General features: G+C 70.9%; 109 protein-coding genes, 2 tRNA genes, 1 other RNA gene and 1 riboswitch (2 of these 113 running past the window's edge). Of the genes, 71 read left to right on the top strand and 41 right to left on the bottom strand.

All coding sequences use genetic code 11. The features are described from left to right. From OG488_RS14740 to ssrA, 3 genes are all read left to right on the top strand, one after another. Positions 1-1183, top strand: the 3' portion of a protein-coding gene (locus OG488_RS14740) for a S41 family peptidase (RefSeq protein ID WP_329229475.1). It extends 5 nt beyond the left edge of the window; the window shows 1183 of its 1188 coding nt (coding positions 6-1188); its start codon lies off the left edge, out of view; it ends in the stop codon at positions 1181-1183. A gap of 18 nt (positions 1184-1201) precedes the next feature. Beyond that, entirely contained in the window at positions 1202-1690 is a 489-nt protein-coding gene (gene smpB / locus OG488_RS14735) for an SsrA-binding protein SmpB (RefSeq protein ID WP_329229473.1), read from the top strand. Positions 1691-1811: 121 nt separating this feature from the next. Then, positions 1812-2198: a transfer-messenger RNA gene (ssrA, locus tag OG488_RS14730) on the top strand. Positions 2199-2293: 95 nt separating this feature from the next. Here the strand turns inward: ssrA and OG488_RS14725 are convergent. Further along, the gene (locus OG488_RS14725; protein WP_329229471.1) at positions 2294-3490 is read right to left on the bottom strand and encodes an MFS transporter; all 1197 of its coding nucleotides are present in this window, start codon (positions 3488-3490) and stop codon (positions 2294-2296) included. Between the two features lie 83 nt (positions 3491-3573). Between OG488_RS14725 and OG488_RS14720 the strand changes: the two genes are divergently transcribed. From OG488_RS14720 to OG488_RS14690, 7 genes are all read left to right on the top strand, one after another. Next, positions 3574-4545 (top strand): LysR family transcriptional regulator, encoded by a 972-nt coding sequence (locus tag OG488_RS14720; RefSeq protein WP_329229469.1) that lies wholly within the window; start codon positions 3574-3576, stop codon positions 4543-4545. A 306-nt stretch (positions 4546-4851) separates the two neighbouring features. Next, positions 4852-5367, top strand: coding sequence for a hypothetical protein (locus tag OG488_RS14715; protein ID WP_329229467.1), 516 nt, complete (start codon positions 4852-4854; stop codon positions 5365-5367). Between the two features lie 69 nt (positions 5368-5436). After that, positions 5437-7560: a glycosyltransferase gene (locus OG488_RS14710; RefSeq protein ID WP_406466288.1), complete on the top strand. Its 2124-nt coding sequence runs from the start codon at positions 5437-5439 to the stop codon at positions 7558-7560. Beyond that, entirely contained in the window at positions 7557-9005 is a 1449-nt protein-coding gene (locus tag OG488_RS14705; RefSeq protein ID WP_329229463.1) for an acyltransferase family protein, read from the top strand. Before OG488_RS14710 ends, OG488_RS14705 begins: the two co-directional genes overlap by 4 nt. Positions 9006-9164: 159 nt before the next feature. Beyond that, complete coding sequence (locus tag OG488_RS14700; RefSeq protein WP_329229462.1) at positions 9165-10496, top strand: nitrate/nitrite transporter; 1332 nt, start codon at positions 9165-9167, stop codon at positions 10494-10496. Between the two features lie 130 nt (positions 10497-10626). Continuing rightward, positions 10627-11772, top strand: coding sequence for a uroporphyrinogen-III synthase (locus tag OG488_RS14695; protein ID WP_329229460.1), 1146 nt, complete (start codon positions 10627-10629; stop codon positions 11770-11772). A gap of 21 nt (positions 11773-11793) precedes the next feature. Next, a complete protein-coding gene (locus OG488_RS14690) occupies positions 11794-12357 on the top strand; it encodes a GNAT family N-acetyltransferase (protein WP_329229459.1) in 564 nt (187 codons plus the stop codon). Here OG488_RS14690 and OG488_RS14685 read toward each other — a convergent pair. Beyond that, positions 12290-12895, bottom strand: coding sequence for a GNAT family N-acetyltransferase (locus tag OG488_RS14685; RefSeq protein WP_329229457.1), 606 nt, complete (start codon positions 12893-12895; stop codon positions 12290-12292). The two genes, OG488_RS14690 and OG488_RS14685, sit on opposite strands and share 68 nt — an antisense overlap. Positions 12896-13009: 114 nt before the next feature. Here OG488_RS14685 and OG488_RS14680 point away from each other — a divergent pair, with 114 nt between their 5' ends. The 6 genes from OG488_RS14680 to OG488_RS14655 all read left to right on the top strand — a co-directional run bounded on the left by OG488_RS14680 (position 13010) and on the right by OG488_RS14655 (position 20204). After that, on the top strand, positions 13010-13603 hold the full coding sequence (locus tag OG488_RS14680) for a CGNR zinc finger domain-containing protein (RefSeq protein WP_329229455.1): 594 nt from the start codon (positions 13010-13012) through the stop codon (positions 13601-13603). 122 nt (positions 13604-13725) lie between these two features. Beyond that, positions 13726-14313: a sigma-70 family RNA polymerase sigma factor gene (locus OG488_RS14675; protein WP_329229454.1), complete on the top strand. Its 588-nt coding sequence runs from the start codon at positions 13726-13728 to the stop codon at positions 14311-14313. After that, positions 14310-15182, top strand: a complete 873-nt coding sequence (locus OG488_RS14670; RefSeq protein WP_329229453.1) for an anti-sigma factor family protein — start codon at positions 14310-14312, stop codon at positions 15180-15182. Before OG488_RS14675 ends, OG488_RS14670 begins: the two co-directional genes overlap by 4 nt. A gap of 84 nt (positions 15183-15266) precedes the next feature. After that, the gene (locus OG488_RS14665) at positions 15267-17636 is read left to right on the top strand and encodes a HelD family protein (protein WP_329229451.1); all 2370 of its coding nucleotides are present in this window, start codon (positions 15267-15269) and stop codon (positions 17634-17636) included. 450 nt (positions 17637-18086) lie between these two features. After that, a complete protein-coding gene (locus OG488_RS14660) occupies positions 18087-19520 on the top strand; it encodes an NAD-dependent malic enzyme (RefSeq protein WP_329229449.1) in 1434 nt (477 codons plus the stop codon). Positions 19521-19922: 402 nt separating this feature from the next. After that, on the top strand, positions 19923-20204 hold the full coding sequence (locus OG488_RS14655; protein ID WP_003968811.1) for an HU family DNA-binding protein: 282 nt from the start codon (positions 19923-19925) through the stop codon (positions 20202-20204). 426 nt (positions 20205-20630) lie between these two features. On the opposite strand, the gene murA is transcribed toward OG488_RS14655, so the two are convergent. Further along, a complete protein-coding gene (gene murA, locus OG488_RS14650; RefSeq protein WP_014155976.1) occupies positions 20631-21971 on the bottom strand; it encodes a UDP-N-acetylglucosamine 1-carboxyvinyltransferase in 1341 nt (446 codons plus the stop codon). A gap of 297 nt (positions 21972-22268) precedes the next feature. On the opposite strand from murA, the gene OG488_RS14645 reads away from it, so the two are divergent. The 13 genes from OG488_RS14645 to OG488_RS14585 all read left to right on the top strand — a co-directional run bounded on the left by OG488_RS14645 (position 22269) and on the right by OG488_RS14585 (position 38417). After that, positions 22269-22829 carry a YqgE/AlgH family protein gene (locus OG488_RS14645; RefSeq protein WP_329229447.1) on the top strand — a complete coding sequence of 187 codons (561 nt, stop codon included), beginning with the start codon at positions 22269-22271 and terminating at the stop codon, positions 22827-22829. A gap of 30 nt (positions 22830-22859) precedes the next feature. Then, positions 22860-23159 carry a DUF3039 domain-containing protein gene (locus OG488_RS14640; protein ID WP_079099505.1) on the top strand — a complete coding sequence of 100 codons (300 nt, stop codon included), beginning with the start codon at positions 22860-22862 and terminating at the stop codon, positions 23157-23159. A gap of 329 nt (positions 23160-23488) precedes the next feature. Continuing rightward, positions 23489-24793 (top strand): extracellular solute-binding protein, encoded by a 1305-nt coding sequence (locus OG488_RS14635; protein WP_329229444.1) that lies wholly within the window; start codon positions 23489-23491, stop codon positions 24791-24793. Between the two features lie 2 nt (positions 24794-24795). Further along, a complete protein-coding gene (locus tag OG488_RS14630) occupies positions 24796-25767 on the top strand; it encodes a carbohydrate ABC transporter permease (RefSeq protein ID WP_329229442.1) in 972 nt (323 codons plus the stop codon). Beyond that, complete coding sequence (locus tag OG488_RS14625) at positions 25764-26612, top strand: carbohydrate ABC transporter permease (RefSeq protein ID WP_329229440.1); 849 nt, start codon at positions 25764-25766, stop codon at positions 26610-26612. Before OG488_RS14630 ends, OG488_RS14625 begins: the two co-directional genes overlap by 4 nt. A 1-nt stretch (position 26613) precedes the next feature. After that, positions 26614-28245 (top strand): beta-N-acetylhexosaminidase, encoded by a 1632-nt coding sequence (locus OG488_RS14620; RefSeq protein ID WP_329229439.1) that lies wholly within the window; start codon positions 26614-26616, stop codon positions 28243-28245. Between the two features lie 249 nt (positions 28246-28494). After that, a complete protein-coding gene (locus OG488_RS14615; protein WP_329229437.1) occupies positions 28495-29391 on the top strand; it encodes an FAD binding domain-containing protein in 897 nt (298 codons plus the stop codon). Continuing rightward, the gene (locus OG488_RS14610) at positions 29388-30974 is read left to right on the top strand and encodes a 2Fe-2S iron-sulfur cluster-binding protein (protein ID WP_329229435.1); all 1587 of its coding nucleotides are present in this window, start codon (positions 29388-29390) and stop codon (positions 30972-30974) included. The genes OG488_RS14615 and OG488_RS14610 overlap by 4 nt, the downstream gene beginning before the upstream one ends. A gap of 76 nt (positions 30975-31050) precedes the next feature. Further along, positions 31051-33384 (top strand): xanthine dehydrogenase family protein molybdopterin-binding subunit, encoded by a 2334-nt coding sequence (locus OG488_RS14605; protein ID WP_329229433.1) that lies wholly within the window; start codon positions 31051-31053, stop codon positions 33382-33384. Between the two features lie 143 nt (positions 33385-33527). Beyond that, positions 33528-33956, top strand: a complete 429-nt coding sequence (locus tag OG488_RS14600; protein WP_329229431.1) for a hypothetical protein — start codon at positions 33528-33530, stop codon at positions 33954-33956. A gap of 19 nt (positions 33957-33975) precedes the next feature. Further along, positions 33976-36324: a DUF6571 family protein gene (locus OG488_RS14595; RefSeq protein ID WP_329229429.1), complete on the top strand. Its 2349-nt coding sequence runs from the start codon at positions 33976-33978 to the stop codon at positions 36322-36324. Between the two features lie 35 nt (positions 36325-36359). Further along, the gene (locus tag OG488_RS14590) at positions 36360-37025 is read left to right on the top strand and encodes a hypothetical protein (protein ID WP_329229427.1); all 666 of its coding nucleotides are present in this window, start codon (positions 36360-36362) and stop codon (positions 37023-37025) included. A 378-nt stretch (positions 37026-37403) separates the two neighbouring features. Continuing rightward, positions 37404-38417 carry a MarR family transcriptional regulator gene (locus OG488_RS14585; protein ID WP_329229426.1) on the top strand — a complete coding sequence of 338 codons (1014 nt, stop codon included), beginning with the start codon at positions 37404-37406 and terminating at the stop codon, positions 38415-38417. Here the strand turns inward: OG488_RS14585 and OG488_RS14580 are convergent. After that, positions 38334-38825, bottom strand: coding sequence for a hypothetical protein (locus OG488_RS14580; RefSeq protein WP_329229424.1), 492 nt, complete (start codon positions 38823-38825; stop codon positions 38334-38336). The genes OG488_RS14585 and OG488_RS14580 overlap by 84 nt on opposite strands. Before the next feature lie 84 nt (positions 38826-38909). Between OG488_RS14580 and OG488_RS14575 the strand changes: the two genes are divergently transcribed. Together OG488_RS14575 and OG488_RS14570 are read left to right on the top strand one after the other, a co-directional pair. Continuing rightward, positions 38910-39725 (top strand): helix-turn-helix domain-containing protein, encoded by an 816-nt coding sequence (locus OG488_RS14575; RefSeq protein ID WP_329229422.1) that lies wholly within the window; start codon positions 38910-38912, stop codon positions 39723-39725. Next, positions 39722-39970, top strand: coding sequence for a DUF397 domain-containing protein (locus OG488_RS14570; protein ID WP_322984984.1), 249 nt, complete (start codon positions 39722-39724; stop codon positions 39968-39970). The genes OG488_RS14575 and OG488_RS14570 overlap by 4 nt, the downstream gene beginning before the upstream one ends. Positions 39971-40188: 218 nt before the next feature. On the opposite strand, the gene OG488_RS14565 is transcribed toward OG488_RS14570, so the two are convergent. Together OG488_RS14565 and OG488_RS14560 are read right to left on the bottom strand one after the other, a co-directional pair. Continuing rightward, a complete protein-coding gene (locus OG488_RS14565) occupies positions 40189-40752 on the bottom strand; it encodes a hypothetical protein (RefSeq protein WP_329229419.1) in 564 nt (187 codons plus the stop codon). A 202-nt stretch (positions 40753-40954) separates the two neighbouring features. Beyond that, positions 40955-41026: transfer RNA gene (locus OG488_RS14560), tRNA-Cys, on the bottom strand. Positions 41027-41224: 198 nt separating this feature from the next. Between OG488_RS14560 and OG488_RS14555 the strand changes: the two genes are divergently transcribed. From OG488_RS14555 to OG488_RS14530, 6 genes are all read left to right on the top strand, one after another. After that, a complete protein-coding gene (locus tag OG488_RS14555) occupies positions 41225-42691 on the top strand; it encodes an MFS transporter (RefSeq protein ID WP_329229417.1) in 1467 nt (488 codons plus the stop codon). Between the two features lie 34 nt (positions 42692-42725). Continuing rightward, entirely contained in the window at positions 42726-42923 is a 198-nt protein-coding gene (locus OG488_RS14550) for an Arc family DNA-binding protein (protein WP_114249050.1), read from the top strand. Next, positions 42923-43291: a type II toxin-antitoxin system death-on-curing family toxin gene (locus tag OG488_RS14545; protein ID WP_329229413.1), complete on the top strand. Its 369-nt coding sequence runs from the start codon at positions 42923-42925 to the stop codon at positions 43289-43291. The genes OG488_RS14550 and OG488_RS14545 overlap by 1 nt, the downstream gene beginning before the upstream one ends. A 162-nt stretch (positions 43292-43453) precedes the next feature. Continuing rightward, complete coding sequence (locus tag OG488_RS14540; protein ID WP_329238653.1) at positions 43454-45235, top strand: DEAD/DEAH box helicase; 1782 nt, start codon at positions 43454-43456, stop codon at positions 45233-45235. 481 nt (positions 45236-45716) lie between these two features. Continuing rightward, positions 45717-46358, top strand: a complete 642-nt coding sequence (locus OG488_RS14535; protein ID WP_109881333.1) for an IclR family transcriptional regulator — start codon at positions 45717-45719, stop codon at positions 46356-46358. A 121-nt stretch (positions 46359-46479) separates the two neighbouring features. Further along, complete coding sequence (locus OG488_RS14530) at positions 46480-47268, top strand: S16 family serine protease (RefSeq protein ID WP_329229410.1); 789 nt, start codon at positions 46480-46482, stop codon at positions 47266-47268. On the opposite strand, the gene OG488_RS14525 is transcribed toward OG488_RS14530, so the two are convergent. From OG488_RS14525 to OG488_RS14490, 8 genes are all read right to left on the bottom strand, one after another. Beyond that, positions 47198-48529 (bottom strand): MFS transporter, encoded by a 1332-nt coding sequence (locus OG488_RS14525; protein WP_329229408.1) that lies wholly within the window; start codon positions 48527-48529, stop codon positions 47198-47200. The two genes, OG488_RS14530 and OG488_RS14525, sit on opposite strands and share 71 nt — an antisense overlap. Before the next feature lie 2 nt (positions 48530-48531). Beyond that, complete coding sequence (locus OG488_RS14520; protein WP_329229406.1) at positions 48532-48714, bottom strand: hypothetical protein; 183 nt, start codon at positions 48712-48714, stop codon at positions 48532-48534. Positions 48715-48727: 13 nt separating this feature from the next. Next, the gene (locus tag OG488_RS14515) at positions 48728-49339 is read right to left on the bottom strand and encodes an ArsR/SmtB family transcription factor (RefSeq protein ID WP_329229404.1); all 612 of its coding nucleotides are present in this window, start codon (positions 49337-49339) and stop codon (positions 48728-48730) included. 150 nt (positions 49340-49489) lie between these two features. Beyond that, the gene (locus OG488_RS14510) at positions 49490-50458 is read right to left on the bottom strand and encodes a glycine betaine ABC transporter substrate-binding protein (protein WP_329229402.1); all 969 of its coding nucleotides are present in this window, start codon (positions 50456-50458) and stop codon (positions 49490-49492) included. Further along, on the bottom strand, positions 50455-51309 hold the full coding sequence (locus OG488_RS14505; protein ID WP_329229401.1) for an ABC transporter permease: 855 nt from the start codon (positions 51307-51309) through the stop codon (positions 50455-50457). Before OG488_RS14505 ends, OG488_RS14510 begins: the two co-directional genes overlap by 4 nt. Further along, a complete protein-coding gene (locus OG488_RS14500; RefSeq protein WP_329229398.1) occupies positions 51306-52577 on the bottom strand; it encodes an ABC transporter ATP-binding protein in 1272 nt (423 codons plus the stop codon). The genes OG488_RS14505 and OG488_RS14500 overlap by 4 nt, the downstream gene beginning before the upstream one ends. Then, positions 52570-53217 (bottom strand): ABC transporter permease, encoded by a 648-nt coding sequence (locus OG488_RS14495; RefSeq protein ID WP_329229396.1) that lies wholly within the window; start codon positions 53215-53217, stop codon positions 52570-52572. Before OG488_RS14495 ends, OG488_RS14500 begins: the two co-directional genes overlap by 8 nt. Positions 53218-53233: 16 nt before the next feature. Further along, the gene (locus OG488_RS14490) at positions 53234-53707 is read right to left on the bottom strand and encodes an Lrp/AsnC family transcriptional regulator (protein ID WP_329229394.1); all 474 of its coding nucleotides are present in this window, start codon (positions 53705-53707) and stop codon (positions 53234-53236) included. Positions 53708-53829: 122 nt separating this feature from the next. On the opposite strand from OG488_RS14490, the gene hppD reads away from it, so the two are divergent. Continuing rightward, positions 53830-54975, top strand: coding sequence for a 4-hydroxyphenylpyruvate dioxygenase (hppD, locus tag OG488_RS14485; protein ID WP_329229392.1), 1146 nt, complete (start codon positions 53830-53832; stop codon positions 54973-54975). A 60-nt stretch (positions 54976-55035) separates the two neighbouring features. On the opposite strand, the gene OG488_RS14480 is transcribed toward hppD, so the two are convergent. Beyond that, entirely contained in the window at positions 55036-56703 is a 1668-nt protein-coding gene (locus OG488_RS14480; protein ID WP_329229390.1) for a tetratricopeptide repeat protein, read from the bottom strand. Positions 56704-56800: 97 nt separating this feature from the next. Here OG488_RS14480 and OG488_RS14475 point away from each other — a divergent pair, with 97 nt between their 5' ends. Then, entirely contained in the window at positions 56801-58168 is a 1368-nt protein-coding gene (locus OG488_RS14475; protein WP_329229388.1) for an FAD-binding oxidoreductase, read from the top strand. A 25-nt stretch (positions 58169-58193) separates the two neighbouring features. On the opposite strand, the gene OG488_RS14470 is transcribed toward OG488_RS14475, so the two are convergent. Next, positions 58194-58670, bottom strand: a complete 477-nt coding sequence (locus OG488_RS14470; RefSeq protein WP_329229386.1) for an SsgA family sporulation/cell division regulator — start codon at positions 58668-58670, stop codon at positions 58194-58196. Positions 58671-58887: 217 nt separating this feature from the next. Here OG488_RS14470 and OG488_RS14465 point away from each other — a divergent pair, with 217 nt between their 5' ends. Together OG488_RS14465 and OG488_RS14460 are read left to right on the top strand one after the other, a co-directional pair. Then, a complete protein-coding gene (locus tag OG488_RS14465; RefSeq protein WP_329229384.1) occupies positions 58888-60402 on the top strand; it encodes an RDD family protein in 1515 nt (504 codons plus the stop codon). Between the two features lie 159 nt (positions 60403-60561). Next, complete coding sequence (locus tag OG488_RS14460; RefSeq protein WP_329229382.1) at positions 60562-61218, top strand: RDD family protein; 657 nt, start codon at positions 60562-60564, stop codon at positions 61216-61218. 9 nt (positions 61219-61227) lie between these two features. Here OG488_RS14460 and OG488_RS14455 read toward each other — a convergent pair whose 3' ends face one another. Then, a complete protein-coding gene (locus OG488_RS14455) occupies positions 61228-61515 on the bottom strand; it encodes a hypothetical protein (protein ID WP_329229379.1) in 288 nt (95 codons plus the stop codon). Positions 61516-61896: 381 nt separating this feature from the next. Here OG488_RS14455 and OG488_RS14450 point away from each other — a divergent pair, with 381 nt between their 5' ends. Together OG488_RS14450 and OG488_RS14445 are read left to right on the top strand one after the other, a co-directional pair. Beyond that, positions 61897-64296 carry an immune inhibitor A domain-containing protein gene (locus OG488_RS14450; RefSeq protein WP_329229377.1) on the top strand — a complete coding sequence of 800 codons (2400 nt, stop codon included), beginning with the start codon at positions 61897-61899 and terminating at the stop codon, positions 64294-64296. A gap of 121 nt (positions 64297-64417) precedes the next feature. Further along, entirely contained in the window at positions 64418-64762 is a 345-nt protein-coding gene (locus OG488_RS14445) for a hypothetical protein (protein WP_329229375.1), read from the top strand. A 51-nt stretch (positions 64763-64813) separates the two neighbouring features. Here the strand turns inward: OG488_RS14445 and OG488_RS14440 are convergent, their stop codons facing one another. Together OG488_RS14440 and OG488_RS14435 are read right to left on the bottom strand one after the other, a co-directional pair. Further along, complete coding sequence (locus OG488_RS14440) at positions 64814-65398, bottom strand: isochorismatase family protein (RefSeq protein ID WP_329229373.1); 585 nt, start codon at positions 65396-65398, stop codon at positions 64814-64816. 173 nt (positions 65399-65571) lie between these two features. Further along, the gene (locus tag OG488_RS14435; protein WP_329229371.1) at positions 65572-66900 is read right to left on the bottom strand and encodes a nicotinate phosphoribosyltransferase; all 1329 of its coding nucleotides are present in this window, start codon (positions 66898-66900) and stop codon (positions 65572-65574) included. 88 nt (positions 66901-66988) lie between these two features. On the opposite strand from OG488_RS14435, the gene clpS reads away from it, so the two are divergent. From clpS to OG488_RS14400, 7 genes are all read left to right on the top strand, one after another. Next, complete coding sequence (gene clpS, locus OG488_RS14430; RefSeq protein WP_031100168.1) at positions 66989-67297, top strand: ATP-dependent Clp protease adapter ClpS; 309 nt, start codon at positions 66989-66991, stop codon at positions 67295-67297. A gap of 40 nt (positions 67298-67337) precedes the next feature. Continuing rightward, the gene (locus OG488_RS14425; protein WP_329229369.1) at positions 67338-67925 is read left to right on the top strand and encodes a DUF2017 domain-containing protein; all 588 of its coding nucleotides are present in this window, start codon (positions 67338-67340) and stop codon (positions 67923-67925) included. A 314-nt stretch (positions 67926-68239) separates the two neighbouring features. Further along, a complete protein-coding gene (locus OG488_RS14420) occupies positions 68240-69670 on the top strand; it encodes an amino acid permease (RefSeq protein WP_329229367.1) in 1431 nt (476 codons plus the stop codon). A gap of 113 nt (positions 69671-69783) precedes the next feature. Beyond that, complete coding sequence (locus tag OG488_RS14415) at positions 69784-70218, top strand: M67 family metallopeptidase (protein ID WP_329229365.1); 435 nt, start codon at positions 69784-69786, stop codon at positions 70216-70218. A 119-nt stretch (positions 70219-70337) separates the two neighbouring features. Then, a complete protein-coding gene (locus tag OG488_RS14410; protein WP_015577357.1) occupies positions 70338-70451 on the top strand; it encodes a putative leader peptide in 114 nt (37 codons plus the stop codon). A gap of 112 nt (positions 70452-70563) precedes the next feature. Then, the gene (locus OG488_RS14405; protein WP_329229364.1) at positions 70564-70842 is read left to right on the top strand and encodes a MoaD/ThiS family protein; all 279 of its coding nucleotides are present in this window, start codon (positions 70564-70566) and stop codon (positions 70840-70842) included. After that, the gene (locus OG488_RS14400; protein WP_329229361.1) at positions 70842-71792 is read left to right on the top strand and encodes a PLP-dependent cysteine synthase family protein; all 951 of its coding nucleotides are present in this window, start codon (positions 70842-70844) and stop codon (positions 71790-71792) included. Before OG488_RS14405 ends, OG488_RS14400 begins: the two co-directional genes overlap by 1 nt. Before the next feature lie 76 nt (positions 71793-71868). Here the strand turns inward: OG488_RS14400 and OG488_RS14395 are convergent, their stop codons facing one another. After that, positions 71869-72339, bottom strand: coding sequence for a type II toxin-antitoxin system PemK/MazF family toxin (locus OG488_RS14395; protein WP_329229359.1), 471 nt, complete (start codon positions 72337-72339; stop codon positions 71869-71871). 174 nt (positions 72340-72513) lie between these two features. Between OG488_RS14395 and OG488_RS14390 the strand changes: the two genes are divergently transcribed. After that, positions 72514-73266, top strand: coding sequence for an MBL fold metallo-hydrolase (locus OG488_RS14390; RefSeq protein WP_329229357.1), 753 nt, complete (start codon positions 72514-72516; stop codon positions 73264-73266). Between the two features lie 79 nt (positions 73267-73345). Here the strand turns inward: OG488_RS14390 and OG488_RS14385 are convergent, their stop codons facing one another. Together OG488_RS14385 and OG488_RS14380 are read right to left on the bottom strand one after the other, a co-directional pair. Further along, positions 73346-74611, bottom strand: coding sequence for a PTS transporter subunit EIIC (locus OG488_RS14385; RefSeq protein WP_329229355.1), 1266 nt, complete (start codon positions 74609-74611; stop codon positions 73346-73348). A 251-nt stretch (positions 74612-74862) separates the two neighbouring features. Continuing rightward, the gene (locus OG488_RS14380; protein ID WP_329229353.1) at positions 74863-76119 is read right to left on the bottom strand and encodes a PTS transporter subunit EIIC; all 1257 of its coding nucleotides are present in this window, start codon (positions 76117-76119) and stop codon (positions 74863-74865) included. Between the two features lie 221 nt (positions 76120-76340). Here OG488_RS14380 and OG488_RS14375 point away from each other — a divergent pair, with 221 nt between their 5' ends. The 4 genes from OG488_RS14375 (at position 76341) to rdgB (ending at position 78682) form a co-directional block, all read left to right on the top strand. Further along, the gene (locus OG488_RS14375; RefSeq protein ID WP_014156020.1) at positions 76341-76574 is read left to right on the top strand and encodes a glucose PTS transporter subunit EIIB; all 234 of its coding nucleotides are present in this window, start codon (positions 76341-76343) and stop codon (positions 76572-76574) included. 254 nt (positions 76575-76828) lie between these two features. Next, positions 76829-77566, top strand: a complete 738-nt coding sequence (gene rph, locus OG488_RS14370) for a ribonuclease PH (RefSeq protein WP_329229352.1) — start codon at positions 76829-76831, stop codon at positions 77564-77566. Between the two features lie 102 nt (positions 77567-77668). Continuing rightward, positions 77669-78058 carry a hypothetical protein gene (locus tag OG488_RS14365; protein WP_329229350.1) on the top strand — a complete coding sequence of 130 codons (390 nt, stop codon included), beginning with the start codon at positions 77669-77671 and terminating at the stop codon, positions 78056-78058. Positions 78059-78079: 21 nt separating this feature from the next. Further along, on the top strand, positions 78080-78682 hold the full coding sequence (gene rdgB / locus OG488_RS14360) for an RdgB/HAM1 family non-canonical purine NTP pyrophosphatase (RefSeq protein WP_329229348.1): 603 nt from the start codon (positions 78080-78082) through the stop codon (positions 78680-78682). A gap of 60 nt (positions 78683-78742) precedes the next feature. On the opposite strand, the gene OG488_RS14355 is transcribed toward rdgB, so the two are convergent. The 4 genes from OG488_RS14355 to bcp form a co-directional block, all read right to left on the bottom strand. Beyond that, positions 78743-78826: transfer RNA gene (locus tag OG488_RS14355), tRNA-Leu, on the bottom strand. 45 nt (positions 78827-78871) lie between these two features. Then, entirely contained in the window at positions 78872-79873 is a 1002-nt protein-coding gene (locus OG488_RS14350) for an HNH endonuclease signature motif containing protein (protein ID WP_329229346.1), read from the bottom strand. Between the two features lie 145 nt (positions 79874-80018). Beyond that, the gene (gene proP / locus OG488_RS14345) at positions 80019-81515 is read right to left on the bottom strand and encodes a glycine betaine/L-proline transporter ProP (protein WP_329229344.1); all 1497 of its coding nucleotides are present in this window, start codon (positions 81513-81515) and stop codon (positions 80019-80021) included. A 127-nt stretch (positions 81516-81642) separates the two neighbouring features. After that, positions 81643-82110: a thioredoxin-dependent thiol peroxidase gene (gene bcp / locus OG488_RS14340; protein ID WP_329229343.1), complete on the bottom strand. Its 468-nt coding sequence runs from the start codon at positions 82108-82110 to the stop codon at positions 81643-81645. A gap of 129 nt (positions 82111-82239) precedes the next feature. On the opposite strand from bcp, the gene OG488_RS14335 reads away from it, so the two are divergent. The 3 genes from OG488_RS14335 to OG488_RS14325 all read left to right on the top strand — a co-directional run bounded on the left by OG488_RS14335 (position 82240) and on the right by OG488_RS14325 (position 83510). Beyond that, a complete protein-coding gene (locus tag OG488_RS14335) occupies positions 82240-82617 on the top strand; it encodes a DUF3618 domain-containing protein (RefSeq protein WP_329229341.1) in 378 nt (125 codons plus the stop codon). 75 nt (positions 82618-82692) lie between these two features. Beyond that, positions 82693-83028, top strand: a complete 336-nt coding sequence (locus OG488_RS14330) for a GroES family chaperonin (protein ID WP_099173024.1) — start codon at positions 82693-82695, stop codon at positions 83026-83028. A gap of 62 nt (positions 83029-83090) precedes the next feature. After that, a riboswitch (guanidine-III (ykkC-III) riboswitch) is annotated at positions 83091-83155 on the top strand. 34 nt (positions 83156-83189) lie between these two features. Next, on the top strand, positions 83190-83510 hold the full coding sequence (locus tag OG488_RS14325; protein WP_329229339.1) for a DMT family transporter: 321 nt from the start codon (positions 83190-83192) through the stop codon (positions 83508-83510). A 10-nt stretch (positions 83511-83520) separates the two neighbouring features. On the opposite strand, the gene OG488_RS14320 is transcribed toward OG488_RS14325, so the two are convergent. Continuing rightward, positions 83521-85989, bottom strand: a complete 2469-nt coding sequence (locus tag OG488_RS14320; protein ID WP_329229337.1) for a transglycosylase domain-containing protein — start codon at positions 85987-85989, stop codon at positions 83521-83523. A gap of 147 nt (positions 85990-86136) precedes the next feature. On the opposite strand from OG488_RS14320, the gene OG488_RS14315 reads away from it, so the two are divergent. From OG488_RS14315 to OG488_RS14300, 4 genes are read left to right on the top strand one after another with little or no spacing between them, the layout of a single operon-like run. After that, positions 86137-86937, top strand: coding sequence for an ABC transporter permease (locus OG488_RS14315; RefSeq protein ID WP_329229335.1), 801 nt, complete (start codon positions 86137-86139; stop codon positions 86935-86937). Further along, positions 86930-87799, top strand: coding sequence for an ABC transporter permease (locus tag OG488_RS14310; RefSeq protein WP_329229333.1), 870 nt, complete (start codon positions 86930-86932; stop codon positions 87797-87799). The genes OG488_RS14315 and OG488_RS14310 overlap by 8 nt, the downstream gene beginning before the upstream one ends. Before the next feature lie 18 nt (positions 87800-87817). After that, positions 87818-88786, top strand: a complete 969-nt coding sequence (locus OG488_RS14305) for an ABC transporter ATP-binding protein (RefSeq protein ID WP_329238651.1) — start codon at positions 87818-87820, stop codon at positions 88784-88786. A gap of 55 nt (positions 88787-88841) precedes the next feature. Then, the gene (locus OG488_RS14300; RefSeq protein ID WP_443074279.1) at positions 88842-89528 is read left to right on the top strand and encodes a DUF1707 SHOCT-like domain-containing protein; all 687 of its coding nucleotides are present in this window, start codon (positions 88842-88844) and stop codon (positions 89526-89528) included. 155 nt (positions 89529-89683) lie between these two features. Here the strand turns inward: OG488_RS14300 and OG488_RS14295 are convergent, their stop codons facing one another. After that, entirely contained in the window at positions 89684-90946 is a 1263-nt protein-coding gene (locus OG488_RS14295) for an SGNH/GDSL hydrolase family protein (RefSeq protein ID WP_329229329.1), read from the bottom strand. A 153-nt stretch (positions 90947-91099) separates the two neighbouring features. Here OG488_RS14295 and OG488_RS14290 point away from each other — a divergent pair, with 153 nt between their 5' ends. After that, on the top strand, positions 91100-92551 hold the full coding sequence (locus OG488_RS14290; protein ID WP_329229327.1) for a DUF445 domain-containing protein: 1452 nt from the start codon (positions 91100-91102) through the stop codon (positions 92549-92551). A gap of 184 nt (positions 92552-92735) precedes the next feature. On the opposite strand, the gene OG488_RS14285 is transcribed toward OG488_RS14290, so the two are convergent. Beyond that, the gene (locus OG488_RS14285) at positions 92736-93038 is read right to left on the bottom strand and encodes a hypothetical protein (protein WP_329229325.1); all 303 of its coding nucleotides are present in this window, start codon (positions 93036-93038) and stop codon (positions 92736-92738) included. An 86-nt stretch (positions 93039-93124) separates the two neighbouring features. Beyond that, positions 93125-94573 carry an argininosuccinate synthase gene (gene argG / locus OG488_RS14280; RefSeq protein WP_329229323.1) on the bottom strand — a complete coding sequence of 483 codons (1449 nt, stop codon included), beginning with the start codon at positions 94571-94573 and terminating at the stop codon, positions 93125-93127. A gap of 155 nt (positions 94574-94728) precedes the next feature. On the opposite strand from argG, the gene OG488_RS14275 reads away from it, so the two are divergent. The 3 genes from OG488_RS14275 to OG488_RS14265 are packed head-to-tail and all read left to right on the top strand — an operon-like array spanning position 94729 to position 97365. Then, a complete protein-coding gene (locus OG488_RS14275) occupies positions 94729-96201 on the top strand; it encodes an MFS transporter (protein ID WP_329229321.1) in 1473 nt (490 codons plus the stop codon). Further along, entirely contained in the window at positions 96198-96788 is a 591-nt protein-coding gene (locus OG488_RS14270) for a TetR/AcrR family transcriptional regulator (protein ID WP_329229319.1), read from the top strand. Before OG488_RS14275 ends, OG488_RS14270 begins: the two co-directional genes overlap by 4 nt. A gap of 46 nt (positions 96789-96834) precedes the next feature. Then, the gene (locus OG488_RS14265) at positions 96835-97365 is read left to right on the top strand and encodes a hypothetical protein (protein ID WP_329229318.1); all 531 of its coding nucleotides are present in this window, start codon (positions 96835-96837) and stop codon (positions 97363-97365) included. 31 nt (positions 97366-97396) lie between these two features. Here OG488_RS14265 and OG488_RS14260 read toward each other — a convergent pair whose 3' ends face one another. Both OG488_RS14260 and OG488_RS14255 read right to left on the bottom strand, forming a co-directional pair. After that, entirely contained in the window at positions 97397-98176 is a 780-nt protein-coding gene (locus OG488_RS14260; protein ID WP_329229316.1) for a DeoR/GlpR family DNA-binding transcription regulator, read from the bottom strand. A gap of 26 nt (positions 98177-98202) precedes the next feature. Further along, positions 98203-99045: a class II fructose-bisphosphate aldolase gene (locus tag OG488_RS14255; RefSeq protein ID WP_329229315.1), complete on the bottom strand. Its 843-nt coding sequence runs from the start codon at positions 99043-99045 to the stop codon at positions 98203-98205. A gap of 306 nt (positions 99046-99351) precedes the next feature. Between OG488_RS14255 and OG488_RS14250 the strand changes: the two genes are divergently transcribed. Continuing rightward, positions 99352-100248 carry an RCC1 domain-containing protein gene (locus tag OG488_RS14250; RefSeq protein WP_329229313.1) on the top strand — a complete coding sequence of 299 codons (897 nt, stop codon included), beginning with the start codon at positions 99352-99354 and terminating at the stop codon, positions 100246-100248. Positions 100249-100267: 19 nt separating this feature from the next. Here OG488_RS14250 and OG488_RS14245 read toward each other — a convergent pair whose 3' ends face one another. Then, a complete protein-coding gene (locus OG488_RS14245; RefSeq protein ID WP_329229311.1) occupies positions 100268-101158 on the bottom strand; it encodes a helix-turn-helix transcriptional regulator in 891 nt (296 codons plus the stop codon). Between the two features lie 138 nt (positions 101159-101296). Here OG488_RS14245 and OG488_RS14240 point away from each other — a divergent pair, with 138 nt between their 5' ends. The 3 genes from OG488_RS14240 to ku all read left to right on the top strand — a co-directional run bounded on the left by OG488_RS14240 (position 101297) and on the right by ku (position 104543). Next, the gene (locus tag OG488_RS14240) at positions 101297-101992 is read left to right on the top strand and encodes an SDR family NAD(P)-dependent oxidoreductase (protein ID WP_329229310.1); all 696 of its coding nucleotides are present in this window, start codon (positions 101297-101299) and stop codon (positions 101990-101992) included. A 138-nt stretch (positions 101993-102130) separates the two neighbouring features. Beyond that, a complete protein-coding gene (locus OG488_RS14235; protein ID WP_329229308.1) occupies positions 102131-103237 on the top strand; it encodes a hypothetical protein in 1107 nt (368 codons plus the stop codon). Between the two features lie 373 nt (positions 103238-103610). After that, positions 103611-104543, top strand: a complete 933-nt coding sequence (ku, locus tag OG488_RS14230; protein WP_329229307.1) for a non-homologous end joining protein Ku — start codon at positions 103611-103613, stop codon at positions 104541-104543. A 42-nt stretch (positions 104544-104585) separates the two neighbouring features. Here ku and ligD read toward each other — a convergent pair whose 3' ends face one another. The 7 genes from ligD to OG488_RS14195 form a co-directional block, all read right to left on the bottom strand. Continuing rightward, entirely contained in the window at positions 104586-105545 is a 960-nt protein-coding gene (gene ligD, locus OG488_RS14225; RefSeq protein WP_329229305.1) for a non-homologous end-joining DNA ligase, read from the bottom strand. Positions 105546-105660: 115 nt separating this feature from the next. Then, positions 105661-107001 carry an SGNH/GDSL hydrolase family protein gene (locus tag OG488_RS14220; protein ID WP_329229303.1) on the bottom strand — a complete coding sequence of 447 codons (1341 nt, stop codon included), beginning with the start codon at positions 106999-107001 and terminating at the stop codon, positions 105661-105663. Between the two features lie 170 nt (positions 107002-107171). Then, positions 107172-107756, bottom strand: a complete 585-nt coding sequence (locus tag OG488_RS14215; protein ID WP_329229302.1) for a cysteine hydrolase family protein — start codon at positions 107754-107756, stop codon at positions 107172-107174. A gap of 22 nt (positions 107757-107778) precedes the next feature. Next, the gene (locus OG488_RS14210) at positions 107779-108066 is read right to left on the bottom strand and encodes a hypothetical protein (protein WP_329229300.1); all 288 of its coding nucleotides are present in this window, start codon (positions 108064-108066) and stop codon (positions 107779-107781) included. After that, complete coding sequence (locus tag OG488_RS14205) at positions 108063-108689, bottom strand: ankyrin repeat domain-containing protein (RefSeq protein ID WP_329229298.1); 627 nt, start codon at positions 108687-108689, stop codon at positions 108063-108065. Before OG488_RS14205 ends, OG488_RS14210 begins: the two co-directional genes overlap by 4 nt. A gap of 98 nt (positions 108690-108787) precedes the next feature. Next, positions 108788-110416, bottom strand: coding sequence for a cellulase family glycosylhydrolase (locus tag OG488_RS14200; RefSeq protein ID WP_443074217.1), 1629 nt, complete (start codon positions 110414-110416; stop codon positions 108788-108790). Between the two features lie 270 nt (positions 110417-110686). Beyond that, positions 110687-111373 (bottom strand): hypothetical protein, encoded by a 687-nt coding sequence (locus OG488_RS14195; RefSeq protein ID WP_329229295.1) that lies wholly within the window; start codon positions 111371-111373, stop codon positions 110687-110689. Between the two features lie 375 nt (positions 111374-111748). Here OG488_RS14195 and aac(3) point away from each other — a divergent pair, with 375 nt between their 5' ends. Beyond that, the gene (aac(3), locus tag OG488_RS14190) at positions 111749-112621 is read left to right on the top strand and encodes an aminoglycoside 3-N-acetyltransferase (RefSeq protein WP_329229293.1); all 873 of its coding nucleotides are present in this window, start codon (positions 111749-111751) and stop codon (positions 112619-112621) included. A 30-nt stretch (positions 112622-112651) separates the two neighbouring features. On the opposite strand, the gene OG488_RS14185 is transcribed toward aac(3), so the two are convergent. Continuing rightward, positions 112652-113402: the 3' portion of an AraC family transcriptional regulator gene (locus tag OG488_RS14185; protein WP_329229291.1), read on the bottom strand. The gene runs 116 nt beyond the window's last position; only the last 751 of its 867 coding nucleotides appear in the window; the start codon falls outside the window, past its right edge; its stop codon occupies positions 112652-112654.

Genomic DNA, 113402 nt, shown 5'->3' with positions numbered 1-113402 from the left:
GGGCCATACGTACCACCTGAAACCCCGCGGTATCCACCGCGGGGCGGCCCTGACGCTGGTGTTCGCGAGCGTGCTGGCGACCGCCGCGGCCACCGGGTCCCTGCCCCGCGAGGGAGGCACGGGCACCGAGATAAAGACCCGTGCCGTGTCCTCCACCATCGGTTCGGTGGACCGCGAGGAGATCGCGGACGCGGTCGCCGACGCCGAGGCCGACGGGAAGTCGGGCACGGACGCCGCCGAGGAGGTCGTCAGCCGCAGCGGGGACCGCTGGGGCGCGGTCTACGACGAGCGGGAGTACGAGGAGCTCGAGCAGGCCCTCGACGGCTCGTACACCGGCGTGGGGATCTCCGCCCGCCGCTCGGCCCGTGGCGAGGTCACGGTGACGGCGGTCCAGCCCGGCGGGCCCGCGGACCGGGCGGGCGTGCGCGGGGGCGACCTGCTGCGCACCCTCGACGGCCGGCCCGTCGAGAAGCGCCCCGTCGCCGAGGTCGTCGCGCTGCTGCGCGGGGACCGCACGAAGGCGGCCGAGGGCTCCTCCGTCGTCCTCGGACTGAGCCGCGGCGGGCACTCCTGGACCACGACCCTGCGCAGGGCGCGGCTCAGCACGGACCCGGTGAGCGTCCGGCGCCTCGGACGGGCTCCCTCCTCCGCCGTGCTGATCAAGGTCTCCGCGTTCACCAAGGGCACGGGCACCGCGGTCCGCGACGCCGTGGACGAGGCACCCGGGGAAGCCGGGATCCTCCTGGACCTCCGGGCCAACGCGGGCGGCCTCGTCACCGAGGCCGTCACCGCCTCCTCGGCCTTCCTCGACGGCGGCCTCGTCGCCACCTACGACGTGCACGGTGAGCAGCGTGCCCTGTACGCCGACGCCGGCGGCGACACCGAGCGCCCCGTGGTGGTCCTGGTCGACGGCGGCACCATGAGCGCCGCCGAACTGCTGACCGGTGCGCTGCAGGACCGGGGCAGGGCCGTGACCGTCGGTTCCCGCACCTTCGGCAAGGGCGCCGTGCAGATGCCCAGCAAGCTCCCGGGCGGTTCGGTGGCCGAGCTGACCGTCGGGCACTACCGCACTCCGGCCGGCCGCAGCGTCGAGGGGAGCGGCATCACGCCGGACGTCGGAGCGGGTCCGGAGGCCCAGCAGCGGGGCGAGACGGTATTGAGTGGCCTCGGGGGTGGGTCGTAGTGCGAAAATGACCGCACTATGGCCAAGGAAAAAGACACCGGGCGCAAGATGATCGCGCAGAACAAGAAGGCGCGGCACGACTACCACGTCCTCGACACCTACGAGTGCGGTCTCGTGCTCATGGGCACGGAGGTCAAGTCGCTGCGGATGGGCAGGGCGTCGCTGGTCGACGGCTTCGTCCAGATCGACGACGGCGAGGCGTGGCTGCACAACATCCACGTCCCGGAGTACGTGCAGGGCACGTGGACCAACCACTCGGCCAAGCGGAAGCGCAAGCTGCTGCTGCACCGGGCCGAGATCGACAAGCTGGAGTCCAAGTCGCAGGAGACGGGTCACACCATCGTGCCCCTCGCCCTGTACTTCAAGGACGGCCGGGTCAAGGTCGAGATCGCGCTCGCCAAGGGCAAGAAGGAGTTCGACAAGCGGCAGACGCTGCGCGAGAAGCAGGACACGCGGGAGACGAACCGCGCGATCTCGGCGGCCCGCCGGCGCCAGCGCAGCGCGTAGGCACCACCCGGTCCGGGGCCCGTGCCCCGGAGCCGCCGGAATACGGTGGCATCCGTGCGCGTTGGTCACGTACGATGGGCCGTGCACCTCAGCGAAGGTGCGCGATTTGAAAAATCAACATGGGGATGATCGGTTTCGACAGCGGATGTCGAGGCAGGGGAAGCGAGTCGAGGAAGCGACAATGATCTCGTAAACCATATGTCGCAAACAATAATCGCCACTTCTAAGCGCGATTCCTCCGCCTTCGCCCTCGCTGCCTAATCAGCAGCTAGCGAAGACTCTGCGGAGTGTCAGCCCGGGGTTGGTCCCGACCCGGATCCTGGCATCAACTAGGGATCTAAACTTCTAAGCCCGGTCACGGGGCCTAGAAGGAAATCAAACAGTGACTGGGCCTGTCGGAGGCTTGTTCGCGTGACCTCCGGGGCCGAGAAAAGCGCAGCGAACTGCACTCGGAGAAGCCCTGGTTCCGCACCGTTGGACGCGGGTTCGATTCCCGCCATCTCCACAATTCCCATGTGAACGAGGACCCCGCTGCCCCTGGCAGCGGGGTCCTCGTTTTTTTGTCCCGTTCCACCGGGGCCTCGTCCGTGTGCCCCACCGGGCTCAGGCTCTGCGCGTCCCGACCGCCGCCACGGCCAGGGCGAGGGCCGCCGCGCACATCGGTACGGCGTAACCGGTCACCGTCCCGGAGCGCTCCACCGTCCAGCCGCCCACCGCCGACCCCGCCGCTATGCCGCCCAGCAGCGCGGTGACGGCGAGCGTCATGCCCTCGTTGAGCTGGGCCCGCGGGGTCAGCCGCTGGATCAGGGTCATGCCCGTGACCATGGTGGGCGCGGTGGCCGCCCCCGCCAGCAGCAGGCAGCCCGCGAGGACGGGCAGGGAGCCCGTCGTGGCCGCGGCGGTCAGGGGGAGCGACATCAGCGCGGTCATCCCCGCCAGGCAGAGCATCAGCCTGCGTCCGACGCGCGCGGCCGGGCGCAGGGAGCCGTACAGCAGCCCGGCCACGCAGGAGCCGCCGGCCTGGAGTGCGAGGATCGCGCCTCCGGCATGGGCGATCGAGACGACCTCCATGGCGCCGAAGACCGCGCCCGTAGCGAGGAAGACGGCGAGCAGGGCGGGGACGCCGGGGGTGCGCAGCGGTGAGGCGGCCCGGGTGCGGGGTGCCACCGGGGGCTCCGTCGCGCGCTGCGCGGCGAAGACCAGGACGCCGGTCATCAGCAGGATGGCGCCGGTGAGAGTGCCCGCCTCGGGGAAGAGCGCTTCGCAGAGGGAGGCGGCGAGCACCGGTCCGAGCATGAAGCAGAGCTCGTCGGCGGCCTGTTCGAAGGAGTTCGCGGTGTGCAGGGCCGCCGGGTCGCCCTGGTGCAGATGGGCCCAGCGGGCCCGCGACATGCCGCCGGTGTTGGGTGTGGTGGCCGTCGCGGCGTAGGCGGCGAAGAGCGTCCAGACCGGTGCGTCGTGGTGCACGCAGAGCACCAGGGCCAGCGAGCCGGTCACCGCGACGGCGGTGGCGGGGACCGCGATCCTGGCCTGGCCGTACCGGTCGACGAGGCGTGCCGTCCAGGGAGCGACCACGGCGGTCGCGGCCAGTCCGGTGGCGGTGACGGCACCGGCAAGGGCGTACGAGCCGTGCGCCCCGGCGATCATGATGACGGCGCTGACGCTGAACATTCCCATGGGCAGCCTGGCGAGCAGGTTCCCCGCGGTGAAGGCGCGTGCGCCGGGGGTGGCCAGCAGCCGGAGGTACGGATGGGGCGGGGAGGCCGGAGGGCCGGCCGTCGCGGCGGTTTCGTGGGACACGCGTTCACCTTCGGGCCGGGGCCTCCACGGCGTCCAACACCTGATCGGAGCGCATTCACGCACCTGCGTTGTAAGTTGGGCGCGTGGCCGTCCCCGACATCGATCCCCGGCTCCTCCGCGCGTTCCTCGCCGTGGCCGAGGAACTGCACTTCACCCGCGCCGCCGCCCGGCTCTACGTCGCCCAGCAGGCCCTGAGCCGGGACATCCGCCGGCTGGAGCGCGAGCTGGGGAGCGGTCTCTTCGTCCGCACCACGCGGCAGGTGTCGCTCACCGCGGACGGGGAACGTCTGCTGCCCCACGCCCGCCGGGTGCTCGACGCGCACGCCGCGCTGTCCGCCGCCTTCACGGACCCGGCGGACCGCCCCCTGCTCGTCGATCTCAACACCGACGGGATGACGGCGGCCCGGGTGCTCGCCCGCGCGCGGGAGCTCGCGCCGGAGTGCGAGCTGATGGCGCGCTTCGAGAGCGGACTGACCTGGGCGGCGGGCGAAGTGCTCGCGGGGCGGCTCGACGTATCCTTCGGGAGGGCGGCCGGTCTCGATCCTGCGGTGCTCGCCCGTCTCTCCGTGCAGCCGGTGCGGTACGAGCCGATGGCCGTCCTCCTGCCGGACGATCATCCTCTGGCAGGGCGTGAGACGGTCGCCATGAGCGAGCTCACCGGTGAGACCGTCTACGCCGGTGCCGGTAATGCGCGCACGGCCGAGTGGACGGATCTTGCGACCGTACTTTTCGCCGAATGGGACATCGTCCTGGCGCCACCTGCGCCGCTCGCTGTCGGAGTGGCCGAATTTCAACGGGTCATGGCGAAAACAGGGAACCCCGTACTGGCCGTCGCCGGTTTCCCGCCGCTGCCGGGAACGGTGCTGCGCCCGCTCGTGCGCCCGGTGCCGCTCTCCCCGCTGCTGATGGTGTGGCGGAAGGGATCGGGGCACCCCGGACTGGCCGCGCTGCGGGCCGCGATCAGGCAACTTGCCGTGGCGGAAGGGTGGATGGTGCGATCACCCGCCTCGTGGTTGCCTGAGATCGATGCATCACTCATGCGTGACCATTCATGAACAACAAGTGATATCCGCCCCTGGCCGTCGCCGCTGTGCGCTACATTCGGTGTCTCGGGTGCACGGTGGCAGGTGACGCGTGGACGGGGTGGGGGCTCCGGTTCGATGGCAAGATTCCAGCCATTTCTCGCGCACCTGTTCCATTCAGTGGGGGAAGTGCGAACACCTGTGGAAAATTGGCGCGAAGGTACCCGAACCGGGCACACTCATGAGCCGAACGACGTGACCGTCCAACTCGACGGGCTGGGCCGTCAACTCTCCGAATTACCTGCGGAACCCAGCTCTCCGGACCCGTCCGACGGGCCCGTGTTCGTCGACGAGAGCGGCCGCCGCAGCAAGACGTACCGGCGTGTGGGCTGGGTGCTCGCCACGATCTGCGCCGTGTACGCGGTGACGCTCGTGGTCGCGGTGCTCGGCGGGAACTCCGCCGCCCCCTGGCTGCCCCTCTCCGGACAGGACGAGAAGCACGCGGAAGAGGTCGAGGTGCGGCCCGCCCCGAGCGACGACGTCGTGTCCCGGAGCCCCGGGGCCACGCCCGGTGCCTCCGCCTCGGACTCCGGATCCGCCTCGGCGACGCCGTCGGACGGCGCGTCCGCGTCGGCTCCGGCCGCGCCCGGACCGAGCGCCTCGGCCTCCGCGTCCGTCAGGCCTCCCCGGGAGGACACCTCTTCAGCGCCCGTCGTCCCGGGCCATTCGGCCTCCACGGCGCCGACCGGTGAGCCGACGGTGTCCACCAGCCCGGAGCCGCCCGTCGAGGAGAGCCCGCCGACGTCTCCGGACCCCTCGGAGTCTCCGGCGCAACCACAAGAAGGCACTCAGTAGATGACAACCCCCGTTTCGAGGGGCAGGCACAACCGGAAGAAGAAGCGGACCCTCCGGCGCAGGCTTCCCATGCGCTATCTGCTCCCGTCGCTCCTTCTCGTGGCCCTGCTCGCCATGCTCATGCTGCGCGGATACGTGCACAGCGAGATCCTCGCCGACCACCGGATCCAGGCACCGGCCGCCACCACCCAGGTGCCGGAGGACGTCCTCGACGGAGGTCCGGTCATCGACGCCCGTACGGCGGGGGAGGACGCCGAGGCGCTCCGGATACCCGACCGCAAGATCGTCCTGACCTTCGACGACGGCCCCGACCCGGTCTGGACCCCGCGCGTCCTGGACGAGCTCGCGAAGTACCACGCGCACGGCGTCTTCTTCGTCACCGGCACCATGGCCTCGCGCTACCCGGACCTGGTGCAGCGGATGGTGGACGAGGGACACGAGGTCGGACTGCACACCTTCAACCACCCCGACCTCTCGTTCCAGTCCACCGACCGCATCGACTGGGAGCTCTCCCAGAACCAGCTGGTGCTGGCGGGCGCGGCCGGCATCCGTACGTCCCTGTTCCGCCCCCCTTACTCCTCGTTCTCCGACGCGATGGACAACAAGTCCTGGCCGGTCACGCAGTACATCGGCAGCCGCGGCTACCTCACCGTCGTGAACAACACCGACAGTGAGGACTGGAAGCGCCCCGGCGTGCCCGCGATCATCGAGCGCGCCACGCCGAAGCAGGGCAAGGGCGCCGTCATCCTGATGCACGACTCCGGTGGTGACCGGTCCCAGACCGTGTCCGCGCTGGGGGAGTTCCTCCCGCAGATGCAGGAGCGGGGTTACGAGTTCACCAACCTGACCTCGGCGCTCGGCGCCCCCAGCGCGCACACCCCGGTCACCGGGTTCGCGCTCTGGAAGGGCAAGGCGTTCATAGGGGCGGTGAAGATCTCCGAGAACGTCACCGGTGTCCTGGTGGTCGGGCTCGCGGTCATCGGTGTCCTGGTGATGGTGCGCTTCGGACTGATGCTGCTGCTCTCCTTCCTGCACGCCAGGAAGGTGCGCCGGAGGAACTTCAGCTGGGGTGAGCCCTTCACCCGCCCGGTGTCGGTCCTGGTGCCCGCCTACAACGAGCGCGAGTGCATCGAGGCCACCGTGCGCTCGCTCGTGGCCAGCGACTACCCGATCGAGGTCATCGTCATCGACGACGGCTCGACGGACGGCACGGCCGACCTCGTCGAGGCGATGAGGATCCCGAACGTCCGGGTCGTTCGCCAACGCAACGCGGGCAAGCCCGCCGCGCTCAACAACGGCATCGCGCACGCCCGTCACGACATCGTCGTGATGATGGACGGCGACACGGTCTTCGAACCCTCCACCGTGCGCGAGCTCGTCCAGCCGTTCGCCGACCCCCGGGTCGGAGCGGTCGCGGGCAACGCCAAGGTCGGCAACCGTGACTCGCTGATCGGCGCCTGGCAGCACATCGAGTACGTGATGGGCTTCAACCTCGACCGCAGGATGTACGACCTCCTGGGCTGCATGCCCACCATCCCCGGTGCGGTCGGCGCCTTCCGGCGGGACGGGCTGGACCGGATCGGCGGCATGAGCGAGGACACCCTCGCCGAGGACACCGACGTCACCATGGCGCTGCACCGCGACGGCTGGCGCGTCGTCTACGCGGAGAACGCCAGGGCCTGGACCGAGGCACCCGAGTCCGTGCAGCAGCTGTGGTCGCAGCGCTACCGCTGGTCGTACGGCACGATGCAGGCCGTCTGGAAGCACCGCCGCGCGGTCGTCGAGCGGGGGCCCTCGGGCCGCTTCGGACGGGTGGGCCTGCCGTTCGTCTCCCTGTTCATGGTCGTCGCCCCGCTGCTGGCGCCCCTCATCGACGTCTTCCTCCTGTACGGACTGGTCTTCGGCCCGACGGGGAAGACGGTCGCGGCCTGGTTCGGCGTCCTCCTGGTGCAGGCCGTCTGCGCCGCGTACGCCTTCCGGCTCGACCGGGAGCGCATGACCCACCTGATCTCCCTGCCGCTCCAGCAGGTCCTCTACCGGCAGCTGATGTACGTCGTGCTGCTCCAGTCCTGGATCACCGCTCTCACCGGCGGCCGACTGCGCTGGCAGAAGCTGCGGCGCACCGGCGTGGTGGAGGCGCCGGGCGGCACACAGAACCGCCGCAAGGAAACGGACCGGAGGCCGGTGGCATGACCTATCCCGACCGGCCGAGCCAGAACGGCGCCGGACGCGACCACGGCGCCGGACACGACAACGGCTCCGGATCCGACCACGGCGCCTGGCCGTCCGCCGACGCCGCATGGACGCCGTCGCCCCCGCAGGGCGGTGGCCCCCGCCCGGCGCACGCCGGCGCCACGTACACCGCTCCGCACGCGCCCGCCTCCGGCTACCCCGCCCCGTCGGGACGCCCGGAGCAGGCCCCCGTCGTCACCGCCACCGTCCCCGCTCCGGCGGCGCACCCGGAGCGGCGGGGCACCGGTCCGGACACGTCCGCCGACGTCCCCGCGCCCCCGGCGAGGCCGGGCCGGGACCGCTACCTCGACCTGCTCAGGGCCGTCGCCCTCGTCCGCGTCGTCGCCTTCCACCTCTTCGGCTGGGCCTGGCTGACCATCCTGTTCCCGTCCATGGGCGTGATGTTCGCCCTGGCCGGATCGCTGATGGCCCGCTCGCTGTCCCGGCCGGCCCTGAGCGTCATCCGCGGCCGCCTGCGGAGGCTGCTCCCGCCGATGTGGGCGTTCTCCCTCGTCGTCGTGCCGGTGATGCTCGCGCTGAGCTGGAAGCCCGTCCGGGAGGAGGGGCTGTGGTGGTTCATCAAGCTCGGCAGCTACGTCCTCCCGCTCGGCTCCCCTCCGTACCCCGAGGAGAGCGGCTCCACCGGAGGCTGGCTGGAGCTGAGCTGGGCGGACCAGGCGGCGGGACCGCTCTGGTACATCCGGGCCTACCTCTGGTTCGTGCTCGCCTCGCCCCTGCTGCTCAAGGCGTTCCGCAAGCTGCCCTGGGTCACGCTGCTCGCCCCGCTCGCCCTCACCGCCGTGATCGGGACCGGGCTCGTGACCGTCCCCGGCACCCTCGGTGAAGGGCTGGTCGACTTCGCGGTGTTCGGCTCCTGCTGGATCCTGGGCTTCGCGCACCACGACGGACTGCTGAAGCGGATACCGCGCTACCTGGCGGTGTCGTCGGCCGCGATCGTCATGGGCTTCGGCCTGTGGTGGGCGTCCGGCCACCTCACCGAGGAGGGCTGGAACCTCGACGAGATCCCGCTCGCCCAGGCCACCTGGTCCCTCGGCTTCTGCGCGATCCTGCTCGTCTACGCACCGTCCTGGCAGAAGCTCCCCGGCAGGCTCGCAGGCTGGGACGGCCTGGTCACGCTGGCCAACAACAGGGCCGTGACGATCTACCTGTGGCACAACCTGCTGCTCATGGCCGCCGCGCACCTCGTGGACGAGCTCTGGTCCATCCCCTGGTTCGGCGACGCGTTCGGCACGTACATGGAGAAGTCGTACGAGGTGCTGGTCTTCCTCGCGATCTGGCCGCTGACAGGGCTCGCGATTCTGGCGTTCGGCTGGGTCGAGGACGTCGCCGCCAAGCGCCGGCCGCGCCTCTGGCCCAACGGGGCGGGCCGGAAGCGCCGGGCCTGAGACCGGCCGACGCGACGGGGGTGCGGCGGGCCCGGCTCACCGCACCCCCTTCGGCCGAGTGAGAGCAAGGTTGCGCACCGGTCACCTCACGGCACCGCACCGAAACGCGGACTCCCTAGCGTCGGCAGGACAACACCCCGACCCCTGTGGAGGCGCGTGATGGCCGGTCGTTGGATCGAGCAGTGGGACCCGGAGGACGAGGCCTTCTGGCGGGAGAAGGGCGAGAAGGTCGCCCGGCGGAACCTGTGGTTCTCCGTGCTCTCCGAGCACATCGGCTTCTCGATCTGGTCCCTGTGGTCCGTCATGGTGCTGTTCATGGGGCCCGAGTACGGCGTCGACCCGGCCGGGAAGTTCTTCCTCATCTCCACGGCCACCCTGGTCGGCGCCCTCGTCCGGGTGCCGTACACCTTCGCGGTCGCCCTGTTCGGCGGGCGCAACTGGACGATCTTCAGCGCCCTGTCGCTCCTGGTGCCGACCGGCGCCGCCTTCTGGGTGATGGAGCCCGGCACCTCGTACACGACGTTCATCGTCGTCGCCGCGCTCACCGGCATCGGAGGCGGCAACTTCGCCTCGTCGATGACGAACATCAACGCCTTCTTCCCGCTGCGCAAGAAGGGCTGGGCGCTCGGGCTCAACGCCGGCGGCGGGAACATCGGCGTCCCCGTCGTCCAGCTCATCGGCCTCCTGGTGATCGGCACGGCCGGCGCGGCGAACCCGCGGATCGTGCTCGGGGTGTACATCCCGCTGATCGTCGTGGCCGCGCTCGGCGCCGCGCTCCGCATGGACAACCTCAGGCCCGTCCAGAACGACACCGGGGCGGCGCTCCAGGCGGTGCGGGAGCCGCACACCTGGATCATGGCGGTGCTCTACATCGGCACCTTCGGCTCCTTCATCGGCTACAGCTTCGCCTTCGGACTCGTCCTGCAGACGCAGTTCGGGCGTACCCCGCTGCAGGCGGCCTCGCTCACCTTCATCGGCCCGCTGCTCGGCTCCCTGATCCGGCCCGTCGGCGGCCTGCTGGCCGACCGCTTCGGCGGCGCGCGGATCACCCTGTGGAACTTCGCGGGCATGGCCGCCGCGACCGGGGTCGTCGTCTACGCCTCCGGCATCGAGTCGCTCACGGTGTTCCTGCTCGGCTTCATCGCCCTGTTCGTGCTGTCGGGACTGGGCAACGGGTCCACCTTCAAGATGATCCCGGGCATCTTCCACGCCCAGGGGATCGCCAAGGGCCTGAGCGCCGAGGGGGCCGCGGCCCACGGGCGACGGCTCTCCGGTGCGGCCATGGGGCTCATCGGGGCGATCGGGGCGCTGGGCGGCCTCGCGATCAACCTGGCGTTCCGCCAGTCCTTCGCGACCTCGGGCGCCGGGACGGCCGCCTTCTGGTGCTTCCTCGGCTTCTACGCGGTCTGCTTCACCCTCACGTGGGCGGTATACCTTCGCCGTACCGAGGCGGTGGCCGCGAAGCCCCAGCTCAGCTACGCCGAGGTGTGAGGATGACCACAGCGCGTCGCAGGACGTAACGGGCGGGAAATACAGGAGAACCGAGACTGTCACGCAGTGTTGACAGTCTCGGTCCTCCGCATCATCGAGCAACAGCGGGACGAGAGCCGGGTATCACGCCATGCACGACGACGACGCACAGCACGGGCCCCTGGCGGGCTTCACGGTCGGGGTGACCGCAGCCCGTCGCGCGGAGGAGCTGGGGACGCTCCTCACGCGCAGGGGCGCCTCGGTCATGCACGCGCCCGCCCTGCGGATCGTGCCGCTCGCGGACGACAGCGAACTCCTGGCCGCGACCAAGGAACTGATCGACACGCCTCCCGACGTCGTGATCGCCACGACCGCCATCGGTTTCAGGGGCTGGGTGGAGGCCACCGACGGCTGGGGCATCGGCGACGAGCTCCTCGATCTGCTCCGCGGCACGGAACTGCTCGCCCGTGGACCCAAGGTCAAGGGCGCCATCCGCGCGGCCGGGCTCACCGAGGAGTGGTCGCCGCAGTCCGAGTCGATGGCCGAGGTCCTGGACCGGCTGCTGGACGAGGGCGTGTCGGGCCGCCGCGTCGCCCTCCAGCTGCACGGCGAACCGCTGCCCGGTTTCGTCGAGTCGCTCCGGGCGGCGGGTGCCGAGGTCGTCGGCGTGCCCGTGTACCGGTGGATGCCCCCGGAGGACATCGCCCCGCTCGACCGCATGCTCGACGTCACGGTCGCCCGCGGTCTGGACGCCCTCACCTTCACCAGTGCTCCCGCCGCGGCCTCCTACCTGAACCGCGCGGAGGCCCGCGGCATCCTCCCGGAGGTCCTGTCGGCCCTGAGCCACGACGTCGTCACCGCCTGCGTGGGACCGGTCACCGCCCTGCCCCTGCAGGCCAAGGGCATCGACACCGTCCAGCCGGAGCGCTTCCGGCTGGGCCCGCTCGTCCAGGTGCTCTGCGCCCAACTGCCCGCGCGCGCCCGCACGCTGCCCGTCGCCGGTCACACCGTCGAGATCCGCGGGCACGCCGTGCTGGTCGACGGCGCCCTGCGCTCCGTGCCGCCGGCCGGCATGGCCCTGCTGCACACGCTGGCCCGGAAGCCGGGCTGGGTGGTCGCCCGCGCGGACCTGCTGCGGGCGCTGCCCGGCAGCGGCACCGACGAGCACGCCGTGGAGACGGCGATGGCCCGGCTGCGCACGGCGCTCGGGGCACCCCGGCTGATCCAGACGGTCGTCAAGCGCGGCTACCGGCTGGCGCTGGACCCCGCCGCGGACACCAAGTACGACGACGCCTGACGCGGGGGCTAGCGTGCGGGGATGATCAACGACTTCCATCCCCTGACCGACGGGGTCGGGCTCAGGCCGGTGACCCTCGACGACGCGGAGTCCTTCGCCGTCACGATGACCCGCAGCCGTGCGTACACGCGGCGGTGGGAGCCCGTGCGCCCCGAGGCCTTCTACACGCCCGAGGGGCAGGCCCAGCGGCTCACCGGGCTGCTGGCCGACCGGGACGCGGGCCGTGCGATGCCGTGGGCGCTGGTCGACGACGAGGACCGGGTCGTGGGGGCCATGACGCTGGCCTCCATCGAACGCGGGGCCTTCCGCAACGCCCGGCTCGGCTACTGGATCGACGTCGACCGGGCGGGTCGCGGCCTGGCCACGGCCGCCCTCACCCGGGTCTGCGCAGTGGCACGGGACGGCCTCGGACTGCACCGGATCGCCGCCGGCACGGTCCTGGACAACATCGCCTCGCAGCGCGTCCTGACCAAGTGCGGCTTCGAGCGGTACGGCACGGCGCCGCGCTACCTCCACATCAACGGCGCGTGGCAGGACCACCACATGTTCCAGCGGATCCTGCACGACGGCCCTCCACAGGGCTGAACGGCGCCTGCCGGGAGTGCCGGTGGCCGGCCGACGGACGGCGCGGGGGCCGGGCGGGGACGACCTCGGTCAGTGCGAAGCCGGACTTCTCGGCGACCCGGCAGGACGCCTCGTTGCCCAGCGTGTGGAACAGGTCAAGCCTCCGGAGGCCGTCCTCGGCGAACGTGGCGAACGCCCAGTCGGTGAGCGCGCCGAGAGCCCGCGGCGCCACACCACGGCCGCGCGCCGACACCGCCGTCCAGTAGCCGGCCTCGGCGCTCCCGGCGCCCGGAACGCGGTTCAGCGCGAGATTGCCGACGAGCTCCCCCTCCCGGTCCGTGTCGGTCACGGCGAAGCTGAGCCGGCGGCCGGACACCCACCCCTCGTCCTGGACCGTCATCCAGCGTTCCGCCGCTCCGGCGTCGGGGACCTGCGTCCGCAGCCACCGACGCATGGCCGGGTCGTCGTAGGCCGCGAGCAGCGCCGGTATGTCGTCCCGCCGCCAAGGGCGCAGGAGCAGTGGTCCGGCTGTCAGCGTCACCGTCTCGTCGTCGATCATGCGGACACGGTACGGCGGTGTCCCGGGCCGGCCGGAGGGGTACCGGGCCGGGACGGATGGGGGCACTCTGGGGGTGGCTTCCCCCTGGGCGACCCCTGAGGCGGTGACGGGCTCATGACGGCGGGCACCGGTGCGTACGTCCGGCGGTTCGACTCCGGTCGCCTCTGCCTGGACCTGGTGGCGACAGGGGCGGAGGCCTCCGGCGCGTGCGAGCGGCTCGGCACCCCCGCGCTTCTCGCCGCGTGGCTGGTGGCCTCGCGCCTGGTGCCGTGCGGGACGCCGCTGACGGCCGTCGACGACTCCTGGGTGGCCCGCTTCCGGCAGTTGCGTACATGCGTCGACGGGCTGATGACGGCGCAGCTGGCCGGCGGCAGGGCCGACGACGCCCTGGACCGGGTCAACGCGCTCGCGGCGGGAGCCCCGCCGGGCCTGCGGGCCGTGCGGGCCGAAGGCGGGGTGCTCGTACGGACGCTGAGTGCCGATCCGGAGTGCGGGGCCCTGCTCGCCGCGGTGGCCCGGGACGCCGTGGACCTGCTGACGGACCCGGTGGCGCGGGCCGGGCTGCGCCGGTGCGAGGGGGACGCCTGCCGGCGGCTCTACCTGGACACCTCGCGGGGGCGGCGCCGCCGCTGGTGCTCCAGCGAGGTCTGCGGCAACCGCGAACGGGTGGCACGCCACCGGCGCCGCGTCAGGGCCGTGCGGTCGTGACCGTCACGAACGGTCCCAAATCCTCACCCGTGAAAGAAAGTTGCGCGCTCGTTGAATGAACCGGCGTCCACCTCCGTACCGATGGCCACAGAGCTCGACAGGGTCTCGACCGGGAGGTTCGGGTGCGCAAGGATGCGGCCGTGGCCGATGACCGTCCGCACAGGGCTCGACATCGCGGTGGACCGCCCCGCTCTCCCTCGGACGTTCCCGACGAGGAGCTGATGCGGGCGCTCTACCGTGAACACGCGGGCCCGCTGCTGGCCTACGTCCTGCGTCTCGTCGCGGGCGACCGCCAGCGGGCCGAGGACGTGGTGCAGGAGACGCTCATCCGTGCCTGGAAGAACGCCGGTTCGCTCAACCGGGCCACCGGCTCCGTCCGACCCTGGCTGGTGACGGTCGCCCGGCGCATCGTCATCGACGGCCACCGCAGCCGGCAGGCCCGGCCGCGCGAAGTCGATCCGTCGCCGCTGGAGGTCATCCCCGCGGAGGACGAGATAGACAAGGCGCTGTGGCTGATGACCCTCTCGGACGCCCTCGACGATTTGACCCCCGCCCACCGGGAAGCATTGGTCGAGACCTACTTCAGGGGACGTACGGTCAACGAGGCCGCCGAGGTGCTCGGCATACCCAGCGGGACCGTGCGGTCCCGGGTGTTCTACGCACTCCGGTCCATGAAGCTCGCACTCGAGGAGAGGGGGATCACGGCATGAGCAACGGCGATTGGCAGCCCTTCGGCCCCCGGCCGGCCGGTCCCCGCGGACCGTCGGGCCCGTCGGGACCCACCGGGCCGGACGGTCTCTTCGGCTTCCCCGCGGAGGGCTCCGGACACGACGCCGCCGGCGCCTACGTCCTGGGCATCCTCGACGACGCCGAGGCGAGCGCCTTCGAGGCCCATCTGGCCGGGTGCCCCCTCTGCGCCGCCCATCTCGACGAATTCGCCGGTATGGAGCCCATGCTGGCCATGCTCGCGGAGTCCCCGGCGGCCGTCCCCGGAGCGCGCCCCGTCCCGCACGTGCCGGAGCGCCCCGCGCCGCGGCTGCTGGACGGTCTCGTCGACGAGGTCGCCCGGAAGCGTTCGCAGCGTCGCAGGCGCGCCCGCTTCCTGATCGCCGCGGCGGCGGTCCTCGTGATCGGCGGCCCGGTGGTCGCGGTCACCGCCACGGCCGGCGACGACCCGGGCCGGCAGGTCGAGGCGGCCGACCCCCATCCCACGAGCCCCGCCGAGGACGCCTTCTTCCACCACATGCCGGAGAAGGTGCGGGCGACCGACCCCGTCACCCGGGTCGACGCCACGGTCGGCATGGAACCCAAGGCCTGGGGCACGCACACGGTCCTGGAGCTGAAGAACGTCAAGGGGCCGCAGAAGTGCAGCCTCGTCGCCGTGTCCAGGAGCGGCGAGGAGGAGGTCGTCACCTCCTGGTCCGTGCCGAAATGGGGATACGGGATCGAGGGTTCCACCCACGCGGGTGCGGCACGCCCGCTCTACGTGCACGGCGGGGCGGCGATGGCGCGCGGGGACATCGACCACTTCGAGGTCCGCACCTTCGACGGCGAGCGGCTCGTGGAGATCGACGCGTAAACGCGACCCGGGCGGCAGGTGCGCTCGGGGCCCCCTTTCGCGTACGGTTGACGGCTGCTTGATGCACGTCAGAAGGGGGCCTCGGTGGCCGCGCATGATGCCGCTGTCGATTCGTTGCGGGACCGGGAGATCGGTGTCGAACAAACACATCTGGACCGGGTCTACCACCGTCTCGAAGAGAAGATCGACGAGGCGGAATTTCTCATGCAGGACGCCAGTAAACGGGGCCAGGTAGGCACCCCCGGGGCGCTCGCCGAACGGGACGCCCAGGTCTTCCGGGCCGGGGTCCACCTCAATCGGCTGAACAACGAGTTCGAGGACTTTCTCTTCGGGCGGATCGACCTGCTGCGGGGCAAGGACGGCGAACGCGGCCCGGACGGCGCCTTCACCTCCGTGGAGGCGGCCGACGACGCCGTGGGGGAGGACAGCACCGCCGAGATCGCGGAGACACTCCACATCGGCCGCATAGGAGTACTCGACTCCGACTACGCGCCGCTGGTGATCGACTGGCGTGCTCCGGCCGCCGCGCCGTTCTACCGCTCGACGCCGAAGGAGCCCGGCAGGGTCGTACGCCGCAGGGTCATCCGCTCCAAGGGCCGCAAGGTCCTCGGCGTCGAGGACGACCTCATGCGTCCGGAGCTGACCGCCTCCCTGGGCGGCGAGAAGCTGCCCGTCATCGGCGACGGCGCCCTGATGGCCGCACTGGGCCAGGCCCGCAGCCACACCATGCGGGACATCGTCTCGTCGATCCAGGCGGAGCAGGACCTGGTGATCCGTGCCCCCGCCGCCTCGGTCACCGAGGTCTCCGGCGGTCCCGGCACGGGGAAGACGGCGGTGGCCCTGCACCGGGCCGCGTACCTGCTCTACCAGGACCGGCGGCGGTACTCGGGCGGCATCCTCGTCGTCTCGCCGACGCCGCTCCTCGTCGCGTACACCGAAGGGGTGCTGCCCTCGCTCGGCGAGGAGGGCCAGGTCGCGATCCGCGCCGTCGGCTCGCTCTCCGACGAGGCCTCGGGGGTGGAGGGGGCGACCACGTACGACGAGCCCGCCGTCGCCCGGATCAAGGGCTCGTCCCGGATGCTCCACGTGCTGCGCAAGGCCGCCCGCGGGGCGCTGGAGCAGCCCGCGGCCAGGCCCGCCCCGCAGGAGGGGCAGCTGGAGTTCGGCGAGGCCCCGGCGGAGACGGGCACCCCCACCCGGCTGAGGGTGGTGGCCTTCGGCGCCCGTGTCGAACTCGAGGCGGACGAGCTCCGGCGGATCCGGCACAACGTCCTCGGCGGCACGGCACCCGTCAACATGCTGCGTCCGCGCGCCCGCAAACTGCTCCTGGACGCCCTGTGGAACAAGTCCTCGGGCAGAGGCCGCTACACCGACCCCGAGCTGGTCGCGGAGCTGCGCTCCTCGTTCGACGAGGACGTGTCCACCGAGACCCCGTTCCTCACCTTCCTGAACGCCTGGTGGCCGGAACTCACCCCTCGCCAGGTGCTGGCCGCGCTCTCCGACGAGCGGCGGCTGAACCGGTGGGCGCGCCGGATCCTCAACCAGGGCGAGGTGCGCCGCCTCGCCCGTTCGCTGAGACGGCTGGACGGGGACGGCAAGGGACCGCTCTCCGTCCACGACGTGGCCCTCCTGGACGAGCTGCAGACGCTCCTGGGCACTCCCGCCCGTCCCAAGCGGAGGCGGGAGGCGGACCCGCTGGACCAGCTCACGGGGCTGGAGGAGCTGATGCCGCAGCGCGAGGAGACACAGCGCGAACGGGCCGAGCGGCTGGCGGCGGAGCGCACCGAGTACGCCCACGTCATCGTCGACGAGGCGCAGGACCTGACGCCGATGCAGTGGCGGATGGTCGGCCGCCGGGGCCGGCACGCCACCTGGACGATCGTCGGCGACGCCGCGCAGTCCTCGTGGTCCGACCCGGACGAGGCGGCTGCCGCCCGCGACGAGGCGCTCGGCAACCGGCCGCGGCGCCGGTTCACCCTCACCGTGAACTATCGCAACCCGGCGGAGATCGCCGCGCTTGCGGCGAAGGTGCTGGCGCTGGCCATGCCGGGGATGGAGTCCCCGTCCGCTGTCCGCTCGACGGGCGTCGAGCCGCGCTTCGAGACCGTGCGGGACGGGGATCTCGCCTCGACGGTCCGCGAGGAGGCCCGCAGGCTGCTCGCACAGGTGGACGGCACCGTCGGTGTGGTCGTCGCGATGAACCGGCGCACGGAGGCCCGCGCCTGGCTGGAGGAGCTCGGCGAGCGGGTCGTGGCCCTGGGCAGTCTGGAGGCGAAGGGCCTGGAGTACGACGCCACGGTGGTCGTCTCTCCCGCGGAGATCGCCGACGAGTCCCCGGCGGGACTGCGGGTGCTGTACGTGGCACTCACCCGAGCGACGCAGCAGCTCACCGTCGTCTCCGGGGAGCGTGACATGCCGGACGAGGACGGTGTGCCGGACCTGCTGAGGGACTGAGAGTGGGCGGGCCGGTGCCCTCGTGCGGCGTACTTCTGCGAGTCAACACGTCGCACGGGAATCACTTTTCCGGGGTCTTTGTTAGCCTGGTGTCGGCACCGGTTCGATCCAAGCCCCCGGGCCCAACCTTCGTCGCTACGAGCGACCACTTGCCGCGAGGCGAGCATGGCGGGCCGGTGCCACCTAAGTGAAGAAGACAGACCCGCGTCACCTGCTGGTGACGCGGGTCTGTTTCTGTTCACGGGCCTGCCCGCCCGGCCCGCCTCCCCGGTTTCACAGCCGGTCCGGGGTTACGTGGAACGACTACTTCTCGTATGGTGGAAAAAAGTTTCCGAAAGGTGGCAGTCATTACCTGCTACCGGTCGGTAGGTGCGACGATCGGAACGCACGTGCGGGGTTCTGTCCCGGCCACGTGCGGCAACGAAGCTCAGGAAAGCGAAGGACTCGGCCATGGCAACGGCGCCCAGCGTCTCGTACTCGATGACGGTCAGGCTGGAGGTGCCCGCGAGCGGCACAGCGGTCTCCCAGCTCACCACGGCCGTGGAGTCCTCCGGAGGCTCGGTCACCGGCCTCGACGTGACCGCTTCCGGCCACGAGAAGCTGCGGATCGACGTCACGATCGCGGCTTCCTCCACCTCGCACGCGGACGAGATCGTCGAAGGACTGCGCGACATCGAGGGCGTCGTCCTCGGCAAGGTCTCCGACCGTACGTTCCTGATGCACCTCGGCGGCAAGATCGAGATGGCGTCCAAGCACCCCATCCGCAACCGTGACGACCTCTCGATGATCTACACCCCCGGTGTGGCGCGGGTCTGCATGGCGATCGCCGAGAACCCCGAGGACGCCCGCCGTCTGACCATCAAGCGGAACTCCGTCGCGGTGGTCACGGACGGCTCGGCCGTGCTCGGCCTCGGCAACATCGGCCCGATGGCCTCGCTCCCCGTGATGGAGGGCAAGGCGGCCCTCTTCAAGCGCTTCGCCGGCATCGACGCCTGGCCGATCTGCCTGGACACCCAGGACACCGACGCCATCGTCGAGATCGTCAAGGCGATCGCCCCGGGCTTCGCGGGCATCAACCTGGAGGACATCTCCGCCCCCCGCTGCTTCGAGATCGAGGCACGGCTGCGCGAGGCCCTGGACATCCCCGTCTTCCACGACGACCAGCACGGCACCGCGATCGTCGTCCTGGCCGCGCTGACCAACGCGCTGCGCGTGGTGGGCAAGGGGATCGGTGACGTACGGGTCGTCATGTCCGGTGCCGGGGCCGCCGGTACGGCCATCCTGAAGCTGCTCATCGCCGCGGGCGTCAAGCACGCGGTCGTCGCCGACATCCACGGTGTGGTGCACGCCGGCCGCGAGGACCTGGTGGACGCCACCCCGGACTCCCCGCTGCGCTGGATCGCCGACAACACCAACCCCGAGGGCTACACCGGCACCCTCAAGGAGGCCGTCGTCGGCTCCGACGTCTTCATCGGTGTCTCCGCCCCCAACGTCCTGGACGGCGCCGACGTGGCGGCCATGGCGGAGGGCGCCATCGTGTTCGCTCTCGCGAACCCGGACCCCGAGGTCGACCCGGCGATCGCCCGCGAGACGGCGGCCGTCGTCGCCACCGGGCGCTCCGACTTCCCGAACCAGATCAACAACGTCCTGGTCTTCCCGGGCGTCTTCCGCGGCCTGCTCGACGCCCAGTCGCGCACCGTCAACACGGAGATGATGCTCGCCGCCGCGCGCGCCCTCGCCGACGTCGTCGCGGAGGACGAGGTGAACGCGAACTACATCATCCCGTCGGTCTTCAACGACAAGGTCGCGGGTGCCGTCGCGGGCGCCGTCCGGGAGGCCGCGAAGGCGGCCGGGGTGGCCGAGGCCGCGGGCGACCCGGCGTAGGACCGTCCCTCCGGACGGCCCCACCACACGCCGTCCGCGGGGGTCGGCCACGGCTCCTGCGGACGGTGCCGCAGCTCACGTCCGGGCCGTCCGTACGGCGCGTCGTGGGTCGCGGCGTCCCAAACGCCCCTTTAGGGTGGGCGGGCAGCGAGCCCCACAGGCCCGGCATCCGCTGCGGACCGCTCCAACAAGTCGACGGAACGTCATCACGGCCATGCGGTGGTGCTTTTCGTGTGACGCCGAGGGGTTCCGGATTGGCGTTAGCGCCGCAGGTGGGGGCAGGATGCGTATTCGGGCGCGAGGGTCTGACAGCAGACCCGGGTCCGGGGACTGTCAGAGGGCCCTGGCAGCATCGGCTTCGATCTCACGCCTCACAGGCAAGAAGAACACGGGAGTACAAACATGAACCGCAGTGAGCTGGTGGCCGCCCTGGCCGACCGTGCCGAGGTGACCCGCAAGGACGCCGACGCCGTTCTGGCCGCCCTCGCCGAGACCGTCGGCGAGATCGTCGCCAAGGGCGACGAGAAGGTCACCATCCCCGGCTTCCTGACCTTCGAGCGCACCCACCGTGCCGCTCGCACCGCTCGTAACCCGCAGACCGGCGACCCGATCAACATCCCGGCCGGCTACAGCGTGAAGGTCTCCGCGGGCTCGAAGCTCAAGGAAGCCGCCAAGGGCAAGTAAAGCCTCCAAGGCGTCAAGAAGGGCGGCCGTCCTGACCGGGGCGGCCGCCCTTCGGCGTACCCGGAACCCCGTCCCGGACCCTTCGCTCCCGCGCACACCGCCCGTGCGGGCGCTGTGAGGCGGGCTGCGGGCCCCGGGCCCGCGCGTGGGGCCCGGGGGGAGCCGGGCGTCGCGTTCGGCCCTGTACGGGCGTTCTGCGGCGCCCGCGTGGACGAGGGACGGGCGCCCGGCACCGAGATCGTGGCCGGGGCGCTGAGGGCGAGGCGTTCATGGCCGGGCGCTCACGGCGAGGCGTTCCGTGGCCGGGCGTCCGGTCGCACGGGAAAGCCCGCCGCCCCGGTCCCTCGTGAGGGGCCGGGGCGGCGGGCTGTGGTGCGTGGGTGCGCAATGCTGTGTGCGGCAGCACTGTGCGCGCCGGGAGGTCCCTCAGACGAGTGAGCCGCCCGGCAGCTCGACCTTGGCGCCGAGCTTCTCCAGCTTGTCCATGAAGTTCTCGTAGCCACGGTTGATCAGGTCGATGCCGTGCACCCGGGACGTGCCCTGGGCCGCCAGCGCGGCGATCAGGTACGAGAACCCGCCGCGCAGGTCGGGGATGACCAGATCCGCGCCCTGGAGCTTCGTCGGCCCGGACACGACCGCCGAGTGCAGGAAGTTCCGCTGCCCGAAGCGGCAGTCGGAGCCGCCGAGGCACTCGCGGTAGAGCTGGATGTGCGCACCCATCTGGTTCAGCGCCGAGGTGAAGCCGAGCCGGGACTCGTAGACCGTCTCGTGGACGATCGAGAGGCCGGCGGCCTGGGTCAGGGCCACCACGAGCGGCTGCTGCCAGTCGGTCTGGAAACCGGGGTGCACGTCCGTCTCCAGGGCGATGGCGTTCAGCGCGCCGCCCGGGTGCCAGAAGCGGATGCCCTCGTCGTCGATCTCGAAGGCGCCTCCGACACGGCGGAAGGTGTTGAGGAACGTCATCATCGAGCGCTGCTGGGCGCCGCGCACGTAGATGTTGCCCTCGGTCGCCAGCGCGGCGGACGCCCAGGAGGCGGCCTCCAGGCGGTCCGGGATCGCCCGGTGGGTGTAACCGTCGAGCCTGTCGACACCCGTGATCCGGATGGTCCGGTCGGTGTCCATGGAGATGATCGCGCCCATCTTCTGCAGTACGCAGATGAGGTCCTCGATCTCCGGCTCGACGGCCGCGTTGGACAGCTCGGTGACGCCCTCGGCGAGGACGGCGGTCAGCAGCACCTGCTCGGTGGAGCCCACCGACGGGTACGGCAGCCGGATCTTCGTGCCCCGCAGCCGCTGCGGGGCCTCCAGGTACTGGCCGTCCGCCCGCTTCTCGATGGTCGCGCCGAACTGGCGGAGCACCTCGAAGTGGAAGTCGATCGGCCGGCCGCCGATGTCGCAGCCGCCGAGACCCGGGATGAAGGCGTGGCCCAGCCGGTGCAGCAGCGGGCCGCAGAAGAGGATCGGGATGCGCGACGAGCCCGCGTGGGCGTCGATGTCGGCGACGTTCGCGCTCTCGACGTGCGACGGGTCGAGGATGAGTTCGCCCGGCTCGTCACCGGGGCGTACGGTCACGCCGTGCAGCTGCAGCAGCCCCCGGACCACCCGCACATCGCGGATGTCGGGCACGTTGCGGAGCCGACTGGGCCCGCTGCCGAGCAGCGCGGCGACCATTGCCTTCGGCACCAGGTTCTTGGCGCCTCGGACGCGGATCTCGCCCTCCAGCGGGGTGCCGCCGTGGACAAGCAGGACATCGTCTGTGCCGGTCATGTATCTCGCGTTCCGGAGTGGTCGGGCAGGGGGCCATCAAAAGGGTAATGGGCTTCCGGCCCCCTTCCGTAAGGCGCCGGGGGCTGTACGAACGTCATGAATACGCCACAACACGCTCTGCTGCCCGAGTCTTGCGGAGGGTCACCGCCGACGAGGGCCCTCCGGAGGCCCCGCGCGTGTGCGCTCCCCGTGCGCCCGTGCGGCGTCCGTGCGCCCTGAGCTGCGGACGGGCGCCGTCCGGGAACGGGCGGGCCACTTGGTCCCCGCCGGGGGCGAAGATGCGGGATCATCTGTGCCATGACGGAGGTGTCCTCGCTCACAGGACGGCTGCTCGTGGCCGCGCCCACCCTTGCGGACCCGAATTTCGACCGTGCGGTGGTGCTGCTCCTCGACCATGACGAGGAGGGCTCGCTCGGCGTGGTCCTGAACCGCCCGACCCCGGTCGGCGTCGGGGACATCCTGGCGTCCTGGGCCGGTCTGACCGGTGAGCCGGACGTGGTCTTCCGGGGCGGTCCGGTTTCTCTGGACTCGGCGCTGGGTGTGGCCGTGATCCCCGGGGACGAGGGGCCCCTGGGCTGGCGCCGGGTGCACGGCGCGATCGGCCTGGTCGACCTGGAGACCCCGCCGGAACTGCTCGCCGCGGCGCTCGGTTCGCTGCGGATCTTCGCCGGATACGCGGGCTGGGGGCCCGGCCAACTGGAGACGGAGCTGACCGACGGCGCGTGGTACGTGGTCGAGTCGGAGCCCGGCGACGTCTCGTCGCCCCGCCCGGAGAACCTCTGGCGTGCGGTTCTGCGGCGGCAGCGCAGTGAGCTGGCGATGATCGCGACGTATCCGGACGACCCTTCGCTGAACTGATGCACGGGGCTTTCAGTACGCTTGGCAGTTATGAGCACTCTTGAGCCCGAGCGCGGGGCAGGTACGGGGACCCTCGTGGAGCCGGCGCCGCAGGTGTCGAACGGCGACGGCGACCACGAGCGCTACGCCCATTACGTCCAGAAGGACAAGATCATGGCGAGCGCCCTGGAGGGCACTCCCGTGGTGGCGCTGTGCGGCAAGGTCTGGGTCCCGGGGCGCGACCCCAAGAAGTATCCGGTCTGCCCCATGTGCAAGGAGATCTACGAGTCCATGGGCGCCGGCGGCGACAAGGACAAGGGCAAGGGCGGCAAGGACGGCGGCAAGAAGTAGCCCACCCCGGCCTCTTATCCCTTCATCTCTTTTTCGGACCTGACCCCGGCCCCCGGGGCGCGCGGCGACGCGCGCCCCGGGGGCCGTTCGCATGCCGCTCCCTGCGCGTCCCGTGCCCTCCGCGTGCCGTTCGCACATCAGGAGGCCCGTCCGCCCGCCCCACGCACGACGGGGGCGGGCGAGGTGTGCGTTGCACGGGCTGCACCACGTGGTCACAGAGTGGTAGAGACCACTTGTCGGCGCGCGGAGGCACCCCTAGTCTCCTGCCAGTTGTGCAGAACGAAACGCACGTTGCATGGAATGCAACGATTGACCGGTAGGGGTCCCGGATGAAGCTTTCTGCCCGAATTGCCGCTCCGGCTGCGGCCCTTGTGCTGGCCGGCCTCACCGCCACCGCCTGCGCGCCGCAGACCTCCGACACCAGCGCCGAGGGCGACAAGAAGAGCGGCACGCTCCGCGTCTGGCTCTTCCAGGAGGTCGGCAACAAGCCCAAGGAGAAGGTCGTCGACGCCGCCGTCGTCGACTTCGAGAAGGCCCACGAAGGGGCCGAGGTCGAGGTCGAGTACATACCCGTCGACACCCGGGCCCAGCGCATCAAGGCCGCCTTCAACGACCCGAAGAGCGCCCCCGACCTCATCGAGTACGGCAACACCGACACCGCCGGATACGTGAAGGACGGCGGGCTGGCCGACATCAGCAAGGAGTTCGCGGCCTGGGACGAGGCCAAGGACACCGACCCGACCGCCAAGCAGTCCGTGACGGTGGACGGCCAGGTCTACGGGGCACCGCTCTTCGTCGGCGTACGGGCGCTGTACTACCGGACCGACGTCTTCGAGGACCTCGGCATCGAGCCCCCGAAGAGCCAGGACGAGCTGATCTCCACCGCGAAGAAGATCCACCGGGAGAAGCCGGACCTCTACGGCCTCGCGGTCGGCGGCGCGTACACCTACGGCGCGATGCCCTTCATCTGGGCGCACGGCGGTGAACTGGCCGACGAGACCGGGGTGACCTACGCGTCGGCCGTCAACAGCGAGAAGGCGCGCAAGGGCATCGAGGCCTACACCTCGCTCTTCGGCGACGACAACTGCCCCGCCGCCAAGTGCGCGGCCATGGGCGGCAACGCGACCGTCACCGCCTTCGCGTCCGGCAAGGCGGCCATGGCGATCGGCGGCGACTTCAGCCACGCCGCCGTCGAAGCGGGCAAGGTGAAGGGCAAGTACGCCGTCGTGCCGCTGCCCGGGGTGGAGAAGGACTCGATCGCCCCGGCCTTCGCCGGCGGCAACAACATCGGCGTCCTCAAGAGCAGTGCGCACCGCACCCTCGCCGTCGACCTGATGAAGTCGCTGACCGGCAAGAAGACCCAGGCGAAGATGTTCGACGCGATGGGCTGGCTGCCGACGTACACGGACGTGCTGGACGGCGCCGCGGAGAAGGAGCCCTTCATCGGCCCCTTCGTCGACACGCTCGGCGCGGGCGCCAAGTTCGTCCCGGCCTCCCCGGCCTGGGGTCAGATCGACGCCTCGCTGGTCCTGCCGACCATGTTCCAGGAGATCGTCAGCGGCCGTAAGGACGTGGCCGCCGCCTCGGACGACGCGGCGAAGAAGATGGACGCGGCGTTCGCCGAAGCGGGCTGACGATGACGGCGGACACGACCCTCCACAAGGCCCCCGGAAGAGCCGGGGCGAGCGGGGCACCGGCCCGCGCGCCCCGGCGCCGCCCCGCGTCACCCGCGCGGCGCTCCGGCTGGACGCCCTGGCTCTACCTGTTGCCCGCGCTCGTCCTGCTCGGCGGGCTCCTCGTCTACCCGATCTACCAACTGGGCCTGATCTCCTTCCTGGAGTACACCCAGGCCCAGGTCAGCGGCGGCGAACCGACCACCTTCCAGGGCTTCGGCAACTACGCCACGCTCTTCGGCGACAGCCAGTTCTGGCAGGTGCTCCTCGCGACCGTGCTCTTCGCTACGGCCTGCGTGGTCACCACCCTGTTCGTCGGCTGCGCCCTGGCGGTCCTGCTGACCCGGATCCGCGCCGTGCCCCGGCTCGCGCTGATGATGGCCGCGCTCGGAGCCTGGGCGACACCGGCGATCACCGGCTCGACCGTCTGGGTGTTCCTCTTCGACCCGGACTTCGGCCCGGTCAACAGGGTGCTGGGGCTCGGCGACTTCTCCTGGACGTACGGCCGCTACAGCGCCTTCGCCCTGGTGCTCCTCGAAGTGCTCTGGTGCTCGTTCCCGTTCGTGATGGTGACCGTGTACGCGGGCATCCGCGCGATCCCCGCCGAGGTGCTGGAAGCGGCCTCGCTGGACGGCGCCTCGCAGTGGCGGATCTGGCGGTCGGTCATGGCACCGATGCTGCGGCCGATCCTGATCGTCGTCACCATCCAGTCGGTCATCTGGGACTTCAAGGTCTTCACGCAGATCTACGTCATGACCAACGGGGGCGGCATCGCCGGCCAGAACCTGGTGCTCAACGTGTACGCGTACCAGAAGGCGTTCGCCTCCTCGCAGTACAGCCTCGGATCGGCGATCGGCGTCGTGATGCTCGTGATCCTGCTGGCCGTCACGCTCGTCTATCTGCGCCTGGTGCGGCGCCAGGGGGAGGAACTGTGAGCACACGCACGCTCCTGCGCGTCCGCCGGCCCGGGAGGCTGGCGGCGGAGGCCGCGGCCCTGCTGATCGCCGTCGTCGTGGCCTTCCCGCTGTACTGGATGGTGCTCTCCGCCTTCAAGCCCGCGGGGGAGATCCAGTCCACCGAGGCGCGCCCCTGGACCCTGGCGCCGTCCCTCGACTCGTTCCGGCGCGTCTTCGAACAGCAGGAATTCGGCCGTTACTTCCTGAACAGCCTGATCGTCGCCGGCACCGTCGTCATCGCCTCCGCGCTGATCGCCTTCCTCGCCGCGACGGCCGTGACCCGGTTCCGCTTCCGGTTCCGCACGACGCTCCTGATCATGTTCCTCGTGGCGCAGATGGTGCCGGTCGAGGCGCTGACCATTCCGCTGTTCTTCCTGATGCGGGACTTCGGTCAGCTGAACACCCTCGGATCGCTGATCCTGCCGCACCTCGCCTTCTCGCTGCCGTTCGCGATCTGGATGCTGCGCGGTTTCGTCAAGGCCGTCCCGGAGGCGCTGGAGGAGGCCGCCTACATCGACGGTGCGAGCCGTGCGCGTTTCCTGTGGCAGATCCTTTTCCCGCTCGTCCTCCCCGGCCTCGTGGCGACCAGCGTCTTCTCCTTCATATCGACCTGGAACGACTTCCTCTTCGCGAAATCGTTCCTCATCAGCGACACCTCCCAGTCGACGCTCCCCATGGCGCTGCTGGTCTTCTTCAAACCCGACGAGAACGACTGGGGAGGGATCATGGCGGCCTCGACGGTGATGACCGTCCCCGTCCTGGTCTTCTTCGTCCTCGTACAGCGACGCCTGGTCTCCGGACTCGGCGGAGCGGTTAAGGACTGACGTGCACGACCTGATTCCGGCGCCCGTACACCCCGGCGACCCAGGCAGGTGCGGATTCTTCCTGGACGCGGCCACCACCATCACCGCACAGCCCGGTACCGGTACCGCCGAACGCTGGCTCCGGGCCACCCTCGGTGCCGCGTTCGCCCTGCCGCTCGCCCCCGGCGCGGGCGACGGCGGGAACACCGTCGAACTGCGCATCGACGCCTCCCTGGAGCCCGAGGGCTACCGGCTGGACGTGACGCCCACCCGGGGTGTCCGGATCACCGGAGGGAGCGCGGCCGGGGTGTTCTGGGGTGCGCAGACCCTGCGTCAGCTCCTCGGCCCCGAGGCCTTCCGCCGCGCGCCCGTCGGCACCGGCGCTCAGCCGGGCATCCCGTTCACGGAGATCGAGGACGGCCCCCGCTTCGCCTGGCGCGGTCTGATGCTCGACGTGGCACGGCACTTCACGCCGAAGGACGGCGTGCTGCGCATGCTCGACCTGCTGGCCGCACACAAGCTGAACGTCTTCCACTTCCACCTCACCGACGACCAGGGCTGGCGCGTCGAGATCAAACGCCACCCCCGGCTCACGGAGGTCGGCGCGTGGCGCGCACGCACCAAATACGGCCACCGTGCCTCCGAACTCTGGGACGAGACACCGCACGGGGGCTTCTACACGCAGGACGACATCCGCGAAATCGTCGCGTACGCGGCCGAGCGGCATATCCGGGTGGTCCCCGAGATCGACATCCCGGGCCACTCGCAGGCGGCCATCAGCGCGTATCCGGAACTGGGCAACACCGACGTCGTCGACACCTCCGCGCTTTCCGTGTGGGACACCTGGGGCGTCAATCCGAACGTACTCGCCCCCACCGACACCACCCTGCGTTTCTTCGAGGGGGTCTTCGAGGAACTCCTCGACCTGTTCCCCGCCGAGACCTCGCCCTTCATCCACGTCGGGGGCGACGAGTGTCCCAAGGACCAGTGGAGGCAGTCGCCCGCCGCGCAGGCCCGGATCGCCGCTCTCGGCCTGAAGGACGAGGACGAGCTCCAGTCCTGGTTCATCCGGCACTTCGACCGGTGGCTCGCCGACCGCGGCCGCCGCCTCATCGGCTGGGACGAGATCCTGGAGGGCGGCCTCGCCGAGGGCGCGGCCGTGACGTCGTGGCAGGGGTACGCCGGCGGGATCGCCGCGGCCGAGGCCGGGCACGACGTCGTGATGTGCCCCCTGCAACAGGTGTACCTGGACTACCGCCAGGACGGCGGCCCCGACGAGCCGATGCCCATCGGCTACGTCCGCACCCTGGAGGATGTCTACCGCTTCGAGCCCCTGCCCCCGAGCCTCTCCGAGGAGGCCGCCGGACACGTGCTGGGCACCCAGGCCAACGTCTGGACCGAGGTCATGCAGAACCAGGACCGCGTCGACTACCAGGTGTTCCCCAGGCTCGCCGCCTTCGCCGAGGTCGCCTGGTCACGGCTCCCGGCCTCCGGGGAGCGGGACTTCGCCGATTTCGAGCGGAGGATGCACACCCACTACGCCCGGCTCGACGCCCTGGGCGTCGCCTACCGGCCGCCCACGGGCCCGCACCCGTGGCAACGCCGGCCCGGCGTCCTGGGTCGCCCGATCGAGGGACCTCCCCCGACCGTGTGACCCCCGCCGCACGCGACGGCCAGGGGAACCGAACAAGCCGTACGAACGCGCTGAAGAGTGGCAATTCGTGCGACGGGCAGAAGGTCTGCCAAAGGCGACTTTTCCCCTGGTCGTGGACGGAAACACCCTTCGCGGACCCTCGCGTCGGACAGCCCGGAAGATGTGCCAGAGTTGCCACGTCCCGGCCGTGAGCACGTACCGTACGGCGGACAGGCGGGACTGCCGGGACACCGGGAAGGGGCAGCTGGGTTGACCACGCACGCACCGCAGGCGATGCAGTCGGTGACGCTGCCGGCCTCGCTCGACGAGGCCGTGGCGGCTCTCGGCGCCATGCCCGCAGCCGTTCCTGTGGCCGGCGGCACCGACCTCATGGCGGCCGTCAACAAGGGCCTGCTACGGCCCGCGGGGCTGGTCGGCCTCGGCCGGATCAGCGAGCTGCGCGGCTGGCACTACCAGGACGGCCACGCCCTGCTCGGCGCCGGTCTCACCCACGCGCGCATGGGCCGGCCCGACTTCGCCGCGCTCATCCCGGCGCTCGCCGCCTCCGCGCGCGCCGCGGGCCCGCCCCAGATCCGTAACGCCGGGACGCTCGGCGGCAACATCGCCACCGCCGCTCCGACCGGCGACGCCCTGCCGGTCCTGGCCGCGCTGGAGGCCGAGCTGGTCATCGCCGGCAGTGGGGGCTCCCGCCGTGAGATCCCGGTGTCGCACCTGCTGGCGGGCCGCGAGATGCTCGAGCCCGCCGAGCTGATCGGCTTCGTCCGCGTACCGCTGCTGCACGCCCCCCAGGTCTTCCTCAAGGCGACCGGGCGCACCGGCCCCGGCCGCGCCACCGCCTCCGTCGCGATCGTCCTGGACCCGGCCCGGCGCGGCGTGCGCTGCGCGGTCGGCGCGATCGCCCCGATGCCGCTGCGGCCCCTGGAGGCCGAACGCTGGATCGCCTCCCTGATCGACTGGGACGGCGAACGGGGCCTGGCCCCCGACGCGCTGGCCGCCTTCGGCGAGTACGTCGCGGCCGCCTGCATCCCGGACCAGGCGCCACCGGACGACGGGGGAGAGGCACCTCCGCTGTCGCCCGCGGTCCTGCACCTGCGGCGTACGGTCGCCGCGCTCGCCCGACGCGCGCTGGGGAGGGCACTGTCGTGAGCAATGAAGAGAACCCCGAGCAGCGGCACGGGCAGCCCGACCCGTACGCCGGCTGGCAGCCGACCCCGCAGGGCGGTGAGTACGACGCCGAGGCGACCGCCTTCGTCCACCTGTCGCCGGAGGACCTGGCCGCCCTGGAGAACGACCCGCTGGCCGCTCCCGGCCACAGCTACGTGCCGCCGATGATCCTTCCGCTGACCCCGGCCGCGGGGCTCGACCCCGCGGCGACGGGCAGCTGGGTCGTGCGGACGCCGGGGCAGCAGGAGCCGGCGGCCGACCCCGCGAGCGGGGAGGCCGCACCGGAGGCGGTGCACTGGCCCGACCCGAACCAGCAGCAGGATCCGTACCAGCAGCCGTACCCGGACTCGTCGCAGTACGCGCAGACGTCGTCCACGACGGCCCAGTGGAACTTCACCCCCGCCGAGCCCGAGCCCGAGCCGGTCCCCGAGCCCGCCGGACACACCGGCCAGTGGACGATCCCGGTGGCGGACGGCGACCTCCCGGACGAGTCCGGCGAGTTCGCGGCCTCGGCGATGGCCTCCCAGTGGTACCCGGACACGCGCCCGGCCACGCTGCCGGGCGGAGCGCCCGCTCCCTGGGCCACGCAGGAACCCCAGCACCACGAGCACGCGCCCGCGACCGCCCCGGAGGCCCCGGAGGAAGCTCCCGAGGAAGCCCCGGAAGCGGCCTCCGCAGGGCCCTCGGAGCCCGATGAGGCCTCGGAGACACCCGAGGCCGCCCCGGAGGCCGCCGACGCGCCCCACGGGGCTGTGGACGCTCCGGAGGTCCCGGGCGAAGGCCCCGCACCCGAGGCTTTCGCACCGGAGGCGCTCGCACCCGAGGCACCCGCACCGGAGGCATCCGCACCCGAGGCCCTCGCACCCGAGGCACCCGCACCCGAGGCCGAGCTTCCCGGAGCCGACGAGGGCGCGCCCGCGGCCGACGCCGGGCACGCCCCCGCCCTCCCGGAGGAGCCGGCCGCCCCGGTCGGTCCCAGCGAACACCCCTCCGCGTCCTACCTCCTCCATGTGAACGGCGTGGACCGCCCGGTGAGCGACGCGTGGATCGGCGAGTCACTCCTGTACGTGCTCCGGGAGCGCCTCGGCCTCGCCGGCGCCAAGGACGGCTGCTCCCAGGGCGAGTGCGGTGCCTGCAACGTCCAGGTCGACGGACGCCTCGTGGCCTCCTGCCTGGTCCCCGCGGCCACGACGGCGGGCAGCGAGGTCCGCACCGTCGAGGGTCTCGCGGTCGACGGCGAACCCTCCGACGTGCAGCGGGCCCTGGCCGAGTGCGGGGCCGTCCAGTGCGGTTTCTGCATCCCCGGGATGGCCATGACCGTGCACGACCTCCTGGAGGGCAACCACGCCCCCAGCGAGCTGGAGACCCGGCAGGCCCTGTGCGGCAACCTCTGCCGGTGCTCCGGCTACCGGGGTGTGCTCGACGCCGTACGCGACGTCGTCGCCGGCCGGGAGGCCACCGCCGAGGCCGCGGCCGCCGCCCCGGACGACACCGAACCGCGCATCCCGCACCAGGCCGCCCCCGGCGCGGGCGGCGTCCAGGCACACGAGGGAGACGTCCGGTGAACACCGCGCCGTCCCCCGCACCACCGGTCACCCCCACCACCAGCCGCCGCGGCGGAGCGAACGACAAGGAGGCGGCGTGACCAGCGACGCAGCCACCGCGACCAGCACCACGCACACGGCCCCGCCACCCGAGGGCCCCGCCCCGGACCAGGAGCCGCCCGCGCTCGGACTCGGCACCTCGCTGCCGCCCGCCGACGCCCGCGCCAAGACCGAGGGCACCTTCCCGTACGCGGCCGACCTCTGGGCCGAGGGGCTGCTGTGGGCCGCGTTGCTGCGCTCGCCGCACCCGCACGCGCGCATCCTGTCGATCGACACGACGGCCGCCGCCGCCATGCCCGGTGTGCGCGCGGTCGTCACGCACGAGGACATCCCGGGGGACGGGTCGTACGGCCGCCGGATCGTCGACCGTCCCGTGTTCGCCTCCGACCTCGTGCGCCACCACGGCGAGGCCATCGCCGCCGTCGCCGCCGACCACCCCGACACCGCCCGGCTGGCCGCCGCGGCGATCGCCGTCGAGTACGAGGTCCTCGAACCGGTCACCGACCCCGAGAAGGCCTTCGCCGCCGAGCCCCTCCACCCCGACGGCAACCTCATCCGCCACATCCCGCTGCGCTACGGCGACCCGGACACCGTGGGCGAGGTCATCGTCGAGGGCCTCTACCGCATCGGCCGTCAGGACCCCGCCCCGATCGGCGCGGAGGCAGGCCTCGCCGTGCCCCGTCCCGACGGGGGCGTCGAGCTCTACACGGCGTCCACCGACCCGCACACCGACCGCGATCTGGCCGCCGCCTGCTTCGGCCTGGACCCCGAGCACGTCAAGGTCGTCGTGACCGGTGTCCCCGGAGCGACCGGCGACCGCGAGGACCCCGGCTTCCAGATCCCGCTCGGCCTGCTCGCCCTGCGCACCGGCTGCCCGGTCAAGCTGGCCGCCACCCGCGAGGAGTCGTTCCTCGGGCACGCCCACCGCCACCCCACCCTGCTGCGCTACCGCCACCACGCGGACGCCGAGGGCAGGCTGGTCAAGGTCGAGGCCCAGATCCTGCTCGACGCGGGCGCGTACGCCGACTCCTCGTCCGAGTCCCTGGCCGCCGCCGTGGCCTTCGCCTGTGGCCCGTACGTCGTCCCGCACGCCTTCATCGAGGGCTGGGCGGTCCGTACGAACAACCCGCCCTCCGGCCATGTGCGCGGTGAGGGCGCGATGCAGGTGTGCGCCGCGTACGAGGGCCAGATGGACAAGCTGGCGGCGAAGCTGGGCGTCGACCCGGTCGAACTCCGGCTGCGCAACGCCCTGTCCACGGGTGACATCCTGCCCACCAGCCAGACCGTGACCTGCCCCGCACCCGTCGCCGAACTCCTCGGCGAGCTGCGGGACTTCCCGCTGCCCGCGCTCCCCAAGGACGCGCCCGAGGACGACTGGCTGCTCCCCGGCGGCCCGGAGGGGGCCGGCGAGCCCGGCGCCGTGCGCAGGGGCGTCGGCTACGCCCTCGGCATGGTCCACATGCTCGGCGCCGAGGGCGCCGACGAGGTCTCCACGGCCACGGTCCGGGTCCACGACGGCGTGGCCACCGTCATCTGCGCGGCCGTCGAGACCGGACAGGGCTTCACCACGCTCGCCCGCCAGATCGTCCAGGAGACCCTGGGCGTCGAAGAGGTCCACGTGGCGGCGGTGGACACCGACCAGCCCCCCGCGGGCCCGGCGACGCACGGCCGGCACACCTGGGTCTCGGGCGGTGCGATCGAACGCGCCGCCAAGATGGTCCGCACCCAGCTCCTCCAGCCGCTGGCCCACAAGTTCGGCATGTCCACGGAGCTCCTCCAGATCGCCGACGGCAAGATCACCTCGTACGACGGTGTGTTGTCCACGACGGTCATGGAGGCGATGGACGGCAAGGAGCTCTGGGCCACCGCCCAGTGCCGCCCGCACCCCACGGAACCCCTGGACGACTCCGGGCAGGGCGACGCGTTCGTGGGCCTGGCCTTCTGCGCCGTCCGCGCCGTGGTCGACGTCGACATCGAGCTCGGCTCGATCCGGGTGGTCGAGATGGCCGTCGCCCAGGACGTCGGCCGGATCCTCAACCCGTCCCAGCTGGCGACCCGTATCGAGGCGGGCGTCACCCAGGGCATCGGCGCGGCCCTCACGGAGAACCTGCGCACCGCCCGGGGTCTGATCCGCCACCCGGACCTCACCGGGTACGCGCTGCCGACGTCGCTGGACGCGCCGGACATCCGCATCGTGAAGCTGATCGAGGAACGCGACGTGGTCGCCCCCTTCGGCGCCAAGCCCGCCTCGGCGGTGCCGGTGGTCACATCCCCCGCCGCGGTGGCCTCGGCCGTCCGCGCCGCGACGGGCCGCCCGGTCAACCGCCTCCCGATCCGCCCGCAGGCGGCGGTGGCGACGCCCAAGTCCTGACCCGACGCCTGTCGTTCTCCACCCGCGATCGAACGGCTGTCGGTCGAAAGGCTGTCGTGCGGCGGGAACCGATACGGTGATGAGGTCGGTGGCCGCATGTCTCGGACAAAGCGGTCTGCAATACGTGGGACGAGGGGAAATTCGTGTCGTTCGAGGAAGAATGGGCGGAACTGCGTGCGTCGGCGGCCCAGCGGACCGCCATGCAGATCAACCACGTTCCGGCCGAGGGCGGTAATGGCGGCGGTAGCGGCGATCTGGTGGTCAATCGGGACGACCTCGGCGCTATCGGAAATGACGCCTATGACCTGCGGGTGAAGGTGTCGCGGGAGGGCGATCACGCCCGGCCTGCCACCTTCGACGCGGCGATCGCGCTCACCAACGGCAATTTCGCGAGTGGTTCGGCAGTGCTCAAGGTGCATGACCGCTGGAACACGCACCTGAAGACCCTGCTGGATTCCCTTGCACACATATCGAATCACCTCGACTACACCAAGGCCCAGCACGCGAAGGACGATGTGAAGGTTGTGGGAGATCTGGCGCCGATCTCCAAGCTCACGGAATACATGAACTAGCGGTCGGGGGACTACGCGCATGCTGAAGTACGAGGACATAGTCGACGCCCCCGTGGGCAAGCTGAAAGCCGCGGCCGACGACTGGTCGAAGATGGCGAGCGACCTGCAGAAGCTCGCCACCGAGGCCACCGACGGGATGAAGGGCAAGGCGGACAAGGCGGAGTGGGAGGGCCTCAACGCCGGGGTCACCAAGGCATTCGTCAGCAAGACGGCCAAGGAGGTCTCGGATGCCGCAGCCGAGGCCAAGGGCGTGCAGCAGATCCTCGAAGAGGGTCACACCGCCATCAAGAAGGCCAAGGACGACCTGGTCGACATCCGGGACCACGAAGGTCCGGCGGCCGGGATCAAGGTGGACGGCAACGGCAAGGTCACCGCGCGCCACCCGGTCGAGGACATGCCTCCCCAGCAGAAGGCGCACGACCCCGACTATCCCGAGCTCGTGCGCCAGCAGAAGGCGAACATCGCCTCCTGGCAGAAGAAGATCGACCTGATCGTCGACAACTGCAACGACACCGACGTGTCCTTCAAGAACTCCCTCGAAGCCAACGTCACCGACCGCAAGGACTTCAGCGCCCCGAAGTACACGAAGATGGACCAGGAGGAGGCCGCCCGGGCCGCAGCGCTGGCTTCCAAGGGCCGCGACATCACCCACACCGAACTCCAGCAGCTCAACGAACTGCTCGCGGACAACAGCAAGTCGGTGGAGTTCTCGAAGAACTTCTACGAGAAGCTCGGCCCGGAGAAGTCCCTGGCATTCTTCGGTCAGCTCTCCACGGACACGTACGAGTACGGGAAGCTCGACAAGGAGCGGCTCAAGGACGTCCAGGAACTGCAGAAGAACCTGGGCCTCAATCTGGCCACAGCCTCCCACGACAAGGCGTTCTCCGACGAGTGGGGCCCCGAGCTCCGCAAGATGGGCACGGAGCGCGTCCCGCTGGCCAAGTACGACTCCAACGGGCCGTACGGGTACCAGCTGCTCGGCGGCATCATGCGGTACGGGAACTACGACAAGGCGTTCCTCAACCCGATCGCCGAGCATGTGGCGCAGCTGCACCAGAAGGACCCGTACATGTTCGCCGACAACAAGGTGGTGAACAGTCCGTTCAAGAACCCGTTCAACCCGTCCGGCGTCAACGGCGCGGGTTACGACCCGGCGACCGCCATGCTGGAGGCGCTCGGCAACAGCCCGGACGCGGCCAAGCACTTCTTCAATGACCCGCCGACCGCGTACAACGAGGACGGCACGGTCAACCGGGGCGCAACGGCCGATCTCGGCAAGAACGGCGACGAGCCGATCAAGAACTACCTCGACTTCTTCGGCAACGAGAAGTGGGAGTCCTTCCCGGACGTCAACTCGCTCGACGAGGAAGAGCTCAAGAACTCCCTCAACCAGATGCCCGACGCGCTGGGGCACGCGCTGGAGTCGGCCACCCTCGGCTACCCGGCCGGGCACCCGGACGCCAGTGTGGTGCGGGACGCCGACAACGCGGCGGTCATGCAGCAGGTCATGGAGAAGTACGGGGCGGACGCCGGCTTGCTCAAGGAGCACGAGGCAATGGCGGACAGCGTCGGGACCATGGGCGCCGGCTACATCGATGACATCAACTGGGCGCTGGACAGGAACGATCCGAACAGCCCGTTCGCGCCGGGCAAGAATGCAGAAGGGCACCTCGACTTCTCGGACACCGATGACCGCAACGGCCGCGGCGTCGTCCGAGGCTTCCTCAGCACACTTGGCCAGCACCCGGACGCCTACGCGACGGTCTCGGCCGCAGAGCAGGTGTACACCCGCAGCGTGCTGGAAGGGCAGGTGGGCGCGGACGGAAAGATCGACCAGGGCGCCGCCCGGGCGGCCGTACACACGGGTTCCGAGGTGCAGGGCATGCTCGACCAGTCCCGGGCGGACCAGGTGGCGGCGACGAACCTCAAGACCCACGAGGACTACGAGAAGGCTGTCGAGAAGCGCTCGGGTTGGATCGAGTTCGGGGCCGCAGCGGGCGTGGCGGCGGGTGTGGCCTTCCTACCCGCGACCGCGGCCGTGGGTACGGCGGCGATCCTCATTCCGCTGGCGACCGACACTGCCAGTGGTGCTCTGGAGCAGGGCATCGGTCAGATGGTCGGCGACATCTCCGACAACTCGGTGGACGAGCACAAGGAGAAGGTGGACGAGCTCACCCGGGACGAGAGGACCAAGGTCTATTCCTCCGGCGAGAGCCTGGCCGAGTCGCCGATGGATGAGTTCATGCGGCAGAACGGCGTGACCTCCGACAGCGCCTTCGGGCAGGACCTGAAGGAATCCATGAGGATCGGATACGCAACCGGTAATGACCGCGAGGACCAGCAGGGCAACGACCCGGAGACCGGCTGAGGCCGGTGGTCGGCCGAGGACACAGAAGGATGAAGATGGCGATCAGTCATAGGGCCGTGCGCGGGGCATTCCTCGGCGCGGCCATGGTGAGCCTCCTGGTTCTCGGAACCACCGGCTGCGGGGGAGCGGACGACGAAGCCGCGAAGGGGCCCGATGTGGCCGTCGCAGGGACAGAGCTCTGCGGCGGCGATGCGGTCTCCGCCGACGCGGCGAAGTCGCTGAAGGTGATCACGGGGGTGTCGCGGTTCGAGGGGTCGGGGATGGAAGGCACCGTCGCGAATGCCGCAAGGAAACTCGGTGAGGCGTCCGTCTCTTCCTCTACCGGCGATGGGGACGTCTGCCGTGTCTACGCGCCGGACGACGAGCTCCGGATCACCTGGCAGCTGTCCGGCAGCGCCCCGGCGGACGACCCCGCCTCGAAGTTCACCGTGCTGAAAATGGGTGAGCGGGCCCTGACCGCGACGGACGGCGCGTACCTCCGGTTCGCCTGCCGGAGCGGGAAACTGCCGGGTTCGGAACCGGCCCACATCGACATCGGCGTCGAGCGCGGAGGCATGCCCACGGATCCCGAGGGCGCCCCCGATGCACTGAAGGACGCCTACGCGACCGTGGCCCACTCCTTCTCCCTCGCCATGGCGAAGGAACTGGGCTGCGAGGACAACGCGGGGCTGCCCGAGACTCCCGATCTCACGCCGAAGTAGATGTCCAGCGGGGTCGGATGGTGACCTCGGCGCTCGGGGCCCGAGTCTCGGGGCCCGAGCGCCGGGTGTGGCGCTGTCACTCGTTCGGGGAGTCGAGGGATGCCTGCGGGCCGACGCTTGAGCTTCGGGATTCGAGGGCTGAGACGCGAGGGCCGAGGTTCGAGCGGTGTTGTCCATCCGGGGGGTAGGTAAGGGCTTTTGGGGAAACCTTCCCTCCCTCCCCACCCCGTCACGGCCAGCATGTATGACTAATTGTGATCAAGTTGCAGCGGAGAGTTGCTGTTGCTTACGGTGCCCACGACGAGACGACCCCGACACGGTGTTTGGCGCACCGGCCGGGGTCTGACCCAAGATCGCGCACCCAAGAAGGACGATCTCGTGGCTATCCAGCACCCTAGCTCCGCCCCGCCCGCTCCCGCAGCCTCGCGCCCGTACCGCAAGGCGCACACCGGCTACGGCAAGCAGACCGTCCCGGCCCAAGGCCCCTCCGGTGCGGGAGCTTTCGCCTTCCTGCCCGAGCGGGAGCGCTATGTCGCCGGGTATGTCGACCAGCTGCCCGACGGTGCCGCCATGGACATCAAGTCGCTGGCCAAGGACCTGCCCTTGTACGGCCAGATGGCCATCGGCACCGCGCTGCGCGCCCTCGCCGTGGCCGGACACCTGCGTCGCGTGCGCTGCCGGGTGGAAGGGGCAGGGCAGTGCCGGTGGGTGACGCTCACCTACTGGTCCCGGACCGCCCACGACAACGAGTGGTGGATCGCCAGGCTCGCAGGTGAGGCTGCCCCATCCCCGGAACAGGCGCCCGCACCCTCCGCCGAACCGGCGGTCGTACCCCGACAGCGCACTGCGGAGCGACCCGGCCCCAACCCGCCCCCGGCGCCGCAGGAGGAGCCGGGCGCGGGCACCCCCTCGGCTGTCGCGGACCCTTCCCCCGCCTACCTCACCCTCGCCGAACTCGGCCGCAGCGAGCCCCGCCTGGCGCTCTCCGCCGCCGACTGCGCCGCGCTGGAACCGCTCGCCGCCGCATGGTTCGCGCGAGGTGTGAGCGCCGACTACCTGACCTCTGCGCTCACCGCCGGACTGCCCGAGCGCATCGGATCGCCCATCGGCCTGGTGCGCCGCCGCCTCACCGACAAGATGCCGCCCCACCTGCCCACGGCACCCGCACCGGCCCAGGGCGGTCTCCCCGGCACCCCCGCCCGCAGCGTCCTGGTCGAGTGCACCGACTGTGGCCGCCCCGGCCCTGCGGAAGCACTCCCGGACGGCCTCTGCCGCCCCTGCGGGACCACGCACCAGCCGGCGGAATCGTCAGGGGCCGCAGCCCCGGCCGAGGTCGAACGCGACGTCCCTGCCCTCGTCGCGAGCCTCCGCAACCTGATGCGCACCCCCTGAGTAGTCATATGTCGGGCCGAGTTGGGCCATCACCAGCCCGTACAGCAGCTCCGCGTCCACGAAGTCCCCGTCCTGCGGCGGCCCGCACCGCCAGCTCAGCGGGTACGTGTTGCCGTGGGCGGCCGGAATCCCCACGTACTGGTCGCGGGCCGCCGGGCCGAAGCACTTCGCGCCGGGCGGCCAGTCGAAGTCCTGGCTCGCGCCGGGTTCCAGCAGGAAGTACGTCCACCGCGCCCCTGCGATCTCCCGCACGACGGGCCCCGGATCGCCGTCCGTGAGGGTGGCGAGGTGGTGCAGCACCGCCTCCCCCCGGACGCCGCGCAGTCGGATGGCGTCGAAGTGAATTCCGATGAGGCGGAGTTGGAGCCCCGATGCCGGTACCCATTCGGGGACCTTCTTGCTCGTCATGGCTATGAGCATCGCGGTGACTGCGTAGCGTGACCAGCAGGACGCGATCCACATCCATGCGATGTGGGGAGGGTGGTGACGGCTGTGGGGACGAGTGGCGAGACGACGCGTGGGCGTCGGCTGGTGGGGGAGCTGATCCGCATCCACCGGGTGCGGGCGGGGCTCACACAGAAGGAGGCGGCGGAGCAGCTGCTGATCTCGGAGTCGCTGATGGGCGCGGTGGAGCGGGCGGAGCGTATCCCTTCGCGCGACCTGCTGATCGACGCGGACCGGGTGTTCGGTGCGGGCGGGGCGCTGAAGGCGTGCTGCGAGCTGGTGGACGAGGAGAAGTACCCGCCGAAGTTTCTGGACTGGGCGAAGCTGGAGCGGAACGCGCGGGTGATCAGCGCGTACGAGACGATGCTGATCCCGGGCCTGCTCCAGACGGAGGCGTACGTGCACGCGCTGTACCGGTCGCGCGTACCGGCGTACACGGAGGACGAGATCGCCCGGCACGTCGGAGCGAGGCTGGAGCGGCAGACGGTGCTGTCGCGCACGCCGCCGCCGCGCATCGGGTACGTCATCGAGGAGTCGGTCCTGGACCGGACGCTCGGCGGGCCCGAGGTGCTGAAGGAGCAACTGCGGCACGTGCTCGACTGCGTGGAGCGGCTCAACCACCTGACGGTGCAGGTGATGCCGTCGGCTCAGCACACGCATGCGGGGTTGAACGGGCCGATGCAGCTGATGTCCACGGTGGAGGGCCGCACTTTGCTGTTCGCGGAGGGGCAGGGCGGAGGTAGGTTGCTTTCGAAGCCGGAGCAGGTGGGCGACATGTTCGACCTCTTCGGCATCCTGCGGGCCCAGGCGCTCAATCCCTGGAAGTCCGTGGAGGTCATCGAGACGAAGGTGAGGCAACTGTGAGCGACGGGCCCGGACTGTCCTGGTTCAAGTCCAGCTACAGCAACAACGAGGGCGAGGCATGCCTCGAAGTCGCCTACGACTGGCACAAGTCCAGCTACAGCAACAACGAGGGTGGAGCCTGCGTAGAGGTGGCCACCTGTCCCCACACCGTCCACGTCCGCGACTCCAAGGTCACCGACGGCCCCACCTTCACCGTCACCCCCGCCGCCTGGACCGCATTCGTGGCGGGTGCGGCCAGGGGCTGACCGCAGCCCGTGGTCCGGGTAGCACCGGCCCGCCTGGATGATCAGTCGTGCCCCTCGTCGGCTCGTTCTACGGAGACCTTGTACGAGGGCCCCTTGCCCACACCGGCCTTCCCGACGGCCGCCTCGATCAGTGAGGTGCGGCCGTCTGTCGCACATCAGGCCGACGGTCCCGGACGCCCGGACGGCGCGGCTCGCCTGGCTCCCACCGCGCGGTGAGGTCACTGACAGGCCGCGGACTGCTCGACCGCCTTGGTGTGGTCGGTGATCAGACTCTTCATGGCGGCTTGGTCGTCGATACCGGAGTCGAGGACCTGGATGATCGTGAAGAGACTCATCTCCGGGTGGTCCGACGACGTGCACGAAGCAACCTTGCCCACACCGGCCTTCCCGGCGTAGACGAACCGGTAGTCGTCGGACGCCGCCCCGCCGTCCGTGCCGTCGTAGGCCTCCGCGACTGTCGTCGCCGTCTCTCCCCTCCCCCACCATGTCTGGGCTAGGCGCAGGGCCGTCCTACCGTCCACGGACACGTCGCAGCGAGTCGTCCCGCCGTTCGGCTTCGAGGGTGTCGCCGAGACGGAATCCCCACCTGGCAGCAAAGCCTTGACCTGTGCGGGGTCCACGTCGACCCCGCACAGCGACGTGGGCACGGTGTACTTCTTCTCTGCCTTGTCGTCGCCGTCGCCGGAGCACGCCGACAGGCTGGAGGCGAGGACGACGACGGCCGACAGGGAGACGGCCGTGTCGGTGAATCGGTGACGCCGGAGAGTTCCACGGACGGGCAAGGCAAGCAGCCTTTCGAGGTTCGGACGGGGATGATCAAACCTCTCAAGTATCAGGGTCGTTTGATTGCCGGCGACGGGCAGGAGGGGACCTGAAGGCGATCACTGGTTCCGCAATGGCGACGCCGCACCCACGGCTGGCGTACGCAGAAACGGCCGCCCCCATGACATGGGGGCGGCCGTTCCCTTTCGGGTCTTCCGCCGGAGGCCGTGACCGGATTCGAACCGATGTAACTCGAGTTGCAGTCGAGCCCCTGAACCACTCGGGCACACGGCCGTGCGTTTCTTGATCTGCTGTCGACCGTACGGGGCCGGTGGGGCGGGTCTCAAGGTCTGGGGCTGGGCCGCAACATGACTGCCATGCCGCGTTCACGATCGCGGTCCGGGCGAAGCTTCGGTCGTACGACGAAGGGACCAGTTCGATACCGCCCACCGACAGGGGTCACCCGGTGTTGCGGCCCTTACTCTGGGGCTCATGACTGCCCTGGAACCCCGTGACGCCGAGGTCACCGCCGCCCTCGTGGAGACCACCGTCGACGAACCGGCGGAAGGCGTACTCGGGCGGACCTACCGGGCGCTCAGCATCGGCATCGTCTCCGTCGTCCTGCTCATCGCCTTCGAGGCGACCGCCGTCGGTACGGCGATGCCCGTCGCGGCCAGGGAGCTGCACGGCATCCCGCTCTACGCGTTCGCCTTCTCCGCGTACTTCACCACCAGCCTCTTCGCCATGGTGCTCTCCGGGCAGTGGGCCGACCGGCGTGGGCCGCTCGCCCCGCTGGCCACGGGGATCGGCGCTTTCGGTGCCGGACTGCTGCTCTCCGGGACCGCGGGCGGCATGTGGACGTTCATCCTGGGCCGGGCCGTCCAGGGTGTCGGCGGCGGGCTCGTGATCGTCGCGCTGTACGTGGTCATCGGGCGGGCCTATCCGGAACGGATCCGGCCGAGCATCATGGCCGCGTTCTCGGCGGCGTGGATCGTCCCGTCCGTCGTGGGACCGCTCGCCTCCGGGACCGTGACGGAGCACCTCGGGTGGCGCTGGGTCTTCGTCGGGATCCCGGTCCTCATCCTTCTGCCGCTCGGACTCGCACTTCCCGCGATACGGCGGATGGCGGGCGGCCCCACGGACGCGGACGCGGCGGCGGAGCCGTTCGACGGGCGCCGCATCCGGCTCGCGCTCGGCATCTCGGCGGGCGCCGGGCTGCTCCAGTACGCGGGGCAGGATCTGCGGTGGCTCTCGCTGCTGCCGGCGCTGGCCGGTGCCGCGCTGCTCGTCCCCGCCGTACGCGGGCTGCTGCCCCGGGGGACCCTGCGGGCCGCGCCGGGTCTGCCCGCCGTGATCCTGCTGCGGGGCATGTCGTCCGGCTCCTTCATCGTCGCCGAGTCCTTCGTCCCGCTGATGCTCGTGACCCAGCGCGGTCTGTCCCCGACCCTGGCCGGCCTCTCCCTGGCCGCGGGCGGTCTGACCTGGGCACTCGGTTCGTACGTGCTGGCCCGGCCCAGGCTGGAGCCCCACCAGGGGGCACTCATGATGGCGGGCATGGTGCTCGTGACGCTGGCCGTCGTCGCCGCGCCGAGCGTGCTCATCGAGGCGGTACCGGTGTGGACCCTGGCCGTGGTCTGGGGCGTCGGGTGCTTCGGCATGGGCATGGTGATCGCGTCGACGAGCGTGCTGCTGCTGAAACTGTCGGCCCCGCGGGAGGCGGGTGCCAATTCGGCGGCCCTCCAGATCTCGGACGGCCTGTCCAACGCGCTGCTGCTCGCCGCGGGCGGTGCGGCGTTCGCCGCGCTCGGTGGCGGCGCGGTGGGCGCGGCTGCCCACGGGGCGGTAGGCAGCGAGGCCGCCGTCGCGCACCCCGGGGCGTTCGTGGTGGTGTTCATGCCGATGGCGGCGGTGGCGCTGGTGGGGGTGTGGGTGGCGAGCCGGGTGGGGGAGAAGCCTTAAGGTACCGTGTGGTACTACGCGGTACCATCTACTCATGGCTGGTCTGAATCTGCGGTTCACCGAGGAAGAGCTCGACGCCCTGCGTGCGCGCGCAGAGTCGGAGGGGCGGAGCATGCAGTCGTTCGCCCACGATGCGGTGATCACCGCCATAAACGAGCACTCGCGCCTCTTCAACGAGGCAGCGGACCACGTGCTGAAGGTGAGTGAGGAGCTCAACCGGAGGCTGGCCTGATGCAGTACCTGACACTCCCCGAGCTGCTGAACCTCACCGATCGGCTCGGGACGGCAGAGGTGCGCGACTACGGGTTGCTCGAATCAGCTCTGGCTCGTCCCCGAGCGAGCGTTTTCGGCCAGGACGCCTATCCGGACGTGTGGCAGAAGGCCGCAGCGCTGATGGAGTCTCTGGCCCGGAACCATGGCCTCGTGGACGGCAACAAGCGCATCGCCTGGTACGCGACCTGGGTTTTCCTGCATATGAACGGGCATCCACTCGACGCGGACTTCGATGTGGACGAGGCCGAGCGATTCGTCCTGGACACATGTCAGGGCGTGCTGGACATGCCGAAGATCGCCGAACAGCTCCCCAAGTTCGCCAAGTAGTCGCCGCCTGTGAGGCGGGTCTCAGCGGCACCCGGTGACGGCTGGTCCGTACGGGGTTCCGCCCCGCCCGCCGGTAGGGTGGCCCGGTTGTCGTATCGCGTGCGGGCCGGTTCCGGCCCGTACGGCCAGCGCCCCACGTACCCGAGTGCCGAACCGGAGACCGTGACTACTACCGCCTCCCACCACCTCTCACCCGCCTTTCCCGGCCGCGCCCCCTGGGGTACGGCCGGCAAGCTGCGAGCCTGGCAGCAGGGCGCGATGGACAGGTACATCCAGGACCAGCCGCGCGACTTCCTCGCCGTCGCGACCCCCGGCGCGGGGAAGACCACCTTCGCGCTGACCCTCGCCTCATGGCTGCTGCACCACCACGTGGTGCAGCAGATCACCGTCGTGGCGCCCACCGAGCACCTCAAGAAGCAGTGGGCGGAAGCCGCCGCCCGCATAGGCATCAAGCTCGACCCGGAGTACAGCGCCGGACCCGTGAGCAAGGAGTACCACGGGGTCGCGATCACGTACGCCGGTGTCGGCGTGCGCCCCATGCTGCACCGCAACCGGTGCGAGCAGCGCAAGACGCTGGTGATCCTCGACGAGATCCACCACGCGGGTGACTCGAAGTCGTGGGGCGAGGCGTGCCAGGAGGCGTTCGACCCGGCGACCAGGCGCCTCGCGCTCACCGGCACGCCCTTCCGGTCGGACACCAACCCGATCCCCTTCGTCGCGTACGAGGAGGGCAACGACGGCATCCGCCGCTCCTCCGCCGACTACACCTACGGCTACGGCAACGCCCTCGCGGACGGGGTCGTCCGCCCCGTGATCTTCCTCAGCTACAGCGGCAACATGCGCTGGCGCACCAAGGCCGGGGACGAGATCGCCGCGCGGCTCGGCGAGCCGATGACCAAGGACGCCATCGGGCAGGCCTGGCGCACCGCGCTCTCGCCCACCGGTGACTGGATCCCCAACGTGCTGGCCGCCGCCGACAAGAGGCTGACCGAGGTGCGCAAGGGCATCCCGGACGCCGGCGGGCTGGTCATCGCGACGGACCAGGAGTCGGCGCGCGCGTACGCCAAGATCCTCAAGTCGGTCACCGGCGAGAAGCCGACCGTGGTCCTCTCCGACGAGAAGGCCGCCTCCAAGAACATCGACAGGTTCAGCGAGGACGGATCGCGCTGGATGGTCGCGGTGCGCATGGTGTCGGAGGGCGTCGACGTCCCGCGTCTCGCGGTCGGCGTGTACGCGACGACGATCTCCACGCCCCTCTTCTTCGCCCAGGCGGTCGGCCGTTTCGTACGGTCCCGGAGGCGCGGCGAGACGGCCTCCGTCTTCGTGCCGACGATCCCGATGCTGCTCGACTTCGCGAACGAGATGGAGGTCGAGCGCGACCACGTCCTGGACAAGCCGAAGAAGGGCAGCGACGAGGAGAACCCGTTCGCCGAGGAGGACCAGCTCCTCGCGGACGCGGAGAAGCTCGAGGACGAGGAGACCGAGGAGCAGCTGCCCTTCGAGGCGCTGGAGTCCGACGCGGTCTTCGACCGGGTGCTCTACGACGGCGCCGAGTTCGGTATGCAGGCGCATCCCGGCAGCGAGGAGGAGCAGGACTACCTCGGTATCCCGGGGCTCCTCGAACCCGACCAGGTGCAGCTGCTGCTCCAGAAGCGGCAGACCCGGCAGATCGCGCACAGCCGCCAGAAGCCGGCCGCCGAGGCCGACCTCCTGGAGAAGGCGGCCGAGGACCGGCCCGTGGTCACGCACAAGAAGCTGCTGGAGCTCCGCAAGCAGCTCAACACCATGGTGTCGGCCTACACACACCAGAGCGGCAAGCCGCACGGAGTGATCCACACCGAGCTGCGGAAGGTGTGCGGCGGCCCGCCCAGCGCGGAGGCGACGGCCGGGCAGATCCAGGACCGGATCAAGAAGGTCCAGGAGTGGGCCACCCGGATGCGGTGAGCCCGCCCTGACGGCCCCGGTGCGGGGGCGGTGCGAACCGCGCGCACCGGGGCCCTGTCGTTGCACGGGGAGTGCCGGACGCGGGGGCGCGCCCCTGCACGGACAGGGCGTGCGGGGGGCGCGGGCGGAAGATTTTTGCAACAGTTCTTCACGAGGTGTTAACAACCGTTCACCGGTGGTGTACGGAGGGTCGCCGCGGTGTCACGCGACTTGAACGCGCGTAGATGTTCGGGTTCCGGACGGTCCGGCGCTGACCGGCGGTTATGTGGTGCTGTTCCGGAGGGAGACCGGATTCTGGACGAGGTCTTCCGCTGAGCGGACCCGCTCGCTAATGTCCCCGAAACATGAACGCCCCGTGGCAGTGTGGCCGCGGAGCGCAGCCGGTGCCATGACCAGTCGGCGGCCTCTCGGTGCGTCGCCGTGGGACCGGCGTCGGCACCCCGGAGACAACCGCCCCGCTCACCACGAGGGAGAGGGCGTCGTGACCGCGGAGACTTCTCAGACGCTCGACCGGGGACTGCGTGTCCTCAAACTGCTCGCCGATACCGATCACGGCCTGACCGTCACCGAGTTGTCGAACAAACTCGGCGTCAACCGCACCGTGGTCTACCGACTGCTCGCCACCCTGGAACAGCACGCGCTCGTCCGGCGTGACCTGGGCGGCCGGGCCCGAGTGGGGCTGGGCGTGCTGCGCCTCGGCCGTCAGGTGCACCCGCTCGTCAGGGAGGCCGCGCTGCCCGCGCTGCGTTCCCTGGCCGAGGACATAGGGGCCACCGCGCACCTCACGCTCGTCGACGGATCGGACGCGCTCGCGGTCGCCGTCGTCGAGCCGACGTGGACCGACTACCACGTGGCCTACCGGGCCGGCTTCCGTCACTCCCTGGACAGGGGCGCCGCGGGCCGGGCGATCCTCACGGCCCGGCAGAAGACGGTCGACCACCCCGGCTACACGCTCACCCAGGGTGAGCTCGAAGCCGGTGCCTGCGGGGCCGCGGCACCCCTGGTCGGGGTCTCCGGGGTGGAGGGCAGCGTGGGCGTGGTGATGCTCGCGGACGCCGTGCCGGAGCGGGTCGGGCCCCGGGTCCTGGACGCGGCCCGCGAGGTCGCCGACGCGCTGCGCTGACCGGACCGCCGCCGGACCGGCCCCGGAAACTCCCGGGCACGGACCGACCCCGGAACGCCGGACCGCCCCGGTGGCGCCGGGGCGGTCCGTGCCCGGGGGGTGTGGCGGATAGATTGGGCAGGTGGCCATTCGTCTCTCCCGCCCCCGCGCCCTCGCCCTCTGCGCCCTGCCCGTTCTCGCCCTGTTCGGCACGGCGGCCTTCGCGCCCCTGCCGTTCACCGTGGCTCAGCCGGGCAGTACCGCCGACGTCCTGGGGGAGGACAAGGGGACGCCGGTCATCACGATCAAGGGCGCGCCGACCCGCACCACCGACGGCGAGCTGCGGATGACGACGATCCTCGCGACCGCGCCGACGGCCGACGTCGGGATCGGGGACGTGGTGGACAGCTGGTTCAGGGCGGACCGTGCGGTCATGCCGCGCGACTCCGTCTATCCGACCGGTGACTCCGAGAAGGAGATCGAGCGGCACAACCTCCAGGACATGGAGGAGTCGCAGAACGTCGCCGTCGACGCCGCCCTGAACTACCTGGACAGGAAGCCCGGCTCGGTCGACATCACCCTGCACCTCGCCGACGTCGGCGGTCCCAGCGCGGGCCTGTTCTTCTCGCTGGGGATCATCGACAAGCTGGACGGCGACGGCTCCGGCGGCGACCTGACCGGTGGCCGCGACATCGCCGGCACGGGGACGATCGAAGCCGACGGCAAGGTCGGCGCGGTCGGCGGGGTCTCCCTCAAGACGCAGGCCGCCCGGCGCGACGGTGCCACCGTCTTCCTCGTGCCGAAGGCCGAGTGCAAGCAGGCGAAGGCGGAGAAGCCGGAAGGGCTGCGGCTGATCCCCGTCACGACACTGGAGAGCGCGGTGTCCTCGCTGCGGGCGCTGGACCAGGGCGGCACGGTTCCGAGCTGCTGACCGAGGGCTCCGGGCTGCCCATGCCGCGCCAGGCGGGGAAGACGAGCGGGCTCAGCGTCGCCAGGAAGTACACCCCGCCCATCGCCAGCAGCGCACCCGTCGCGCCCATGCCCTCGACCAGCAGGCCCGCCGCGAGGCCGCCGACCGGCATGGCGAGCTCGCAGCCGGCCGTGAGCGCGCCGGACACCCGGCTCCGCAGCTCCTCGGGGACACGCTCGTACGTCACCGTCGTCAGGATCGGGTTGAGCATGCCGCCGGCGACGCCTCCCAGCGCCATGGTGACCGCGAGGGGCAGTGTCGTCCCGGTGAGGGCCGCGACGGCGAACCGGGGGGCTCCGCACAGCACCACGCACACCGCGAACACGGTCCGCCGCGAGAAGCGGTGCCCGACCGCCCCGTACAGCAGGGCGCCCGTCAGTCCGCCCGCGCCGAACAGCGCGGTGAGCAGGCCGAGATCGGTGGCGCCGCCCAGCTCGCCCTCGGCGTGCACGGGCAGCAGCACGGCGTTCCAGCCCTGGTCCGTCCCGTTCATGAACATCACCATGACCACCACGGCGAGCAGCAGCCGGTTGCCCAGCAGGTAGGCGTAGCCCTCGCGCAGCTCGGCACGGTACGTGCGCAGGGAGACCGGGGCCGCGGCCTTGCGTGGCTCGGCCGCGCGGATCCCCCGTACGCCCCCCGCGACGAGCAGGGCGGACAGCGCGAAGGTGGCGGCGTCCAGCAGGAGCACGGTCTCGGCCCCGACGACGGCGATCAGTACGCCCGCCAGCGCGGCACCGACCATGCGGGCGCCCCGCGACACCGCATCGAAGAGGCTCGCGGCGCGGGCGAGCGTGGTGCCCGCGTGCTCGGCGAGGTCGGGCACCAGGACGTAGCGCGCGGTGTTGCCGGGCGTGTGGGCCAGCCCGTTCACGGCCATCAGCGCGCACAGCATCCAGAAGTGGAGCGCTCCCGCGTGGTGCAGCAGCGGGACGGCGGCGACGGCGGCCGCGCACACCGCGTCGGAGGCCACGGCGACCCGCCGCCGGCCCAGCCGGTCGATGACGGGCCCGCCCACCAGGGCCGCGACGACGATCGGCAGGGTCGCGCAGAAGGCGACGACCCCCGCCTTCCCGGCGCTCCCCGTGGTCTCCAGGACGAACCACGGTACGCCGATGAGGGTCAGCGAAGTCCCCGCCGTGGATATCGAGTTCGCCGCGAGGACGGCCACCAGCGGAGTGCGGTGCGGCGTGTGTTCCTCCCCGTGCCTCCCCCCGTCCACGGTCACACCGCCCGTGGGGCGTGGGCCCGTGCGGGGGGAGCCTGGGTCAGCTTGAGTCCGAGCTCGATCATCGTCCAGCCCATGCGGTGACGGATCCCGGGACGCGTCGGGCGCAACTCGGTTGCCTCGTCGTGGAGTTCGGCGGCGCGGTAGGTGTGCAGCAGGATGTGGATGTCGCTGTGCATGACGGTGATCCCCTCATTCGGTGGGGCGCGGGAACATGTGGAGGTGGGTGCGGACGACTGCCGATCCCTCGGTGCCCTCGGGGACGCGGCCCCGGTAGCTGTTCACCAGGTCCTGGATCTTCTGGGCGAGCTCCTGGGACAGCTCCGGGGTGAGCCGCACCTTGAAGTCGCTGAGGTCGAAGCTCTCGCGCCACTCCTCGGGCCACTCGTGCATCGTCCCCAGCCAGGTGTTCAGCTCCTGGGCGTGCGTGGACGCCGACTCGTGGAGCAGGACCCCGATGGCGCCGCGCACTTCGGCGTCCGGGTGGTCCAGGAAGCTGCTGCTGTCGAGGGTGGTGCCCATGTGGACGGCCTTCCACCACCGCTCGCGCCCCTTGCCGCGCTCCGGGGCGTCCTCGACGAAGCCGTACGTCGCGAGCTGCCGCAGGTGGTAGCTGGTGGCGCCGCTGGACTCACCGAGGCGCTCGGCGAGTCCGGACGCCGTGGCAGGGCCGAACTCCCGCAGGGCGTTGAGCAGGCGGATGCGCAGGGGGTGGGCGAGCCCGCGCAGTGTCCGGACGTCGATCTTGTGGATGTTCATTTCGTCCGCGCCGGGTGCGCGGCCCTCGGGCTCGTTCGATGGCATGGCACGACCATAAGGTTGCAAAGACTGCTTTGCAACCTGTTTTTTGCAACGACTTCTTTGTATGGGCGCCGAACGGTCGGACGCGACAACGCCGGGGCCCGTACCGCGCGTTGCGGTACGGGCCCCGGCGTGCGTACGGAGGCGGCTGCCTCAGCCCTCCTGGATGAATCCTTCCTGCACGAGCCAGTCCTTCGCGACCTCGTGCGGGTCCTCCCCGTCGACGTCCACCTTGGAGTTGAGCTCCTGTGCGAGCCGGGTCGTCAGCTTCTCGGTGACCGGAGCCAGAAGTTCGGCGATCTCCGGGTACTTGTCGAGGGTCGCCGTGTGGATGGCGGGCGCGGCGTTGTAGTTCGGGAAGAACTGCTGGTCGTCCTCGGTGACGTCGAGGTTCATCGCCTTGATCCGGCCGTCCGTGGTGTACACCTCGCCCAGCAGGCAGCCGCCGGTGTTCACCTGGGTGTAGATGATCCCCGCGTCCATCTTCTTGATGTTCGCGGCCGGCAGCTTCATCCCGTAGTGCTTCTGCATGCCCGGCAGTCCGTCGTCGCGCGAGGCGAACTCGTTCTCCACGCAGACGGTGACGGCCTTCGGGTCCTTCTTGGCGAGCGCGGCCACGTCCGACAGGGTCTTCAGGTGGTACTTGGCGTTGTTCTTCTTGCTGATGGCCAGGGCGTACGTGTTGTCGAGGGTGGCCGGCGGCAGCCAGGTCACCCCGTTGCCGATGTCCTCGTCGCGCACGGCCTTCCACTGCTTCTGCGGGTCGACGATGGGCTTGGCGTGGCCCAGGTAGGTGATCCACGCCGTGCCCGTGTAGTCGTAGAGCGCGTCGGCGTCGCCCTTGACGACCGCCTCACGCGCGCTGATCGACCCGGGCAGGTTCGTCCGGTCCAGGACCTCGGCACCCGCCGCCTTGAAGACCAGGCCCATGATCTGGCCGAGGATGATGTTCTCGCTGAAGTTCTTCGAGGTCACCGTCAGGGACGCGCCCTTGAGCGGCTGCCCCTTCCCGATCGACCCGGGTTCCACCTCGTCCACCAGCGGTGATCCGCTCTTCAGCCCGCATCCCGTGAGCAGGAGGGCGAGCGCGGCCGCCGATGCCAGGCCCGTACGTACCCTCACGCTTCCTCCAGTCCACGCGGCGTCAGCCACAGTTCGACCAGCGAGGCCAGCCAGTCCACCAGCAGTGCGAGCACCACCGTCAGTACGGAACCGAGCACCAGCACGGGCATGCGCTGCGTCTGGATGCCCGAGGTGATCAGGTCGCCGAGCCCGCCGCCGCCGCCGAAGGTGGCGAGGGTCGCGGTGCCGACGTTGAGCACCAGGGCGGTGCGTACGCCCGCCAGGATCAGCGGGACGGCGAGCGGTAGCTCGACCTTGGTGAGCGTCCCCGTCGCCGACATGCCGATGCCCTTGGAGGCCTCGACCAGCGTCGGCTCGATGGCGTTCAGCCCCGCCACCGTGTTGGAGAGCACCGGCAGGACCGCGTAGATCACCATGCCGATGATGGCCGTCGAGGGGCCGATGCCCAGCCAGATCACCAGCAGGGCCAGCAGCCCGATCGCAGGCGTCGCCTGGCCGATGTTGGCGAGGGCCGTGACGCCGGGGGCCGCCTTCTTGAGGCCCCGCCGGGTCAGCGCGATGCCGAGCGGGATCGCGATGATCAGCACCCAGAAGGTGGAGATCGCGGTCAGCCGGACGTGCTGCCACCAGCGCAGCTGCACGGTGTCACCGGCCAGCGAGTTCTGCGCGACCGAGTCGAGGTCGACGTTGGTGATCCACAGGTAGGTCACGACCAGGACGACCGCGCAGACGGCCGGCACCAGCACGAGCTTCTTCCAGGTGAGACGGCGCGCCGGACGGGACGGCGAGGGGGTGGGCTCCGCCTCCTCGTCGCGGAAGGGGTGGCCCTGCACGTCGTGCTCGCCGGGGGGCCGTTCCCCCTTGGGGGGTGCCTGATGACTGGGGGTCACAGCCCGCCGTCACCCCCCTCGAGCTCGTGCTCGGTCCGGTGGACGCGCAGCTCCTCCAGGTCGTGCTCGTGCTCCATCGCGGCGAGCCGGTCGGCCTCCAGGAGCTCCTGCACGGAGTTCATCAGGGTCTGCATGTCGACGACCCCGATGAACTCACCGCGTCGTCCCGTCACGGCGACCCGCCCGCCGCTGTCGGTCAGGACCGCCTCCAGCGCGTCGTGGAGGGTCGCGTCCCGGGTCACCGTGTCGTGCACCAGCTGCCCGGCGCGGGCCAGCGAACCCTTGGCCCGCATCAGGTCACCGCGCCGCAGCCACTTGTAGGGACGGTTGCGGCGGTCCAGCATCAGCAGCTCGCTGTGCCGGCCGTCCCGCAGCTTGTTGAAGATCGACTGGAGCGGGTCCTCGACGGTCACCGTCGGGAAGTCGGCGATGCCCACGTCCCGTACGCGGGTGAGGTTGAGCCGCTTCAGGGCCGCGCCCGCCCCCACGAACCCGGAGACGAAGTCGTCGGTCGGGTTGGTGAGGATCGCCTCGGGGGTGTCGAACTGCGCGATGTGCGACCGCTCCCGCAGGACGGCGATGCGGTCGCCGAGCTTGATCGCCTCGTCGAAGTCGTGGGTGACGAAGACGATCGTCTTGTGCAGTTCGTGCTGGAGCCGGATCAGCTCGTCCTGGAGGTGGTCGCGCGTGATCGGGTCGACGGCGCCGAACGGCTCGTCCATGAGCAGCACCGGGGGATCGGCGGCGAGGGCGCGCGCCACGCCCACACGCTGCTGCTGGCCGCCGGAGAGCTGGCGCGGGTAGCGCCCGTGGAACTCGCGGGGATCGAGCCCGACCAGGTCGAGCATCTCCTCGACGCGGTCCTTCACGCCGGACTTCGACCAGCCCGTCATCTTGGGCACGAGCGCGATGTTCTCGGCGACCGTCATGTGCGGGAAGAGGCCGGAGGACTGGATCGCGTAGCCGATCTTGCGGCGCAGCTTCACCGGGTCCATGTCGGTGACGTCCTCGTCGTTGATCTTGATCCGCCCGGAGGTCGGCTCGATCAGACGGTTGATCATCTTGAGCGTGGTGGACTTCCCGCAGCCGGAGGGGCCCACGAGGATCACGGTCTCGCCCGCCTTGATGTCCATGGACACGTCGTCCACGGCGGGGGCGGGGCTGCCCGGGTAGGACTTGCTGAGGTTCTCCAGCCGGATGGTGGCGCCCGAGGTGGTGGCCGGGCGCGGCCGGTCCTGCTCCGTCGACGCGGTGGTGGTCTCAGGCACGGATCCCCCTAGGGATGGTGAGCCGCCCGAGCAGGACGTACGCGGCGTCGAAGAGCAGGGCGAGGATGACGATGCCGACCGTGCCGGCGAGAACCTGGTTGATGGCGTTGGCGCTTCCGAGTGAGGCGAGGCCGCGGAAGATCTCGTTGCCGAGTCCGGGGCCCGAGGCGTAGGCGGCGATCGCGGCGATGCCCATCAGCATCTGGGTGGAGACCCGGATGCCGGTGAGGATCGGCGGCCACGCGAGGGGCAGTTCCACTTTGAGCAGTCGCCGGGTCCGCGACATGCCGATGCCCTTCGCCGCGTCGACGAGGGTCGGGTCGACCCCGCGCAGCCCGACGATGCAGTTGCGGACGATGGGCAGCAGCCCGTACAGCGTCAGGATGATCACGGTGGGCGGGACCCCGAGGCCGACCAGGGGGATCAGCAGACCGATCGCGGCGAGCGACGGAATGGTGAGGATCGCCGAGGTCGACGTGATCGCCAGGGAGCCGCCCCACCCGCTCCGGTAGCTGACGACACCGATCAGGACGCCGAGGAGGGTGGCGATGACCATGCACTGGAAGACGGCGCTGGCGTGCTGATACGTGTCAGTGAGCAGTTGCTGGTGGCGGGTGCCCACATACTCCCAGAAGTTCACATGTTGCTCCGTAGGCTCAGTCGGTGTCCCCTGCAGCCTGCTCAACCAGCGGGATAATACGCAGCGGCACCGGGTTTTCCATGACGATCGCCGTGGAAGCCCGGACAATGCCATCAAAACCGACCACGCGGTCGATCACCCGCTGGAGATCGGCGTTGGAGCGGGCGACCAGGCGGCAGAGCATGTCCCCGTGCCCGGTCGTGGTGTGCAGCTCCAGCACCTCCGGCACGCCGCGCAAATGGGCCCGGACGTCGGCGCCTTGGCCCTGCTTGATCTCCAGGGTGGCGAACGCGGTCACGGGGTAGCCGAGCGCCGCCGGGTCGACGTCCGGGCCGAAGCCCCGGATGACGCCATTCGATTGAAGCCGGTCCAGCCGGGCCTGCACCGTCCCGCGCGCCACCCCGAGACGCCGCGACGCCTCCAGTACACCGATACGGGGCTCACGGGCCAGCAGCACGATGAGCCGGCCGTCCAGATGATCGATCGCCATGATCCGCCTCCTGATGGTCAGCCTGTACGGATAGCCCGCCCATCCTGGCGTCCCGCTGCACAGATTGACCAGGGGATCGACGAACTGTTGCGCACCTTGCGAACCGGCGGGAACCTTCGGACATGACTGAGACTGTGCACACCACCCCCGACACCGCCCGGCAGGCCGATCCCTTCCCGGTCAAGGGAATGGACGCGGTGGTCTTCGCGGTGGGCAACGCCAAGCAGGCGGCGCACTACTACTCGACCGCCTTCGGCATGAAGCTCGTCGCCTACTCCGGCCCGGAGAACGGCAGCCGCGAGACGGCGAGCTACGTCCTGACCAACGGTTCGGCCCGCTTCGTCCTCACCTCCGTCATCAAGGCGTCCACCGAGTGGGGCACCTTCCTCGCCGACCACGTGCACGCCCACGGTGACGGCGTGGTCGACCTCGCCATCGAGGTCCCCGACGCCCGCGCGGCCTACGCCTACGCCGTCGAGCACGGTGCGCGGGGCATCACGGAGCCGTACGAGGTCAAGGACGAGCACGGCACGGTCGTCATGGCCGCCATCGCCACGTACGGCAAGACCCGCCACACGCTCGTCGAGCGCGGCGGCTACGACGGGCCCTACCTCCCCGGCTACGCCGCCGCCGACCCGATCGTCGAGCCGGCCACCAAGCGCACCTTCCAGGCCATCGACCACTGCGTCGGCAACGTCGAGCTCGGCCGGATGAACGAGTGGGTGACCTTCTACAACACGGTCATGGGCTTCACCAACATGAAGGAGTTCGTCGGCGACGACATCGCCACCGAGTACTCCGCCCTCATGTCGAAGGTCGTCGCCGACGGCACGCTGAAGGTCAAGTTCCCCATCAACGAGCCGGCGATCGCGAAGAAGAAGTCGCAGATCGACGAGTACCTGGAGTTCTACGGTGCCGCGGGCGTGCAGCACATCGCGCTCGCCACGAACGACATCGTCGCGTCCGTGAAGGCGATGCGGGCGGCCGGCGTGCAGTTCCTGGACACCCCGGACTCGTACTACGACACGCTGGGGGAGTGGGCGGGCGAGACCCGCGTCCCGGTGGAGACGCTGCGCGAGCAGAAGATCCTCGTCGACCGTGACGAGGACGGCTACCTGCTGCAGATCTTCACCAAGCCGGTCCAGGACCGGCCGACCGTCTTCTTCGAGATGATCGAGCGGCACGGTTCGATGGGCTTCGGCAAGGGCAACTTCAAGGCCCTGTTCGAGGCGATCGAGCGCGAGCAGGAGAAGCGCGGCAACCTCTAGGCATCCGGACGCACGGAAGGGGCCCACCCCCCCGGCGGGAGGTGGGCCCCTTCCGTGTCCCTACGGAGCCGCCGTGGCCCCGGACCTCGTGGCCCCCGGCGACGGGGCCGCCGACCGGGCGGGCCGTGCCGTCGGCTCCGGCTTCGGCTCGGACCCCGACTCCGCCTTCGGTTCCTGCTCCGGCTTCTGTTCGGGCTCGGGCGCGGACGAGGGCTCCGGGGCGGCGGAGGGCTCCGGTGCGGCCGAGGGTTCCGGGGCGGGCGGCCGCATGTCCGCCGGGCCGCCCTCCGCCGGCTCGCCCAGCGCCTCCAGGGCCTCCCGCGCCAGCGGGACGGCCAGCGGTGAGAAGCCCGGATCGGTACGCAGGGCCTCCTCCAGATGTCCCCGGGCCGGGCCGTCCTGGCCGAGGGCGCTCTCGATCATCCCCAGGTGGTAGGCGTACGAGGCGTTCCGCACGCCGCTCTCCACCGCCCGCTCGGCGTACTGCACGGCCTCCTCGCTCCGGCCCGCCCGGTGCAGAGACCAGGCCAGGGTGTCGGCCACCGCCGAGCTGCGGCGCTGCGCGTCCCACGCCGTGCGCATCAGCTCCACCGCCGCCTCCGGGTCGCCGTGGTCGGCCTCGAAGCGGGCCTCGGTCAGCGACTCGTCGACCCCGGCCGACCGCGCCCGCGTGAGCAGCTCGCGGAGCGCGGCGTACTGGGTGCGGGCGTCCCCGTCCAGGTCCAGCGACTCGTACAGCTCGCCCAGTTCGAGCACGTACGCGGGGCGGGGCAGCTTCGTCGTCACCGTCCGGTACTCCGCCAGCGCCTCGTCCGTGCGGTCCAGGGCGGCCAGGGCGCGGGCCCGGCCCGCGAGGGAGGGCAGGTGGCCGCGGTCGGTCCGCAGGGCCGCGTCGTACTGCGCGAGGGCCTCCGCCGGCTCCCCGCGCTCACCGGCGAGGTCACCGAGCCGGTGCAGGGCCACGGCCTTCCCGGCGGGCGTCGTGGCGTGGTCGGCAGCCTCCTGCGCCGTGGCGAGCGCGTCCTCGCGCCAGCCCTGGTTGCGGTACATCTCCGACGTCCTGGCGAGGGCGGGCGCGCCCTTGCGCAGCGCCGCGAACTTCTCCGTCGCCCTGGCCGCCGCCGCGTACTCGCCGAGGCCGTTGTAGGCGTCGATCAGCACCGGGTACACCGTCCAGTTCTTCGGCTCCCGGGTGCGGACCGTCTCGCCCCACCTCTTCGCGGCGACGAAGTCGTTGCGCGCGGCGGCGAGCGCCCCGAGGCCCACCCAGGCCTCCGCGTTGCCGCGTTCGCCCGGCTGCGCGGCCAGCGAGCGCTGGAGGGCCTGCTCGGCCCGGCCGTAGTACGCCACGTCCGCCGACCGCCGCCCCCATTCGACGTAGGCCGTGCCGAGCACCGCCCAGGACGGGGCGTCGGCCGGGTGCGTCTCCACCCACGTCTGCCGGTCGCCGATCAGCGCCGTCAGGTCGGACAGGGAGGCGGGGGAGCCCGCGGCGGCCGCGGCCTCGGCCCGCGCCACGGGCCCCGCCACGGGTGGTGCGGCCTCCTCGGCGTCGTCCGGTACGGCGATCACCGCGCCGGCCACCAGCACGGCGGCGGCCAACGCCCCGAACGCCGCCCTGCGCAGCGTGGTGCGCATCGGGGTGGGAGGCGGGGGGACGGCCGTCGCGCCCTGGGGCGGCAGGGGGGAGAGGGGCGGCTCCGGATTCTGCTGCGGCTTGGCATCCATGGCCATCACTCTGCGTCAGTACGAAGATCGCATCGCGCTCCGCGAAGGCTGACGCAGACGGGTTCACACCATTGGCCCCGGGTGTCAGGCTTGGATCATGGACGATCTTCTCGAACGACTGCGCGCGGGGCTCCCGGCCGAGGCACTGATCACGGACCCGGACATCACCGCCTCGTACGCCCACGACATGGCGAGCTTCTGCGACGCCGGCGCCCCCGCCGTCGTGGTGCTCCCCCGCACGGTCGAGGAGGTCCAGCACGTGATGCGGACCGCCACCGCCCTCCGGGTCCCCGTCGTGCCCCAGGGCGCGCGGACCGGCCTGTCGGGTGCGGCCAACGCCTCCGACGGCTGCATCGTGCTCTCCCTGGTGAAGATGGACCGGATCCTGGAGATCAGCCCCGTCGACCGGATCGCGGTCGTCGAGCCGGGCGTCGTCAACGCCACCCTGTCCCGCGCCGTCAACGAACACGGGCTGTACTACCCGCCGGACCCGTCGAGCTGGGAGATGTGCACGATCGGCGGCAACATCGGCACGGCGTCCGGCGGGCTGTGCTGCGTGAAGTACGGCGTCACCGCCGAGTACGTCCTGGGCCTGGAGGTCGTCCTGGCCGACGGGCGGCTCCTGAACACCGGGCGGCGCACCGCCAAGGGCGTCGCCGGATACGACCTCACCCGGCTCTTCGTCGGCTCCGAGGGCAGCCTCGGCATCGTTGTCAAAGCCGTCCTCGCGCTGCGCCCCCAGCCGCCGCAGCAGCTCGTGCTCGCCGCCGAGTTCCCCTCCGCGGCAGCGGCCTGCGACGCGGTGTGCCGGATCATGGAGCGGGGACACACCCCGTCACTCCTCGAACTGATGGACCGTACGACCGTGCGTGCCGTCAACGCGATGGCCTCCATGGGGCTCCCCGAGACCACCGAGGCGCTGCTGCTCTGCGCCTTCGACACGCCCGACCCGGCGGCCGACCTCGCCGCGGTCGGGGAGCTGTGCACCGCGGCGGGGGCCACCGAGGTCGTGCCCGCCGACGACGTCGCCGAGTCCGAACTCCTGCTGCAGGCCCGTCGGCTCTCCCTCCCCGCCCTGGAGACGGTCAAGTCGGCAACGATGATCGACGACGTGTGCGTGCCGCGCTCCCGGCTGGGCGCGATGATCGAGGGGACGGCCGCCATCGCCGAGAAGTTCGGGCTCACCATCGGGGTCTGCGCCCACGCGGGCGACGGCAACACCCACCCCGTCGTCTGCTTCGACCACACCGACGCCGACGAGTCCCGCAGGGCCCGCGAGTCCTTCGACGAGATCATGGCGCTCGGCCTCGAACTGGGCGGCACCATCACCGGCGAACACGGGGTCGGCGTGCTGAAGAAGGAGTGGCTCGCCCGCGAACTGGGCGAGGTGGGCGTCGAGGTGCAGCGCGGCATCAAGGCCGCCTTCGACCCCCTCGGACTGCTCAACCCCGGCAAGCTGTTCTGACGTCACCACCCCACCGCCCCGCCGCTCAGGCCTCGCCGTCCTGTGACTCCTCCTGCGACCAGGGGTCGCTCAGCCACAGGTCGTCGGCCGGCAGCGGGGTCAGCAGCTCGGCGAGGGCGCCGTCCAGGCCGAGCAGGGTGCTCTCGGTCCCCGGAGGCACCACCCGCAGGGTGCGCTCCACCCACGCGGCCAGGGCGACCGAGGGCACCTCCAGGAGGGCGTTGCCGTCGGGCGAGGTGAGCGCGACACAGATGAGGCCCCGGTCCTCGACCCTGGTCGGCCAGATCCGTACGTCCCCGTGCCCGCACGGCCGGAACACCCCTTCCACGAGCAGCTCCCGGGCGAACGTCCAGTGCACCGGCGACTCGGAGCCGATGTGGAAGATGATGTGCACGGCGTACGGGTCGTCGGTGAAGTAGGACAGCCGGGCCGGTACCGGGACGGACCGCTCGGGCGACAGGACCAGCTTCACTTCCAGCTCGCGTTCCACGGCGTTCAGCATGAGGGTGTACGACCTTCCGATGCTCGTAGGGGCCGGTCCCTCGACCGGTCCGCACAAGGAGAGAGCGCCCTCCCGGACGTCTATGACGCGACTTCCCAGAAAAACTTGCCCGGACCCTGAAAGTGGTCCAAACGGCAGGACCGGCCCGGGGGTGCTCGGAGGTCTGGTAAATGTGGACCCTTGTATTGAGGACTCGAAGAGATACGGGACCACGGTGATGAGCGCCCCAACCCCGGCACCCGGTGACGAAAGCCCCCGCGAGGGGTACTACCCCGACCCGTCCATCCCCGGATACGTCCGGTACTGGAACGGCGCCTCGTGGGTCCCCGGTACGAGCCGGCCCGCGCCCCCGCAGGGCGAGACGACACCGGCGACGCCGCCCGCCCCCGCGGCCGACGCCGCTCCCGGACGGCCCGCCCCGGTGGACGAGACCGGGCCGATGTACCTCGACGAGGTCGGCGCCCCGGACAGCGGCGGTGAGGCGGACGTGGCGCCCAGCCGTCCCAGGCCGGCGTCCGCCTGGCAGGCCGACACCTCCCGGCAGACCGGCTTCGGCGGTGAGCGCGACGACCGCGTCTCGTGGGGCGGCCAGGACCCGCGTACGCCCGAACCCGGGCCTTCCACGGCGCCCGCGGCCTCCGCCCCGGCGGACGGCCCGCGGGCCGACCCCCGGCGCCCCGCCGACCCGGACCCGACGCGCGGTGCCCTGCCCGGGATGCGGGACGGCAACGGCGGGGTGACCGACGGCACCGCCGTCCTCCGTCTCGACCGGCCCGGGGGCAGCGGTGGCGTCGACCGGCCCGGTGGCGACGCCGCCCGCCCCCCGGCCGACGGCACGGTCACGATCCGCGCGGTGGGCCCCGGTGGCGCCTCCCGCCCCCCGCACCCGCGCGCACAGGAGCCGGCGGCCCCCGCCGACGGCACCATGACGATCCGCGCGGTGCCGCCCGGCGGCGGCACCCCGCAGCCCTCCGCCCCCGTGCCGGCGCCCACCCCGCCGCAGGCCCAGGCACCGGCCCTGAACACACCCCTCACACCGGGCCCCGGCGGTGGGTCGGCCTCCTGGGCGCAGCAGGCGCACCAGTTCGCGCAGCCCGAGCGGACGGCCCGCCCGCAGCAGCCGGGACCCCGGCAGCAGAGCCCGATGCCGGGGCGGCAGCAGGGCGCCAGGGCGGAGCAGCAGCAGCCCGTCGTGCCCTGGAAGCCCCCGGTGGACGACCCGTTCCAGCAGCTCGCCCGGTCCCAGTCCGCCGCCAGGCCGGCGGGGCTCGGGAAGCGGCTGGCCGCCCGGATCGTCGACACGGTCGTCCTCGGCGCGCTCGTCGGAGCGGTCGGCTTCCCGTTGGTCACCCGGGCGACGGACCACATCGACCGGAAGATCGAAGCGGCGAAGATGTCCGGCGAGACCGTGACCGTCTGGCTCCTGGACGCCACCACGGCCGGCCTCCTCGGCGGTCTGCTCGCCGCCTTCCTGGTCCTCGGCTTCCTCCTGGAGGCCCTGCCCACGGCCAAGTGGGGCCGCACGCTCGGCAAGAAGCTGTGCGGCATCGAGGTGCGCGACATCGAGTCCCACGACGCGCCGACCCTGGGCGCCGCGCTGCGCCGCTGGCTGGTGTACGGGGTGCTGGGGCTGCTCGTCGTCGGCGTGCTCAACGTGCTGTGGTGCCTGATCGACCGGCCGTGGCGCCAGTGCTGGCACGACAAGGCCGCCCGCACCTTCGTCGCGGGCTGAGGAAGGCCCCGTACGCTCGTGTGCGCGTGCTGAGGAAGGCCCCGCACACCCGTGTGCGGGGGGCCGGGAAGGGCCCCCGTACGCCCGTGTGCTGACGCCCCGTCCCCCGAAGGGACCTCAGCCGTTGCGGGTCCTCGCGGGCCGGGGTGCACTGCCCCCATGAGTAACGAACCACCGCCTCCGCCGCCCGACGACGACCCCTTCTCGAAGCGGCCGCCGCAGGGGCCTCCGCCCCCGTCGAGCGGCTCTCCCTACGACGGGGGGACGCCGCCACCGCCGCCGCCGCGCGACCCGTACGGGGGCGGTGGTCCGTACGGCGGTGCGGATCCGCTGGCCGGCATGCCGCCGCTCGCCGAACCTGGCAGGCGGATCCTGGCGCGGCTGATCGACTTCCTCATCATCTCGATCCCGCTGTATCTGATCTCGCTGCCCTTCGGCGGCGCGGTCGACGTCTCGACGGACGACGCCGGCGACGACTTCGGCAACGCGATCGGCAACACCTACAGCGGCCATCAGCTGGTCTGGTCGCTGATCGGCCTGGTCGTCTACGTCGCCTACGACACGTACTTCACCCACAAGGACGGCCGGACGCTCGGCAAGCGGCTGCTGAAGATGCGTGTCGCGATGCTCAACGACGGTTCGGTCCCCGACACGAGCTCCTCGCTGATGCGGGCCGTCGTGCTCTGGCTCCCGGCGCTGCTGTGCTGCCCGTGCCTGTGGTGGCTCATCAACATCGTGCTGATGTTCACCGACAAGCCCTACCGGCAGGGCCTGCAGGACAAGGCGGGCAAGACGGTGGTCGTCAGCGTGCCGTGAGCCGCGGGGTCAGCGGTGCAGCGAATGCTCGCCGACGCGCTCCCGCTGGGCGGCGGCGATCTCTATGTCCTGGATCGTGCGGTGGGTACGGGCCGCGGTGGGCGGAGCCGTCCTGCGGACCGTCTTCGCCCGGGCCGGCAGGGCCACGGCGACCAGCAGGCCGAGCACCAGGGCCGCGGTGCCGACCAGGGCGACACCGATGCCCGACTCGGTGCGGAACAGCAGCAGCATGGCGAGGGCGGAGAAGACGACGGTGGCCGAACCGTAAAGGATCTGTGCGGCAGTCGGACGCGGCATGGCGGTATCCGTCCTCGGGGCGTCGGATAGGGAAGTCTCTCAACACGTTCGCACTGTCAATCGACTCTACGACGGTGGATGCCCGTGAGGAACCGGTAGTAAGCGTGACCTAACCCACGGTGCCGGTGCACAGGGGGCGCACGGAGTCACGTCCGCGCCAACAGGAGTCCTCGACGCGCCGGTTGGACGCGCGGGCCTCCCGGGCGCACGTCCGGATACCGGGAAGGGCCTCCCGCATAGTGCACTTGGTATGTGCAAGTCAAGATCTGTCTTTTCTCTCATAACTCCGATCGAATGTCGTCACTTGTGACGCGTTGAACGCGCGCGGCCCTGTATTCACCCCCTGGCCGCGGACGCGAACGCCGGGGAGGACTGCATCAAGTGACCACTCAGAGACGGGCGCTACGCGCCACCGCGGTAGCCGTGGCCCTGGCCGCCACCGCCGCGACGGCGTCCACCTTCGCCACCGCCCAGGCGGACGACAAGGCGCCGGGATCCGGCACCTCCGTCGTCGACCGGCGCGACCCCGCGCCGGTCAAGGCGACCGAGCACGACCTGGAAGGCCCCTTCAGCAAGGAACAGGACGCCCAGCGGCAGGCCGCGCTGGAGCAGGTCCTGTCCGGCGACAAGAAGGTCACCTCCAAGGGAGGTTCCAAGGTCGTCAAGCTCGGCAAGAGCAAGTACGTCGAGCTGGGCCGGGAGAAGACCGACAAGATCTTCACCATCCTCGTGGAGTTCGGCGACAAGATCGACGACACCACGATGTTCGACCCCGACGGCGAGGGTCCGAAGCCGCCCGTCAAGAAGTACGGCGGCACACCGGGCCCGCTCCACAACGAGATAGCCGAGCCCGACCCGGCGAAGGACAACAGCACCGCCTGGCAGGCCGACTACGACCAGCAGCACTTCCAGGACCTGTACTTCGGTCAGGGCAAGGGCAAGGAATCGCTGAAGACGTACTACGAGAAGACGTCCTCCGGGCGCTACTCGGTCGACGGCGAGGTCTCCGACTGGGTCAAGGTCCCGTACAACGAAGCCCGTTACGGTTCCAACTACTGCGGCTCGACCAACTGCGCCAACGTCTGGGACACCGTCCGCGACGGCGTCAACGCCTGGGTCACCGACCAGAAGGCCAAGGGCCGCACCCTCGACGAGATCAAGGCCGACCTCGCGCAGTACGACGCGTGGGACCGCTACGACTTCGACGGTGACGGCAACTTCAACGAGCCCGACGGCTACATCGACCACTTCCAGCTGGTCCACGCCGGCGAGGACGAGTCCGCGGGCGGCGGTGTCGAGGGCACGAACGCCATCTGGGCGCACCGCTGGTACGCGTACGGCACCAACGCCGGCGCCACCGGCCCCACGGGCAACAAGGCCGGCGGCGCCGAGATCGGCGACACCGGCATCTGGGTCGGCGACTACACCGCGCAGCCCGAGAACGGCGGACTCGGCGTCTTCGCCCACGAGTACGGCCACGACCTCGGCCTGCCCGACCTGTACGACACCTCCGGCGGCGGCGAGAACAGCGTCGGCTTCTGGTCCCTGATGTCGGCGGGCTCCTGGCTCGGCACCGGCGACGGCCAGATAGGCAACCTCCCGGGCGACATGACCGCCTGGGACAAGCTCCAGCTGGGCTGGCTCGACTACGCGACGGCCAAGGCCGCCACGAAGTCCACGCACAAGCTGGGCGTCTCGGAGTACAACACCAAGGACAAGCAGGCGCTCGTCGTCGAGCTGCCCGAGAAGGAAGTCACCACCACCGTGACGAAGCCCGCCGAGGGCTCGAAGCAGTGGTGGAGCGACATGGGTGACGACCTGTCGAACACCCTGACCCGCCCGGTCGACCTGACCGGCAAGTCGTCCGCCTCGCTGGACCTGTCCGGCTGGTACGACATCGAGGCCGACTACGACTACCTCTACACCGAGGTCTCGGAGAACGGCGGCACCAGCTGGACCGCGCTCGACGGCACCGCCGACGGCCAGGCCATCCCGCGTGACGCCAGCGACAAGCCGGCCCTGACCGACGTCTCCGGCGCGTACAAGAAGCTCGTCTTCCCGCTGGACGCCTACGCGGGCAAGAAGATCGACCTGCGCTTCCGCTACCAGACGGACGGCGGCGCGGGCGGCAAGGGCTTCGCGGCCGACGCCATCACCGTCACCGCCGACGGCGCCGCGCTCCTCACGGACGACGCCGAGGGCGACGACAACGGCTGGACCGCCAAGGGCTTCTCGCGGATCGGTGAGTCGTTCACCAACGACTACCCGCAGTACTACCTCGCGGAGAACCGCCAGTACGTCTCGTACGACAAGACCCTCGAGGTCGGCCCGTACAACTTCGGCTTCACCACCACCCGCCCGGACTGGGTCGAGCACTACGCCTACCAGAACGGCCTGATGGTGTGGCTCTGGGACACCTCCCAGAAGGACAACAACACCTCGGTCCACCCCGGACAGGGTCTGATCCTTCCGGTGGACTCGCACGCCAAGCCGCTGAAGTGGTCGAACGGCACGCTGCTGCGCAACAAGATCCAGCCGTTCGACGCGCCGTTCAGCTGGTACCCGAACAAGGGCTTCACGCTCCACAACGCGGACGTGGCGCTGAAGATCAAGCCCTCGCTGGGCGTCCCGGTCTTCGACGACCGCAAGGGCACCTACTGGTACGCGGAGAACCCGACAGGAAGTGTCAAGGTTTCTGACACCAACACCCGGCTCTCCATCGTGAACGAGCCGCTCAGCGGCTCGACGATCACCGTGAACGTCGGACCCTCGGGCAAGTAGTCCGAAAAACGCCTGGTCACAGCATGATCGGCCGTCGCCCTCTAGCGGGCGGCGGCCGATCGTGTTTAGGTGCGTCCTACCGATCCTTATTGACACGAAGTCTTACGGGGGAGTGCGAAGCATGGCAGGCGGAGGTTTCTGCAGGTTGCCCAACGGCACCGTGGTGGTGGCACTGACATTGAACGGCCCGGTCGGCGGATCCGGCCCCGGAGAGCCGGTCCGGGTGCTCGTGCACGCGGCGAACCGGGCGCGCGCCCTGACCAGGCTGCGCAACCTCGGGCTGCGGGCCGTCTACCTCCGGGGCAACGCCCAGCCGCCCACACCGGACGAGATCACGGCGGTCCTGCACCACCCGGACGGGCTGCTGTGGCGGACGGCGCCCCAGACCGGCCAGGAGCTCTGGCACCCGATACGGGCGCTGCTGGGAACCTCCGGATACGCGGGACCGGCCCGCCCGGCCGCCTGAGCGCGCCGGGGAGGGGCCGCGGAGGGGCCGGGGAGACCGGAGAAGAGGGGATCAGACGACCGGCTTGCCCGACAGCTCCACACCCGCGGTCCGCAACTCCTCCAGGGCCCGTTCCGTGGTCCCCTCGGCGACCCCGGCCGTCAGCTCCAGCAGGACGTGCGTGGTGAAGCCCTCACGGGCGGCGTCCAGGGCGGTGGCCCGCACGCAGTGGTCCGTGGCGATGCCGACGACGTCGACGGCGGTGACGGAGCGGTCCCGCAGCCACTGGGCCAGCCCGACCCCGTTCTCGTCGACGCCCTCGAAGCCGCTGTAGGCCGCGGCGTACGCCCCCTTGTCGAAGACGGTGTCGATCGCGCCGGACGCCACGGCGGGGGCGAAGTTGGGGTGGAAGCCCACGCCCTCCGTGCCGGCGACGCAGTGCGGCGGCCAGGAGTGCTCGAAGTCCGGGGCCGCCGAGAAGTGGTCACCGGGGTCGATGTGGTGGTCGCGGGTGGCCACCACATGGCTGTATCCGGGCTGGGCCTCACCGATCAGGTCGGTGATGGCGGCGGCGACATCGGCGCCGCCCGCCACCGCGAGGCTGCCGCCCTCGCAGAAGTCGTTCTGAACGTCGACGACGATCAAGGCGCGATGCATGACGGTTGTCCTTCGGTGGGGGTTGGACGGGGCGGGCGGACATCGACGGCGGGGATGCCACCGAGCCTAGAGACTCGGCGCACCCTGCGGGAGGGGGCACACGCACCCGCTCTCGCACCGGGACCGGCACGGTGTCCCGCCCTCGGAGCGTGACACCGGGGCCGGGCCCCGCCTCACACGTACTCGGTGGGCAGCACCGGCTCCCCGCGGGACAGCTGCATCGCCGACATCGGGAGCCCCGCCCGCGCCGCGATGTGCCGGTCCCGCGCGGCCTCCAGCGGCTCCCGGGCGACCACCTCGCCGCCCCTGACCAGCTCCACCAGCAGCTGGCGGCCGGCCAGCTCCGGCGGGACGTCACCGGTGCCGACGACCTCCGCCTCGGCGACCCCGTACGCGTCCAGCCGGCGGGCCGCCCACTTGCGGCCGCCCCTCGACGACTTCGCGCCCAGCGACTTCTTCACCACCGGCAGCAGGGGGTCGGCCGGATCGGCCGACCGCGCCCGCGCCACCAGCTTGTAGACCATGGAGCACGTCGGGTGCCCGCTCCCGGTGACCAGCTGGGTGCCCACCCCGTACGTGTCGACGGGCGCGGCGGCCAGCGAGGCGATCGCGTACTCGTCCAGATCGGACGTCACCACGATCTTCGTCTCCGTGGCCCCCAGCTCGTCCAGCTGCTGGCGGACCCGGTGCGCGACGAGCAGCAGGTCGCCCGAGTCGATGCGTACGGCGCCGAGCTCCGGCCCCGCGACCTCCACCGCCGTGCGGACGGCCTCGGTCACGTCGTACGTGTCCACCAGCAGCGAGGTGCCCCGGCCCAGCGAATCCACCTGCGCCTGGAAGGCGTCGCGTTCGCTGTCGTGCAGGAGCGTGAAGGCGTGCGCGCTCGTCCCGACGGTCGGGATGTTGTACCGGAAGCCGGCCGCCAGGTCAGAGGTGGTGTGGAAGCCACCGATGTACGCGGCACGGGCCGAGGCCACCGCCGACAGCTCGTGGGTGCGCCGGGCGCCCATCTCGATCAGCCTGCGGCCGCCCGCGGCGGCCGACATCCGGGAGGCGGCGGCGGCGATCGCCGAGTCGTGGTTGAGGATCGACAGGATCACGGTCTCCAGCAGCACGCACTCGGCGAAGGAGCCCTCGACCCGCAGGAGCGGCGAGCCCGGGAAGTACACCTCGCCCTCCGGGTAACCCCAGATGTCGCCGCTGAACCGGTAGTCGGCCAGCCAGTCGACGGTGGGGCCGTCCACGACCTTCTGGTCGCGCAGGAAGCCGAGCATCTCGTCGTCGAAGTGGAAGTTCTCCACCGCGTCCAGCACGCGCCCGGTGCCCGCGACGACGCCGTAGCGCCGGCCCTCGGGCAGCCGGCGGGTGAAGGCCTCGAAGACGGAGCGCCGGCCGGCGGTGCCGGCCTTCAGTGCCGCCTGCACCATCGTGAGCTCGTACTGGTCGGTGAAGAGCGCGGTCGACGGGACACCGACCCGACGACCAAGGTCCGCTGAGTTCATGCCGGGGATGCTACTCCCTATTCGTCAAAGTGACGAGATGGGGGCGCCGTTTGTGCGCGGGCCCCCCTCTGGTGGCAGCATGGGGTAGGTGAGCGTTGCTGCCCCCGTAGAGATCGAACGTCCCGAATCGGCCGAGGAGACCTTCGCCGTCCCTGAGCCCGATGTCCCCTGGGTGACGCTGGTGCACAACGACCCGGTCAACCTCATGAGCTATGTGACGTATGTCTTCCAGGCCTACTTCGGCTACTCGAAGGACAAGGCGCACAAGCTGATGCTCGACGTCCACCAGAAGGGCCGCGCGGTCGTCTCCAGCGGCAGCCGCGAGGAGATGGAACGCGACGTCCAGGCCATGCACGGCTACGGGCTCTGGGCCACGCTGACCCAGGACCGCAACTGACCCACCGCTGCCCTCCGTCCGACCCATCATCGGAGAATTCATGGCCGGCCACTTCGAGGCCACCCCAGGCGGCGGCGCGTCCGTCGCCCTCGACGAGGTCGAGATCGCCATCCTGCGCTCCCTCGCCGTCCAGCTGCTCGAACTGATCGGTCCCGGCGACGAACCCGCCGAGGGCGAGGACCCGCTCGCCGCCCTGTTCGCGGAGGGCCCCAGCGAACCGCCCACCGACCCCGCCCTGGCCCGGCTCTTCCCCGAGGCCTACGGCGACGCGGACAAGGAGCTGCGCGAGGCGTCCGCCGAGTTCCGCCGCTTCACCGAGAACGACCTGCGCACCCGCAAGCGCGAGGACGCCCTCGCCGTCGTGCGGTCGCTGGACGCCCTCGCCCCCGTCCCGGACAGCGGCGCGGTGCTCTCCCTCACCACCCAGGAGTGCCACCACTGGCTGGGCTCGCTCAACGACCTCCGGCTCACCATCGGCACCCGCCTCGAGGTGTCCGACGAGGACGAGGGGCAGGACGGCTCGCTCTACCGGCTGCCCGACACCGATCCGCGCAAGCCGATGGTGATGGCCTATCTCTGGCTCGGAGCACTCCAGGAAACGCTCGTGGAAACGCTGATGCCCGACTGACGCATGACCGGGGCCCGCCGGGTTCGCTCAACGGATGCTCAAATCCGAATAACGATCCCGTCACCTGAATGGCCTTCTTTGCAGCGGCTGGAAACTCTTGTCCGCTTTTTCCTGTGGCGTGCGCCACATAATGACCGGTGGCCTCACCGGGTACCCGTGATAAATCTTCACGACCGCCCGGGGACGCCACCCCTGTCCCCGGGGGCGCTACGAGCCGGCCGAACGCCGGCGGCACTCCATCCATATCCGGGGGGATCAGGACCTGATCCGACGCCGACGACGGCGCGGATCGGCGTGGAGAAAGGCGCACCACCATGACATCGGCGCAGGTCGACAACGGACAGGCGGACGGCCCGAAGGCCGTCGACGCCCCGGCGGGCGAGGGCTACCAGCGTGGCCTCGGAGCCCGCCAGATCCAGATGATCGCCATCGGCGGAGCCATCGGCACGGGGCTCTTCCTCGGCGCGGGCAAGGCCATCGACAGGGCGGGGCCCAGCCTCATCCTGGCGTACGCCATCGCGGGCCTCGTCATCTTCTTCATCATGCGCGCCCTGGGCGAACTCCTCATGTACCGCCCGGTGTCCGGCTCCTTCTCGGAGTACGCGCGTGAATTCCTCGGACCGTTCTTCGGATTCGTCACCGGCTGGACCTACTGGCTCTTCTGGGTCGTCACCGGAATCACCGAAGTCACCGCCGCGGCCACCTATATGACGTACTGGTGGGATATTCCGCAGTGGCTGTCCGCGCTGGTGTTCACCTTCATTCTGTACGGCGCCAACCTGATCTCGGTGAAGCTCTTCGGCGAGCTCGAGTTCTGGTTCTCGATGGTCAAGGTCACCGCGATCCTCGGCATGATCCTCATCTGTGCCGGCGTGCTCACCCTCGGCTTCTCCGACGCCGGTGACACCGCGACCGTCGCCAACCTGTGGAACGACGGCGGCTTCTTCCCCGAAGGCATCAGCGGCACGCTGATGACCCTCCAGATCGTGATGTTCGCGTTCCTCGCCGTCGAGCTGGTCGGCGTCACCGCGGGCGAGTCCAAGGACCCGAAGACCGTCCTGCCCAAGGCCATCAACACCGTGCCGTGGCGCATCGCCGTCTTCTACGTCGGCGCGCTGATCATGATCCTCTCCGTGGTCCCGTGGAGCACCTTCAAGCCGGGCGTCTCGCCCTTCGTCGCCGCGTTCCAGGAGATGGGCCTCGGCATCGGCGCCGCGATCGTCAACTTCGTCGTGCTCACCGCCGCGCTCTCCTCCTGCAACTCCGGCATGTACTCCACCGGCCGCATGCTGCGCGACCTCGCACTCAACGGCCAGGGCCCCAAGGCCTTCACCAAGCTGACGAAGAACGGCCTCCCGCTCGTCGGCACCACGTTCTCCGCCGCGCTGATGCTCGTCGGCGTCTGGATCAACTACCAGTGGCCGGGCGACGCCTTCAACTATGTCGTCTCCTTCGCGACCATCTCCGGCATGTGGGCCTGGATCATGATCCTCGTCTGCCAGATCCGCTACCGCGCCAAGGCCGACCGCGGCGAACTGCCCCAGTCCACCTTCAAGGCGCCCGGGGCACCCTTCAGCAGCTGGTTCGCCCTCGCGTTCATCGCCCTCGTCATCGTCATGATGGCCATCGACAAGGACGCCAGGATCTCGCTGTACTGCGCCCCGGTGTGGGGCCTCCTCCTCGGCGTCTCCTACCTGGTGCTCAAGGCCCGCAACCCCGAGAACACCGCCTTCGCCAAGCGCTGACCCGCGCCACGGCGCCTCCGGGACACCGGCCGCCCCAACGGCCCTGTCCGGCATCCGGGCCCTTCCGTACCACCCCTCGGTACGGGAGGGCCCGTCTGTCTATCCTGGGCGCCATGCTGACCCTCACCCAGGCGCTCCACGACCAGATCGTCGCCCACGCCCGCGCCGACCACCCCGACGAGGCGTGCGGCGTCGTCGCCGGCCCCGCAGGAACGGGCCGCGCCGAACGCTTCGTCCCCATGCTCAACGCCGCGCGCTCGCCCACGTTCTACGAGTTCGACTCCTCGGACCTGCTGAAGCTCTACCGCGACATGGACGACCGCGACGAGGAGCCGGTGATCATCTACCACTCCCACACCGCGACCGAGGCATACCCCTCCCGCACCGACCTCACCTACGCCAACGAGCCCGGCGCCCACTACGTGCTGGTCTCCACCGCGGACACCGACGACGCCGGACCCTTCCAGTTCCGCTCGTACCGCATCGTGGACGGCGAGATCACCGAGGAAGAGGTCGAGATCGTCGAGGCGTACCCCCCGGCGGCCTGACCTCCGAGGGCGGATCCGGAACCACCGGCTCCCGCCGCATGTCCGACTGGCGAACGCTCACCATCCAGCATGTGGGATCACACTCCGGGTTCGGGGTAGGGAATCGATACGATGAGCGCATGGTTCCCCATGACGTGAGCGACAAGACGCCGGGCATGCTGCTCGTCGCGCGGCTGCACGTCGACCTGTGCAGGCTCTCCAGCGCGATGTGTCCGGCTGCCGCCTGCCCGTGAACCGCCCGGCCAGAGCCGCGGCCCGAGCGCACCACGTACGCACCACCCCCGCGCGGGGGCACACAAACGCGCGCCCCACGCCACCTCCCCGCTTTCGACAGGAGCCCACGCCATGGCCATCGAGGTCCGCATCCCGACCATCCTCCGCACCTACACCGACGGCGCCAAGGCGGTCGAAGGCAGCGGGGAGACCCTCGCCGACCTCCTGACCGACCTGGAGACCCGCCACAACGGCATCCGTGAGCGCATCGTCGACGGCGACCAGCTGCGCCGCTTCGTGAACGTCTACCTCAACGACGAGGACGTCCGCTTCCTCGACGGCATCTCCACCAAGCTCACCGACGGCGACAACGTCACCATCCTCCCGGCCGTCGCCGGCGGCATGCGCTGATGCGGTACGACTCCCCGCTGGCGGCCGTGGGCAACACCCCCCTGGTCCGCCTCCCGCGGCTGTCCCCGTCCGAGGACGTCCGGATCTGGGCCAAGCTCGAGGACCGCAACCCCACCGGCTCGATCAAGGACCGCCCCGCGCTCCACATGGTCGAACAGGCGGAGAAGGACGGCCGCCTGACACCCGGCTGCACCATCCTCGAACCCACCAGCGGCAACACCGGCATCTCCCTCGCCATGGCGGCCACCCTCAAGGGCTACCGCATCGTGTGCGTCATGCCGGAGAACACCTCGCAGGAGCGGCGCGACCTGCTCACCATGTGGGGCGCCGAGATCATCTCGTCCCCCGCTGCCGGAGGCTCCAACACCGCCGTACGGGTCGCCAAGGAACTCGCCGCCGAGCACCCCGACTGGGTCATGCTCTACCAGTACGGAAACCCGGACAACGCCGGCGCCCACTACGCCACCACAGGCCCGGAGATCCTCACCGACCTCCCGTCCATCACGCACTTCGTGGCCGGCCTCGGCACCACCGGCACCCTCATGGGCGTCGGCCGCTACCTCCGCGAGAACAAGCCGGACGTCAGCGTCGTCGCCGCCGAACCCCGCTACGACGACCTCGTCTACGGCCTGCGCAACCTCGACGAGGGCTTCGTACCCGAGCTCTACGACGCCTCCGTGCTCACCACCCGCTTCTCCGTCGGCTCCGCCGACGCCGTCACCCGCACCCGCGAGCTCCTCCAGCAGGAGGGCATCTTCGCGGGCGTCTCCACCGGCGCCGCACTCCACGCCGCGATCGGCGTCGGCCGCAAGGCGGTCACGGCGGGCGAGTCCGCGGACATCGTCTTCGTCGTCGCCGACGGCGGCTGGAAGTACCTGTCGACCGGCGTCTACACCGCCCCCACGACAGAGGCCGCCATCGAGACCCTGCACGGCCAGCTCTGGGCCTAGACCCGCTCACGCACGACACGGCCGGCACCGGGAGGCGCGGGGCGGGAGGACATCCCGCCCCGCGCCTCCCGCATGCTCACCCCAGGCCGCGCACCCGACCCCACACCCCCGGGTCCAGCTCGCCCGCCTTCCGCCGGAACCCCGACACCGCCACGTCCCGCAGCTCGTCCGTCTCCAGGAAGCTCTGCCGGCCCCGCGCGTCACCCACCGAACCGGGCGGCAACGCGATCACCCCGGGCCGCTCCTCATGATGCTTGCTCGTGATCTTGGCGACGACCGCCGTGCCACCCCGCACCGACAGCACCAGGCACGGCCGGTCCTTCGACCCCGGCCCGTCCTCGAACGGCACATCGGCCCACCAGATCTCCCCGGGCCGCGGAACCCCGTGCGGCCGCCCCCTCTTCCGCTCGGGAGCACGCCCCGGCGGACGCGTCCGCCCACCCGGACGCCGCGGACCACGGCCACCACGCCCCCGCGCATCGGAGACCGACGCCACGAGCGCCAGCAGGACAACGACGGCCAGTGCCGCCCACCACCACGAGTTCATGCACCGACCGTACCGGCGCGCCGCACGGCACCCGGCCTTCCATCGAACCGGTGACAGCACAGGTGAGTTCCCCCACAACGGCAGGCCGTGGAGGAGCGACCAGCTGTTTCGCGCCTTACGCTCGACGAACCGCACGAACCCTCCCCGTTCCCAGGCCTCGGAGGTTCACGCTCCATGAAGCTCACCGTCGTCGGCTGCTCCGGCTCGTTCCCCTCCACGGGTTCGGCATGCTCGAGCTACCTCGTAGAGGCCGACGGCTTCCGGCTGCTCCTCGACATGGGCAACGGCGCCCTGGGCGAGCTGCAGCGCCATGTAGGTCTCTACGACCTCGACGCCATCTTCCTCAGCCACCTCCATGCCGACCACTGCATCGACATGTGCGCGTACTTCGTCGTCCGCTACTACCGCTTCGACGGGGGACGCCCCGCCGCCATCCCCGTGTACGGACCCGAGGGCACCGAGCAGCGGCTGACCACGGCCCACGCCGACACCCCGTCCGACCACGCGATGGGGGAGGTCTTCGACTTCCACACGCTGAAGTCCGGATCGTTCGAGATCGGCCCCTTCTCGGTCCGTACGGAGAAGCTCCGCCACCCGGTCGACACCTTCGGCATCAGGATCGAGCACGGCGGGCGCACCCTCACGTACTCCGGCGACACCGGTACCTGCGACGCGCTGGCCGAACTCGCCGAGGGATCCGACCTGTTCCTCTGCGAAGCGTCGTTCGTCGACGGCAAGGAGGACATCCCCGACCTCCACCTCAACGGCCGCGAGGCGGGCGAGTACGCCGCCGGCGCCGGAGCGGGACGCCTCGTCCTCACCCACATCCCGCCGTGGACGGACGCCGACCGCAACCTCGCCGACGCGCGCGGGGCCTACGACGGGCCGGTCGAGCTGGCGGCCCCCGGCGCGGTGTACGAGATCTAGGACCCGGGCACGACGAACGGCGAAGCCCCCACCATCCCCTTCGCGGGTGGTGGGGGCTCCGTGACGGGCCGTCCAGGGCTTACGCCTTGGTGAGGTCCTCGACCTCTTCCTCGGGCTCACGGCCCGGAGTGGTGAGGTTGAACTTCGTGATCGCGAAGCGGAAGACCACGTAGTAGACCACCGCGAAGACCAGGCCGATCGGGATGATCATCCAGGGCTTGGTCGCCAGGTTCCAGTTCAGGACGTAGTCGATCGCACCGGCGGAGAAGCTGAAGCCGTGGTGCACGCCCAGGCCCCAGGTGACGGCCATCGACACGGCGGTCAGCACCGCGTGGATCACGTACAGCAGCGGCGCGATGAACATGAACGCGAACTCGATCGGCTCCGTGATGCCGGTGACGAACGAGGTCAGCGCGAGGGACATCATCATGCCGCCGACGGCCTTGCGGCGTTCCGGGCGGGCGCAGTGCGTGATCGCCAGGGCGGCGGCGGGCAGAGCGAACATCATGATCGGGAAGAAGCCGGACATGAACTGACCGGCCGTGGGGTCGCCGTGGAAGAAGCGCGGCAGGTCGCCGTGCCACAGGCCACCCGCGGAGTCCTTGAAGGAACCGATCTCCTGCCAGGCCACCGTGTTCACGAACTGGTGCATGCCGACCGGAAGCAGGGCGCGGTTGACGACACCGAAGATACCGGCGCCGATGGCGCCCAGACCGGTCATCCACTCACCGAAGTTGGTGATGAGGTCACCTATCGGCTCCCAGACCAGACCGAAGAGAACACCCATGATGGTGCCCACGAAGGCCATGATGATCGGGACCAGGCGGCGGCCGTTGAAGAAGCCGAGCCAGTCCACCAGCTTGGTGCGGTGGTAGCGCTGCCAGATGACGGCGGCCAGGAGGCCCATGATGATGCCGCCGAAGACCTTGGGGTCGTTGTACGTCGCGGCGACGTCGACACCCTTGTTGGCCGTGGTGTTGACGACCGCTTCGGAGGTCGGGAACGCGGTCAGCACGTTCTTGTAGACCAGGAAGCCGACCAGGGCGGCGAGCGCCGTGGAGCCGTCGGCCTTCTTGGCGAACCCGATGGCGATGCCGACACAGAACAGCAGGGGCAGATTGGCGAAGACCGCGTCACCGGCAGACGCGAAGATCGTGGCGACCTTGCCCCAGCCGAGGCCCTCGGCCCCGAAGACATCGGGCTGGCCGAGGCGGAGCAGAATGCCCGCTGCAGGCAGCACGGCGATCGGCAGCTGCAGGCTGCGACCGACCTTCTGCAGGCCCTGGAACACGCCGGCGCTCCGCTTCTTCGCGGGAGCCGCCGCCGCAGCGGTGTCCGTACTCATCAACTTCCTCCAGTAGGCAAGGCGCCGCCAGGGACAGGATTTCGGAGGGCGACGACTCGAGGAACGCGGCGGCAGAAACGGCCGCGTGGTCTGGACCACTCAGTGGTGTAGACCAGTTTTAGCACGGTGAGGGTTAGATAAGGAACCTGCAATTCCTTACGATCTGGGACGTAGTTCCCCCGCCACCCTGGGTGACAGGCGAAGGCCCCCGGACCGAAGGGTCCGAGGGCCTTGCGGAGCTGGAGGAGCCTCTACTTCGTGAGGTCGTCCTCCGTCTTCTCCTCCACGTCCACGGGCTCGCGCCCCGGCGTCTGGAGGTTGAACTTCGTGATCGCGAACCGGAAGATCACATAATAGATCACCGCGAAACACAGACCGATCGGGATGATCAACCACGGTTTCGTATCCAGATGCCAGTTCACCACGTAGTCGATCAACCCCGCCGAGAAGCTGAACCCCGCGTGCACCCCGAGCGCCCAGGTCACCCCCATCGAGACACCGGTGAGGATCGCGTGCACCCCGTACAGCAGCGGAGCGACGAACAGGAACGAGAACTCCAGCGGCTCCGTCACCCCCGTCACGAACGACGTCAGCGCCACGGACAACATCAGCCCGGACACCTCCTTGCGGCGCTCCGGCCGCGCGGTGTGGGCGATCGCCAGCGCCGCGGCCGGCAGACCGAACATCATGATCGGGAAGAACCCCGACGTGAACTGCCCCGCCGACGGGTCCCCGGCGAAGAAGCGTGAGATGTCGCCCTGCACCGTGCCGTCGTCACCCGAGAACTCACCCGCCTGGAACCAGAAGAACGTGTTCAGGAACTGGTGCATGCCGATCGGGATCAACAGCCGGTTCGCGAAACCGAAGATCGCCGCGCCCCAGGCACCCAGGTCGATGAGCTGCTTGGCGAACCACGTCAGCGCGTCACCCACCGGCTGCCACAGCAGGCCGAACAACGTCCCCAGGATCACGCACAGGAACGCCATCAGGATCGGGACCAGGCGGCGCCCGTTGAAGAAGCCGAGCCAGTCGACCAGCTTCGTGCGGTGGTACCGCTGCCAGATGACGGCGGTCAGCAGGCCGATGATGATGCCGCCCAGGACGCCCGGATTCTGCGGCACTCCGTCAGGGGTCGCCTCGGTGACGGAGTCGTCCACCGGGAACGCCGCCAGCACGCCCCGGTAGACGAGGAAGCCGACGACGGCGGCGAGCGCCGTCGAGCCGTCCGCCTTCTTGGCGAAGCCGATCGCGACGCCGATGCAGAACAGCAGCGGCAGACCCACCTCGCCGTCCAGGATCGCCGTCCCGCCGTTGAGGAGCACCTTCGCGAACTTGTCCCAGAAGGCACCGTGCAGCGAGGAGTCGAAGAGGTTGCCGAGGCTGACGAGGAGACCCGCGGCAGGCAGGACCGCCACCGGCAACTGCAGGCTGCGACCGACCTTCTGCAGCCCCTGGACCGGCCCGTTCCACCACTTCCGCTGCGGTGCTGTCGCCGCGTTCGAGCTCATCGGCATCCTCCCGGAACACGCCAGGTTTGGCGGTCGTTGCAAACTGGTGTAGACCAGTTGCGATACGGTGCGGAGCCCTGCCGAAAGGCGGAGCGCCGGTGATCGTCATCATTGGGGACTGCGCGGTTACCCGCCCGTGAAGTTGGGCCAACCGTGCGTTACCGTGACGAAACGGACCCATGGTGGGCCGCCCCACGCACGCACAGACCAGGGAGTAGGACATGGCCAGCAAGGCTGAGAAGATCGTCGCCGGGCTCGGCGGCATCGAGAACATCGACGAGATCGAAGGCTGCATCACCCGCCTCCGCACCGAGGTCCACGACCCCAGCAAGGTCGACGAGGCCGCGCTCAAGGCCGCCGGAGCCCACGGCGTCGTCAAGATGGGCACCGCGATCCAGGTCGTCATCGGCACCGACGCCGACCCCATCGCCGCCGACATCGAAGACATGATGTGACCGGCTGACCCCGCCGGCCCACCCAGGTCCCACGCGCAGGCCCCGCTCCGCCCCCGACCGGCACGGAGCGGGGCCTGCCGTGCACCCGCCACACACCCCCAGCCGTACGCAGCGCAGGTCCGCACCAGCCGCACACCCGCCCCGCACCGGCCCTGCGCTCGTCCTGCACGAGTCGTGCGCCCGCCGTGCGCCCGCCGTGGCACCCGCCCCGCACCCGAACGGACCCCGCCGTCCCAGCCGCTAGGCTCGACGCCATGTCTCGTATCGACGGCCGCACCCCCGAACAGCTCCGCCCCGTCACCATCGAACGCGGATGGAGCAAGCACGCCGAAGGCTCCGTACTCATCTCCTTCGGCGACACCAAGGTCTTCTGCACCGCCTCCGTCACCGAAGGCGTCCCGCGCTGGCGCAAGGGCACCGGCGAAGGATGGGTCACCGCCGAGTACTCCATGCTGCCCCGCTCCACCAACACCCGCGGCGACCGCGAATCCGTACGCGGAAAGATCGGCGGCCGCACCCACGAGATCAGCCGCCTCATCGGCCGCTCCCTGCGCGCCGTGATCGACTACAAGGCCCTCGGCGAGAACACGATCGTCCTCGACTGCGACGTCCTCCAGGCCGACGGCGGCACCCGCACCGCGGCCATCACCGGCGCCTACGTCGCCCTCGCCGACGCCATCGCCTGGGCCCAGGGCAAGAAGATCATCAAGCATGGCCGCAAGCCCCTCACCGGCACCGTCGCAGCCATCAGCGTCGGCATCGTCGACGGCATCCCCCTCCTCGACCTCTGCTACGAGGAGGACGTCCGCGCCGACACCGACATGAACGTCGTCTGCACCGGCGACGGCCGCTTCGTCGAGGTCCAGGGCACCGCCGAGGCCGAGCCCTTCGACCGCGCCGAGCTCAACGCCCTCCTCGACCTCGCCACCGCCGGCTGCACCGACCTGGCCAAGCTCCAGGAAGAGGCACTCGCCCGCACACTCGGCGAGTAAAGAAGCAACCAAATACGCAGCGCACAGCGTCGTAGCGGGTACGGGCGCACGGGTCGAACCGTGCGTCCGTCCACGTATCCGCCCCCGGGGAGGGACCGCACCATGGCCTCGCGCCGCCACCACCGCACCGCACTCGCCGTCACGGCCACCCTGCTCACCCTCACCGCGGCCGTCGGCTGCGGCGCCGTCGACAAGGCCCTGGACTGCGTCCGCACCGCCGACGCCATCGCCACCAGCGTCAACAACCTCCAGCAGGCCGTGTCCAACGCCTCCGACGACCCGACACAGGCGTCCGAGTCCCTCGACCAGATCGACAAGGAACTCAAGGACCTCGGCGACACCACGGACAACGCCGACCTGAGCAAGGCGGTCGACGACCTCCAGGCAGGCGTCGGCAACGTCCGCGACTCCATCGACAAGGGCGACGCCACCCCCGACATCACCCCCGTCACCGACGCGGCCGCCGAGATCGGCAAGGTCTGCACCCCCTGACCCGGCGGCGATAATCGACGCATGACGCGCCTGATTCTCGCCACCCGCAACGCCGGGAAAATCACCGAACTCCACGCGATCCTCGCCGACGCGGGCCTGAACCACGACCTCGTCGGCGCGGACGCGTACCCCGACATCCCCGACGTCAAGGAAACCGGCGTCACCTTCGCCGAGAACGCCCTCCTCAAGGCCCACGCCCTGGCCCAGGCCACCGGCCACCCGGCCGTCGCCGACGACTCCGGCCTCTGCGTCGACGTACTCGGCGGAGCCCCCGGCATCTTCTCGGCCCGCTGGTCCGGCACCCACGGCGACGACACGGCCAACCTGGACCTGCTCCTCGCCCAGCTCGGCGACATCTCCGCCCCCCACCGCGGCGCCTACTTCGCCTGCGCCGCCGCCCTGGCACTCCCCGACGGCACGGAACGCGTGGTCGAGGGCCGCCTCACGGGCACCCTGCGCACCGCCCCGGCCGGCGCGTACGGCTTCGGCTACGACCCGATCCTGGAACCCGACGGCGAGACCCGGACCTGCGCGGAGCTCACCCCGGCGGAGAAGAACGCGATCAGCCACCGCGGCAAGGCGTTCCGGGCTCTTGTGCCGGTGGTGCGGGAGCTGGTGCGCTGAAGACAGATGACACGCCAAAGGCTCAGCGCGTACGGGTACGTGCTGAGCCTTTTCGTGACGTACGCGAGAAGGGACTCGAACCCTCACGCCACTAGGGCACTGGTACCTAAAACCAGCCTGTCTAACCAGTTCCAGCACTCGCGCATGTGTCGGCAGTCTACAAGGGAAGCGGCGGCCGGTAGGAAGAGGCTAAGTCGCTACTGTCTTGGTTCGGCGCCGGTTGCGACACCATGTATCTGTCAACGCATGGCAATTCGGGCACAGGTAACGCAGGTTCTCCGCCCTGTTGTCCAGCCAGTTGCCGTTGATGTGGTCGATCTGGAGCGTGATCGGTTTCCCCAGCCACTCGCCGGTGTTCCCGCACGAGGTGCATCGGTACTGCACCCCGATCTCTTGGAGCGCCCGGTGGAGGCGCGTCCGGTTCACGCGCGCCGAGCCCTGCGGCATGATCACAAGTGCAATCGGTGCGATCTGTCTCTGTTCAGGCACATTTACCGATCCCCACGAGCGGCGCCGGAAGTGGCTCGTATCCAACCGCATCTGAAGGGCCTTGCGCCGAACCCGTCTGTGGTTGGAATCGGTCACTTCAAGACCGAGGGCGCGCATGACATCGGCGAAGCTGAGGGCTTCCCGCACCGCAGTACGCAACGCCTCCTCCGGGATGGAGAGGCGCGCATTTCGGAAGTGGGAGGTGTCGATCCCCCTGCTGCGGAGCATGGCGGCTACTGCGGCGCGCGACCGGCCGTCGTCAGGGATACCCAGAGCACGCGCCACCCCGCGCACGGACTCGCTGGTACCGGCGGCGGCCTGTAGTTCCTCGACGCTGAACAGGAGGCCCAACTGCGGTCGATTCATTCCAGGGAAGTGGCTGACGTCGATCCCTGCAGCCGCGATGCGGCGGGCTATGTGAGACAGCGTGCCGGTTGCGGGCGTCGCACCCAGTTTGAGGACGACCTCGCGTAGCGATGACGACGAGATCGCAGCGGCGGCAATCGCTGCGTCAGGATATTTGCGCCAAGGGCTGCGCTGTCTGAAGTGGCTTGTGTCGAGTCCGAGTTCTACGACCTTCTCTTTGAGGACTCGGTGCCTCCCGCCACTCTTCTTCAAGCCCAGGCGGCGTATGAGGTCGGTCCAGTTGCTTGCTTCTGCCACAGCCTTCGCGAGCCTTGTCGGGTCGTACGCCTCGGACATCGGGTCCCCTCCGTATCCGGCCGCGCGTTCGCGGCCTCGTACGGAGCAACGAACCGTTAATCGGATGGTCACGTCCGTAATGCGATGAGATGTGGAAGGGCCCGTACCGCTTTGTGGCGGTACGGGCCCTTCCGTGGGGACGGGGTCAGAACTTCGGGTCCGGGCTCTGGGCGTGGACCAGCTCGGCGGCTTCCTCTTCCGTCTCGACCGAGGGCGGGGAGCCGGCCAGGGGCTGGTTGGCCGTCTCCTTCATGCAGGCCACCGCGATCACGCCGACCAGGGCCGCCGCCATCGCGTAGTACGCCGGCATGAGGTTCGAGCCGCTCCAGCTGATCAGGGCGGTGATCACCAGCGGTGTCGTACCGCCGAAGATCGAGGCCGAGAGGTTGTAGCCGACCGACAGGGAGCCGTAGCGGACGTTGGTCGGGAACAGGGCCGGGAGGGCGGCGGACATCGTGCCCAGCATGCAGACCAGGGAGAGGCCCAGCATGACCATGCCGATGGCGATCGCCGGGATGCTGCCCTGGCGGATCAGGAGGAACGAGGGCAGGGAGAGGAACAGGAAGCCGAGCATTCCGGCCATCAGCAGCGGCTTGCGGCCGAAGCGGTCGGAGAGCTTGCCGAACTGGCTGATGATCAGCATCAGCAGGACCATGACGGCGAGCAGGATGAGCAGGCCGTGGGTCTCGCTGTAGCCGAGCTCGTCCGAGAGGTACGTCGGCATGTACGAGAGCAGCATGTAGTCGGCGATGTTGTACGCGCCGACCAGGGCGATGCAGAGGATCAGTGTCGGCCAGTACTGGCGGAAGATCTTCGCGAGGTCGCCCTTGGCGGTGGACTCGACGTGGTCGGCGGCCTCCGAGGCGTGGGCGGTGCCGCCCTCCAGCTTCTGGAAGGCGGGGGTCTCGTCGAGGCGCAGTCGCAGGTAGAGGCCTACGAGGCCGAGGGGGCCGGCGACGAGGAACGGGATGCGCCAGCCCCAGGACTCCATCTGGGGGGTGTCCAGGAGGGCGTAGAGGAGGGTGACGAGTCCGGCGGCGCCGACGTATCCGGCCAGGGTGCCGAATTCGAGGAAGCTGCCGTAGAAGCCGCGGCGCTTGTCGGGGGCGTATTCGGCGATGAAGGTCGAGGCGCCGCCGTACTCGCCGCCGGTGGAGAAGCCCTGGAGCATCCGGAAGAAGATGAGGAGGACCGCGGCCCAGACGCCGATGGTGCCGTGGGAGGGGATGAGGCCGATCGCGAAGGTGCCGATCGCCATGAGGATCATGGTGAGGGCGAGGACCTTCTTGCGGCCGATCTTGTCGCCCATGGGGCCGAAGAACATGCCGCCGAGGGGGCGGACGAGGAAGGCCACGGCGAAGGTCGCGAACGACGAGAGGAGCTGGGTGGTGTCGTTCCCGGATGGGAAGAACACGTGCCCGATGGTGACGGCCAGGTAGGAGTAGATGCCGAAGTCGAACCACTCCATGGCGTTACCGAGCGACGCCGCCTTCACCGCGCGCTTGACCGCCTGGTCGTCGGTGATGGTGATGTCCGTCCGACGGAGCCGGGGGTTCTGGCGCTTCCGGATGGCGCGGAAGAGCGCTGGGTGGCGTTTGACCGCATCAGGGTCGGCCGCCTGGTGGGGGTCGGAGGCCGCCATGGCCGGTTCCTTTCGTCGAACGGTGTTCCAGGAAAGGCTTCTGCGCGGTCATGGCGGTTGCAAACCGAATCAACGGCTGTTTGCGATCTCGATCACATCGGTTTCAGCCGGTATCGGCCGGAAAGGGTCAGATTCCGAGATCCTTGATGATCTTGGCGACGTGACCGGTCGCCTTGACGTTGTAGAGGGCCTTCTCCACCTTGCCCTCTTCGTCGACCACAAACGTGGAGCGGATCACGCCCGTCACCACTTTGCCGTAGAGCTTCTTCTCTCCGAACGCGCCGTACGCCTCCAGCGTCTCCTTGGAGGGGTCGCCGACCAGGGTGACCTTGAGGTTCTCCTGCTCGCGGAACTTGGCGAGCTTCTCCGGCTTGTCGGGCGACACGCCGATGACGTCGTAACCGGCTTCCGCGAGGACGTCCAGGTTGTCCGTGAAGTCGCAGGCCTGCTTGGTGCAACCGGGGGTAAGCGCGGCGGGGTAGAAGTAGACGATGACCTTGCGGCCCTTGTGGTCGGCGAGCGAGATCTCGTTGCCGTCGGCGTCCGGAAGGGTGAAGGCGGGGGCGGTGTCGCCGGTCTGGAGTCGCTCGCTCATGTCTCTCCTCGAGTGGCACGTGGGCTGTGTGGCACCGAGCGTAATAGGGGGTGCCGCCGGGTGTAGGGGCGGCCGAGCTGACAGACTGTCGATGAAGGTTTACCCGACGACGACCACGGAGGCGGCGCAGTGTCGGACACGAGGAGCCCTGCGCAGATCGAGGCGGACATCATCAGCCGGCGTGCGCAGCTGGCGGTGGTGCTGGACGAGATCGGGGTGCGGGTGCACCCGAAGACGATGATCGGGGACGCGAAGGCCAAGGTCGCGTCGACGGTGGACCGTACGGCGGGGCGCGCGTTCGTCGCGGTGAACCGTTCGGTTTCGGACGTGAAGGCGCAGTTCGTGGCCGAGGACGGGTCGCCCCGGCTGGAGCGGGTGATTCCTGCTGCGCTGGTGGTGGTGGGTGCGGTGGCGTTGCTGACCCTGTCTTCGGGGTCCTCCGGCTCCTCCGGGTCATCGAGGTCCTCGCGCTCGTCGCGTCGGTCCTCGTGGCGCAAGGGGCGCTGAGGGGGCTTCCGGGCGGCCCTGGGGCGTGCGGAGCGGTTCGGGGCAGGTAGGTTTCGGGGCGTGAGGGACAACGGCATGAGCAACACCGACGACAAGCTGCCGATCCGGATGCTGCACGACCGTGTGCTGGTCCGGTCCGATTCGCCCGAGGGTGAGCGGCGGTCGGGCGGCGGCATCCTGATTCCGGCCACGGCCGCGGTCGGCCGGCGTCTGGCGTGGGCCGAGGTGGTCGCGGTGGGTCAGAACGTGCGGACCGTGGAGCCGGGTGACCGGGTGCTGTACGACCCGGAGGACCGTGCCGAGGTCGAGGTGCGGGGGGTGGCGTACGTGCTGATGCGTGAGCGGGACCTGCACGCGGTGGCCGCCGACCGGTTCGAGGGATCGGTGGACTCGACGGGGCTGTATCTGTAGGCCGGATACGGCGTGAGTGGGCCTGGTGACTGTCGTCACCAGGCCTTTTGTCTGTTCTGTGGGCTTGCTACCGTGGGGGGATCCCGACGAGACGCGCCGTACCGGGTTTCCGTAAAGACGACGCACCCGTGTTGTTCGTGTTCCGTCGTGGAGGTGCCGTCGTGGCGTGGGTTCTGTTGATCGTGGCCGGTCTGCTGGAAGTGGGCTGGTCGATCGGGATGAAGTACACCGAGGGGTTCACCCGGCTGTGGCCGAGCGTGGGTACCGGGCTGGGGATCGTCGCCAGCATGATGCTGCTGTCGCATGCGGCGAAGACGCTGCCGATCGGTACGGCGTACGGCGTGTGGGTGGGGATCGGTGCGGCCGGTGCGGCGGTGCTGGGCATGGTGGTGCTGAACGAGCCGGTGACCGCCGCCCGGATCTTCTTCGTCTGTCTGCTGCTGGTGGCCGTGGTGGGGCTGAAGGCGACGTCCGGGCACTGAACCGGGTGTGTCAGGGGCGGGTGGGGCCGTGGAGGTCCTGCCCGCCTCTTTCCTGTTCCTGTGGGGTGTCTGGGTGGTCGGCGGGGCCGGTGGGTTCGGTGTCCGCGGGTTCCCGGTGGGGTCGCAGTGAGGCGGGTTCCCGGAGCCGGGGTGCGCGCGTCGGTGTGGCGGCGGGTGTGGTGGTGCGGGGGTTTCCCGCGGCGGGGGAGGGTTGGTCCTGGGTGCGGGTGCCGCCGTCGCGTTCCTGACGGGTTTCGCCGGTGCCGGGCTCGTCGGTGTCGTCGCTCTCCTGGCGTTCTCTGCGCTCTCTGCGTTCCCTGCGGTCGCCGGTGCCCCCGGCTTCCTCGGTGTCCTCGCCCTCCGCGCTCTCGTCGGGGTCGGGCTCCTCGGGGCCTTCGTCGGCCTCCAGGTCGAAGCCCTGCACCTCGCTGCCTTCGAGTGCGGCGCGGGTGTAGGCGGCCCAGGTCTGGGCGGGTGCGCCGCCGCCGTTCATGCGGGCGAGGCCGAGGGCGCCGTAGAGGGGTTTCTGGACGCCGGTGCGGGGGTCCTGGCCCATGACGGCGATGACGGTGGCGAGGTCGGGGGTGTAGCCGGCGAACCAGGCGGCCCTGTCCTCCTCGGCGGTGCCGGTCTTGCCTGCGGCGGGGCGGCCCGCGGCCAGGGCGGCGGTGCCGGTGCCGCCGTCGACGACGCTCCGCAGGACGGAGGTGGTGGTGTCGGCGGCTTCGCGGGGGACGGCACGTCGGGTGGTCTTCTCGGGGAGGTCGAGCGCGGTGGCGTTCTTGCTGATTTTGGTGACGAGGGTGTGGGGGCGCTGTCTGCCGTGGTCGGCGAGGGTGGCGTAGGCGGAGGCCATGTCGAGGACGCTGGCGGTGGCGGGGCCGAGCGCGATGGAGGGGGAGGCGGTGAGGTCGGGGGTGTTCCGGGGGATGCCGAGGGCGATCGCGGTGTCCTTGACCTCGTCGGGTCCGACGTCCTGGGCCATCTGGGCGTAGACGGCGTTGACGGATTTGTCGGTGGCCTCGCGGACGGTGATGGAGCCGTAGTCGACGTCGTCCTCGTTGGCGGGGGAGTAGTCGGTGGGGCCGGTGGCGGCCTGGACGGTGCGTTCGTTGTCGCCGTCGTAGTGCGTGTTGGGGGTGATGGGGCGGTCCTTCTGGGTGGTGGACCCGTTGGCGAGGGCGGCGGCGAGGACGAACGGCTTGAAGGTGGATCCGACCTGGTAGTCGCGTCGGGTGGCGTTGTTGACGAACTGCTTGGTGTAGTCGATGCCGCCGTAGAGGGCGACGACGTGGCCGGTGGCGGGGTCGACGGAGGCGCCGCCCGCGCGGACGTTGCGGTCGGCCTCGCGGTCGGTGCTGGTCTTGGAGAGGACGTTGTCCTCGACGGCTTCGACGAGGGCGTCCTGCTTCTTCTTCTGGAGGGTGGTGGTGATGCGGTAGCCGCCGGTGGCGAGAGTCTTCTCGTCGATGATCCCGTTCTCGGCGAGGTAGTCGTCGACCGCGTGGACGATGTAGCCGCGCTGGCCGGAGAGGGCGGTGGCGGGCTTGGCCTTGCCGGGGACGGGGAAGGTCATGGCGTCGCGGTCGGCTTCGGTGAGCCAGTGGTGCTTGACCATGCCGTCGAGGACGTAGTCCCAGCGGGCGAGCGCGGCCTTCTTGTTCTCGGGGTGGGTGACGACGTCGTAGGAGCTGGGGGCGTTGAGGAGGGAGGCGAGGTAGGCGCCTTCGCCGGCGTCGAGGTCTTCGACGTCCTTGCCGTAGTAGGCGTGGGAGGCGGCCTGGATGCCGTAGGCGTTGCGGCCGAAGTAGCTGGTGTTGAGGTAGCCCTCGAGGATCTCGTCCTTGCTCTGTTCGCGGTCGAGCTTGATCGAGATGAAGAATTCCTTGGCCTTGCGGACGACGGTCTGTTCCTGGCCGAGGTAGTAGTTCTTGACGAACTGCTGGGTGATGGTGGAACCGCCCTGTCTGCCCTTGCCGGTGACGGTGTTCCAGCCGGCGCGGAGGGTGGCCTTGATGTCGATGGCGTCCTCGGAGTAGAAGTCCCGGTCCTCGGCGGCGAGCACGGCGTGCTGGATGGTGCGGGGGATGCGGCGGAGGGGGATGTTCTCGCGGTTGATCTCGCCGTCGCGGGCGATGGCGGTCTTCCCGTCCGCGTACAGGTAGACGTTGGACTGGGCGGTGGCGCTGGCGTTGGCTGCGGGGATGTCGACGATCTGGTAGCCGGCGATGAATCCGCCGACGAGGAGCAGCGCGAGGAGGAGTACGCCGCCGAGGACCATGCGCCAGGTGGGGACGGCGCGGCGCCATCCGGTGCGCTTGGGCCGCTTGGGGCGTTTTTTGCGCCCCTTGGTGGCTTGTGCGCCGTTCGGGTGCGGGGTGTCGGCGGTGGGGGACGCGGCCGAGGGGTCTCGGGGGGCCCAGCCCCCGGAGCCCTGCTGACCAGGGTCTCCGCCGTGCTGCGTTGGCTCGTCGCTCATGACTGTGGAGGCTCCTCGACTGCGGATGATTTTCCTATAGTGCACTTTTCGGACGGATAACCCTCGGAACCCTCCACGGAAATGGGGTCGCGGCGGCCGAACGCCGTGGACTAACGTCGTGCGCTTTGGCGGAAGAGGGGGGACGAGGTGCGGCTCTACGCCGTGGTGGCGGCCGGGGGCTTCCGGCGGTATGCCACGTACCGGATGGCCACGCTCGCGGGGGTGTTCACCAACACCGTCTTCGGCTTCATCATGGCGTACACCTACATCGCCCTGTGGGACGAGCGTCCGCAGCTCGGCGGGTACGACATGTCGCAGGCGCTCACCTATGTGTGGCTGGGTCAGGCCCTGCTGATGACCTGCGCGATGATGGGCGGCGGCTTCGAGGACGAGCTGATGGAGCGCATCCGTACGGGCGACATCGCGGTCGACCTGTACCGGCCGGCGGATCTGCAGCTGTGGTGGCTGGCGGGGGACCTGGGCCGGGCGGCGTTCCATCTGCTGGGGCGCGGGATCGTGCCGATGGTCCTGGGGGCCCTGGCCTTCGATCTGGCGCTGCCCGCCTCGCCCTGGACGTGGCTGGCCTTCCTGGTGTCCGTGGCGCTCGGCGTCGTGGTGAGCTTCGCGGTGCGGTTCCTGGTGGCGCTGACCGCGTTCTGGCTGATGGACGGGGCGGGGGCGATGCAGATCGCCTGGCTGGCCGGGCTGTTCTTCTCGGGGATGCTGCTGCCGCTGAATCTGTTCCCCGGGGTGCTGGGGGAGGTGGCGCGGGCGCTGCCGTGGTCGTCGCTGCTGCAGGTGCCCGCCGATGTGTTCCTCGGGACGTACGCGGGCTGGGATCTGCTGGGGGCGTACGCCTTCCAGGCCGGCTGGGCGGTGGTGCTGCTGCTGGCGGGGCGGCTGCTCCAGTCGGTGGCGACCAGGAGGGTGGTGGTCCAGGGTGGCTGACGTCCGGGAAGGGCGGACGGCCGTGGAGCCGGAGGCCGTGTCCGCCGAGCGGTCGCGGCTGGTCGAGGGGGTGCGGGCGTACGGGCTGATCGTGGCGATGTGGCTGCGCTCGACGATGGCGTACCGCGCGTCGTTCGTGATGACGGCCCTGGGGAACTTCGTGGCGACGGGGTTCGACTTCGTCACGATCCTGCTGATGTTCACGCACGTCGACGTGCTGGGCGGGTACACCCTGCCGGAGGTCGCGTTGCTGTACGGGGCGTCGGCGACGGCGTTCGGCCTGTCCGACCTGGTGCTGGGGTCGATGGACCGGCTGGGGCGGCGGGTGCGGGACGGGACGCTGGACACCCTGCTGGTGCGGCCGGTGCCGGTGCTGGCGCAGGTGGCGGCGGACCGGTTCGCGCTGCGCAGGCTGGGGCGGATCACGCAGGGGCTGCTGGTGCTGGGTTACGCGCTGGGGACGCTGGACATCGCGTGGACCCCGCTGAAGGTGCTGGTGCTGCCGATGATGGTGCTGAGCGGGGCGGCCGTCTTCGGTGCGGTGTTCGTGGTGGGGGCGGCGTTCCAGTTCTACGCCCAGGACGCGTCGGAGGTGCAGAACGCGTTCACGTACGGGGGGACGACGCTGTTGCAGTACCCGCCGTCGGTCTTCGCGAAGGACCTGGTGCGCGGGGTGACGTTCGTGGTGCCGCTGGCGTTCGTGAGCTGGCTGCCCGCCCTGTACGTGCTGGGGCGGGACTATCCGCTGGATCTGCCCCGGTGGGTGGCGTTCCTGCCGCCGGTGGTGGCGGCGGGGTGCTGGGTGGTCGCGGGGCTGGCGTGGCGGGCGGGGCTGCGGGCGTACCGCAGTACGGGAAGCTGAGGAGTGGGCGTGGACGACATGGACTTCATCGAGCTCGACGGCGTCGAGAAGGTGTTCGACGTGCGGCGGAAGACCGGCTTCATGCGCCGTGAGCGGCGTGAGGTGCGGGCGGTGGACGGGATCAGTTTCCGGGTGCCCCGCGGTGAGATGGTCGGCTACATCGGCCCGAACGGGGCGGGCAAGTCGACGACGATCAAGATGCTGACGGGCATTCTCACGCCGAGCGGTGGCCGGCTGCGGGTCGCGGGGGTCGACCCGTCCCGGGAGCGTACGAAGCTGGCGCACCGGATCGGTGTGGTGTTCGGGCAGCGCACGACGCTGTGGTGGGACCTGCCGCTGCGTGACTCGTACCGGCTGATGCACCGGATGTACCGGATCCCGGACCGCCGTTACCGGGAGAATCTGGACCGGTGCGTCGAACTGCTGGACCTGGGGGAGCTGTTGGAGGTGCCGGTGCGTCAGCTGTCGCTGGGGCAGCGGATGCGGGGGGACATCGCGGCGGCGCTGCTGCACGATCCGGAGGTGCTCTACCTGGACGAGCCGACGATCGGGCTTGACGTGGTGTCCAAGGCCAAGGTGCGCGGGTTCCTGCGGGACCTGAACGCGGAGCGGTCGACGACGGTGCTGCTGACCACGCACGATCTGACCGACATCGAGCAGCTGTGCAAGCGCGTGATGGTGATCGACCACGGCCGGCTGGTGTACGACGGCGCGCTCGCCGGGCTGCACGAGGCGGGTGAGAGCGAGCGGACGCTCGTCGTGGACCTGGAGCGGGAACTGCCGCCGATCGAGCTGGGATCGGAGCCCTCGGTGCGCGTGGTGAGGGTGGAGGGGCCCCGGCAGTGGCTGGCGTTCCCGGCGGCTGCCTCGGCCGCGCCGCTGGTGGCGCGTATCGCGGCGGACTACCCCTTGGTCGACCTGTCGGTGCGGGAGCCGGACATCGAGTCCGTGATCGCGAGGATGTACGTGTCGGATCCTGCTCTCTAGGCCCGTCACGAGGTTGCTCTATAGGGTGCGCGGTATGACAAGTGAGAACCCGGACATGCGTGCCTCCGACGCGGAGCGTGAGCGGGTCGCCGAGACCCTGCGGGAGGCCGTGGCCGAGGGCCGGCTGGAGATGGACGAGTTCGAGCAGCGGCTCGACGCGACGTTCAAGGCGCGTACGCACGGGGAGTTGGTCCCGCTCGTGCGTGACCTGCCGGTGCCGGGTGGGCGGTCCGGGGCGACGGCCGGTGCGGTCGCCGGGACGAGCGGCTCGGCCGTCGACTGGCCGTCGCGGATCGGCGGCACCCCCACCTCGTCGGGAGGGTTCGCCTTCTGGGGTGGGTTCAGCCGGAAGGGCCGCTGGACGGTGGGGCCGACGTTCACCGCGTTCGCGATGTGGGGCGGTGGCGAGATCGACCTGCGCGAGGCCCACTTCGCGGAGCGCGACGTCGTGATCCGCTGCTTCACGATCATGGGCGGGATGCAGGTGACGGTGCCGCCGGACCTCGATCTCCAGGTCAGCGGGTTCGGTGTCATGGGCGGGTTCGGCGAGCACTCCAAGCTCGACGAGGAGCCGGAGGTCGCCCCGGGTGCCCCGCGGGTGAAGGTCACCGGGTTCGCGCTGATGGGCGGGGTCGGTGTGGAGCGCAAGCGGCGGAAGGCGGAGAAGCGGCGGCTGCAGGAGCAGGAGCGGCTGCGGCTGGAGAAGCGGGACCCGGGGGACGGGCGCAAGGAGCTGGGCTGAGCCGGCGGGGCCCGCGGGGCCGTTCCGGCCCCGCGCCGGGGGCGTGAGCCGCCCGGAGCCCGGCAGCCGCCCGGAGCCCGGCGCCCGGAGCCCGGCGGCAGCCCCCGTACGCGGCGCCGTTCGCGTCGGAAGGCCTCGCGTAGGAAGGCCTCGTGTCAGAAGGCGTCGGCCTTGGGCGTTCCGTCCACCGTGTCGAGGCCGATGGCGTGGCCCAGGGTGCGGTAGCCGGCGTCGTTGAAGTGGAGCCGGTCGCCGGAGTCGTACTCGGGCAGGATCCGGTTCGGCGCGTAGGGGTCGCGGACGGCCCGGTCGAAGTCGACGTACGCGTCGAAGATCCGGCCGGAGCGGATCTCCTCGTTGACCGCCAGGCGTACGGCGTTGCGCTCGGGCGTCCAGGTCGAGTAGCCCTGGAAGGGCGTCAGCGTCGCCCCGACGACCCGCAGTCCCTGGGCGTGCGCGCGCTCGGTGAGGGCGCGCAGTCCGGCCGTGATGCGCCGGGGGTCGGGCTCCTGGGGATACTGCTGCACATCGTTGATGCCGAGGGCGATGATCACGGTCTTCGCTCCGGACACGGACAGGACGTCACGGTCGAAGCGGCGGGCCGCGCTCGGTCCGCCGAGGCTCTTCGCGCCGCCCAGGGCGAGCGGGCTGTCACGGAGCAGCCGGTTGCCGGCTATGCCCTGGTTGGCGATGCCGTAGAGGTGGCGCAGCCGGTCCGAGAGGACGTCCGGCCAGCGGCCGTTGGCGTCGGTGGTGGAACCGCTACCCGCGGTGAGGGAGTCGCCGATGACGACGATCGCCCCGGGCGACGTCTTGTTGCGGACGTCGACGGCCGTCAGGTAGCGCCACCGGGTGGTGCTCCAGGTGGCGTGCTCGTCGGCCAGGTAGGACGTCTGGTGGGTGTTGGGGTGCTGGGTGACGGGTGAGGTGGCGTACGGGGTGCGGAGGGTGACCTCCAGGTCGGAGTCCGGGGCCACGGGGACGACGACGGGGTCGCTGACGACCTGGCGGCCGGCGGCGACGGTGACGGTGGGCAGGCCGCGGAAGGTCACCTGGCGGGTGTTGACGGCGACCTGGTCGATGACGAGCGGTGCGGCGCCGAAGAGGTTGGACAGGGTGATGCGGGCGGCGTCGCCACCGACACTGGTGTGCACGATGTTGCGGATGGTGCGGCCGGGATAGCCCTGTGCGGCGTTCGGTTCCGCGCTGACGGGTGCTCCGGTCCAGGTGGCGACCCAGGTGCCGGCGGAGTTGGCCGGTGCGGCGGGGTTGCGGACCGCCGCGTGGGACTGCGGCCCGCTGAGCGGTGCCTGCCGGTCCTCGGTGATCAGCGACGTGCCGAACGCCACGGCGGTGGCGAGCGTGGCGGTGCCTGCTGCGAGGGCGATGAGCAGGGCATACCCCTGGCGCCTGGGCATCTGCGGTGGTTCTCCTTGTGGTGTCCGGCCCGTTGTTCGGGTTGTTCTCATGATGCGACAGGCCCCGGGGAACTCGACGTGCGGCCCGGGAGTAGGTGAGGTAGGGACAATGCGTACGGCACGGCGTGACGCGTACGCGGACGGGTGGAGCGGATGGAACAGGACGCGGGACAGGGAACGGGATCCGGGCCGGGCGGCCACGGGCCCCGACGGCCCGGGGCCTCGCCGCCGGGCATCGGTGCCGCGCCCGACGGGCCGCCGGCTCCGGGGCCGGAGGGCGCCGGGGCGGGGCCCGCCGTGGCGGCCGGAGCGCCCGGCGTGCGGCCGAGGCCGTCGCTGGGCGGGTTCGCGTACACCGCCGCCGATGAGGAGAAGCGGCGTGGTGTGCGCCGCATGAAGACCACCGCCACAGGTCTGCTCCTGCTCGTCGCTGTCGTGTACGTCCTCGCCACCTGGGCGGAGAACGCGGGTGTGGGCGGCTGGCCGGGCTACGTCGCAGCGGCTGCCGAGGCGGGGATGGTCGGTGCGTTGGCGGACTGGTTCGCCGTCACGGCGCTCTTCCGGCGCCCGCTCGGTCTGCCCATTCCGCACACTGCCATCATTCCTACCAAGAAGGACCAGTTGGGGGAGTCACTCGGTTCCTTCGTCGGCGAGAATTTTCTCTCCGGAGACGTCGTTCGTGACCGAATTCACGCGCTGGGCGTCGGTTCTCGCCTCGGAGCGTGGCTGGCGGAGCCGGAACACGCGGACCGGGTCACCGCCGAGCTGGCCACCGCGCTGCGCGGCGCGCTGACCGTGCTGCGGGACTCCGATGTGCAGGCGGTGGTCGGGGAGGCGATCACCCGGCGGGCGGACGCGGTGGAAGTCGGCCCGGGCATGGGCAAGATGCTGGAGAAGATCGTCTCGGACGGCGGGCACCGCAAGGTGGTCGACCTCGTCTGTGTACGGGCGCACGACTGGCTGGTCCTGCACGGTGACTCCGTGATGGACGCGGTGCAGGGCGGGGCGCCCGGCTGGACGCCGCGGTTCGTCGACAAGAGGGTGGGGGAGCGGGTCTACAAGGAACTCCTGCGCTTCGTCACGGAGATGCGTGACATGCCGGGCCATCCTGCACGCGGCTCGATCGACACGTTCCTGACGGACTTCGCCGCCGACCTCCAGACGGATTCGGACACCCGGGCCCGGGTGGAGCGGCTGAAGTCGGAGATCCTGGGGCGCGGTGAGGTCCAGGACGTCATCGCCTCCGCGTGGTCCTCCGTACGTACGATGATCATCACGGCCGCCGAGGACGAGCGGAGCGAGCTGCGGCTGCGGGCCCGGGCCTCGCTGATGTCGCTGGGCGCCAGGCTGTCCACGGACGAGCGGCTCCAGGCGAAGCTGGAGGGCTGGCTGGAGGACGCGGCGGCGTACGTCGTCACGACGTACCGCACGGAGATCACCTCGCTGATCAGCGACACGGTGGCCGGGTGGGACGCGGACCAGACGTCGAAGAAGATCGAGGCGCACATCGGCCGCGACCTGCAGTTCATCCGGATCAACGGCACCGTGGTGGGCGCGCTGGCGGGCCTGGCGATCTATACGGTGTCCCACGCGCTGGGGGGCTGACCGGAGGCGTGGCCGTGCTGTCGTCACGGACACGCCCCCGGGTCACGCGGGGAGTTGCTCTTCAGTACGCACCCCACGCGGCCCGTGTTCAATCCCCGGGCACGGACTTTTTTCGGCGCGGGGTGCGCGGGGCGCGGTGGTCCGGCGGGTGTGACGCCGCCCGGAGGCGCGGTGTCGCCGGTGGTCAGGCGCTGCGCCGGGTGACGGCCCAGGACGCGGCGGCGACCCCGCCGGCGACGGCGAACACCGCAGGCCAGGCGCCGACCTTCTTGGCGAGCGGGTGCGATCCGGCGAACGCGGCGACATAGGCGACGGTCAGCCCGGTGGCCGCCTTGGCGCCGGCCTGCCGGTTCCATCCGTACGCGGCGACCGAGCCGGCGGCCGCCAGTGCGACGCCCCCCAGCGGGCGCTTCTTCGTCCAGCGGGCGATTCCGTACCCGCCGACGAGACCGCCCGCCGCCACTGCCGCTGCCGGGACCTTCGCCATTGCCGCCACCTTCGCTCTCCTGCGTCTCCGTCCGGGGATCCGAGGATAGGCCGCCCGCCCGGAGGCCGGGCGGCCCGGGGCCCCGGTCAGTCGGTGCCGAGCTCCATCGCGGCGCGGTCCAGCAGCTCCTCGTCGCCGGAGACCTCGCCGCGCGAGGCGATGGCCTGGGCGCCGCCCTCCGGCATGGCGCCGATCAGGCCGGTCGCCGCCGCCTGTGCGGCGCCGATCAGCGAGGGCTGCGTCGTGCCGACGAGGCCGAGGCCGGCGAACTGCTCCAGGCGGGCGCGGGAGTCGGCGATGTCGAGGTTGCGCATGGTGAGCTGGCCGATGCGGTCCACGGGGCCGAACGCCGAGTCCTCGGTGCGCTCCATCGAGAGCTTGTCCGGGTGGTAGCTGAACGCGGGGCCGGTGGTGTTCAGGACCGAGTAGTCCTCACCGCGCCGCAGCCGCAGGGTGACCTCGCCGGTGACGGCCGAGCCGACCCAGCGCTGCAGCGACTCGCGGACCATCAGGGCCTGCGGGTCCAGCCAGCGGCCCTCGTACATCAGCCGCCCGAGGCGCCGGCCCTCGTTGTGGTAGTGGGCGAGGGTGTCCTCGTTGTGGATGGCGTTGACGAGCCGCTCGTAGACGATGTGCAGGAGCGCCAGGCCGGGAGCCTCGTAGATGCCGCGGCTCTTCGCCTCGATGATGCGGTTCTCGATCTGGTCCGACATGCCCAGCCCGTGGCGGCCGCCGATCGCGTTGGCCTCCATCACCAGGTCGACCGGGGAGCCGAACGACTTGCCGTTGATCGTCACCGGGCGGCCCTGGTCGAAGCCGATCGTGACGTCCTCGGTGGGGATCTCGACCGAGGGGTCCCAGAACCGGACGCCCATGATCGGGTCGACGGTCTCCACGCCGGTGTCGAGGTGCTCCAGGGTCTTCGCCTCGTGGGTGGCGCCCCAGATGTTGGCGTCGGTGGAGTAGGCCTTCTCCGTGCTGTCGCGGTAGGGCAGCCCGTGGGCCACCAGCCACTCCGACATCTCCTTGCGGCCGCCCAGCTCGGTGACGAAGTCGGCGTCGAGCCACGGCTTGTAGATGCGCAGGTGCGGGTTGGCGAGGAGGCCGTAGCGGTAGAACCGCTCGATGTCGTTGCCCTTGAACGTGGATCCGTCGCCCCAGATCTGCACGTTGTCCTCGAGCATCGCCCGGACCAGCAGGGTGCCGGTGACGGCGCGGCCGAGCGGCGTGGTGTTGAAGTACGCGCGGCCGCCCGAGCGGATGTGGAACGCGCCGCAGGCGAGCGCGGCCAGGCCCTCCTCGACGAGCGCCGCCCGGCAGTCGACCAGGCGCGCGATCTCGGCGCCGTAGGCCTTCGCACGGCCGGGCACCGACGCGATGTCGGGCTCGTCGTACTGGCCGATGTCGGCGGTGTAGGTGCACGGGACGGCACCCTTGTCGCGCATCCACGCGACCGCGACCGAGGTGTCGAGGCCGCCCGAGAAAGCGATGCCGACGCGCTCGCCGGTGGGCAGGGAGGTGAGAACCTTAGACATAGGAAGAGTATGCACTCGTTGGTATGTATATGCAAATGGCCTGCGTGAGGCCGCCTGGACCGGTTCCGGGCTGTCGGGGGGCCGGGGGTGCACAAGCGTTTACCCTGTGGGGTGAACGCTTGTGCACCCCTCTTCCTCCCGTGTACGGAGCCCCGATGACCGCACCCGCCCCCGCCGCCGCCCCGCACCACCCACGCCTCGCCGTCGGCGTCCTGGCCTTCTGCGGCGTCGTGGTCGCGATCATGCAGACGATCGTCGTCCCGCTGCTCCCGCACATACCGGAGCTCACCGGCGCCACCCCCTCGGCCGCCAGCTGGCTGGTCACGGTCACCCTCCTCACCGGTGCGGTGTTCACCCCCGTGCTCGGCAGGGCCGGCGACATGTACGGCAAGCGGCGCGTCCTCGTCGCCTCCCTGGGGGTCCTCGTCGTGGGCTCCGTGCTCTGCGCCGTCAGCTCGCAGATCGGCGTGCTGATCGCCGGACGCGCCCTGCAGGGTGCCGCCATCGCCGTCGTGCCCCTCGGCATCAGCATCCTGCGCGACGAACTGCCCCCCGAGCGGGTGCTCTCCGCGGTCGCGCTGATGAGCTCCACGATGGGCATCGGCGCGGCCGTGGGCCTGCCCGTCGCGGCGGTGGTCATCCAGAACTTCGAGTGGCACACCATGTTCTGGGTCTCCGGCGCCATCGGCCTCCTCGACGTCGTCCTGGTCCTGCGCTTCGTACCGGAGTCCCCGATCCGCTCCCGGGGCCGGTTCGACGTGCTGGGCGCGCTGGGCCTGACCGCCGCGCTGGTCTGCCTGCTGCTCGCCGTCACCCAGGGCGGCGGCTGGGGCTGGACATCAGTGACCACCCTCGGCCTGCTCGCCGCCGCCGTGGTCATCGCGCTGGTGTGGGGGGCGTACGAGCTCCGGGTGCGCACCCCCATGGTCGACCTGCGGGTCTCGGCCCGCCCCGCCGTGCTGCTCACCAACATCGCGGCCCTGCTGATCGGCTTCGCGTTCTACGCCAACTCCCTGGTCACCGGCCAGATGGTGCAGGAGCCGAGGACGACCGGCTACGGGCTCGGCGCCTCGCTCGTCGTCAGCGGGCTGTGCATGCTCCCGGGCGGCGTCACGATGGTGCTGCTCTCGCCGGTGTCCGCCCGGATCTCCGGCAAGCACGGCCCGAGGACCAGTCTCGCGCTGGCCTCCGTGATCATCGCCGTCGGTTATGTCGTGCGGTACTTCACCAGCCACAGCCTCTGGACGATCATCGCGGGCGCCACGGTCGTCGCGGCGGGCACGGCGATCGCCTACTCCGCGCTCCCGGCGCTGGTGATGCGGGGGGTCCCCGTCAGCGAGACGGGCGCCGCCAACGGGCTCAACACCCTGATGCGTTCGGTCGGCCAGGCGTTCTGCAGCGCCACGGTGGCCGCCGTGCTCGCCGACATGACGTTCCTGGCGGCGGGCCACGAGGCCCCGACGCTCGGGGCCTACCAACTGGTCTTCCTGATCGCGGCGGGAGCGGCCCTGCTGGGCCTCGCCGTGACGCTGTGCCTTCCGGGCACCCGCGCGGGTGCGGGTACGGTCGGGGGGAAACGCAGGAGCAGCGGCCGTACGCGGCCGATGCCGATCCAGGAGGGCGCATGACCGCCCGAACCACCACGACGACGCCGGTAGCCGGGGGCGCAGTCACGGAAGCTGCGGCCACGGGCAAGGACGCGATCCTCCTCGCCGCCCGCCGTGCGTTCACGCAGCGGCCCTACGCGGAGGTGACGATCCGCGGCATCGCGGCCGACGCGGGGGTGAGCGCGTCGCTCGTGGTGAAGCACTTCGGGCGCAAGGAGGAACTCTTCAACACGGTCGCCGACTTCGGTCCGGCCGCCGACGAGCTGTTCGACGCCCCGCTCGACGGGCTGGGCCGCCACATGGTGCTGACCCTCGTACGCCGGCGCCGGGAGCAGAAGGGGGACCCTCTGTTGCGGGTCGTCTTCTCCCTCGGCAACCACGACGAGCGCTCCCTGCTCCGCGACCGCTTCCACGAGCAGGTCACCGCGCGCCTGACCGCACGTCTCCCCGGCCGCGAACGCGCCCTGCGCGCCGAGCTGATCGCCGGCCACCTCATCGGCCTGGGCGCCACCCTGAGCCTGCACCGCGAGGGCGCGGGCTCCCACGCGACGGCCGAGCACCTCGCGGACCTGTACGCCCCTGCACTGCAGAGCCTCGTCGCCCGCTGAACGACCTGGCGGGATAAGGTCTGGGCCAACTGACGAGGGGGGCCTCATGATGATCCGTACCGGCCTGCGCGCCGCGATACCGGCCGTGCTTCTGGGAGCGTTCCTGGTGGGCTGCGGCGCGGCGACCACCACCGACGGGCCGGGCGGTGACGTCCCGTACGTGGACCCGTCCGAGGCCGCGGCGGCGGCGCAAGAGGCGCAGGCGTCCCTGATGCCGACCCCCTCGCCCACACCGACGCTCGTCATCCAGGCGGACCCGGACGCGCCGGAGCTGGTCCGTGACGCCTTCGCCGGGCTCCAGGCGACCTACCAGGACGGCTGCACCCCCGGCGACGGGAACTGCGCCTACTTCCTGGGCCGGGTCGACGAGGAACTGGACGGCCTGGGCAAGGCGATGAAGGCGGACAAGCAGGGCCCCGGTCACTTCGAGGAGCCCCTGGCCTGGATCGGCACCCTGCGCAAGGGGCTGGGCGGCGACGTCTCCACGCCCAACCTGGAGAAGCACCGCTCGGAGCTCCTCGGCACCCGGGACCGCGTCAACACCTGGATGCAGGGCCACCCGGAGGACTACCGCTGACCAGCCGCCGGGTCACACCCGCAGGGCCGGGTCACACCCGCAGGACGTCGATCCCCAGGGCGGTGAACTGCTCGACGACGTCCTCGGGCGCGTCCTTGTCCGTCACCAGGACGGACACCGCGTCGGTCCCGCAGACCTGGGCGAAGGCGCGGCGGCCGAGCTTGGAGGAGTCGGCGACGACGATGACCGTGCCCGCGCACTCGGCGAGGGCACGGTTGGCGCCGGCCTCGGACTCGTCGTGCGTGGCCGCTCCGAAGCGGGGGTGCACCGCGTCCACACCGAGGATCGTGTAGTCGAGGGCGAAGGTGCGCAGGACGGAGTCGACCAGGGGCCCGACGAGTTCGTACGAGTTCGGCCTGGCCACCCCGCCGGTGACGACGATCTTCACCTGGGGGCGGACGGCCAGCTCGTTGGCGATGTTGATCGCGTTGGTGACCACGGTCAGCGCCGTGCCGCCGCCCGACGGCTCCGGCCGCAGCGCCAGCTCCCTGGCGACCTCCGAGGTCGTCGTCCCGCCGTTGAGGCCGACGGTGGAACCCGTGGGGACCAGTTCGGCCGCGGCCTTCGCGATGCGCTGCTTCTCGTCGGCCCGGCGGGCCGCCTTGTAGCGCAGCGGCAGGTCGTAGGCGACGGCGCTCACCACCGCGCCGCCCCGGGTGCGGGTCAGCAGGTTCTGCCGGGCCAGCTCGTCCAGGTCGCGGCGCACGGTGGCGGCGGAACAGCCGAGCTGTTCGGCGGCGTCGAGTACGTCGAGGTGGCCCTGGTCGCTGAGGATCTCCAGCAGCCGGGTCCATCGGGTGTGTGCCGCCACCTGGTCCTCCTTGCTCGCGGCAAACCCTATCCCGCGGGCCGGGCCAGGACGTCCAGCAGGCGTGCCACCTCCGTGGCGACCGCGTCGCGCGCGGGGCCGAGGTAGGCGCGGGGGTCGGCGGCATCGGCGTGGGTGTCCAGGTGGGCGCGTACGGCCCTGGTGAACAGCTTGTTCAGGTGCGTCGAGATGTTGACCTTCGTCATGCCCGCGCCGACCGCCGCGGCGAGGCCCGTGTCCCCGACGCCCGAGGAACCGTGCAGGACGAGCGGTACGCCCACCGCGTCGCGCAGCCGGGCGATGAGGGCGAGGTCGAGGACGGCGTCGCGGGTCAGCATCGCGTGGGAACTGCCGACGGCCACGGCCAGCGCGTCGACGGCCGTGGCCTCGACGAACGCCCGCGCCTCGTCCGGATCGGTCCGCACGCCGGGGGCGTGCGCCCCGTCCTTGCCGCCGATCTCGCCGAGTTCCGCCTCCACCCAGACGCCGTGGTCGTGGCAGTAGGCGGTGATCTCGCGGGTCGCGGCGACGTTGTCGTCGTACGGGAGCGCCGACGCGTCGAACATGACGGAGGTGAAGCCGAGCCGGACGGCCTCGCGCACCAGCCCGGCCGACTCGGCGTGGTCGAGGTGCACGGCCACGGGCACGCCCGCGGCGCGGGCGACGGCGAGCGAGGCGAGCCCGATCGGTTCGAGGGCGCCGTGATAGCGGGCGGTGTTCTCGCTGATCTGAAGGATCACCGGCAGTCCGGCGGTCTCCGCCCCGCCCACGATGGCCTGCGCGTGTTCGATCTGTACGACGTTGAAGGCTCCGACGCCGGTCGCGCCGGTCCGTGCGCCGTGCGTGATCTCACCGGTGGATATGAGCGGCATGGGCGTCCTTCGCGGATGCGGGCTGCGTGAACCCAGGCGAATGGTGCTCGAAGTTGCTCATTTATAGCGCGTTTGAAGCAGATACGAAAAGTGCGGCGCGGATTCCCCTGGATCCGGAGCTGTTACCCCTGGGGCGCATGCGCTCTCGTGGTTCTCTCGCGCCCGCGGTTGGCCGATTAACTCCCTCTGGAGGGCGCTCTGTTGGACTTGGATGAGGCACACACCCGGGATCCACGACGACCTTGCGAGGGTTGATCCATGCCGAACGGAATCGTCCGACTCCACAGATGCGGAGCAGCGTTGCTGATGAGCGGCCTCCTGGCCGTCATGGCAGGCGGCCCCGCTGCCGCGGCCGAGCCGTCCGTGGTGGCGCCCGCCGCGGACGCGGTCATCTCCTGGGGCGGGAACAACGACTACGGCGAGGGCACCGTTCCGGCCGAGCTGAAGTCGGGCGTCGACGCGATCGCGGGCGGGTACGTCCACGGGCTGGCGCTGAAGGACGGCCGGGTGCTGGGCTGGGGAGCGAACTTCGACGGCCAGCTGACGATGCCCGCCGCGACACAGTCGGGTGTGGACGCCATCGCGGCGGGGGACGACCACAGCCTGGCGCTCAAGGACGGCGAGGTCATCGCCTGGGGCAGCGACGAGTACGGACAGACGGATGTGCCCGCCGAGGCCCGGTCCGGCGTGGACGCGATAGCGGGAGCCGGCCTGGTCAGCCTGGCGTTGAAGGACGGCGAGGTGATCGCCTGGGGCCGGGACTGGAACGGCCTGACGACCGTCCCCGCCGAAGCCCTGTCGGGGGTCACCGCCACGTCCGGGAGCCTCTACACCGCGTTCGCCGTGAAGAACGGCGGGGTGATCGCCTGGGGCGACAACTACTTCGGCCAGACCACGGTGCCCGCGGAGGCGCGGTCCGGTGTGGACGAGGTCGCCGGCGGCCTCTTCCACAGCCTGGCGCTCAAGGGCGGCAAGGTCATCGCCTGGGGCGACAACCGCTACAGCCAGACCACGGTGCCTCAGGAGGCCCTGTCCGGGGTGTCGGCGATCGCCTCGGGCGAGTGGTACAGCCTGGCGCTGAAGAACGGCAAGGTACTCGCCTGGGGCAGCGGACGCAGTGACGCGTCGACCCCGAGCTCGGTGAAGTCCGGGGTCACCGCCATCGCGGCAGGTCCGAACTCGGCCTACGCCCTGAAGGGCTGAGAGGGCGCCGCGCGGTGGTTCACGTCATGGCCTGGGTGCCGATGACGTCGAGCAGACCGAGCCGGGCGGCGGCCTCGCTGCCGGGTGCCGCCGTGTACGCGACGACCCGGAGGTCGCTGCCCGGCGCGACCAGGACGTCGCAGTCGAGGGTGAGCGGGCCGACCTCGGGGTGGTCGATGGTCTTGCTCGATGACTCGTGGACGCCCACGATGCCCGACTCCCACAGCTCCGCGAAGCGGGTGCTCTCCTCCCGCAGGTCCTTGACCAGGGAGCGCAGCCCCTGGTCGGCGGGGTAGCGGGCGGTGGCCGCCCTGAGGTCGGCGACCATCGCGGCCTCGAACTCGGCGCGCTGCCCGGGGGTGGGCCGGGCGCGGCCGGGCCGGCCCGTGAAGTGCCTCCAGGGGATGTTGCGTTCACGGCCGCGCAGGGCGGACGGATCACCGAGCAGGGCCGCCCAGGACGGGTTCCACTCCAGGAGGTTCCACGCGGCGTCGTGGACACTCAGCGGGGCGCCGTTCAGCTGGTCGAGCAGCCTGCGGAGCCCGGGCGGGACGTGGGACGAGATGTGGCCGGGGCCTGGCTCGGGCTGTCCCGCGAGCAGGTACAGGTAGGTGCGTTCGTCGCCGGACAGGCGCAGGGCGCGGGCCAGCGAGGCGAGGACCGGCGGCGAGGGTGAGGTGGCCCGGCCCTGTTCGAGGCGGGTGATGTAGTCGACGGACAGGGAGGCGAGCTGGGCCAGCTCCTCGCGGCGCAGCCCCGCCGACCGTCGTACCCCGCCGGCCGGGAGGCCCACGGTGGCGGGGGAGATCCGGTCGCGCCAGCCGTGCAGGGCCTTGCCCAGGTCGTTGGGGCCCCGCGCTCCCGAAGGGGTCCTCGGGGCCTTGGACGGTTCCTGCTCGGATGCGCTCACCCCTCCAGTATCCGTGCGGGGCCGCCTCACAGCCTGGTACCGGCAGTCCACCCGCTGAGGCGGGTACTGCCTGTCTTCCGCGTCCCCGAGCAGGCTGGAGGCATCGACCGACGTACTGCCGAACACGGGAGCGCCACCATGACCACCACACTCATCACCGGGGCGAACAAGGGCCTCGGCCACGAGACCGCCCGCCGGCTCATCGAGGCCGGACACACCGTCTATGCCGGGGCGCGTGACGCCCGGCGCGGGGAGGAGGCCGCGGCGCGGCTCGGCGCGCGCTTCGTGCAGCTCGACGTCACGGACGAGGAGTCCGTCGAGGCCGCCGCCGCGTTCGTACGGAAGGACGCGGGCGGGCTGGACGTCCTGGTCAACAACGCCGGGATCGTCGGCGTCCGCAAGCCGGTGGGCGAGGTGACCGGGGCGGACATGCGGAGCACGTTCGAGACCAATGTCTTCGGCGCCGTACGCGTGACCAGGGCGTTCCTGCCGCTGCTGGAGGCCGGGAAGGCGCCGGTCGTCGTGAACGTGTCCAGCGGCCTCGGCTCACTGGCGGCGACGAACGACCCGACCCGCGTGGAGTTCTCCGTGGCGGCGCTCGACTACAACTCGTCCAAGACGGCGCTGGTCATGGTCACGTCGCAGTACGCCAAGGCCTTCCCGGGCATCAGGTTCAACGCCGTCGACCCCGGCTACACCGCCACCGACCTCAACGGTCACTCGGGCCCCAAGACGGTGGAGGACGGAGCGGAGGTCATCGTCCGTATGGCTCTCGTCGGCGCCGACGGTCCGACCGGAGGATTCTTCGACGCGGACGGTCCCGCCGCCTGGTGACCGCGTGCGGGGAGGGGCTCGGTGCGGGCCTGGTGAGGGGACGGTCCGCGGCGGGACGTAACGTTTCCGTCCCGCCGGCGCATCAGAGGTGTGAGAGCAACTCGCTTACTTCTCCCACCACTTCAAGGATGCCCACCGATGTTCCTTTCTCTTCCCCGCACAGCGACCGCCCTCGCCGTCGGCCTGGTCGTCGCCCTCACCACCGCGGCCGCGCCGGCCTCGGCCGGCGGCGCGGCCTGGCGTGACATCAGCCCGCCGGAGAGCGACGGCGCCGTGCTGTTCGACGTCGAGACCGCCGGAGGGGCCACCTGGGCGGTCGGTCTGAGGAACGACGCGACCACCCGCTCCTTCGCGCCCGTGGCGCTGCGCTGGACCGGTACGGGATGGGAGGCCCCCGCGCAGCCCGTCGAGCGCGCCCGTCTGGACGACCTCGCCGTCGGCGCACCCGACCAGGTGTGGGCCGTGGGCAGCCAGGAGGAGGAGGGGGGCCACACCAGGGCGCTGCTCCAGCACTGGGACGGATCCGCGTGGAGCGAGGCCGTCCTGCCGTTCCCGGACGGCGCGGACGGGACGTCCCTGTCGGCGGTCGACGTGGACGCGGACGGGTCGGTGTGGGTGATCGGCGGCTACGCCGACGCGGCCGGGCAGTACGTGCCGGTCCTCTTCCGCGGTGACGGGGGCGGCGACTGGAGCGTCCTTCCCGCGGACACCGGCCTCGGCTGGGTCTCCCAGCTGGAGGCCGGGCCCGGAGGAGTCGTCCTCGCCATCGGCGACGGCATCTCCCGCTTCGACGGAACCACCTGGACCGAGCAGCGGGTCCCGCGCGCGCTCAAGGACGCGCTCTTCGACGGCATCGAGGTCGCGGCGCCGGATGACATCTGGGCCGTGGGCCACGTGCGGGACGAGACCCTGTGGCGCCGCCCCGTGGTGCTGCACTTCGACGGGCAGGCGTGGCGCACGGTCCGCACCCCCGCCGAGACCGGCCAGCTGTTCGACGTCACCTTCGACCGCGGGGGCCGGCCGGTGATCGTCGGCGAGTCCATGGATCCCGAGGTCAGCCCGTCCGGAAACTACGTCCTCAAGCTCAACAAGCGCGGTGTCCTCACGCGCGTCGCGGCACTGCCCGGCGCCGGGTTCCTGTACGGCGCCGCGACCGACGAGGCCGGCCGGATCTGGGTCGCGGGCGGCACGTCCGGCGCGGAGGGCGGGATATCCCCGTCGGCGTACGCGGGAATCCGCGACTAGTCGGCCGGCAGGGGGCGTGCGCGGTGGCGCGGTGCTCTCGGACCGGCACGGCGGCTTGGTGTATCCGGCACGTGCCGGGTGCACCCGGCACGACGACCCGGTGCGAGGACGCTGTTCCGTTGCGCGCACGCCCTCGTCCCGGATCGCGCCCCTCGGCCCCGGTGGCCGGGCGCCCCGGCGGACGCCCGTGGCCCAGGGGCGCGCCCCGGTGACCGCGTCCCGTGATCCACATGCGGTCCACGGGCGGGGGAGCGAGGATCGTGGATACGGGCGGTGGCCCGGTGGCGCCTCGGCCCTCTCGGGTCGGTCTCTCCCTTCCAGGCGCGCCGGTCCGCCTCCCGGCCCAGCCGCCAGGGGGGTCTGGAGGAACCGGATGCCGAGGCCCCTGTGGACCGGAGCGATCAGCTTCGGGCTGGTCACCATCCCCATCAAGGTGGTGTCCGCCACCGAGAACCACTCGATCTCCTTCCACCAGTACCACCAGGAGGACATGGGCCGGATCCGCACCCGCAAGGTGTGCGAGATCGACGGCGAGGTCCTCTCGCAGGAGGAGATCGGCAAGGGGTACGAGGTCGCCAAGGACCGGACCGTGCCCGTCACGGACGAGGAACTCGACCGGATGCCGCTGCCGACCGCAAAGGCCATCGAGATCGTCGCGTTCGTGGACGCCGACGACATCGATCCCGTACGCATCAGCGACAGTTACTACCTCGCGGTCGACGGCCAGGTCGCGGCGAAGCCGTACACCCTGCTGCGGAAGGCGCTGGAGCGCAGCGACAAGGTCGCCGTGGCGAAGTTCGCCTGGCACAACCGTGAGCGGCTCGGCCTGCTGCGGGTGCGGGAGGACGCGATCGTGCTGCACTCGATGCGCTGGCCGGACGAGATCCGCAGCCCCGAGTCCCTGGCCCCCCGGGAGACCGAGCTGGACGAGGACGAGATCGAGCGTGCCGTGCAGCTCACCGAGAGCATGGCCCTGGACGGCATCTCCGGCTTCCGTGACCACTACCGGGAGGCGCTGGAGGAGCTCCTGGCGGCCAAGTCCGAGGGCAAGGCGCTCCCGGCGGCGGCGGGGGAGGCCGAGGAGGAGCCGGGGAAGGTCATGGACCTGATGGCCGCGCTGAACGCGTCGGTGAAGGCCGCCAAGGAGACGCGGGGCGAGGACGCGACCGTCCACGAGATGACGCCCGGCAAGCCCCGCGCCCGGAAGAAGGCGGCTCCGGCGGCGAAGAAGCGGGCCTCGGGCAAGGCGGCGGCCAAGAAGCAGCCGGCCAGGAAGACGGCGGCGAAGAAGCGGACGGCCTCCTGACCCCGGCCGTCGCCTCAGCCCCTGCGTCGCCCCCTGCCGCAGTCATCCGATGTCGTCCGGAGCCAGGTCCGGGCGCAGCCGGTGCCAGGAGGGCTGGCGCAGCCGTCCCGCTTTCGTCCGCGTCGAGTACCGCACCTCGCCGACCAGCCGGGGCAGCACCCAGTGCGCGCCCGCGACCGGTGGGGTCTCGTCGAAGGGGCACGCGTCGACCGCGGCGACCCGGAGGAGCTCGGCGAGCCTGGTCCGCTCGGCGTCGCTCCACCCCGTGCCGACACTGCCCGCGTAGCGCAGGCCTCCGGGGTGCCGCTCGCCGACGAGCAGCGCCCCCGGCAGCCCGCCCAGCCGGCCGCGTCCGGGCACCCAGCCCCCGACGATCACGTCGACCGTGCGGGCGTGGCGGATCTTGATCCACGTACGGGCGCGGACCCCGGGCTCGTACGTCGAGGTCAGCTGCTTCGCGACCACGCCCTCCAGCCCGGCCTCCCGCGTCATGGTCAGGGCCTCTTCACCGTGTCCGACGACCACCGAGGGGGTCGACCAGCGCGGCCCCTCCAGCCCGAGCGCCTCCAGCGCCGCCCGCCGCTCCGTGTAGGGCAGCTGCGTGAGGCTCCTGCCCCGCAGGAACACGGCGTCGAACAGCACCAGGTGCGCCGGGACGCGCCGCGCCGCATGCGCGGCCTTCGCGGGCGAGCCGGAGAGCCCCATCCGCTGCTGGAGCCGCTCGAAGTCGCTGCGCCCCTGGTCGTCCAGCGCGACGATCTCGCCGTCCAGCACCGCCGCTACGCCGCCGAGCGCCGGGCCCAGCGCCGCCAGGTCCGGGTAGGCCGGGGTGATGTCGGCCCCGGACCTGGCCAGCAGCCGGACCGTCCCGTCCCCCGGCAGATACGCCATGGCCCGCTGGCCGTCCTGCTTCACCTCGTACGCCCACTGCTCGTCCACGGCGGCGGGCGGAAGGCGGCCGGGGGTGGCGAGCATGGGGGTGAACCGGGGCAGAGAGGCCATGGCGGCAGCCTCTCAGCAGACGGGACGGTGCGGGGGCGGGCGCCGGGGTGCGTGTCGGGGTGGTTTCAGGGCGGGCGGGCTCCTGCAGTGAGGGTCCTGCATGTCTCGGCGCCGCTCAGTTGTAGCCGAACCCCCGGGGCAGTGGCGTCTGACGGAACAGGTGGACGGGGACGGCCTCGGCCATGACCCGGTAGCCCGTGGGGTTGAGGTGCAGGTGGTCGCCCGTGTCCAGGTCGGCCCGGAGCTGCCGGGGCGCCCCGGGGTCGCGGACGGCACGGTCGAAGTCGATCACGCTGTCGAAGCGCCCGCTCGTACGGATCCACGTGTTGACCGTCCGCCGGGCCTGCTCGCGGTGGCCGGCCGGGTCGTCGTACGCGGTGTTGCCGCCGATCGGGGTCAGCGTCGCCCCGTACACGCGGATGCCCTGGGTGTGGGCCCGGGTGATGATCTGCTCGTACGCGGCGATGACGTCGGCCGCGACCTGCTGTTGCGCGGCGGGCGTGGCTCCGGCCGTGCCGATGTCGTTGACGCCCTCGAAGACGAGGAGCCGGTCCACGCCGCTCTGTGCGAGGACGTCACGGTCCAGGCGGGCCAGCCCGTTGGGGCCCAGGCCGTCGTCGAGCAGCCGGTTCCCGCCGGCCGCCTGGTTGACCACGGCGGTCTTCGACGTCGCCGCCCCGGACCGCAGCCGTTTCTGCAACTGGTCGGGCCAGCGGTCGTTCCCGTTGGTGGTGGAGCCCCGGCCGTCGGTGAGCGAGTCACCGAGCACCACGGCCGCCGAGGTGGTGCTCCTGGACCAGACCTCGACGCCGCTGAGGAAGTACCAGTGGTCCGTGGGCGTCGCGCCGGGCAGGTCCGCGTCGGCCACGTGGTCACCGGACCGCAGGTAGGACGTCGTACGGGAGCCGGGGTGCGAGGTGATGGAGGTGGAGGCCTGGCCGGTCGCCAGATACACCGTCGCGGTGAGGTCGGACCCCGGCGCGAGACGGAAGTCGAGTGGGTCCGAGACCGCCTGGGCGCCCACCGGTACCGACACCGAGGAGCGGCCCTGGAAGGTCACGGGGCGCGTGGTCCCGGCCGTGACGGCGCTCGTGCCGGCCTTGCCGTCGAGGGGCAGGGCCACGGAGACCTTGGTGATCGGCAGCGCGGCCCCTCCGAAAGCGTTCGAGAAGCGCAGCCGGACGTGTTCACCGCCCGCGGAGACATGGACCGTCTGGCGCAGCGTGGCATCGGTCAGGACGGAGTCGGCCCGGGTGAACGGCGCCGGGGGCATGTTGCCCGGTTCCGTCAGCTGCGGCATGGACGTCCAGGTGCTCACCCAGCGGGCGTTGCGCTCGTCGGGCGCCGGTGAGCTGCCCGGACCGCGGCCGTCCCCGGCGCCGAGCGCGGGGGAGACGACCGCTGCGGTGAGCGCGGCGGCGGTGAACAGGCTGAGGATCGACGATCTTCGGATCACGGTGGTGCTCCCTCTTGCTGGGTGGGGGAAGCAGGGTGAATCCGTGGATGCGGACAGCGCGTTCACCGGGTCCGGGGGGATTCGAGCGGCAGGCTAGCCGCTTCGATAATTTCGGTCAATGCGTCGAAACGTTCGAAAACTTTCGGTGTGGACGGCTCGGTGGGACGGCGTCAGCCGGCGGTGGACCGGGGAGCGGTGAACGTGACGTCGGCGGCCCGGGCGGTGACATCGGCGTCCCTGCTCAAGGGCCAGGCGGCGACCCGCGAGACCATGGCGGCCGGGACCGCGGGGCTGATGCCGGGCTCCGCCGGGATGTCGTACGTCGCGTGGGCGTCGTGGGGCAGGGCGACCCGGTAGCCCCGCGCCACCGCCGTACGGGCCGTCGCCTGCACGCACATCTCCGACATCAGGCCGCAGACGACCACCGACCGCACCCCGGACGCGGTCAACAGGTCCTCCAGCGAGGTCTCCTGGAACGCGTCGTCATGGGTCTTGCGGATCGCCACCTCGGCGGGCCCCGCCTCGACCGGGTGGTGCAGCTCCCAGCCGTCCGTGTGGGGTTCGTCGTCCGCGCCGGCCGCTCCGTCGTTCTGGACGTGGACGACGAGCGCCCCGGCCGACCGTGCCCGAGCGATCAGTCCGGCCGTCAGGTCCACGAGGCGCGCCGCCTCGGGCAGCGCGTTGTCACCGCGGACGAACGCCCGCTGGACGTCGACAACGACAAGGGATTCATAGGGAGTTGTGTGCAGCGTCATGCCGCAATGATGACCTGGGGTGTCAGGCACCCAGCGCGTGGCCCGCGAGGGACAGGCGCATCGCGCACGGGTCCTCCGCCTCGACGGTGACGGGGATGCCCCAGTGCGCGCTCAGCATGCCGCCCACGGCGACGAGCCGCCGGCGCTCCTCGGGGGTGTACGCGGGGAAGCGGGTCCAGCCCCGATCGGCGAGCGCGTTGCCCAGCTCGGTGAACAGGGTCGCTCTGGCGCGCTGTTCCTCGTCGCTCGTCAGCGGGGTGGGCCCGGAGCCGGGCCCCATGGGGTGCACGTTGTACAGGTCGCGGATCACGGGGCCATCCTCCCAGGAGCGCCCGCGTCGCGTAGGGCCCCGATGATGAGTGCGCAGTCCCGTCGTGACGCCGGAAGGCGTCGGCCCCGCTCGACGGCGAGCTCCAGGGCGGCGCCCGAAGGGTCCGCGCCCCGGCGGAGCAACTGGCTCACCATGTCGACCCGCCCGAACCACACGGCCCACTCCAGGGCCGTGAGGTCCCTCAGCCGCAGCCCGATGTCGGCGCCCCGGTCCAGCAACAGGTCCACCACCTCCGGGCAGGTCGGGCCAGGGACGGCGGACGAGGCGGCGAACAGGAGCGGAAAACCGGTGCGGCACTCCTGGTCCGGGTGTGCTCCGGCGTCGAGCAGGCTGCGCACGATCTCCGTCCTGCTGTACGTCGCCGCCAGGGCGAGGACCGTCAGCTCCCCCCACTCGCCCGCCTCCTGCTCCGGATCGGCGCCTGCGGCGAGGAGCAGGCGCACCACCTCGCCGTGGCCGTGGCGTACCGCCAGGTCCAGTGCGGTGCGCCCGTCAGCCCGGTGATCGGCCGGTACCCCTTCGTCGAGGAGACCGGCCACCAGGGCGGCATCGCCGTCCTCCGCCGCCCGGACGAGTTCTCGCGCCGTGTCGTCCGTCCGCATTGCGTGATCATGACCGGCGGCCCGGGTTTCGGGAAGGGGGGCGGGGAAAGGAGCCGGCCGGCAGGAGTGGTGGCCCCTGCCGGCCGGGGAGGCCCTGGTCAGGCCTTCGTGCAGGTGGTGCCGCTCAGTGAGAAGGCCGTCGGGGCCGTGTTGGTGCTGCCCTTGGTGCCGGTGAATCCGAGTGTGACCGAGCCGTTCGCCGCGATCTGCGCCGTGTATCCGGCGGGGGCGACGCTGACCGCGGAGCCGCTCTGGGTGGGCGTTCCGCCCCACATGTTGGAGACCGTCTGGCCGTTGGCGAAGGCGAAGCCGAGGTTCCAGCCGTTGATGGTGCTCGTGCCGGTGTTGCGGATGACGATCTCGCCCTGGAATCCACCGGGCCACTCACCGACCACCCGGTAGCCGACGGAGCAGCCCACGCCCGGCGTGGGGCCGCTCTTGTCCGTGGTGACGCCCACCGTGGCGGACCGGGCCGAGCGGTTGCCGGCGGCGTCGCGGGCGTAGACGGCGAAGGTGTACGCCGTGTCCGCGGTGAGGCCGGTCACCGTGACGCTGTTGGTGGTCGACGAGGCGGCCGTCGTCTCGGTGCCGCCGCTGACCCGGACGACGTCGTACCCGGCGATGGCAACGTTGTCGGTCGCCGCGGTCCAGGTGAGGGTGGCGGAGGTGGCCGTCACCGCGGAGGCGGCCGGGGTGCCGGGGGCGGTGGGGGCCTGGGTGTCGCCGGGGCCGCCGCCACCGAAGACGGTGGCCTCCTCGGAGGTCTGCGCGATGCCGTTGGCGCCGTGGAAGATGCGCTCGCCCCAGGAGCTCAGCCGACTCGGGTCGAAGTCGATGGCCAGGTCGAGGATCGGGTCGGTGTTGCCGCTCCAGGACCATGCCAGGTAGCCGAGGCGGAGCTTCTCGGCGGTGGCCATCATGGTGTCCTCGTCCGGGTCACCCCACTGGTCGGCCGGGCCTCCGAACTCACCGATGAGGATCGGGAGTCCGGCGTCGACGAAGGCGTTCAGGTAGTCGGTGACCGCCTGGGCCGTGTTGTAGACGCTGTACATGTGGATCGAGAAGATCAGGTTGCCCGTGGTGTCGGCGTCGTACACGGCCTGGGCGTTGGCGCGCATGACGCCCTGCCAGTCCTGGCCCCAGTTGGGCGCGTCCACCATGATCGTGTGGGCGAAGCCGGCGGAGCGCAGCTTCTTGACCGCGGCGGTCGTGGGAGCGGTCCAGCCGGCGGGGTCGGTGTTGCCCCAGGGCTCGTTGCCGATGTTGACGATGACGTAGTCCTCCTGGCCCGCGAGGACGTCCTTGAGGCTGATCCAGTAGTCGGCCGCGTGGTCGAGCGTGCCCGCTGCCGCGTCCTCTCCGTACCCGGTGGTGTCGTGCACCTCCAGTACGCAGATCAGCCGGTTGGTCTTGCAGTCGGCGATGATGCCCGCGACTTCGGCGGGGCCGTTCCTCGTCCAGCGGTGGCCGTCGGAGAGGACCACGCGGACGGTGTTGGCGCCGAAGGCCTTGATGTCGGCCAGGGACTGCGTCTCGCCCGGGTACCAGGTGTGCGCGTGGTTGACGCCGCGCATGACGAAGTCGTTGCCGTTGCCCTCCAGCAGACGGCCGTCGCTGATGTGCAGGCCCGTGGCGGCGGCCTCCGCCCGTACGGGATCGGCCTGCGCCGCGGCAGGGCCGAGCCCGCCCAGCAGGACGACGCCGAGAAGGGTGGCGAGGCCCTTCATCAGGACGGTTAAGGGGCTCTTTCGTGCCGTGCTCGTTGCTGATCTCACTGCGACTCCAGAAAGGTGGGTGCCGGGTGACGCAAACATCGGATGGCTTGATGGGAGCGCTCCCATAAAGCCATCTCGGCAGGGGCACGTCAAGACATCGCGCAGAGATGGGAGTCGTGGTGGTGCGGCGTGACATGCCGCAGGGCCCGCACCTCCGGGTGCGGGCCCGTCGTCGGCACGTCAGGCATGCCGGAGCGCGGCCGGGCTCGGCGTGAGGAGCCGTCAGGCCTTGCTGGTGCAGATCGCGTCGTACGGACGTCCCGGGCTCGGGAACAGCTCGATGGGGTTGTCCGCCGCCGCCGGGCACTCCTCGGCGGTCTTGGTCAGGGCGAGGACCTTGCTGCCGCCGCTCGCGCAGGCGACCTCCTTCGCCTGGTCGTCCACGCAGTCGCCCACCACGAGCTGGCCGCCGCCCGCGCCCGCGTCGCCGGGGTGGTCGTCGGAGAGGTTACGGCCGCAGATGGTCTTGCTGGGCAGGCCGGCGCTCGCGTCCCCGCCGAAGGACACCTTCACCGAGATGATCTCGTCGGTGCCGGCCGGGCATTCGACGGCTCCGGCGAACATCTCGCCGTCCTTGACCTCGAGCGCCTTGATCGTCGCCTTCGGGTCGTCGCAGTCGAGCGGCTGGAAGCCGTCCTTGGACTCGCTCGTGTCCGGTCCGGCGCAGTCGCCGACCTTCCAGTCCTTCGCCGCGTGGCTGCCCCCGCCCGACGACCCGCCACCCCTCTTCGAGGATCCACTGCCGCTGTCCGAGAACGGCCCGCACGCCGTGGTCGCCCCGAGCGCGAGCGTGAGGACCAGGACCCCCTTCGCGCAGTTCCGAAGGGCCGTACGAGCGCCGCGCGGTGACGGGGATATCGCGCCGCCCGTGCGGCCGTTCCGGGGTCTGGTGCTGCCGTGGACGGTCATGCTGCTCCTTGGATACCTGGCGCGTCCCGCGCGGCACCCGCTGTAGCCGTGCGGTGGTTCGGGCGTGAGGACGGCCGAACCACGCGGTGCGGTTCCCGGAGTCTGTGGAGTCTCTGTGAACGGCGCGATGGCCGGAACCGGCCGGTGGCTGCGGTGCACCTCGCCCTCCGACTGCGGGCTCCGGAAGGGGTCACCGGCGGAGCAGGCCCGGGAGACCGTAGCCGCTGGTGGCCGGTTCCGTGCGGTTCTTGCCGGTGGTGCCCGGTTCCGTGCGGTTCTCGCCGGTGATGCCGGGCGCGCGCCGGAGAGTTCGGTCCAGCGCCGCAGTTCGTCGCCTGACCCCCGCCCGCGCGAGCGAGCGGTAGCGTCGCCCCCATGGACGAACCGCCCTCGCACCAGGCCACCTTGCTCGCACGCGCCGACGGTCCCGTCACCCGTGCCCGGCTCGTCCGGGACCTGGCCGCGCTCGGTCTCGCCGAGGGTGACACGGTGATGTTCCATACGCGGATGTCCGCCCTCGGATACGTGGCCGGTGGTCCGCAGACCGTCATCGGCGCTCTCGTCGAGGTCGTGGGTGAGCGGGGAACCCTCATGGTGACCTGCGGCTGGAACGACGCCCTGCCGTACGGCTTGACCGGCTGGCCGCAGCCCTGGCAGGACGCCGTACGGGCCGAGCACCCGCCGTACGACCCGCTGTTGAGTGAGGCGGAGCATGACAACGGCCGCCTCCCGGAGGCCCTGCGCCGGTGGCCGGGGGCCGTCCGCAGCCGGCACCCCGACGTGAGCCTCGCGGCGCTCGGGGCGGCGGGCGCCGAGCTGATGTCCGACCACCCGTGGGACGACCCGCACGGACCCGGCAGTCCGCTCGCCCGGCTGGTCGCCCTGGACGGGCGGGTGCTGATGCTTGGGGCGCCGCTGGAGACCCTCACCCTCCTGCACCACGCCGAAGCGCTCGCCGACGCGCCGGGCAAACGGTTCGTGGAGTACGAGCAGCCGGTCCTGGAAGGCGGGCGGCGCGTCTGGCGCCGGTTCCGCGACATCGACTCGTCGGAGGGGGCCTTCGACTACTCCTCGGTCACGCCCGCCGGACAGGACCCGTTCGAGACGATCGTCCGGGACATGCTGGCCGCCGGGATCGGGCGCCGGGGGAAGGTGGGCGCCGCCGAAAGCCACCTCTTCGAGGCCCGCGAGGTCCTGGACTTCGGCCTCACCTGGATCCGCGAGAAGCTCGGCGGCGGCGCCCCTTAGCCGTGCCCCCGGCGGCCGGAACGGCACCGCTCAGGCGGAGGACCGCTCCACGGGGATCCACAGCTCCGCGTCCGCCTGCGTCCCGTTCTCGGAGAGCCGCACACTCAGGATCTCGGGGCCCGGCCTGCTCCCGTACGGGTTCGACGGGAACCACTGGGTGAAGACGTCCCGCCACAGGTACTGGAGCGCCTGCGGAAACGGGCCGGAGTTGTCGAAGACGGCCCACAGACCGGCCGGGACGTCCAGGGCTTCCATGCCCTCCGGCACCTCGGCACCCGTCACCACCCCGTGGTAGTAGTCGAGTTCGGTCCCCTCCGCCCGGCTCGGGTCGAGTTGGTCGCTGACCCCGACGATCCCCGCGGGTTCCTGGTCGGCCAGTGCGGCGATGCGCTCCACCGTGTCCTTCGGGAGGGACCGGATGAAGTCGGCGATCGCCGGATTCGCCCCCTCGTGGACGAGTGGCACACGGGCCCTCCTGCCGACGACGCGGAACGCGTCCTTGTCCACGATCCTGTATCGCATGCTGCTGCTCCCTTCGATGACGAGGCGGAAGGACATCCGGGGCTGGGAGTTCAACGCCGCACCGGTCCGCCGGGCCTCGCCCGGGCCCACGCCGTGCATGGTGCGGAACGCGCGGGCGAAGGCCTCGCCCGAGCCGTAGCCGTAGCGGGTCGCGACGTCCAGCAGTGTCCGGTCACCCGCGAGCACCTCGGCGCCCGCCACGGTGAGCCGTCTGCGCCGGATGTACTCCGACAGCGGGAGACCCGCCAGAGCCGAGAAC

Origin of the sequence: Streptomyces sp. NBC_01460, from assembly GCF_036227405.1 — a bacterium.
Classification (GTDB): domain Bacteria; phylum Actinomycetota; class Actinomycetes; order Streptomycetales; family Streptomycetaceae; genus Streptomyces.
Note: the sequence above shows the minus strand (reverse complement) of the source record. Positions and strands in the feature narration are given on the sequence as shown.

Excerpts from the sequence above, each read along its gene's own strand:
- smpB (WP_329229473.1), top strand. The coding sequence starts at position 1,202 with ATGGCCAAGGAAAAAGACACCGGGCGCAAGATGATCGCGCAGAACAAG.
- OG488_RS14710 (WP_406466288.1), top strand. The coding sequence starts at position 5,437 with ATGCGCTATCTGCTCCCGTCGCTCCTTCTCGTGGCCCTGCTCGCCATG.
- OG488_RS14705 (WP_329229463.1), top strand. The coding sequence starts at position 7,557 with ATGACCTATCCCGACCGGCCGAGCCAGAACGGCGCCGGACGCGACCAC.
- OG488_RS14700 (WP_329229462.1), top strand. The coding sequence starts at position 9,165 with ATGGCCGGTCGTTGGATCGAGCAGTGGGACCCGGAGGACGAGGCCTTC.
- OG488_RS14695 (WP_329229460.1), top strand. The coding sequence starts at position 10,627 with ATGCACGACGACGACGCACAGCACGGGCCCCTGGCGGGCTTCACGGTC.
- OG488_RS14690 (WP_329229459.1), top strand. The coding sequence starts at position 11,794 with ATGATCAACGACTTCCATCCCCTGACCGACGGGGTCGGGCTCAGGCCG.
- OG488_RS14685 (WP_329229457.1), bottom strand. The coding sequence starts at position 12,895 with ATGATCGACGACGAGACGGTGACGCTGACAGCCGGACCACTGCTCCTG.
- OG488_RS14680 (WP_329229455.1), top strand. The coding sequence starts at position 13,010 with ATGACGGCGGGCACCGGTGCGTACGTCCGGCGGTTCGACTCCGGTCGC.
- OG488_RS14670 (WP_329229453.1), top strand. The coding sequence starts at position 14,310 with ATGAGCAACGGCGATTGGCAGCCCTTCGGCCCCCGGCCGGCCGGTCCC.
- OG488_RS14660 (WP_329229449.1), top strand. The coding sequence starts at position 18,087 with ATGGCAACGGCGCCCAGCGTCTCGTACTCGATGACGGTCAGGCTGGAG.
- OG488_RS14655 (WP_003968811.1), top strand. The coding sequence starts at position 19,923 with ATGAACCGCAGTGAGCTGGTGGCCGCCCTGGCCGACCGTGCCGAGGTG.
- murA (WP_014155976.1), bottom strand. The coding sequence starts at position 21,971 with ATGACCGGCACAGACGATGTCCTGCTTGTCCACGGCGGCACCCCGCTG.
- OG488_RS14645 (WP_329229447.1), top strand. The coding sequence starts at position 22,269 with ATGACGGAGGTGTCCTCGCTCACAGGACGGCTGCTCGTGGCCGCGCCC.
- OG488_RS14640 (WP_079099505.1), top strand. The coding sequence starts at position 22,860 with ATGAGCACTCTTGAGCCCGAGCGCGGGGCAGGTACGGGGACCCTCGTG.
- OG488_RS14635 (WP_329229444.1), top strand. The coding sequence starts at position 23,489 with ATGAAGCTTTCTGCCCGAATTGCCGCTCCGGCTGCGGCCCTTGTGCTG.
- OG488_RS14630 (WP_329229442.1), top strand. The coding sequence starts at position 24,796 with ATGACGGCGGACACGACCCTCCACAAGGCCCCCGGAAGAGCCGGGGCG.
- OG488_RS14595 (WP_329229429.1), top strand. The coding sequence starts at position 33,976 with ATGCTGAAGTACGAGGACATAGTCGACGCCCCCGTGGGCAAGCTGAAA.
- OG488_RS14590 (WP_329229427.1), top strand. The coding sequence starts at position 36,360 with ATGGCGATCAGTCATAGGGCCGTGCGCGGGGCATTCCTCGGCGCGGCC.
- OG488_RS14580 (WP_329229424.1), bottom strand. The coding sequence starts at position 38,825 with ATGACGAGCAAGAAGGTCCCCGAATGGGTACCGGCATCGGGGCTCCAA.
- OG488_RS14555 (WP_329229417.1), top strand. The coding sequence starts at position 41,225 with ATGACTGCCCTGGAACCCCGTGACGCCGAGGTCACCGCCGCCCTCGTG.
- OG488_RS14550 (WP_114249050.1), top strand. The coding sequence starts at position 42,726 with ATGGCTGGTCTGAATCTGCGGTTCACCGAGGAAGAGCTCGACGCCCTG.
- OG488_RS14545 (WP_329229413.1), top strand. The coding sequence starts at position 42,923 with ATGCAGTACCTGACACTCCCCGAGCTGCTGAACCTCACCGATCGGCTC.
- OG488_RS14520 (WP_329229406.1), bottom strand. The coding sequence starts at position 48,714 with ATGCACAGCGACATCCACATCCTGCTGCACACCTACCGCGCCGCCGAA.
- OG488_RS14515 (WP_329229404.1), bottom strand. The coding sequence starts at position 49,339 with ATGCCATCGAACGAGCCCGAGGGCCGCGCACCCGGCGCGGACGAAATG.
- OG488_RS14490 (WP_329229394.1), bottom strand. The coding sequence starts at position 53,707 with ATGGCGATCGATCATCTGGACGGCCGGCTCATCGTGCTGCTGGCCCGT.
- hppD (WP_329229392.1), top strand. The coding sequence starts at position 53,830 with ATGACTGAGACTGTGCACACCACCCCCGACACCGCCCGGCAGGCCGAT.
- OG488_RS14480 (WP_329229390.1), bottom strand. The coding sequence starts at position 56,703 with ATGGATGCCAAGCCGCAGCAGAATCCGGAGCCGCCCCTCTCCCCCCTG.
- OG488_RS14475 (WP_329229388.1), top strand. The coding sequence starts at position 56,801 with ATGGACGATCTTCTCGAACGACTGCGCGCGGGGCTCCCGGCCGAGGCA.
- OG488_RS14470 (WP_329229386.1), bottom strand. The coding sequence starts at position 58,670 with ATGCTGAACGCCGTGGAACGCGAGCTGGAAGTGAAGCTGGTCCTGTCG.
- OG488_RS14465 (WP_329229384.1), top strand. The coding sequence starts at position 58,888 with ATGAGCGCCCCAACCCCGGCACCCGGTGACGAAAGCCCCCGCGAGGGG.
- OG488_RS14460 (WP_329229382.1), top strand. The coding sequence starts at position 60,562 with ATGAGTAACGAACCACCGCCTCCGCCGCCCGACGACGACCCCTTCTCG.
- OG488_RS14455 (WP_329229379.1), bottom strand. The coding sequence starts at position 61,515 with ATGCCGCGTCCGACTGCCGCACAGATCCTTTACGGTTCGGCCACCGTC.
- OG488_RS14445 (WP_329229375.1), top strand. The coding sequence starts at position 64,418 with ATGGCAGGCGGAGGTTTCTGCAGGTTGCCCAACGGCACCGTGGTGGTG.
- OG488_RS14440 (WP_329229373.1), bottom strand. The coding sequence starts at position 65,398 with ATGCATCGCGCCTTGATCGTCGTCGACGTTCAGAACGACTTCTGCGAG.
- OG488_RS14435 (WP_329229371.1), bottom strand. The coding sequence starts at position 66,900 with ATGAACTCAGCGGACCTTGGTCGTCGGGTCGGTGTCCCGTCGACCGCG.
- OG488_RS14425 (WP_329229369.1), top strand. The coding sequence starts at position 67,338 with ATGGCCGGCCACTTCGAGGCCACCCCAGGCGGCGGCGCGTCCGTCGCC.
- OG488_RS14420 (WP_329229367.1), top strand. The coding sequence starts at position 68,240 with ATGACATCGGCGCAGGTCGACAACGGACAGGCGGACGGCCCGAAGGCC.
- OG488_RS14415 (WP_329229365.1), top strand. The coding sequence starts at position 69,784 with ATGCTGACCCTCACCCAGGCGCTCCACGACCAGATCGTCGCCCACGCC.
- OG488_RS14410 (WP_015577357.1), top strand. The coding sequence starts at position 70,338 with ATGGTTCCCCATGACGTGAGCGACAAGACGCCGGGCATGCTGCTCGTC.
- OG488_RS14405 (WP_329229364.1), top strand. The coding sequence starts at position 70,564 with ATGGCCATCGAGGTCCGCATCCCGACCATCCTCCGCACCTACACCGAC.
- OG488_RS14400 (WP_329229361.1), top strand. The coding sequence starts at position 70,842 with ATGCGGTACGACTCCCCGCTGGCGGCCGTGGGCAACACCCCCCTGGTC.
- OG488_RS14395 (WP_329229359.1), bottom strand. The coding sequence starts at position 72,339 with ATGAACTCGTGGTGGTGGGCGGCACTGGCCGTCGTTGTCCTGCTGGCG.
- OG488_RS14390 (WP_329229357.1), top strand. The coding sequence starts at position 72,514 with ATGAAGCTCACCGTCGTCGGCTGCTCCGGCTCGTTCCCCTCCACGGGT.
- OG488_RS14385 (WP_329229355.1), bottom strand. The coding sequence starts at position 74,611 with ATGAGTACGGACACCGCTGCGGCGGCGGCTCCCGCGAAGAAGCGGAGC.
- OG488_RS14380 (WP_329229353.1), bottom strand. The coding sequence starts at position 76,119 with ATGAGCTCGAACGCGGCGACAGCACCGCAGCGGAAGTGGTGGAACGGG.
- OG488_RS14375 (WP_014156020.1), top strand. The coding sequence starts at position 76,341 with ATGGCCAGCAAGGCTGAGAAGATCGTCGCCGGGCTCGGCGGCATCGAG.
- rph (WP_329229352.1), top strand. The coding sequence starts at position 76,829 with ATGTCTCGTATCGACGGCCGCACCCCCGAACAGCTCCGCCCCGTCACC.
- OG488_RS14365 (WP_329229350.1), top strand. The coding sequence starts at position 77,669 with ATGGCCTCGCGCCGCCACCACCGCACCGCACTCGCCGTCACGGCCACC.
- rdgB (WP_329229348.1), top strand. The coding sequence starts at position 78,080 with ATGACGCGCCTGATTCTCGCCACCCGCAACGCCGGGAAAATCACCGAA.
- OG488_RS14350 (WP_329229346.1), bottom strand. The coding sequence starts at position 79,873 with ATGTCCGAGGCGTACGACCCGACAAGGCTCGCGAAGGCTGTGGCAGAA.
- proP (WP_329229344.1), bottom strand. The coding sequence starts at position 81,515 with ATGGCGGCCTCCGACCCCCACCAGGCGGCCGACCCTGATGCGGTCAAA.
- bcp (WP_329229343.1), bottom strand. The coding sequence starts at position 82,110 with ATGAGCGAGCGACTCCAGACCGGCGACACCGCCCCCGCCTTCACCCTT.
- OG488_RS14330 (WP_099173024.1), top strand. The coding sequence starts at position 82,693 with ATGAGCAACACCGACGACAAGCTGCCGATCCGGATGCTGCACGACCGT.
- OG488_RS14320 (WP_329229337.1), bottom strand. The coding sequence starts at position 85,989 with ATGAGCGACGAGCCAACGCAGCACGGCGGAGACCCTGGTCAGCAGGGC.
- OG488_RS14305 (WP_329238651.1), top strand. The coding sequence starts at position 87,818 with ATGGACTTCATCGAGCTCGACGGCGTCGAGAAGGTGTTCGACGTGCGG.
- OG488_RS14300 (WP_443074279.1), top strand. The coding sequence starts at position 88,842 with ATGCGTGCCTCCGACGCGGAGCGTGAGCGGGTCGCCGAGACCCTGCGG.
- OG488_RS14295 (WP_329229329.1), bottom strand. The coding sequence starts at position 90,946 with ATGCCCAGGCGCCAGGGGTATGCCCTGCTCATCGCCCTCGCAGCAGGC.
- OG488_RS14290 (WP_329229327.1), top strand. The coding sequence starts at position 91,100 with ATGGAACAGGACGCGGGACAGGGAACGGGATCCGGGCCGGGCGGCCAC.
- OG488_RS14285 (WP_329229325.1), bottom strand. The coding sequence starts at position 93,038 with ATGGCGAAGGTCCCGGCAGCGGCAGTGGCGGCGGGCGGTCTCGTCGGC.
- argG (WP_329229323.1), bottom strand. The coding sequence starts at position 94,573 with ATGTCTAAGGTTCTCACCTCCCTGCCCACCGGCGAGCGCGTCGGCATC.
- OG488_RS14275 (WP_329229321.1), top strand. The coding sequence starts at position 94,729 with ATGACCGCACCCGCCCCCGCCGCCGCCCCGCACCACCCACGCCTCGCC.
- OG488_RS14270 (WP_329229319.1), top strand. The coding sequence starts at position 96,198 with ATGACCGCCCGAACCACCACGACGACGCCGGTAGCCGGGGGCGCAGTC.
- OG488_RS14265 (WP_329229318.1), top strand. The coding sequence starts at position 96,835 with ATGATGATCCGTACCGGCCTGCGCGCCGCGATACCGGCCGTGCTTCTG.
- OG488_RS14255 (WP_329229315.1), bottom strand. The coding sequence starts at position 99,045 with ATGCCGCTCATATCCACCGGTGAGATCACGCACGGCGCACGGACCGGC.
- OG488_RS14250 (WP_329229313.1), top strand. The coding sequence starts at position 99,352 with ATGAGCGGCCTCCTGGCCGTCATGGCAGGCGGCCCCGCTGCCGCGGCC.
- OG488_RS14240 (WP_329229310.1), top strand. The coding sequence starts at position 101,297 with ATGACCACCACACTCATCACCGGGGCGAACAAGGGCCTCGGCCACGAG.
- OG488_RS14235 (WP_329229308.1), top strand. The coding sequence starts at position 102,131 with ATGTTCCTTTCTCTTCCCCGCACAGCGACCGCCCTCGCCGTCGGCCTG.
- ku (WP_329229307.1), top strand. The coding sequence starts at position 103,611 with ATGCCGAGGCCCCTGTGGACCGGAGCGATCAGCTTCGGGCTGGTCACC.
- ligD (WP_329229305.1), bottom strand. The coding sequence starts at position 105,545 with ATGGCCTCTCTGCCCCGGTTCACCCCCATGCTCGCCACCCCCGGCCGC.
- OG488_RS14215 (WP_329229302.1), bottom strand. The coding sequence starts at position 107,756 with ATGACGCTGCACACAACTCCCTATGAATCCCTTGTCGTTGTCGACGTC.
- OG488_RS14205 (WP_329229298.1), bottom strand. The coding sequence starts at position 108,689 with ATGCGGACGGACGACACGGCGCGAGAACTCGTCCGGGCGGCGGAGGAC.
- OG488_RS14200 (WP_443074217.1), bottom strand. The coding sequence starts at position 110,416 with ATGAAGGGCCTCGCCACCCTTCTCGGCGTCGTCCTGCTGGGCGGGCTC.
- OG488_RS14195 (WP_329229295.1), bottom strand. The coding sequence starts at position 111,373 with ATGACCGTCCACGGCAGCACCAGACCCCGGAACGGCCGCACGGGCGGC.